General features: G+C 42.6%; 100 protein-coding genes, 1 tRNA gene and 1 pseudogene. 53 read left to right on the top strand and 49 right to left on the bottom strand.

Annotated features, from left to right (window positions below):
- From H2O73_RS16375 to H2O73_RS16385, 3 genes are all read right to left on the bottom strand, one after another.
- The coding region (locus H2O73_RS16375; protein WP_220457633.1) for a VCBS domain-containing protein at positions 1 to 1,538 on the bottom strand (1,538 nt) is incomplete at its 3' end.
- A gap of 416 nt (positions 1,539 to 1,954) precedes the next feature.
- Positions 1,955 to 3,658, bottom strand: a complete 1,704-nt coding sequence (locus H2O73_RS16380) for an FAD-dependent oxidoreductase (protein WP_182110007.1) — start codon at positions 3,656 to 3,658, stop codon at positions 1,955 to 1,957.
- Positions 3,659 to 3,670: 12 nt separating this feature from the next.
- Complete coding sequence (locus H2O73_RS16385) at positions 3,671 to 3,856, bottom strand: YgaP family membrane protein (RefSeq protein WP_182110008.1); 186 nt, start codon at positions 3,854 to 3,856, stop codon at positions 3,671 to 3,673.
- A 165-nt stretch (positions 3,857 to 4,021) separates the two neighbouring features.
- Between H2O73_RS16385 and H2O73_RS16390 the strand changes: the two genes are divergently transcribed.
- Genes H2O73_RS16390 through H2O73_RS16410 form a run of 5 tightly spaced genes read left to right on the top strand, consistent with a single transcriptional unit; the run spans position 4,022 to position 9,608 of the window.
- The gene (locus tag H2O73_RS16390; RefSeq protein WP_182110009.1) at positions 4,022 to 4,330 is read left to right on the top strand and encodes an ArsR/SmtB family transcription factor; all 309 of its coding nucleotides are present in this window, start codon (positions 4,022 to 4,024) and stop codon (positions 4,328 to 4,330) included.
- An 11-nt stretch (positions 4,331 to 4,341) separates the two neighbouring features.
- Complete coding sequence (locus H2O73_RS16395) at positions 4,342 to 4,764, top strand: YeeE/YedE family protein (RefSeq protein ID WP_182110010.1); 423 nt, start codon at positions 4,342 to 4,344, stop codon at positions 4,762 to 4,764.
- A 10-nt stretch (positions 4,765 to 4,774) separates the two neighbouring features.
- The gene (locus tag H2O73_RS16400) at positions 4,775 to 5,236 is read left to right on the top strand and encodes a DUF6691 family protein (protein ID WP_182110011.1); all 462 of its coding nucleotides are present in this window, start codon (positions 4,775 to 4,777) and stop codon (positions 5,234 to 5,236) included.
- A gap of 20 nt (positions 5,237 to 5,256) precedes the next feature.
- Positions 5,257 to 8,562, top strand: coding sequence for an efflux RND transporter permease subunit (locus H2O73_RS16405; RefSeq protein ID WP_182110012.1), 3,306 nt, complete (start codon positions 5,257 to 5,259; stop codon positions 8,560 to 8,562).
- On the top strand, positions 8,562 to 9,608 hold the full coding sequence (locus tag H2O73_RS16410) for an efflux RND transporter periplasmic adaptor subunit (RefSeq protein ID WP_182110013.1): 1,047 nt from the start codon (positions 8,562 to 8,564) through the stop codon (positions 9,606 to 9,608). The genes H2O73_RS16405 and H2O73_RS16410 overlap by 1 nt, the downstream gene beginning before the upstream one ends.
- A gap of 14 nt (positions 9,609 to 9,622) precedes the next feature.
- On the opposite strand, the gene H2O73_RS16415 is transcribed toward H2O73_RS16410, so the two are convergent.
- On the bottom strand, positions 9,623 to 10,516 hold the full coding sequence (locus H2O73_RS16415) for an endonuclease/exonuclease/phosphatase family protein (RefSeq protein ID WP_368737169.1): 894 nt from the start codon (positions 10,514 to 10,516) through the stop codon (positions 9,623 to 9,625).
- Between the two features lie 298 nt (positions 10,517 to 10,814).
- On the opposite strand from H2O73_RS16415, the gene nrdD reads away from it, so the two are divergent.
- The 5 genes from nrdD (at position 10,815) to H2O73_RS16440 (ending at position 16,261) form a co-directional block, all read left to right on the top strand.
- Positions 10,815 to 12,935, top strand: coding sequence for an anaerobic ribonucleoside-triphosphate reductase (nrdD, locus tag H2O73_RS16420; protein ID WP_182110015.1), 2,121 nt, complete (start codon positions 10,815 to 10,817; stop codon positions 12,933 to 12,935).
- Positions 12,936 to 12,995: 60 nt separating this feature from the next.
- Positions 12,996 to 13,463: an anaerobic ribonucleoside-triphosphate reductase-activating protein gene (nrdG, locus tag H2O73_RS16425; RefSeq protein WP_182110016.1), complete on the top strand. Its 468-nt coding sequence runs from the start codon at positions 12,996 to 12,998 to the stop codon at positions 13,461 to 13,463.
- Positions 13,464 to 13,630: 167 nt separating this feature from the next.
- Complete coding sequence (locus H2O73_RS16430) at positions 13,631 to 14,230, top strand: GNAT family N-acetyltransferase (RefSeq protein WP_182110017.1); 600 nt, start codon at positions 13,631 to 13,633, stop codon at positions 14,228 to 14,230.
- Between the two features lie 138 nt (positions 14,231 to 14,368).
- Positions 14,369 to 15,550: an amino acid aminotransferase gene (locus tag H2O73_RS16435; RefSeq protein WP_182110018.1), complete on the top strand. Its 1,182-nt coding sequence runs from the start codon at positions 14,369 to 14,371 to the stop codon at positions 15,548 to 15,550.
- 57 nt (positions 15,551 to 15,607) lie between these two features.
- The gene (locus H2O73_RS16440) at positions 15,608 to 16,261 is read left to right on the top strand and encodes a putative ATP-dependent zinc protease (RefSeq protein WP_182110019.1); all 654 of its coding nucleotides are present in this window, start codon (positions 15,608 to 15,610) and stop codon (positions 16,259 to 16,261) included.
- An 84-nt stretch (positions 16,262 to 16,345) separates the two neighbouring features.
- Here H2O73_RS16440 and bamJ read toward each other — a convergent pair whose 3' ends face one another.
- On the bottom strand, positions 16,346 to 16,819 hold the full coding sequence (bamJ, locus tag H2O73_RS16445) for a BamJ family beta-barrel-assembly machinery protein (protein WP_182110020.1): 474 nt from the start codon (positions 16,817 to 16,819) through the stop codon (positions 16,346 to 16,348).
- Between the two features lie 17 nt (positions 16,820 to 16,836).
- Positions 16,837 to 17,454, bottom strand: coding sequence for a thioredoxin domain-containing protein (locus H2O73_RS16450; RefSeq protein WP_182110021.1), 618 nt, complete (start codon positions 17,452 to 17,454; stop codon positions 16,837 to 16,839).
- A 248-nt stretch (positions 17,455 to 17,702) separates the two neighbouring features.
- Between H2O73_RS16450 and H2O73_RS16455 the strand changes: the two genes are divergently transcribed.
- Positions 17,703 to 18,323, top strand: a complete 621-nt coding sequence (locus tag H2O73_RS16455; protein ID WP_182110022.1) for an OmpA family protein — start codon at positions 17,703 to 17,705, stop codon at positions 18,321 to 18,323.
- Positions 18,324 to 18,437: 114 nt separating this feature from the next.
- Entirely contained in the window at positions 18,438 to 19,940 is a 1,503-nt protein-coding gene (gene glpK / locus H2O73_RS16460) for a glycerol kinase GlpK (protein WP_182110023.1), read from the top strand.
- 132 nt (positions 19,941 to 20,072) lie between these two features.
- On the opposite strand, the gene H2O73_RS16465 is transcribed toward glpK, so the two are convergent.
- From H2O73_RS16465 to H2O73_RS16475, 3 genes are all read right to left on the bottom strand, one after another.
- Positions 20,073 to 20,252 carry a hypothetical protein gene (locus H2O73_RS16465; RefSeq protein ID WP_182110024.1) on the bottom strand — a complete coding sequence of 60 codons (180 nt, stop codon included), beginning with the start codon at positions 20,250 to 20,252 and terminating at the stop codon, positions 20,073 to 20,075.
- Positions 20,253 to 20,428: 176 nt separating this feature from the next.
- Complete coding sequence (locus tag H2O73_RS16470; RefSeq protein WP_182110025.1) at positions 20,429 to 20,680, bottom strand: YgjV family protein; 252 nt, start codon at positions 20,678 to 20,680, stop codon at positions 20,429 to 20,431.
- A gap of 282 nt (positions 20,681 to 20,962) precedes the next feature.
- Complete coding sequence (locus tag H2O73_RS16475) at positions 20,963 to 21,283, bottom strand: DUF496 family protein (RefSeq protein WP_182110026.1); 321 nt, start codon at positions 21,281 to 21,283, stop codon at positions 20,963 to 20,965.
- A 189-nt stretch (positions 21,284 to 21,472) separates the two neighbouring features.
- Here H2O73_RS16475 and H2O73_RS16480 point away from each other — a divergent pair, with 189 nt between their 5' ends.
- The 5 genes from H2O73_RS16480 to luxQ all read left to right on the top strand — a co-directional run bounded on the left by H2O73_RS16480 (position 21,473) and on the right by luxQ (position 26,394).
- Positions 21,473 to 21,667 carry a hypothetical protein gene (locus H2O73_RS16480; RefSeq protein ID WP_182110027.1) on the top strand — a complete coding sequence of 65 codons (195 nt, stop codon included), beginning with the start codon at positions 21,473 to 21,475 and terminating at the stop codon, positions 21,665 to 21,667.
- A gap of 27 nt (positions 21,668 to 21,694) precedes the next feature.
- Entirely contained in the window at positions 21,695 to 22,351 is a 657-nt protein-coding gene (locus H2O73_RS16485; protein ID WP_182110028.1) for a YceH family protein, read from the top strand.
- Positions 22,338 to 22,661 carry a GIY-YIG nuclease family protein gene (locus tag H2O73_RS16490; RefSeq protein WP_182110029.1) on the top strand — a complete coding sequence of 108 codons (324 nt, stop codon included), beginning with the start codon at positions 22,338 to 22,340 and terminating at the stop codon, positions 22,659 to 22,661. Before H2O73_RS16485 ends, H2O73_RS16490 begins: the two co-directional genes overlap by 14 nt.
- Positions 22,662 to 22,738: 77 nt before the next feature.
- Entirely contained in the window at positions 22,739 to 23,848 is a 1,110-nt protein-coding gene (locus H2O73_RS16495; protein WP_182110030.1) for a substrate-binding domain-containing protein, read from the top strand.
- Positions 23,845 to 26,394: a quorum-sensing autoinducer 2 sensor kinase/phosphatase LuxQ gene (gene luxQ / locus H2O73_RS16500; protein ID WP_182110031.1), complete on the top strand. Its 2,550-nt coding sequence runs from the start codon at positions 23,845 to 23,847 to the stop codon at positions 26,392 to 26,394. Before H2O73_RS16495 ends, luxQ begins: the two co-directional genes overlap by 4 nt.
- Position 26,395: 1 nt before the next feature.
- Here luxQ and H2O73_RS16505 read toward each other — a convergent pair whose 3' ends face one another.
- From H2O73_RS16505 to yccS, 4 genes are all read right to left on the bottom strand, one after another.
- Positions 26,396 to 27,085: a PilZ domain-containing protein gene (locus H2O73_RS16505; protein WP_246335955.1), complete on the bottom strand. Its 690-nt coding sequence runs from the start codon at positions 27,083 to 27,085 to the stop codon at positions 26,396 to 26,398.
- A gap of 69 nt (positions 27,086 to 27,154) precedes the next feature.
- Positions 27,155 to 28,645, bottom strand: coding sequence for a glycerol-3-phosphate dehydrogenase (gene glpD / locus H2O73_RS16510; protein ID WP_182110032.1), 1,491 nt, complete (start codon positions 28,643 to 28,645; stop codon positions 27,155 to 27,157).
- A gap of 84 nt (positions 28,646 to 28,729) precedes the next feature.
- Complete coding sequence (locus H2O73_RS16515; RefSeq protein ID WP_182110105.1) at positions 28,730 to 28,939, bottom strand: hypothetical protein; 210 nt, start codon at positions 28,937 to 28,939, stop codon at positions 28,730 to 28,732.
- Positions 28,940 to 29,050: 111 nt separating this feature from the next.
- A complete protein-coding gene (gene yccS, locus H2O73_RS16520) occupies positions 29,051 to 31,225 on the bottom strand; it encodes a YccS family putative transporter (RefSeq protein WP_182110033.1) in 2,175 nt (724 codons plus the stop codon).
- Between the two features lie 264 nt (positions 31,226 to 31,489).
- Between yccS and helD the strand changes: the two genes are divergently transcribed.
- Complete coding sequence (gene helD, locus H2O73_RS16525) at positions 31,490 to 33,556, top strand: DNA helicase IV (protein WP_182110034.1); 2,067 nt, start codon at positions 31,490 to 31,492, stop codon at positions 33,554 to 33,556.
- Between the two features lie 66 nt (positions 33,557 to 33,622).
- Here the strand turns inward: helD and H2O73_RS16530 are convergent, their stop codons facing one another.
- Both H2O73_RS16530 and torT read right to left on the bottom strand, forming a co-directional pair.
- A complete protein-coding gene (locus H2O73_RS16530; protein ID WP_182110035.1) occupies positions 33,623 to 34,078 on the bottom strand; it encodes a methylglyoxal synthase in 456 nt (151 codons plus the stop codon).
- Positions 34,079 to 34,087: 9 nt separating this feature from the next.
- On the bottom strand, positions 34,088 to 35,092 hold the full coding sequence (torT, locus tag H2O73_RS16535; RefSeq protein ID WP_182110036.1) for a TMAO reductase system periplasmic protein TorT: 1,005 nt from the start codon (positions 35,090 to 35,092) through the stop codon (positions 34,088 to 34,090).
- An 80-nt stretch (positions 35,093 to 35,172) separates the two neighbouring features.
- On the opposite strand from torT, the gene torS reads away from it, so the two are divergent.
- Positions 35,173 to 38,058: a TMAO reductase system sensor histidine kinase/response regulator TorS gene (torS, locus tag H2O73_RS16540; RefSeq protein ID WP_182110037.1), complete on the top strand. Its 2,886-nt coding sequence runs from the start codon at positions 35,173 to 35,175 to the stop codon at positions 38,056 to 38,058.
- 4 nt (positions 38,059 to 38,062) lie between these two features.
- Here torS and H2O73_RS16545 read toward each other — a convergent pair whose 3' ends face one another.
- The gene (locus H2O73_RS16545) at positions 38,063 to 38,692 is read right to left on the bottom strand and encodes a lysoplasmalogenase (protein ID WP_182110038.1); all 630 of its coding nucleotides are present in this window, start codon (positions 38,690 to 38,692) and stop codon (positions 38,063 to 38,065) included.
- 237 nt (positions 38,693 to 38,929) lie between these two features.
- On the opposite strand from H2O73_RS16545, the gene H2O73_RS16550 reads away from it, so the two are divergent.
- Positions 38,930 to 39,307 carry a VOC family protein gene (locus tag H2O73_RS16550; protein ID WP_182110039.1) on the top strand — a complete coding sequence of 126 codons (378 nt, stop codon included), beginning with the start codon at positions 38,930 to 38,932 and terminating at the stop codon, positions 39,305 to 39,307.
- Positions 39,308 to 39,369: 62 nt separating this feature from the next.
- On the opposite strand, the gene H2O73_RS16555 is transcribed toward H2O73_RS16550, so the two are convergent.
- The 6 genes and pseudogenes from H2O73_RS16555 to fruB all read right to left on the bottom strand — a co-directional run bounded on the left by H2O73_RS16555 (position 39,370) and on the right by fruB (position 46,352).
- Positions 39,370 to 40,518, bottom strand: a complete 1,149-nt coding sequence (locus H2O73_RS16555) for an iron-containing alcohol dehydrogenase (RefSeq protein ID WP_182110099.1) — start codon at positions 40,516 to 40,518, stop codon at positions 39,370 to 39,372.
- 400 nt (positions 40,519 to 40,918) lie between these two features.
- A complete protein-coding gene (gene glgC / locus H2O73_RS16560; RefSeq protein WP_182110040.1) occupies positions 40,919 to 42,136 on the bottom strand; it encodes a glucose-1-phosphate adenylyltransferase in 1,218 nt (405 codons plus the stop codon).
- 354 nt (positions 42,137 to 42,490) lie between these two features.
- Positions 42,491 to 43,942 carry a PTS fructose transporter subunit IIBC gene (fruA, locus tag H2O73_RS16565; protein WP_497997500.1) on the bottom strand — a complete coding sequence of 484 codons (1,452 nt, stop codon included), beginning with the start codon at positions 43,940 to 43,942 and terminating at the stop codon, positions 42,491 to 42,493.
- Positions 43,933 to 44,215 (bottom strand): annotated as a pseudogene (locus H2O73_RS23415) (PTS fructose transporter subunit IIB); the annotation flags it as partial. The gene fruA and the pseudogene H2O73_RS23415, both read right to left, overlap by 10 nt.
- Positions 44,216 to 44,246: 31 nt before the next feature.
- Positions 44,247 to 45,197: a 1-phosphofructokinase gene (gene pfkB / locus H2O73_RS16570; protein ID WP_182110100.1), complete on the bottom strand. Its 951-nt coding sequence runs from the start codon at positions 45,195 to 45,197 to the stop codon at positions 44,247 to 44,249.
- 9 nt (positions 45,198 to 45,206) lie between these two features.
- Entirely contained in the window at positions 45,207 to 46,352 is a 1,146-nt protein-coding gene (gene fruB / locus H2O73_RS16575) for a fused PTS fructose transporter subunit IIA/HPr protein (protein WP_182110042.1), read from the bottom strand.
- Between the two features lie 228 nt (positions 46,353 to 46,580).
- Between fruB and cra the strand changes: the two genes are divergently transcribed.
- Positions 46,581 to 47,561, top strand: coding sequence for a catabolite repressor/activator (cra, locus tag H2O73_RS16580; protein WP_182110043.1), 981 nt, complete (start codon positions 46,581 to 46,583; stop codon positions 47,559 to 47,561).
- A 64-nt stretch (positions 47,562 to 47,625) separates the two neighbouring features.
- On the opposite strand, the gene H2O73_RS16585 is transcribed toward cra, so the two are convergent.
- From H2O73_RS16585 to H2O73_RS16600, 4 genes are all read right to left on the bottom strand, one after another.
- Entirely contained in the window at positions 47,626 to 49,506 is a 1,881-nt protein-coding gene (locus tag H2O73_RS16585; protein ID WP_182110044.1) for a methyl-accepting chemotaxis protein, read from the bottom strand.
- A 320-nt stretch (positions 49,507 to 49,826) separates the two neighbouring features.
- The gene (locus H2O73_RS16590; RefSeq protein WP_246335956.1) at positions 49,827 to 51,707 is read right to left on the bottom strand and encodes a methyl-accepting chemotaxis protein; all 1,881 of its coding nucleotides are present in this window, start codon (positions 51,705 to 51,707) and stop codon (positions 49,827 to 49,829) included.
- A gap of 176 nt (positions 51,708 to 51,883) precedes the next feature.
- The gene (locus H2O73_RS16595; RefSeq protein WP_182110101.1) at positions 51,884 to 52,363 is read right to left on the bottom strand and encodes a hypothetical protein; all 480 of its coding nucleotides are present in this window, start codon (positions 52,361 to 52,363) and stop codon (positions 51,884 to 51,886) included.
- 125 nt (positions 52,364 to 52,488) lie between these two features.
- Positions 52,489 to 52,857 (bottom strand): YgiW/YdeI family stress tolerance OB fold protein, encoded by a 369-nt coding sequence (locus tag H2O73_RS16600; protein WP_182110046.1) that lies wholly within the window; start codon positions 52,855 to 52,857, stop codon positions 52,489 to 52,491.
- A 179-nt stretch (positions 52,858 to 53,036) separates the two neighbouring features.
- On the opposite strand from H2O73_RS16600, the gene H2O73_RS16605 reads away from it, so the two are divergent.
- The 5 genes from H2O73_RS16605 (at position 53,037) to H2O73_RS16625 (ending at position 57,446) form a co-directional block, all read left to right on the top strand.
- Entirely contained in the window at positions 53,037 to 54,503 is a 1,467-nt protein-coding gene (locus tag H2O73_RS16605) for a cobyric acid synthase (RefSeq protein ID WP_182110047.1), read from the top strand.
- Entirely contained in the window at positions 54,503 to 55,282 is a 780-nt protein-coding gene (modA, locus tag H2O73_RS16610; RefSeq protein ID WP_246335957.1) for a molybdate ABC transporter substrate-binding protein, read from the top strand. The genes H2O73_RS16605 and modA overlap by 1 nt, the downstream gene beginning before the upstream one ends.
- On the top strand, positions 55,269 to 55,985 hold the full coding sequence (gene modB / locus H2O73_RS16615; protein ID WP_182110048.1) for a molybdate ABC transporter permease subunit: 717 nt from the start codon (positions 55,269 to 55,271) through the stop codon (positions 55,983 to 55,985). Before modA ends, modB begins: the two co-directional genes overlap by 14 nt.
- Positions 55,982 to 57,088: a molybdenum ABC transporter ATP-binding protein ModC gene (gene modC / locus H2O73_RS16620; protein WP_182110049.1), complete on the top strand. Its 1,107-nt coding sequence runs from the start codon at positions 55,982 to 55,984 to the stop codon at positions 57,086 to 57,088. The genes modB and modC overlap by 4 nt, the downstream gene beginning before the upstream one ends.
- 103 nt (positions 57,089 to 57,191) lie before the next feature.
- The gene (locus H2O73_RS16625) at positions 57,192 to 57,446 is read left to right on the top strand and encodes a DUF3297 family protein (protein ID WP_220457639.1); all 255 of its coding nucleotides are present in this window, start codon (positions 57,192 to 57,194) and stop codon (positions 57,444 to 57,446) included.
- Positions 57,447 to 57,699: 253 nt separating this feature from the next.
- On the opposite strand, the gene H2O73_RS16630 is transcribed toward H2O73_RS16625, so the two are convergent.
- Both H2O73_RS16630 and H2O73_RS16635 read right to left on the bottom strand, forming a co-directional pair.
- Positions 57,700 to 57,927: a hypothetical protein gene (locus H2O73_RS16630; protein ID WP_182110051.1), complete on the bottom strand. Its 228-nt coding sequence runs from the start codon at positions 57,925 to 57,927 to the stop codon at positions 57,700 to 57,702.
- Positions 57,928 to 57,952: 25 nt separating this feature from the next.
- Positions 57,953 to 59,350 carry an MATE family efflux transporter gene (locus H2O73_RS16635; protein WP_182110052.1) on the bottom strand — a complete coding sequence of 466 codons (1,398 nt, stop codon included), beginning with the start codon at positions 59,348 to 59,350 and terminating at the stop codon, positions 57,953 to 57,955.
- A gap of 125 nt (positions 59,351 to 59,475) precedes the next feature.
- On the opposite strand from H2O73_RS16635, the gene H2O73_RS16640 reads away from it, so the two are divergent.
- The 5 genes from H2O73_RS16640 (at position 59,476) to H2O73_RS16660 (ending at position 63,986) form a co-directional block, all read left to right on the top strand.
- Entirely contained in the window at positions 59,476 to 60,366 is an 891-nt protein-coding gene (locus H2O73_RS16640) for a LysR family transcriptional regulator (protein WP_182110053.1), read from the top strand.
- 176 nt (positions 60,367 to 60,542) lie between these two features.
- Positions 60,543 to 61,823 carry a DEAD/DEAH box helicase gene (locus H2O73_RS16645; RefSeq protein WP_182110054.1) on the top strand — a complete coding sequence of 427 codons (1,281 nt, stop codon included), beginning with the start codon at positions 60,543 to 60,545 and terminating at the stop codon, positions 61,821 to 61,823.
- 258 nt (positions 61,824 to 62,081) lie between these two features.
- Positions 62,082 to 62,432, top strand: a complete 351-nt coding sequence (locus tag H2O73_RS16650; protein WP_182110055.1) for a MerR family transcriptional regulator — start codon at positions 62,082 to 62,084, stop codon at positions 62,430 to 62,432.
- 52 nt (positions 62,433 to 62,484) lie between these two features.
- Positions 62,485 to 63,060, top strand: a complete 576-nt coding sequence (locus tag H2O73_RS16655; RefSeq protein ID WP_182110056.1) for an NAD(P)H-dependent oxidoreductase — start codon at positions 62,485 to 62,487, stop codon at positions 63,058 to 63,060.
- A 374-nt stretch (positions 63,061 to 63,434) separates the two neighbouring features.
- A complete protein-coding gene (locus H2O73_RS16660; RefSeq protein WP_220457635.1) occupies positions 63,435 to 63,986 on the top strand; it encodes a tetratricopeptide repeat protein in 552 nt (183 codons plus the stop codon).
- A 97-nt stretch (positions 63,987 to 64,083) separates the two neighbouring features.
- Here the strand turns inward: H2O73_RS16660 and H2O73_RS16665 are convergent, their stop codons facing one another.
- The 5 genes from H2O73_RS16665 to H2O73_RS22225 all read right to left on the bottom strand — a co-directional run bounded on the left by H2O73_RS16665 (position 64,084) and on the right by H2O73_RS22225 (position 73,165).
- Complete coding sequence (locus H2O73_RS16665) at positions 64,084 to 65,784, bottom strand: ABC transporter ATP-binding protein/permease (protein ID WP_182110057.1); 1,701 nt, start codon at positions 65,782 to 65,784, stop codon at positions 64,084 to 64,086.
- 63 nt (positions 65,785 to 65,847) lie between these two features.
- Positions 65,848 to 68,667: a M16 family metallopeptidase gene (locus tag H2O73_RS16670; RefSeq protein ID WP_182110058.1), complete on the bottom strand. Its 2,820-nt coding sequence runs from the start codon at positions 68,665 to 68,667 to the stop codon at positions 65,848 to 65,850.
- 52 nt (positions 68,668 to 68,719) lie between these two features.
- Complete coding sequence (locus H2O73_RS16675) at positions 68,720 to 71,176, bottom strand: TonB-dependent receptor plug domain-containing protein (RefSeq protein WP_182110059.1); 2,457 nt, start codon at positions 71,174 to 71,176, stop codon at positions 68,720 to 68,722.
- Between the two features lie 507 nt (positions 71,177 to 71,683).
- Positions 71,684 to 72,205, bottom strand: coding sequence for a DUF2058 domain-containing protein (locus H2O73_RS16680; RefSeq protein WP_182110060.1), 522 nt, complete (start codon positions 72,203 to 72,205; stop codon positions 71,684 to 71,686).
- Between the two features lie 132 nt (positions 72,206 to 72,337).
- Entirely contained in the window at positions 72,338 to 73,165 is an 828-nt protein-coding gene (locus H2O73_RS22225) for a GGDEF domain-containing protein (RefSeq protein WP_182110061.1), read from the bottom strand.
- A 329-nt stretch (positions 73,166 to 73,494) separates the two neighbouring features.
- Between H2O73_RS22225 and H2O73_RS16690 the strand changes: the two genes are divergently transcribed.
- On the top strand, positions 73,495 to 73,959 hold the full coding sequence (locus tag H2O73_RS16690; RefSeq protein WP_182110062.1) for an ASCH domain-containing protein: 465 nt from the start codon (positions 73,495 to 73,497) through the stop codon (positions 73,957 to 73,959).
- Positions 73,960 to 74,169: 210 nt separating this feature from the next.
- Positions 74,170 to 74,613, top strand: coding sequence for a GNAT family N-acetyltransferase (locus tag H2O73_RS16695; protein WP_182110063.1), 444 nt, complete (start codon positions 74,170 to 74,172; stop codon positions 74,611 to 74,613).
- 15 nt (positions 74,614 to 74,628) lie between these two features.
- On the opposite strand, the gene H2O73_RS16700 is transcribed toward H2O73_RS16695, so the two are convergent.
- Positions 74,629 to 75,090, bottom strand: a complete 462-nt coding sequence (locus H2O73_RS16700) for a DUF302 domain-containing protein (protein WP_182110064.1) — start codon at positions 75,088 to 75,090, stop codon at positions 74,629 to 74,631.
- Positions 75,091 to 75,119: 29 nt separating this feature from the next.
- Positions 75,120 to 75,758 (bottom strand): MarC family protein, encoded by a 639-nt coding sequence (locus H2O73_RS16705; RefSeq protein ID WP_438696082.1) that lies wholly within the window; start codon positions 75,756 to 75,758, stop codon positions 75,120 to 75,122.
- A gap of 192 nt (positions 75,759 to 75,950) precedes the next feature.
- On the opposite strand from H2O73_RS16705, the gene H2O73_RS16710 reads away from it, so the two are divergent.
- On the top strand, positions 75,951 to 76,208 hold the full coding sequence (locus H2O73_RS16710; RefSeq protein WP_182110066.1) for a hypothetical protein: 258 nt from the start codon (positions 75,951 to 75,953) through the stop codon (positions 76,206 to 76,208).
- Between the two features lie 57 nt (positions 76,209 to 76,265).
- On the opposite strand, the gene H2O73_RS16715 is transcribed toward H2O73_RS16710, so the two are convergent.
- The 4 genes from H2O73_RS16715 to zwf all read right to left on the bottom strand — a co-directional run bounded on the left by H2O73_RS16715 (position 76,266) and on the right by zwf (position 80,332).
- Entirely contained in the window at positions 76,266 to 76,403 is a 138-nt protein-coding gene (locus H2O73_RS16715) for a hypothetical protein (RefSeq protein WP_182110067.1), read from the bottom strand.
- Between the two features lie 230 nt (positions 76,404 to 76,633).
- Positions 76,634 to 78,082, bottom strand: coding sequence for a decarboxylating NADP(+)-dependent phosphogluconate dehydrogenase (gene gnd / locus H2O73_RS16720; protein WP_182110068.1), 1,449 nt, complete (start codon positions 78,080 to 78,082; stop codon positions 76,634 to 76,636).
- Positions 78,083 to 78,116: 34 nt separating this feature from the next.
- Positions 78,117 to 78,833 (bottom strand): 6-phosphogluconolactonase, encoded by a 717-nt coding sequence (gene pgl / locus H2O73_RS16725; RefSeq protein ID WP_182110069.1) that lies wholly within the window; start codon positions 78,831 to 78,833, stop codon positions 78,117 to 78,119.
- The gene (gene zwf, locus H2O73_RS16730; RefSeq protein ID WP_182110070.1) at positions 78,830 to 80,332 is read right to left on the bottom strand and encodes a glucose-6-phosphate dehydrogenase; all 1,503 of its coding nucleotides are present in this window, start codon (positions 80,330 to 80,332) and stop codon (positions 78,830 to 78,832) included. Before zwf ends, pgl begins: the two co-directional genes overlap by 4 nt.
- A gap of 468 nt (positions 80,333 to 80,800) precedes the next feature.
- Between zwf and H2O73_RS16735 the strand changes: the two genes are divergently transcribed.
- The 4 genes from H2O73_RS16735 to H2O73_RS16750 all read left to right on the top strand — a co-directional run bounded on the left by H2O73_RS16735 (position 80,801) and on the right by H2O73_RS16750 (position 82,827).
- Entirely contained in the window at positions 80,801 to 81,184 is a 384-nt protein-coding gene (locus tag H2O73_RS16735; RefSeq protein ID WP_182110071.1) for a cytochrome b562, read from the top strand.
- A gap of 71 nt (positions 81,185 to 81,255) precedes the next feature.
- Entirely contained in the window at positions 81,256 to 81,726 is a 471-nt protein-coding gene (locus H2O73_RS16740) for a DUF5680 domain-containing protein (protein ID WP_182110072.1), read from the top strand.
- Positions 81,727 to 81,728: 2 nt separating this feature from the next.
- Positions 81,729 to 82,379, top strand: a complete 651-nt coding sequence (locus tag H2O73_RS16745; RefSeq protein ID WP_182110073.1) for a Qnr family pentapeptide repeat protein — start codon at positions 81,729 to 81,731, stop codon at positions 82,377 to 82,379.
- A 190-nt stretch (positions 82,380 to 82,569) separates the two neighbouring features.
- Positions 82,570 to 82,827, top strand: coding sequence for a DUF4282 domain-containing protein (locus H2O73_RS16750; protein WP_182110074.1), 258 nt, complete (start codon positions 82,570 to 82,572; stop codon positions 82,825 to 82,827).
- 48 nt (positions 82,828 to 82,875) lie between these two features.
- On the opposite strand, the gene msrB is transcribed toward H2O73_RS16750, so the two are convergent.
- Positions 82,876 to 84,012: a peptide-methionine (R)-S-oxide reductase MsrB gene (gene msrB / locus H2O73_RS16755; protein ID WP_182110075.1), complete on the bottom strand. Its 1,137-nt coding sequence runs from the start codon at positions 84,010 to 84,012 to the stop codon at positions 82,876 to 82,878.
- 152 nt (positions 84,013 to 84,164) lie between these two features.
- Here msrB and H2O73_RS16760 point away from each other — a divergent pair, with 152 nt between their 5' ends.
- Positions 84,165 to 84,572, top strand: coding sequence for a GFA family protein (locus tag H2O73_RS16760; protein WP_182110076.1), 408 nt, complete (start codon positions 84,165 to 84,167; stop codon positions 84,570 to 84,572).
- Positions 84,573 to 84,680: 108 nt separating this feature from the next.
- Here H2O73_RS16760 and H2O73_RS16765 read toward each other — a convergent pair whose 3' ends face one another.
- From H2O73_RS16765 to H2O73_RS16780, 4 genes are all read right to left on the bottom strand, one after another.
- Positions 84,681 to 86,429: a formate--tetrahydrofolate ligase gene (locus H2O73_RS16765; protein ID WP_182110077.1), complete on the bottom strand. Its 1,749-nt coding sequence runs from the start codon at positions 86,427 to 86,429 to the stop codon at positions 84,681 to 84,683.
- A 225-nt stretch (positions 86,430 to 86,654) separates the two neighbouring features.
- The gene (locus tag H2O73_RS16770; RefSeq protein ID WP_182110078.1) at positions 86,655 to 86,840 is read right to left on the bottom strand and encodes a hypothetical protein; all 186 of its coding nucleotides are present in this window, start codon (positions 86,838 to 86,840) and stop codon (positions 86,655 to 86,657) included.
- A gap of 400 nt (positions 86,841 to 87,240) precedes the next feature.
- Complete coding sequence (locus H2O73_RS16775; protein ID WP_182110079.1) at positions 87,241 to 89,598, bottom strand: fatty acid cis/trans isomerase; 2,358 nt, start codon at positions 89,596 to 89,598, stop codon at positions 87,241 to 87,243.
- Positions 89,599 to 89,786: 188 nt separating this feature from the next.
- Positions 89,787 to 91,019: an L-lactate MFS transporter gene (locus H2O73_RS16780; RefSeq protein ID WP_182110080.1), complete on the bottom strand. Its 1,233-nt coding sequence runs from the start codon at positions 91,017 to 91,019 to the stop codon at positions 89,787 to 89,789.
- A gap of 388 nt (positions 91,020 to 91,407) precedes the next feature.
- Between H2O73_RS16780 and H2O73_RS16785 the strand changes: the two genes are divergently transcribed.
- From H2O73_RS16785 to H2O73_RS16795, 3 genes are all read left to right on the top strand, one after another.
- The gene (locus tag H2O73_RS16785) at positions 91,408 to 91,941 is read left to right on the top strand and encodes a DUF3332 domain-containing protein (RefSeq protein WP_182110081.1); all 534 of its coding nucleotides are present in this window, start codon (positions 91,408 to 91,410) and stop codon (positions 91,939 to 91,941) included.
- A gap of 235 nt (positions 91,942 to 92,176) precedes the next feature.
- Positions 92,177 to 93,568 carry a transporter substrate-binding domain-containing diguanylate cyclase gene (locus H2O73_RS16790; RefSeq protein ID WP_368737170.1) on the top strand — a complete coding sequence of 464 codons (1,392 nt, stop codon included), beginning with the start codon at positions 92,177 to 92,179 and terminating at the stop codon, positions 93,566 to 93,568.
- 114 nt (positions 93,569 to 93,682) lie between these two features.
- Positions 93,683 to 93,757 (top strand) — tRNA-Gly (locus tag H2O73_RS16795).
- Positions 93,758 to 94,099: 342 nt separating this feature from the next.
- Here the strand turns inward: H2O73_RS16795 and H2O73_RS16800 are convergent.
- The 3 genes from H2O73_RS16800 to H2O73_RS16810 all read right to left on the bottom strand — a co-directional run bounded on the left by H2O73_RS16800 (position 94,100) and on the right by H2O73_RS16810 (position 97,525).
- The gene (locus H2O73_RS16800; RefSeq protein WP_182110082.1) at positions 94,100 to 95,632 is read right to left on the bottom strand and encodes a GGDEF domain-containing protein; all 1,533 of its coding nucleotides are present in this window, start codon (positions 95,630 to 95,632) and stop codon (positions 94,100 to 94,102) included.
- Positions 95,629 to 96,687, bottom strand: a complete 1,059-nt coding sequence (locus H2O73_RS16805) for a BMP family ABC transporter substrate-binding protein (RefSeq protein ID WP_182110083.1) — start codon at positions 96,685 to 96,687, stop codon at positions 95,629 to 95,631. Before H2O73_RS16805 ends, H2O73_RS16800 begins: the two co-directional genes overlap by 4 nt.
- Before the next feature lie 400 nt (positions 96,688 to 97,087).
- Positions 97,088 to 97,525, bottom strand: coding sequence for a DUF3069 domain-containing protein (locus H2O73_RS16810; RefSeq protein ID WP_182110084.1), 438 nt, complete (start codon positions 97,523 to 97,525; stop codon positions 97,088 to 97,090).
- 167 nt (positions 97,526 to 97,692) lie between these two features.
- On the opposite strand from H2O73_RS16810, the gene H2O73_RS16815 reads away from it, so the two are divergent.
- Positions 97,693 to 98,649 carry a GGDEF domain-containing response regulator gene (locus H2O73_RS16815; RefSeq protein WP_182110085.1) on the top strand — a complete coding sequence of 319 codons (957 nt, stop codon included), beginning with the start codon at positions 97,693 to 97,695 and terminating at the stop codon, positions 98,647 to 98,649.
- A gap of 9 nt (positions 98,650 to 98,658) precedes the next feature.
- On the opposite strand, the gene H2O73_RS16820 is transcribed toward H2O73_RS16815, so the two are convergent.
- Entirely contained in the window at positions 98,659 to 99,897 is a 1,239-nt protein-coding gene (locus tag H2O73_RS16820; protein ID WP_182110086.1) for a GGDEF domain-containing protein, read from the bottom strand.
- 247 nt (positions 99,898 to 100,144) lie between these two features.
- Here H2O73_RS16820 and H2O73_RS16825 point away from each other — a divergent pair, with 247 nt between their 5' ends.
- The 10 genes from H2O73_RS16825 to H2O73_RS16870 all read left to right on the top strand — a co-directional run bounded on the left by H2O73_RS16825 (position 100,145) and on the right by H2O73_RS16870 (position 111,275).
- A complete protein-coding gene (locus tag H2O73_RS16825) occupies positions 100,145 to 100,513 on the top strand; it encodes a late competence development ComFB family protein (RefSeq protein ID WP_182110087.1) in 369 nt (122 codons plus the stop codon).
- A gap of 9 nt (positions 100,514 to 100,522) precedes the next feature.
- Positions 100,523 to 100,804 (top strand): HlyU family transcriptional regulator, encoded by a 282-nt coding sequence (locus H2O73_RS16830; RefSeq protein WP_182110088.1) that lies wholly within the window; start codon positions 100,523 to 100,525, stop codon positions 100,802 to 100,804.
- Positions 100,805 to 101,098: 294 nt separating this feature from the next.
- Positions 101,099 to 102,655, top strand: coding sequence for a Re/Si-specific NAD(P)(+) transhydrogenase subunit alpha (locus H2O73_RS16835; protein ID WP_182110089.1), 1,557 nt, complete (start codon positions 101,099 to 101,101; stop codon positions 102,653 to 102,655).
- Between the two features lie 12 nt (positions 102,656 to 102,667).
- On the top strand, positions 102,668 to 104,071 hold the full coding sequence (gene pntB, locus H2O73_RS16840) for a Re/Si-specific NAD(P)(+) transhydrogenase subunit beta (RefSeq protein ID WP_182110090.1): 1,404 nt from the start codon (positions 102,668 to 102,670) through the stop codon (positions 104,069 to 104,071).
- A 155-nt stretch (positions 104,072 to 104,226) separates the two neighbouring features.
- On the top strand, positions 104,227 to 105,669 hold the full coding sequence (gene vxrA / locus H2O73_RS16845) for a sensor histidine kinase VxrA (RefSeq protein ID WP_182110091.1): 1,443 nt from the start codon (positions 104,227 to 104,229) through the stop codon (positions 105,667 to 105,669).
- A complete protein-coding gene (gene vxrB, locus H2O73_RS16850; protein WP_182110092.1) occupies positions 105,644 to 106,303 on the top strand; it encodes a response regulator transcription factor VxrB in 660 nt (219 codons plus the stop codon). Before vxrA ends, vxrB begins: the two co-directional genes overlap by 26 nt.
- Positions 106,300 to 107,175, top strand: a complete 876-nt coding sequence (locus H2O73_RS16855) for a DUF2861 family protein (protein ID WP_182110093.1) — start codon at positions 106,300 to 106,302, stop codon at positions 107,173 to 107,175. The genes vxrB and H2O73_RS16855 overlap by 4 nt, the downstream gene beginning before the upstream one ends.
- A 60-nt stretch (positions 107,176 to 107,235) precedes the next feature.
- Positions 107,236 to 108,369 (top strand): conjugal transfer protein TraF, encoded by a 1,134-nt coding sequence (locus H2O73_RS16860; protein ID WP_182110094.1) that lies wholly within the window; start codon positions 107,236 to 107,238, stop codon positions 108,367 to 108,369.
- A gap of 53 nt (positions 108,370 to 108,422) precedes the next feature.
- On the top strand, positions 108,423 to 108,569 hold the full coding sequence (locus tag H2O73_RS16865; RefSeq protein ID WP_182110095.1) for a YoaH family protein: 147 nt from the start codon (positions 108,423 to 108,425) through the stop codon (positions 108,567 to 108,569).
- Positions 108,570 to 109,658: 1,089 nt separating this feature from the next.
- Positions 109,659 to 111,275 (top strand): RNA-directed DNA polymerase, encoded by a 1,617-nt coding sequence (locus tag H2O73_RS16870; protein WP_182110096.1) that lies wholly within the window; start codon positions 109,659 to 109,661, stop codon positions 111,273 to 111,275.
- A gap of 13 nt (positions 111,276 to 111,288) precedes the next feature.
- Here H2O73_RS16870 and H2O73_RS16875 read toward each other — a convergent pair whose 3' ends face one another.
- Complete coding sequence (locus tag H2O73_RS16875) at positions 111,289 to 111,714, bottom strand: phage protein (protein WP_182110097.1); 426 nt, start codon at positions 111,712 to 111,714, stop codon at positions 111,289 to 111,291.
- Positions 111,715 to 112,024 lie beyond the last annotated feature (310 nt).

The raw sequence follows: 112,024 nt of genomic DNA on the forward strand, positions 1-112,024 counted from the left end.
ATGGTGAGTGCGCCGAGCGCGCCAGCTGGAGTGACTACGCTGGTCGGGTCGAACTCGGCTTCACCCGTATCAGCGTCGGTGAGCGTTAACACGCCCGAATCAGTCAGCACTGGGTCGGTAGCATCTTCAGTCACCGCGGCAATTGCATCACCTGAAATCATGGCACTGTCGTTAACCCCAGTAATAGTAATAACGATGTTGTTCGTGGTGCCATCGACTGAGGCGACGGTGAAGGTTTCCTCTTTTGTTTCGTCTTGAGCAAGGTACTGCACGTCCGCGTTGTCGACGTTGTAGACCCAGTTACCATCGGCATCGATGGTAAGTGCGCCTAATGCGCCAGCTGGAGTGACTACGCTAGCAGGATCGAACTTGGCTTCGCCGGTATCAGTGTCGGTGAGGGTTAAAATACCTGAATCTGTCAGTGCCGGATCGCTCTCATCTTCAGTGACCGCACCGACTGCATCGCCCGAAATTACGGCGCTGTCGTTGACCCCAGTAATGGTAATAACAATATCGTGCGTGGTGCCATCGACGGAAGCGACGGTGAAGGTTTCCACCTTGGTTTCATTTTGAGCAAGGTACTGCACGTCAGAGTTGTCAACGTTGTAGACCCAGTTACCATCGGCATCGATGGTAAGTGCGCCTAATGCGCCAGCTGGAGTGACTACGCTAGCTGGGTCAAATTTCGCTTCGCCGGTATCAGCATCGGTGAGGGTTAATACGCCTGAGTCAGTGAGTACCGGATCGGTAGCATCTTCAGTCACGGCGCCGACTGCATCGCCTGAAATCACCGCACTGTCGTTAATACCGGTAATGGTGACAACTATGTCATGCGTGGTGCCATCCACTGAAGCGACGGTGAAGGTTTCAATTTTTGTTTCGTCTTGAGTAAGGTACTGAACATCCGTATTGGGTACGTTATATGTCCAATTACCTTGAGTGTCGATGGTGAGTTCCCCAAGCGCATTTTTAGATGCAACAATATTGCCTGGGTTAAAATTAGCATCTCGTTTATTGTTGTCTTCAATCGTTAATTTACCAGAATCGGTTAGAGTTGGGGATTTGGTATCTTCTATGACAGAACCTGAGTCATCACCCCCAATCTTGGCATTAATATTTATGCTTGAATTTGAGTCATCTTGAAGGGTGATTAGTGTTTGACCATCATCTTGTTGGTCATTGTTCCTAGTATCAAAAAAAGTCTGAGCGATCGTTGCTTGGTTATCTCTTATAATTTTAGCGGATAGTATTGGTGCAGAGCCTTCATTTTGACCTGCTGCAGTCCTGAGGCTTTCTTGCAGGGTAGGGTCTATGCCTAAATCAATCAGATTAATCACTTTTTCGGTGTCGTTAAAAAGAGGAGATTTGGTGGTATCTGATAAAAGATTAATGTCAATATTTGTCAGTAATGCAAAATCTTGTGCTGAATAAATTACGTCATCTTCGTTTGACGGTTGTCCATTCGTCAGAACGTGTAATTCGCCGTTTTGTTTGACCGCAATTTTGGTCTCTGCAGGAATTAACATTACCTTTTTCATAGACACTCCTTCTCGATTCTAAATGCCATGAAATTCACCTTTTTTCATAGCTTTGTTGGAGTGCTGCAATCTTTGCGCCAGATTTTTTTGTTTTTAATTTATATATAATTCAAGGATTTGTGCGATCGCCTTTATGGCTATAAGCATGTTTGAAAAATGGAAGTCAAAATGAAAATCAGAAAGACAATTGAGTAAATGTAGAAGCAGGCTTGGTAAAAATGTGATTGTTAAAACGGCACATAATAGGAAGGCGTAATCATCGCTTAGGAATGTATGACAGTGCAGATAGCTGAAGCAATGTCGATTACTAGCCACAATAAGTTGTTGATGGGATTATATTTGTATCAGAATCTATAGGTGTTGGAGCATGTAATTTAAGTTCTAAGAAGGGGGGAGTGTTAGTCCCCCGCTAGCTGTTATTTTTTCGAAAACTGGAATGTCCGGTATCCACCAATCAAGTTACGCGCTTTGAAACCGTGATTGACGAGTTGGCGATAAGCAACGTTGCCACGTAGACCAACCTGACAATAGATTATGATTTCTTTATCTTTTGGTAATTCATTGATTCGCTGACGTAGTTGGTCGACAGGAATATTGACATCACCTTCAAAGTGGTTGTCATTTTCACGCTCACCAGGGTTGCGCACATCAAGTAAGAGTTGATGCTCTGTGAGGTTATCGATCTCATCATAATGAATAGGTGTCGCATCACCTTTAATGATGTTGTTCGCAACAAAAGCCGCTTGGTTGATGACATCTTTCGCGCTGCCATAAGGCGGAGCATAAGTTAACTCAAGGTGTTGCAACTGTTCGACTGTCATACCAGCACGCTGTGCAACCGCCATGATATCAATGCGTTTATCAACGCCATCTTTACCAACGGCTTGCGCGCCCAGAATCTTGCCTGTATGTGGATCAAACAACAGTTTAAATGAGACGATTTCCGCTCCAGGGTAGTAACTGGCATGACTTGCAGTATGTACGTACACCTTTTCATAAGGGACGTTGTCACGTTTTAGTTGTTTCTCATTTTTTCCCGTCGAGGCGACGGCCAGGTCGAAAATCTTACAAATCGCGGTGCCTTGTGTGCCTTGATACTTCTCATGACGCCCCAGCATGTTATCTGCAGCCATACGACCTTGGCGATTGGCTGGTCCTGCTAGTGGAACAAGAGTCTGCGTACCAGTCACAAAGTCTTTTTCCTCGATTGCATCACCAACGGCATAAATAGAAGGGTCACTGGTCTGCATCATCTCATTGGTATAGATGCCTCCAAGAGCACCGATTTGAAGCCCCGCTTGCTGTGCCAATTGAATTTCAGGTCGCACACCAATCGCCATAATGAGAATATCTGTGCTCAATTGTTCATCATTGCTTAGCGTTAGAGTTAAATGACCATTGATGTGTTGATGTTCATTACTTTCGCCAGAGTCTAAGTTCGCTACACTGGTTTCTTCAATGTACTCAACACTGCTGAGTGCGGTTTCAAGGCGTAAATCAATGCCCTGATTGCGGATCTCCTCATGAGCAAACCCCGCCATCTCTTTATCAACAGGCGCCATTACCTGATCTGACAATTCAAGCAGCGTGGTTTTGATACCAAGCTGATGGAATGCTTCCATCATTTCTAAACCAATAAAGCCACCGCCAACAACCGTCGCGTGTTCGACGTTGTTCATTTTGATGGTCTGAATGATTTTATCCATATCTGGAATATTGCGCAATGAGTGCGTCAGAGGGTTATTGACTCCAGGAATTGGAGGAACGACAGGACCGGCGCCAGGGCTCAACAGTAAGAAGTCATAATGCTCATGATACTCGCTACCATCAAGTAAATTCTTAACACAGACAGTTTTATCGTGGCGGTTGATGCTCATTACTTCGTTCATAACACGAACATCAACATTGAAACGGGCTAAGAAGCTTTCCGGTGTTTGAAGCAACAACTTGCTGCGTTGCTCGATCTCGCCACCGATGTGATAGGGCAAGCCACAGTTAGCGAACGAAACGAAAGGACCTCTTTCAAACATAATAATTTGCGCGTCTTCACTGAGACGACGAGCACGGGCTGCGGCAGATGCGCCACCAGCCACGCCACCGATGATTACGATCTTTGTCATTTACAACTCCAATTATCGAAAGCCGAATTTTCTAAGGAACCACGCAGCAGGGCAAATGCCGGTCAATGCGCTTTGAATTAAATTAACACCAATAAAGACGGTTAACCAAATGAAACCACTATGAACTGTGGCTGTTAGCAAAACAGAAAGTAAAACCATACTACCTGCAAAGATTCTAATCGCATTTTCTAAACTCATCGCCGTTCTCCTTACGCTGTGTTTCCAATAATTAACAATGACTATAAAGACTAAATTTAGCATTGTCTAATGTAAATTATACTAAATTCGAAATGGCTACATTAGGATTGACTAATTTAAAAGTGGCGTTATTATGTACAAAAAAGATAAGAGTGAGAGGCATACATGGCTGAACAAATGAATATGGTCGACATGCAAAAAAATGCAATCGATGCGGCTGAATTGCTAAAAGTGATGGCTCACCCGGAGCGTTTAATGGTGGTGTGTCAGCTTACTCAAGGTGAGCTTGGTGCAGGAGCGCTACAAACTAATTCAACGTTAAGCCAGTCGGCGTTCTCTCAACATTTAACCGTATTGAGAAAACACAACATTATTAAAGCACGTAAAGAGTCTCAGCAAGTGTTTTACTCGTTAGCCGATTCAAGGGTCGAGACGCTGATACAAGCATTACATAGTGTGTTTTGTAAGGCGTAAAGGAGAATTCAATGTTTCAAGCGTTTCCGTGGGAGTCACTATTTGGTGGGATGCTGTTAGGCGTTTCTGCCACAATGCTGCTGTTATTTAACGGCAAAGTAGCCGGTATTAGCGGTATTGTTAGCGGGCTTTTCTCTGCCCCTCAAAAAGGGGATTACGCGTGGCGAGTGCTGTTTTTTACCGGGATGGTGCTAGGCGGTTTCTTCACTGTGCACTTATTTGACTTAGCTATTCCTGAAATGGAAGGGCTGAATATTTGGGGAGTAGTTCTCGCAGGTTTATTGGTTGGTATAGGAACTCGCCTTGGTAATGGTTGTACGAGCGGACATGGTATTTGTGGTATCGGACGCTTATCAAAACGCTCTATCATTGCGACCTGTGTGTTTATGTCTGTCGCGGGACTGACAGTATTTGTCCGTTTACATTTGTTATAACGAGGTCGTAGTGAATAAGTTTGTCTTTAGGAGCGTAGCTCTACTTAGTGGTGTGCTTTTTGGCTGTGGCATGGCGCTGTCGGGAATGATAGAACCGAGTAAAGTGACCGGATTTCTTGATATTAGTGGAAATTGGGACCCTTCTTTAGCATTTGTGATGGGCGGTGCACTAATTATTTTCATGCCGAGTTATTTTTTATTGATAAAACAAAGAAAACAAGCGATTAGCGGTAATGAAATTTGCATACCAAACAACAAGGTTATCGATAAACGTTTACTTTCTGGAGCCGCGATTTTTGGTCTTGGTTGGGGTATTGCGGGCGTGTGTCCTGGACCAGCAGTTGCCAGCTTAGCGCTGGGCAATATCGCAATTGTGTTGTTTTTTGCCGCGATGGTGATCGGTTCATTAATTACCAAGTTGTATGTTAGTCACCACCAAGCTCAACAAGCGAGTGTGATTAAAGTGAGTTGAGGTAAATCATCGGAGGATTTATGGAAGAAAAATCAGAAAAGAAAGGATTTCTTGAAGTTGTGATGAATGGCTTCCTCCCTCCGATATTAATTGTGCTGATGATTGCGGTTGGTGCAGCGTCACTTTGGTTAACGCCAAAAGAAGAAGATCCTCAAATAGTCGTGCCAATGGCTGATGTTTTGGTTTCAGCCCCTGGACTAAGCGCTGAACAAGTAGAAAACCAAGTTACCGAGCCACTTGAAAAGCTATTGAGTCAAATTGATGGAGTAGAGTATGTTTACTCCGCATCTATGGAAGGGAGCGCGCAAGTCATTGTTCGCTTTTATGTTGGTGAAGCCAGAGAGCAAGCTCTGGTTAAACTGTATAACAAACTCTATTCCAACCAAGATAAAATCCCACAATCAGTATCTAATTGGCTAGTAAAGCCTATCGAAATAGACGACGTACCGATTGTTGTTGCTGCTTTATATACCAAAGAGAGCGGTAACTTAGACCGTTATCAATTACGAAGAGTGGTAGAGCAAGCCACGTTGGGTATCAAATCACTTCCCAACACCAACCGTGTCAACGTTGTTGGCGGGGAAAGTCGAACCATTTCCATTACGCTCGACCCAATAGCCATGGCTAACTATCGTGTCACGATTGATGATCTTGAACGGGCGATTCAAGTTAGCCACAGTAAATCTCAAGCTGGGACGATAGAAGTCGGAAATGCTCATTATCAACTGGAGTCGGGTAGGTTATTTGATTCGGCACAAGATATTCAAGATCTTGTGGTGGCTGTAATTGATAGTAAACCCGTATTTTTGCAAGACGTAGCAACGGTGACAGATGGCGCCTCAGAAGCGCAAAATGACACTTGGTTTCGTGATGGAGAAACCGGTAAAGAATACCCTGCGGTGTTTATCTCTGTGGCGAAGCAGAAAGGGGCGAACGCCGTTGATGTGGCGGAATCTGTCACTCAGCAACTCGAACTATTATCCAAGACTCAGTTTCCAAGTGAAGTTGGTGTCAGCATCATCCGAAATTATGGTCAAACAGCAGATGAAAAAGTTTCAAACCTTATCTCTAGCTTAGGTATTTCAATAGCCACTGTAGTAGTGTTTGTAGGGCTTTTTCTCAATTGGCGAAGTGCCTTAGTGGTTGCGATTGCGATTCCTATCAGTTACGGCGCAGCATTGGGGATGGATCTGTTATTTGGTTATTCAATCAACCGAGTGACTCTATTTGCTTTGATATTGGCTTTGGGCTTGATAGTTGATGATCCGATAGCCAGCATCGATAACATTGAACGGTTTTTGAAGCGCAAAGAATTAAGTCGTGGCAAGGCAATTGTCTATGCCATGGCAGAAATACGCAGCGCATTGTTGATGTCGACCGTGGCGATTGTGATTGTATTCACGCCGATGTTTTTCATCACCGGTATGATGGGGCCGTATATGGCGCCACTGGCATTCAATGTGCCAATCAGTGTTATTTTTAGTACCTTGGTTGCGTTTCTTATTACGCCATGGCTTGCAAAAAAACTGCTTAAATCTGCCCATTCGCAAGGGCACTACGATGTTACCTCTACCCTGTTATACCGCCTTTATTCTAAATTGCTGACCCCTTTACTAGTGAGTCGCAAAAAATCCTGGTTGTTCTTGGCTATTGTGGCTGCACTCTTCATTGTCGCTGCGTTACTGCCTGCATGGCGACATGTCCCTTTGAAGCTTTTACCTTATGACAACAAGAATGAGTTTCAACTTGTGGTGAATATGCCTGAGTCTTCGAGTTTTGTTGATACGTCTAATGCGCTAAGAGTATTTGCGGATTATCTGATCACAGTGCCCGAAGTAGAATCTGTTTCAGGGTTTTCGGGTATTGCATCACCGATGGACTTCAATGGCATGGTAAGGCATTACTTTATGCGTAATGAGGGTTATCAAGGTGAGCTGCGTATAGTTTTAGCTGAGAAGAACAGAAGGAGCATGCAATCCCATCAAATTGTTGCACGATTGCGAAGTGATTTAGAGCGTATTGCTCAAACTTATTCTGCCAATATTCAGATTGTTGAGGTGCCGCCGGGACCACCAGTGATCGCGACAATTACCGCTGAAGTCTACGGCAATGAAACACACAGCTATCAAGAATTATCAGCGCAGGCAGAACGGGTTGCCAATAGACTTCGCCAAGAAGCGTTTGTAGCGGAGGTCGATACTTCCGTTCAAGGTGAGTATCAAACTTGGCAATTTATTATTGACCAACAAAAAGCCGCGTTATCGGGTGTTTCAATCAATGAGATTAATCAAACCATAGTTGCAGCCAATCAGGGTAAAGTCTTAGGTTATTTAGCGCTTTCAAGAGAAGTAACGCCGGTGCCTATCGAGATTCGCTTACCTCGAGAAGATCGAGATAATCTGAACTCGTTATTGCAATTAACGGTTCGTGGACAAAGTGGCGTGGTTAAGCTGGAGAAACATGGATCGCTGGTCGATGCTCCGCAACCGATGGTGCAGTTATCTGAGTTAGGGGAGTTTGTCCTCCGTCCAGTCGATAAACCGATTTACCATAAAAATTTAAAACCGGTGGTGTATGTCTATGCAGAAGCGGTTGGACGAGTACCGGGTGAAATTATTGCTGATGTACTTGCCGATGAGGGGGAGGCTAATAGTGAAACTGCTATTGATTGGCAGGATAGAAGCTACCTAAATAACGGTGGGGGTATTGGCTGGCAACTTGATCCGGGCTATGAAGTGGTTTGGAGCGGAGAAGGGGAATGGAAGATAACCGTCGACGTATTCCGGGATTTGGGCATTGCCTATGGTGCAGCACTATTAGGTGTCTTTATTGTTATGCTTGTGCAAACGGGCTTGCCTGCTGTGTCTGCCATCATCATGTTGGCGATTCCCTTAACTGTGATTGGCATTATGCCGGGGTTTTGGCTACTTAATTCGCTCAGTAGTGACATTAACGGCTACCCTAATCCAGCCCTGTTTACCGCGACCGCGATGATAGGGATGATCGCATTAGCCGGTATTGTTGTGCGCAACTCACTGGTGTTGATTGAGTTTATTCAGCAATCGTTACGTAAAGGAGAAGCTCTGCATTTGGCGCTGATACAATCAGGAGCAGTGCGTATGAGACCAATACTTCTCACGGCAGGCACTACGATGCTGGGGAACATTGTTATTACACTAGACCCAATTTTTAATGGTCTAGCATGGGCGATTATATTTGGCATTTCGGCGTCAACAATATTTACGTTGCTGGTGGTTCCAGTGGTGTACAACCTCGCCTATCAAAATCAACGAGGTTATGGTTTAGCAGTTAAGGAGAATGAGTGATGAAAAACAACAAATGGTTGATTGGCGGACTCTTATTTGCATTGCTCATACTGTTATTTCTATATATGGCAGGGGTATTTACGCCCAAACTACCCACTGAGTTACAAAGCGTTCAACGAAACGTGATGACATTGGAAACCGTTACCTTAGAAGCTGTTGAGTTGCCGGCTGTGAGGGAGTTTGCTGGTAGGGTTGTTGCGAATCAGCGTGCTTCAATTGGTGCTCGTTTAACCGCGACTGTCGCTGAAGTTCTCGTGGATGTCGGTGATGAAGTAAAACAAGGTGATGTGTTGCTACGCCTTGAAAGTGATGATCTTGATGCTCGGGTTCAACAAACTGAGCAGGCTTTATCTTCAGCGCAAGCACGGTTAAATATTGCTCGCAAAGAATATGCGCGAATGAAAGAGTTATTCAATAAAAAGCTAATTCCTGTCTCACAGTATGACCAAGCGGATAGCGCTTTGAAAAGTGCGTACGCAGATTTCAACCAACAGAAAGCGGCGGTTGTTGAAGCTGAAACCACCTTTGGTTTCAGTGTTATTACAGCGCCATTTGACGGTGTGATTACGCAAAAGCCAGTGAATCAGGGAGATATAGCCACTGCGGGTATGCTATTGCTCAGTATGTATAATCCGGAATCATTACTGATTGAAGTGAATGTCTCTGAATCAGTGTTACCTAAAATTGCGTTAGGTGAGATGCTATCGGTCACATTACCTAGCTACAAAATTGCATTGCTTACTCAGATTAATGAAATCACGCCTGCGGCCGATTCAGGCTCCAGAAGCTACTTAATTCGTCTTGGGTTTAAAACAGACAAAACTCTCTACCCAGGGAGCTACGCCAAAGTGATGGTGGAGACGGATACCGATAAAGTACTTAAAGTACCAGTAGAGGCGATTTATCAAGTGGGTCAACTTGATTACGTACGTATTATAAAAGAAGGTAAACTGCAAACACGGCTTATTCAAGTCGGTGAAGATTACCGCGTACGCAAAGGGTTAGTAGAAGGGGATGTCGTGGTATTGAATCCGGGGGAGATCTAATTGCGACAAATCCACTAGGGCTGTGTGAGCGTGACCATCACTGGGCAATGATCACTCAACCTATAATCTAAGACATCTTCACTCCGGTATAACAATTGCGAGGCACTAATAACGGTCATATCTTTACTCACAACAACATGATCAATGAGAGAACGGAATTGATGCGTCCGTTGTGGGTGATTACGACTACGCACTTTGCAGTTGGCTTCAACGTTTTTGGTGGCAATTCTAGCCTTTGTTGATTGGCTGATTTTTTCCCATAACCAATCGTTTTGAAAAGAGAGGTTGTGGTTGAAGTCACCACTTATAATGTAACTTTGTCCTAACTCTTCGCGCTGTTGAATCCAAGTATTCAGCGCTTTGCCTTGTACTGCTAATGTATTACACGCTTTGGAGTTAGTATATCGCCCTGAGCATCGGGCTTTTAAATGTACATTGAGTAAATGCACGGGCTGGCTATTGTTTTGTTGAACTATTATGTAGCTGGCAAATCGCAGCTTGTCTTTCCTATAAGAAGGCAGCAAAGAGAAATCTGCTACATCCACAACCTTGATCCCTTTTTGCACTGCGAAGCCAGTATATTGATTAATGTTGTCATACTGCCATTGGGTATTTTGGCTAGAAGCACGGTCAGAAAAGTAAACGTTGTAGTTATCACCTATGACCCGCTTTATAACATCGACGTCTCCCACTTCTTGAAACGCAAGGATAGGCGTTTGTAGTTCGCGGAAGTAGAGTGCCATTTTGTAAAAATCGGCGTTACTGCGTAACGAGGGTTCGAAACGTTTGTTTCCTTTAGAAACGAACCATTCCATATTCCATGTCGAAACTTTGAGCGGTTGATTCGCTTGTGCTGGAAATGCAAATAAAGCCACTACATATAGAAAAATGAGAGGTTTTACGTTCACATTTCGCTCCTTGCAAATTGTTGTCATTGATAACCCTTTATCTAGCAAGCCTTCGTAAAAAATCAAGTTTAAAAGCGAAAAAAATGCGATTTTCATGGTTTTCTTTGTATCTGAGATCCATGCCAATAAGATCGTTTCGTTCTTGTACTGTAACTCTGTTTTATTGATCTTGATCAATACTTTTGGGTAGTGCTTTGGAGTTTAATACGCCACAACATCTAGTGTCAGTCAAAAAAATAATAACCCTATATAGTGTGTTTGTGGATAACTCTGTGAGTATGCTGGGTAAGGAGAAAAGGTGAAACCAATCGTAATCAAGCGTGACGGCTCAAGAGCTCCGTTTAGCAGAGATCGTATTCAAGCGGCCGTTGAATCAGCAGCTGAACACGTGAACAATGAAATTGCCATTTATGCACTAAATGTTGCATTGGCAGTTGAGCTACAGCTAAAAGATCACGATGAAGTACACATCAACGAAATCCAAACCCTAGTTGAAAACGAACTTATGCAAGGACCATACAAGTCACTTGCGCGTTCGTACATTGAATACCGTCATGATCGTGATATCGCTCGTGAGAAGCAGAGTGCTTTAACGCGTGAAATCGAAGGTCTTATTGAAGAAAGCAACGTTGATCTAATCAACGAAAATGCAAACAAAGACGGCAAAGTAATCCCTACTCAACGTGATTTACTTGCAGGTATCGTGGCTAAACATTATGCAAAAACACACATTTTGCCGCGCGACGTTGTACAAGCTCACGATGAAGGCGACTTACACTACCACGATCTAGATTACGCCCCATTTTTCCCAATGTTTAACTGTATGCTTATCGATTTAAAAGGCATGCTGACACATGGCTTTAAAATGGGTAACGCAGAAATTGATACACCGAAATCAATTTCAACCGCAACTGCAGTGACCGCTCAAATCATTGCTCAAGTTGCTAGCCATATTTATGGCGGTACGACGATTAACCGTATTGATGAAGTGCTTGAACCATACGTACAGTCAAGCTACGAAAAGCATCTGAAAATTGCTCAAGAGTGGGATATTCATAACCCTGAAGCTTTTGCTATCGCTCGTACTGAAAAAGAGTGTTATGACGCATTCCAGTCACTAGAGTACGAAGTAAACACCCTACACACAGCAAATGGTCAAACACCGTTTGTCACGTTTGGTTTTGGTCTAGGTACCAGTTGGGCGTCTCGATTGATCCAACAATCTATCTTGAAGAATCGTATCGCAGGTCTAGGTAAAAACAGCAAAACAGCCGTTTTCCCTAAACTGGTATTTGCGATTAAAGATGGCTTAAACCATAAAGAGCAAGATCCTAGCTACGATATTAAGAAGCTTGCACTAGAATGTGCTTCTAAGCGTATGTATCCAGATATCCTAAACTACGACAAAGTGGTTGAGGTAACTGGTTCATTCAAGACTCCTATGGGTTGCCGTAGTTTCTTGAACACGTATGAAGAAAATGGCGAACTTATCCATGAAGGTCGTAACAACATTGGTGTTGTCAGCCTAAACCTTCCACGTATCGCGATTAAAGCGAAAGGTGATGAGGAAGCATTCTTTAAGATCTTAGATGAGAAGTTGCTTGTAGCGCGCCGTGCGCTAGAAACGCGAATTTCACGCTTAGAAAATGTAAAAGCACGTGTAGCACCGATCCTTTATATGGAAGGTGCATGTGGGGTTCGTCTAAAAGCAGACGATTCAATCGCAGACATCTTTAAAAATGGCCGCGCATCTATTTCTCTGGGCTACATTGGTATCCACGAGATGGTCAATGCACTGTATGGCACAAGCGAGCATGTGTATGACGCTGAAGAGCTGCGAGTTAAAGCACTTAACATTGTTAAGTACTTGAAGAAGCATGTGGACCAATGGACAGAAGAAACCGGCTATGGCTTTAGCCTATACGGCACGCCTAGTGAAAACCTATGCAGTCGCTTCTGCCGCATCGATGCTAAAGAATTCGGCGTACTAGAAGGTGTGACAGACAAAGGCTATTACACCAATAGCTTCCACCTAGACGTTGAAAAGAAAGTTAACCCTTACGATAAAATCGATTTTGAAATGCCTTACCCGCATGTCTCTAGCGGTGGCTTCATTTGTTATGGTGAATTCCCTAACATGCAGCGCAACGTAGAAGCGCTAGAAAACGTATGGGATTACAGCTACACCCGCGTTCCTTACTATGGAACCAATACACCAATCGATGAGTGCTATGAGTGTGGTTATACTGGTGAGTTTGATTGTACAAGTAAAGGCTTTACTTGCCCAAGCTGCGGCAACCACGATTCAAGTAAGGTTTCAGTGACTCGTCGAGTTTGTGGTTACCTTGGTAGTCCAGATGCACGCCCGTTTAACTTCGGTAAACAAGAAGAAGTTAAACGCCGAGTGAAGCATCTCTAATTACCTCCTTATTAATTTTACCAGCTCGCTTATGCGGGCTGGTTTTTTTGCTTTAAGATTATGAATTACCATCACTATTATCCAATCGATGTTGTTAACGGTCCAGGGACGCGCTGTACACTGTTTGTTTCTGGCTGCGAGCATGAATGCCGGGGTTGTTACAATAAAACCACTTGGCGAACCGATAGCGGACACGCGTATACTCAGCAACTGGAAGATCAAATCATTGCTGATTTAAACGATACGCGGATTAAACGTAGAGGCTTATCGCTTTCTGGCGGTGATCCTTTGCACCCTGCCAATGTTGCTGCTGTGCTTCGTTTAGTACAGCGAGTTCGTCAAGAGTGTCCAAACAAAGATATTTGGTTGTGGTCGGGGTACACACTGGCAGAGCTAAGTGAGGCTCAAAAGCAAGTTGTTGATCTGATTGATGTGTTGATTGATGGTAAGTTCGAGCAAGATAAAAAAGATTTAAACTTGGAATGGCGCGGCAGTTCAAACCAAATCATTCACCGTTTTAAACTCTAATTTCAAAGGCAGCGTAAGCTGCCTTTATTTTACCTAACATATCTCAACTACTAGTTTCACTTGTTGAGTCCGTGGATGAGGTGTTAGTCGAGCTATCGTTCGATGATTCAATCTTTTGCCTCTGCAAGTTTTATACTCGGGTAAATCCGCAAGTATAAGAGGTTGCTATGTTAATGAATCTGTCATTTAACCACCCAGATTTCTTGCCCAGTGTTGAAGCTGCCCTCGCTGATGACCCGTTATACACACTGTTAAGTGACTCGAACTCCCAACGACGAAAGTTAGTGAACATATTTTCTTCTCGGTTGTTAAACAGCAGTCGAGGAAAACTGTCGGCTTACTGTATAGGTGAGCATATTGATGCCGCAGCAATATGGAGTGACTTAAATCAACCTGGCGAAAGTTCGTGGTGTAAGGGATTAATTTGCCAAGTAAAAATGATGACTTCAGGAAGTATGAATGAGATAGGTAAGATTCATAAGTCAATACAAGCAATGGAATCTAATATTGAGAGCGTGCAAAAACAGTGCGATGACTACTTAGTACTGTTACTAGTCGATCGTCGTTATCGCGGGCAAGGACTAGCATCTCAATTAATCTATCCAACATTACGTAAATTCGACCTTGAGGGGAGAGTATGTGGCGTTGATACTTTTAACCCCGTTAATCTCCCGATCTACCAGCAATATGGTTTTGATTTAGAAGCTAGTGTTGAATTTGGAAATGGTGTGGTCAATTACCAAATGATTCGTCGCCCAAAAGGTTGATAGCCTCTTGATTTTTGTCGGTAATGAGTCTTACAGAAAAATTTCATTCTGATAGATGTTTAATTGTCGAAATTTTAAAGAACTAGTGTTAACTTAATTATCACTATCAACGATGAATTTCAAAGGGTTGTGACTTTCATGTTCTCTCATTTACCAGAACCAAAACTAGATCCAATACTTTCTCTTTCTGTCGCTTACAGGAATGATCCGCGCTCAGAAAAAGTGGATCTTGGAATTGGTGTCTATAAAAACAGCTTAGGCGAAACACCAATCATGCAAGCAATAGGTCTTGCTGAACATAAAGTATTAGATACACAGAAAACAAAATCTTATGTAGGGTTAGCTGGCTGCGAAGAGTTTAACCAGTCAATGGTTTCTCTTGTGTTAGGTGATTCACCTGTGCTTGATCGAGTTTCTGCTATTCAAACGCCGGGTGCTAGTGGCGCATTGCGTATGTTGGGTGACTTAATGAAAATCGCTCAGCCTAATACTACGGTATGGTTATCAAATCCTAGTTACGTAAACCATCAACCAGTAATGGAAGCCGCAGGGCTTAAAGTTAAGCACTACAGTTACTTCTGTCCTGTGACTAAGCAAGTTGATACAGCGCGTATGCTCGAAGAGATATCTCATGCGGGGAAAGACGATGTGGTATTGCTGCACGGCTGTTGTCATAACCCTACGGGAGCAGATATCGATTTAGAGACTTGGCAGCAACTGACTCAACTTGCTCAAGACAAAGGGTTTACACCATTTGTTGATGTCGCTTATCAGGGATTTGGTGATGGTATCGATGAAGATGCGGCGGGTCTTCGTTATATGGCGGAACGCGTAGAAGAGATGATGATTACCACATCTTGTTCTAAGAATTTCGGACTCTACCGTGAACGTACTGGTGCGGCGATTGTATTAGGTCGCTCGGCGAAAGATGCCCTTAACGCTCGTGGTAAGCTACTTACAATGGCGCGTGCAACATACACCATGCCACCTGATCACGGCGCAGCATTGGTTAAGACCATATTGCAAGACGCTGAATTAAAAAACCTTTGGCTGCAAGAGCTCACCGGGATGCAAAAACGTTTGGTCTCTCTTCGTGAGGCTTTGTGTCATGAGTTTAGAACCGTACACAATAGCGCCAATTTTGACTTTATCCAATCGCACAAAGGCATGTTTACTGTGCTAGGCTTTAGTCAACAACAGATGTCTCGCTTGCGTGAAGAATTTGGGATTTATGGTGTCGGTGATGGTCGAATCAATATTGCAGGCCTAACTGAAGGTGATATTTCCTACGTCGCGGATGCAATCTATAAAGTTTCATAAGTAAAAAAGGCTCGAAAGAGCCTTTTTTGACAATAAAAACGTCAATTGGGGGATTGAATGAAGAAAATTCGCAATGCTACTTTTCTTATTATTTTATCGAGCACGTTAGCCGCTTGTGCCACACAGAACAATGCTCAGCAATCAGAAACAACGAAGCCAGAGCAACCAACCTTAGACCAACCCATTGAACAGCCAAAGACAGATACCAAGGTCGAAGTGACGCCTGAAGCGAAACCTGCTGTTAAACCCGAACCAAAACCACCTGTCATGGTGGATAAGAAAACCTCTGATGGTAAATTGATCTTGGGTGAAAAGGAGTGGGTATACATACCAGGGCTTGAGCAATCTTTCCGTGCGCGTATTGATACGGGAGCAACCACCTCATCAATTAGCGCAATTGATATTGTGCCATTTGAACGAGACGGCAAAGATTGGGTTAAGTTTAAAATGGCTCATGAAGGTGTGAATAGTAAAGAGATCGCTCTGCCGGTTGAGCGTTGGGTAAAAATTAAACAATCCAGTGCCGATGGCACACAACGACGAGCGGTTGTTCATGCATGGATCGAAATTGGTGACATGAAAGACAAAACAGAGTTTACCTTAGCTGACCGAACACATCTTAACTTCCCAGTGTTGCTTGGTCGTAGTTTCTTTAAAGATGTTGCCGTCGTCGATGTCAGTAAAAAGTATGTTCAAGCTAAGCACAATTAATCATTGTTGCGAGTCTTTTTTAAAAGCACAGTCATAAAAAAAAACCGCTCATGATGAGCGGTTTTTTCGATTATCGCGTGATAATTATTGGATATCGAGAAGCTCGACATCAAAAATCAGTGTTGCTGACGGAGGAATAGGACCCGTTCCATTTTTGCCATAAGCTAGAGTACTTGGTACAAATAGACGAACTTTGTCACCAACAGTCATATAAGTTAGACCTTCTTGCCATCCAGCAATCACTTGACCTAAACCGAAAGTAATTGGTTCGCCACGGTTTACCGAACTGTCAAACACAGTGCCATCAATTAAAGTGCCGTGGTAATGCACTTTTACTTTGTTGCTTTTCGTTGGGTGAACCGTACCTTCACCTTTCTCTAACACCAAGTATTGAAGACCACTCTCAGTGGTAATCACGCCTTCTTTTACGCCATTTTCAGCCAAGAATGCTTGCCCTAGCTCGAAGTTTACGTCAGCCGCTTTGTGGTTTGTCCACGTGCGGTAAATGAAGAAACCAGCGAGAACGAAAACAACAATAGGGAAGATAATTTTAGTCATGAGTCCTTTCCAGTAAATTACTTTTTAATTAGGTAGTTAATTGTGTTAGCGATGCTTTCAATGTCTTGGTGACCTGAAGTAATGATTTCGTACTTACCGTTGACAATAAACGTTGGTACGCCATTAATCTCACCTTTAGTGGTTATGTCGTCAGCAAGTTGCATTGCTTGGAACAACTGTTGCTGTTGCTCTTCGGTAATGTCGTATGGTGATACTAAACCGCGGCTTTGAAAGGCGTTGTCGATGGCGGCTTTTTTCTCTGCCATCGTTGCACCATCAGCCATTTGAACGGCAGAAAATAGATCAAGCATCATCTGGTGATCAGGCTTTTTGCCTAACTGCATTTCTGCGCTGTAGTAAATCATCGCGCCAATTTGTGCACTTTCATTAAATGTTACGTGAACTTTACCCACACTTTGGTCAATCAGCTTTTCAAGTTTTGGTAGTTGAGATTCCATTTGTTTGCAGTGACCGCAGTTCAATGAAAATACTTCAGTGACCTGTGGTAGGCGATAAACAGAAAGGTTTGCAGGTAGTTGAGTATACTGTTCACCTTCAACTGGAGTCGTACTTTCAGAGCAACCAGCAAGTAATGCTGACACCCCAACGAGAAGTAGAGCGATTATTTTTTTCATATTGTTATCTCATTTAGAACGCGTTTGCGTGCACAAAGTTGCCAGATTTTACCGTTAACACGGCATGAAACAAATGCTTATCTAGCGTTGATTAGTAAATTTTAACAACTTATCCATCTAAGTAGCTACTTGTGTCAAACGATGAACAGAATTTTGGAAAAATTAGTTAGATTTTTCTACGCTTGGCTAAAGCTTTTGCGGTTTTGAACGATATAAACTTAGCAAGCATAAGATTATATGGTGATGTAATGAAGTTTTTACCTCTGGGATTAAGCATGGCGGTATTGATGTTGAGCGGATGTGGTTCACTGCCGACAGACGTTTTGACCAGTAATATGTTATCCGTCGCCCCGCAAAGTGACAGAGATGTGTTACATCCGGAATGGGGTGATGCCACCATTGTTGCTCGTTCGGGAGTAGAAGGCCCTTATGGTGAGAAAAATGCTTACCAGCCACACTCATTAGAAAGCTTCCTTGCCAAGAATAATCTTGAATATGAAGTACTACCCGGTGGTTATAAAATGATCCGTCTAATGGATACCATTAAATTCCAGACAGGATCGGCGCAAGTTTCAAATCAATCAGCATATTGGCTCAATACCATTGGGCGTTATATCGCTTCGCAACCGGGTATCGATGTGGTTATTGATGGGCACGCTGATAGTAGCGGTGGGTCGGCATTTAATGACACGTTATCGATGCAAAGAGCGGATGCCGTTAAGCAACGATTGGTTAGCAATCAAGTCAACAAGCAACTTATTTTTACGCGTGGGTATGGTGAGACTGCGCCAGCTTGCAGCAATTCGACCACGAGTGGCAAAGCGTGCAATCGTCGTGCGGAACTTCGATTTATATTATCGACTGAATAATCGCCAAACACACCATATCAACTTGCTTTAAAACGAGAATATCGACTTAGTCGCTATTCTCGTTTTTATATCTGCCTATAATTATTATAAAGATAAATAGATAGGATTTTTCGCGTGAAACAAAAGAAGTATATTGTTGCTTTAGACCAAGGCACCACAAGCTCTCGAGCAATAGTATTCGACCAAAATGCCAATGTTGTCAGTATATCTCAACGTGAATTTACGCAAATTTACCCGAAAGCGGGCTGGGTTGAGCATGATCCGCTAGAGATTTATGCCACCCAAAGTGCAACTTTATCGGAAGCGATTGCAAAAGCTGAAATCAGCAGTGATGAGATTGCCTCTATTGGTATTACCAACCAACGTGAAACTACGGTGGTGTGGAATAAAAATACAGGAAAACCAATCTACAATGCCATTGTTTGGCAATGCCGTCGGACGACAGAAATATGTGATAGTCTCGCTGACGAAGGTTTTGAGCAATTGATACAGCGCAAAACTGGATTAGTATTGGACCCTTACTTTTCTGCTTCAAAGCTCAAATGGATACTCGATAACGTGCCAATGGCGAGAGTACATGCGGAAAATGGCGAACTGCTATTTGGTACTATTGATACTTGGTTAATGTGGAAAATGACTCAAGGTCAAGTTCATGCTACCGACTATACCAACGCTTCTCGCACCATGCTGTTTAATATCGATAGTAAAACATGGGACTCGCAGTTACTTAGCCTATTTGGGATCCCAAACTCAATGATGCCGGAAGTTAAGTCTTCATCAAGCTTATATGGTCACGCACTAATTGGCGGCTCGAGCATTCCAATTAGTGGTGTAGTGGGCGATCAACAAGCGGCATTGTTTGGTCAAAAATGTACCAAACCGGGTCAGGCGAAGAATACCTACGGAACCGGCTGCTTCTTGTTAATGAATACAGGTAGCCAGCGTGTCACCTCCACTCACGGGTTGTTGACCACGCTAGCATGTGATGAGGTGGGAGACCCCGTTTATGCACTAGAAGGTTCAGTATTTATGGGCGGAGCTTCTATTCAATGGCTTCGCGATGAGCTTAAACTTTTGCCACATGCTAAACAGTCAGAAGCAATGGCACGTGAAGTTGAAAGCTCAAATGGTGTGTATGTTGTGCCAGCCTTTACTGGGCTTGGCGCGCCTTACTGGGATGCGCATGCTAGGGGAACCATCGTTGGGCTAACGCGAGGTGTCAGTTCAAACCATATTGTACGCGCGACACTTGAGAGCATTGCTTATCAGTCTAAAGATGTGTTGGATGCGATGCTTGCGGATGCGGGTGTTTCATTAGATGGTTTGAAGGTTGATGGCGGAGCAGTGTCGAATGATTTCTTGATGCAGTTCCAAGCAGATGTATTGCAAACCAAAGTACTAAGACCACAAGCGAGAGAAACGACCGCAATGGGTGCGGCTTATCTCGCCGGCTTAGCCGTTGGTTTTTGGCAAGGTTTGGATGATATTGAAAATAAATCGTCTAGTGATGAGTGTTTTGAACCAAGTGATGATCTTGATAAGCAAGTTCGCCGATATAAAGGCTGGAAAAGGGCAGTTCGTTGCGCTCAGGTGTGGGCATCAACAGATGGTGAGTGATCGAATAAAAACCGATATTCATAAAGCGTAAATCGTCAGCCGTGTACTCTCAGTGCACGGTTGTTTTTTATCAACAATATGAGCTATTTATTTATCGATAAACAATGGTTGGCAGTAAGAACACTTCTCTATTTACTCTTTTTGCTCTTTAGCATTGTCGCTATCTTCGGCAGATAATCCACTCTGAATATTCGCATCATGTGCGTTTGTGTCTGTTTCTGATATGGAGTCAGGACAATATTCTTCTTGGTGTCGGTAGTACTTTACTAAGAAAGGGGTCAGCATCATGCTTGAAGGGAAAAAGCGTTTCATAAACCGCACCTGTTTGTGAAATAGGCGGACAGTATGGCGCATTGTTAAGATAAAGTCTTAATTTTGAATTAGATGTGTGGAAAGTATCTATCTTTGAAATGGTGTTTATGCTGATTTTAAGCAAGTCTGGCGATGGCGAAGGAAAGAAACCCCAGCCTGGGCTGGGGTAATAGAATTTATACTGCAGTGCTTATTTTAGCTGTTTTTTTTTCTTGCTGCATTTTTGCTAGGAAGTAGACGTTCACACAAGCGATGAAACCGTTTGTCAAAACTACAGGCCATGAGTCAATCATCAAACCGTATGCCGTAAATAGCGCACAGCCAACAAAGTTCAATACACGCAGTTTAACGATGTCTTTCATCGTTAATGAAATTGCCACCATAATAGATGCTGCGTAGCCTAGAATTTCAACCATGTTCATATCCATTTATTCACCCTCTAAAAATTTTCCGATGAGTATCGGTGACCATCTTCTCGTCGTGAGATTGTTGAGGATTGTCCATGCCTCGAAAGGTCTTGCTTATCTATATGAAAATATAGCAGGGGAAATTCTGTGATGAAAGCCCCAAAATTATGAAGATAGAAGGTTAGCGATTACGCAAACGATTAGGTTAAATTATGAGTCTACTTGTCAACGTACTGTAAATAAAAAAGCCTACATCGATGTCGAAGTAGGCTCTTGAATCATTGCTTAGCTAGCGAAGGGTGATTATTTTTTCACGCCTTTTTGAACTTGCTTGTCTTCTTCAGTTAATTCACGAATACGACGGCTGATTTCACGACGGTCCTTTGAAATCTCTGCACTCTTGATGATGTGATCATCAACGCGATCTTCGTAGTCAGCTTTCATGTTTTTGATGATGCCTACGATTTCATCGTGTGTCATTTCTGGCTTAATGTAGTCCAATAAGTTTTCTAGCAAATCTACACGTTTGCGGTTATCACGAACTTTCTTCTCGTTATCTAAAAGCTCTCGTTTTAGCTTATTCTTACGACGAGCTTGAGATACGATTTCAAATACACCACTCATAGGTTCCTTTCCCGATCTTAACATTAACTATCAATGATTAAATCATAACAAAGCGGGGGTTAACAGTACTAAGATCAATCATTACGGTAAGTTGGTGCTTTTATGTTCAAATCGTTTCGTAAGTGATTGAGCAAGAGAATGGAACGATATATGATTTTGCAAAGTTGACAGTAAATTGAATTTCTAGATATGCGCCGATCAGACATTATCATTCCAAAATTAGAAGACAGTTCCATTCCATCGTGCACTCGAAAGTTGGTTAAAGCGTACAAATTTGAACGAACCCAGCAGGAAATTACGGAAGTAGAGCTAAACCGAGCTAAAATTGTCATGATTGATGAGAATGGCAATATGAAGCGAATTCCAATCCTAGCCGAGCATTAACAGAATAAACAATAATAAGGATGTCCTATGAATATTGAGCTATCTCCCATTGAAGCAAGGGTAATTGGTTGTCTTATCGAGAAAGAAGTGACAACACCAGATTACTATCCCCTAACGCTCAATAGCTTAACGTCGGCTTGTAACCAAAAAAGCAATCGCGAACCCGTGATGAACCTCACTGATGGTGAAGTGCATGAAGCCATAGATAGTCTAATTGCTCGCCGTCTGGTGAGCGATGAAAGCAGCTTCAATAGCCGTGCGAGTAAATTTCAGCACCGCTTTTGTAATACCGAGTTTGGTGACCTAAAGTTAACGGCTCAAGAGAAAGCGATAGTGTGTTGTTTGCTATTGCGCGGCGCTCAAACACCAGGTGAATTGCGCACGCGTACTAACCGCTTAGCAGAGTTTACCGACGTAAAAGAAGTAGAGGCAATTCTTGAACGAATGACCAACCATGGTTCAGGCGTGTTAGTGGTAAAACTTCCTCGTGAAGCCGGTAAGCGTGAGTCGCGTTACCAACACCTTTTTAGCGGTGAGGTTGATGTTGATTCTTTACAAGTGGCGGCGGTAAGCGGTCATGCCCATGTTGGTAAAGTAGAGCTGCTTGAAGAAGAGTTAATGGCTCTGAAAGAAGAAGTTCAACAATTGAGAATGTTAGTTGACCAGCTTAATGAGCGAATCTAATACTACTAACTGGAGCGTATACCTCGTGCGTATGCGCTCTAATGCTTTATATTGCGGCATCACAACGGATGTGGCTAGGCGATTTGACCAACATGTTTCCGGTAATGGAGCGAAAGCCCTGAAAGGAAAGGGACCATTAGTGTTGGAATGGCATCAGATATTAAACGACAGTCGAAGCATGGCTTCGAAAGTCGAAATACAGCTAAAACGGCAAAACAAATCGGTTAAGGAGGCACTGATTTCAGGCGAAAAAAGCTTGATTGATGTCGTCTCAGAAGATTTATATGATGAGATATACTGTTTAAGCTAACGTATCGTTTTGATGGCTAAAACATGAATCTGTAAGGCATGTCTAAAAGATGTGTTTAATTTAACTAGAGAATTTACATGCATAAATTGGCGCTTGCTTCGCTTTTTTTGATTTCTTCATCGTTTGCTAATGTGGCATGTGCTCAAACCGCACAAATTCTCAATGGATATTGGCAGTATGATGAATATCTTGATGCTAATCCTAGTCAAAGAGCATTGACTGAAAAACTATCAAAGACGGTGCGAGAAAAACCATCACCTTTGAACGTTCAACAGAATGAACCTATTACTATTTCTGTAGTATATCCAGGGCAACAAATTTCTGATTATTGGGTACGTAATATAAAAGCATTTGAAGCTAGAATGGATGAGCTTCACATCAAATACACGATAAACCAAGTCTTTACGCGCCCCAATCTCGACGCAAAGCAACAAAGCCTATCGCTTTTGGAAGCGGTGCAAAACAAATCTGATTATTTGGTCTTCACCTTAGATACCACACGTCATCGTAAGTTTATTGAACATGTATTGAGTTCGAGCGATACCAAGCTAATTTTGCAGAACATTACGACTCCGGTTCGAGCTTGGAGTGATCAGCAACCATTTATGTATGTGGGTTTTGATCACATGCTGGGCGCCAATGTTATTGAGTCTTACTACAGAGAGAATACTCGATTAGGTAGTAAATATTCGGTGTTGTATTTCTCTGAAGGTTACGTTAGTGATGCAAGGGGGGATACCTTTATCGAGAACATGTCTCTCCATGGCAACTATCAATTAACGTCTTCTTTTTATACCAAAGCGACTCAAGAGTCTGGGTATAATGCGGCACTCACAGCGATAGCAAAAGATCCGGATATTGATTTTATTTATGCTTGCTCTACAGACGTCGCTTTAGGTGCAGTTGAAGCGGTTAAGCAACTGAATCGTTCAGATATCAAGATCAATGGGTGGGGCGGAGGCACCGCAGAACTGGAAGCGATAGAACAAGGTGAGCTTGACTTCACCGTGATGCGAATGAACGATGATACAGGGGTTGCCATGGCCGAAGCCATCAAGTGGGATTTGGAGGGTAAATCGGTCCCTACCGTTTATTCTGGTGATTTTGAACTTGTTACCTCGAAAGATTCAAAAGAAAAGATCGAACGTTTTAAACAACGCGCCTTTAGGTATTCTGATCAACAATGAAGTTATGGAAAACTCGTGGTAAAAACTATCGTCTTGCCACCATACTGACCCATTCGCTGTTTTTGACCATCGGTGTTTTTACCGTGATGGTGTTGTTGCAAAATTTTCAGGTGAATCGTCAAGTTGTGACACAAGAAGTGGCGCGCTCTAAGCAACAGACCTCAAGTCTTATCCAAGAAATTTTCAAGTTCAGATTAAAATCAATAGAAATTCAGCAAGATAGCTATAGTCGAAGCCAGTCGCTTGTCAGCGAACTGCGTAATGAAAATAGTGAGAATATCAGCCGTTTCTTTGATGGCATTGATCAGATAGACCCTGATATATCGCCTGATTTTCGTTTTATGTCCAAAGATGGTTCGATTTTTTGGAATGACCAAAACCATAAATTTTATGGTATTCAAGACGAGCAGCTTGTTTTGATCAGTGCTGAATTGATAACAGGCAACCATTGGTATATATCACGAGCGCCTTCATCAATGGGAATGCGCTACTTAATGATTCGTCGTACGTCGATGATTGCGATGAATAATGGTGAAGTCGTTGGTGATTTTTACGCGGGCGTCGTACTGAATAACAATTTTTCTTTAGTCAGGGCGCTGCTTGAAGGTAGTAACGTTGATCAGTTGGCATTGGCGGTAGGTAGTGAGATTATCGCGTCGAGTTCAAAGACAGACGTGGGACATATTGAATGGCTGGAGCAGTATTCTCCAGATTTAAACGCTAATGAATATATGATCTCTAAAGTGGACTTGACCATCGACGGCGTTGACACTTTTCTTACGGTATATACCGTTCAAAACAACTCTCACATCGCATTGTTAATGCGAGGTCATTACCTATGGGTCGGTGGAGCGGTCGTCCTCATTTTTCTAATCGCTATCTATACTCGGGTTTGGTTAGGGCAACGAGTCTCGAATGAGTTGAAAAACCTAATGCTGTATACTGAGCAAAGTATTGAAGCAAAAAATGTTGAGCGATTTAAAGGTTCGACGATTTCAGAGTTTAATAAGATTGGTCAATCTTTTCAGCGTTCTTTTAAACGATTAAGAGAACAAGAGAAGCAGTTTGCGGACCTGTTCAATTACTCATTGTCTCCGATTGTTTTATGGGATACTAACGGCAATGTCGTGCGTATGAACCCAGCAGCTGAACGTTGTTTTCGTACCGACGAGAAGGGCGTCAATCTTTATCCAGTAATGCAAGAAGGGTTACTTCCTCAGATTCGCATGAGTGCGCAAGGAGTCTCTCTCACCGGAGTCAATATCGCTATTGGTGAAAAAACCTATCGCTGGAATTTTTCCCCGATTGTTCTAGATAATGTAACCCGCAATATTATGTCACAAGGTCAAGATGTCACCAGTTTCATTGAAGCGGAACGTCAAAGCCAAACTGCACGAGAAGAAGCAGAAGAACTTGCCAAAGTAAGAGCCGACTTTTTAGCGAAAATGAGCCACGAGCTACGAACCCCCCTCAATGGTATTCTTGGAGTATCACAAATACTGAAAGGGAATTTAACCGACGAGCTAGATATTGAGCATGTCGATGTTTTGATCAACAGTGGTGAACACCTGTTAGCGGTTCTAAATGATATTTTGGATTTCTCGAGAATAGAGCAAGGTAAGTTTCATATTCAGCATTCTGAGTTTCGTTTAAAAGAGCTAGTGACTATCGTTGAGAAAATCTATCGTCCTTTATGTAATGAAAAATCAATTCAACTGATCGTAAATAGTAATATTGTTGATGAACAAACAGTATTTAGCGACCAAATTCGCCTCAATCAGATATTGTTTAATTTGGTAAGTAACGCGATTAAGTTTACCCATCATGGACATGTATTGATCGACATTCATTTAGAGCAAAGACAGTTTAACTATGAACTAAAAATTACTGTCGAAGATACAGGCATAGGTATTGATCGCAAACGTCTTCAGCATATTTTTGACCCATTTGTACAAGCAGAACCTCACACGACACGAGAATATGGTGGTAGTGGCTTAGGGTTGGCGATCGTTTGCAGCCTTGTTGAGTTGTTTGATGGTTCAATAGAAGTTGATAGCGAAATTGGTATTGGTTCTCGATTCATGGTAACAGTGATGGTTGATGGCGTATTAGAGCCAAACCTCTCTTCAAGCCAAAGCGGTATAGTTGAACCGACTACCATGTTTGACCGTACTCTTGAAGTCTTATTGGTGGAAGATAATCAAACCAATGCTTTTATTGCGCGAGCTTTTTGTGAGAAGTACGGGATGAAGGTGACATGGGTACAAGACGGCAATAATGCGATTGAGCATTTAAAGCACAATTCGAAGATAGATTTAATATTGATGGACAACCAATTACCGAATCTAGGCGGCATAGAAACCACAAAAATCATTCGTGATGAGCTACAGTTGTCGATTCCAATTTATGCTTGTACAGCGGATGGTATGCTGGAAACGAAGCGATCATTTATTGATGCGGGTGCAAACTTTGTTATCGTAAAACCAATAAAAGAAGCCGCATTAAATCAGGCATTTCAATACTACAAAGATCATTATTACTCTTGACCTAAATTGGGGTTGCGAGAAACGTTTTTTCTAGTAACGCTTGCTTCAGTTCTGAAGTCATCTCAATAGTTTGGTTAAACTTAATCCCAAAACGATGACCTTGCTTTTGTTTTTCAATGCCGACAATGGAATAAACCAATGTCTCGGGAAGAAGGGCTGAGAGTTCGCTCTCAACGGCAATCTCACTATTGCTATCGAGCGTGTTTTCACCCTTAATAAAAATAGCGCATCCGTTTACCGAAAAATCCAGCATGGTCGCCTCATAACTGACGGTGTTCGATTTTATACTGATTGGAAGATCGAGCGTGTAGCGTTCATGAGAGCGTATAGGCTTAGATGCAAAGTGTTTCGGCATGCGCAGAAATAACAAGCCTGTTGGGCTATTAATCGAGCCTAAAATTGAAGATTTAAAGGCGACAATATGACCTAATTTTGACTGTGTGATGCCTCTTACAACCACTTCTGCATTGTTGACTTGTCGCATAACCAAGGCTTCCTGAGCTTTTTTCGGAAACTCGGCGATCACGTACTGCCCAAGCTTACAACCGATATAATCTGCATTGAATGCGTATGTGTCGTGAGGTCCAAACTCCAATTTGATTGAGAACTTGAGACCGGGCGTTAAAAAAGGAATGAGCAATTCCACATTGTCATTAGGCATAGTCGTATAAAGATTATTAGATATAGCCATTACTATACTTTGAATTTCAGCAAGTTAAATTGTAAATTGCGCTAATAGATTAAAACTGAGATCACAGTCTTAACTTAACCAATGATAAATCGCTTGCTGATCTTGCTCGGTGAGTTGGTAACAAAGCTTCGTTCGGCGCTTCAAAATGTCATCGGCGGTCATCGCCCATTCACTATTTTTAAGGAAATCCAATTCACTCATGTACAATTCATCAACAAAAGGCTGATTGTGTTGAGACATGTTGCTGAGTATCTGCCAAATTTCAACACCATATAGATTGACCATTCGCCGAATAGCGTCCTTGGAAAGGTAGGGGTGTTGTCCATGTACCTGTTTTTCTAGAGTCGCGTGATGCAAACCACAGGCTTCACTAAAGACATGGTGCTCACTTTGGCTTGGCTGCAGGTGATCAAAGTATGGTTGTAGCTTATCAACGGTTTTTTCCGCCAGTTTTCGGTAGGTCGTGAGTTTGCCACCATAGAGGCTAACAATCGGCAGTTGCAAGTGATGTGCTTGTAACACCAGTTCATAGTCACGACTTTGCTGCTGGGCAGGAAGGTCTGGGGTGCCAAATAATGGACGGACGCCACTAAAGCTGTCAACCACGTCGTTGGGTGAGAGTTGCTGACAAAAGTGCTGATTACAAACCTCTAACAAATAGCTTATTTCTTCATTGGAAGCTTGTACTTGGTATGGGTCACCGACGAATGGGATATCGGTCGTACCAATCATCGAATACTGGTCTAAATATGGAATCACAAAGACCACTCGCTTGTCTGCATTTTGCAAAATATAGGCATCACGACCAGCGTATAGCTTATTAACAATCAGGTGTGAGCCTTTTACTAGCCTCATTGGGTATTGGCTGTGTTCATCGGTGCGCTGCTCAATAAAATCGGCAGCCCACGGCCCCGTTGCGTTTACTAAAGCGCGGCTATAGCGAATGACTTTTTGCTGCGTTCTCTGGTCAAACAGTTCGATTTGCCACAATGACTTGTCTCGTTTAACGTGCAGAACTTCGCAATAATTTCGTACTTCAGCTCCCATTTGATACGCATTCTTCACATTGGCAATCACCAAGCGAGCGTCATCGACCCAGCAATCAGAGTATTCGAAAGCGGCTGAGATGTGTGGTTTTAAACCATCTTTAGTCGATAAGGTGATTGACTGACTCGGGGGTAAAAGGCTACGACGGGAAAGGTGATCGTAAAGGAATAGTCCAGTGCGTATTAGCCATGCGGGGCGAAGTGCGGGTTGTTTCGGTAAACGAAAACGCATCGGTTTTACTATATGCGCAGCTTTGCGAAGTAAGATCTCGCGCTCGGCAAGGGCTTCTTTGACTAAGCGAAACTCAGCATGCTCTAAATAGCGTAGTCCACCATGGATTAACTTTGAACTGGCTGAAGAAGTTGCCATTGCGAAATCTTTGGCCTCATAAAGCCCGACGCTTAGTCCGCGATTGACGGCTTCACTTGCAATACCAGCGCCATTGATTCCACCACCAATAACAACGACGTCTAATGGTGCTGACTCAAGAGGAAATTCGAGAGTGTTTGACATGCCGCATCCCTGAACAAACTAATGTAATCAACAGTATAGTCAATCTCATAAGTAAGGAATGTGAACAATAGGCAAATTGGATAACTAAAATAGGCTACGGAGAAACGCGCTTTCTTCGTCGCTGATGATCGTCGTTGTTTTCGGTTCTAACTTGGCATCGATTGCCCCTCTCAGTTCGGAGAGTTGGTGTGGCGTCAGTTGATTAAGTTGTGACTTAATCAGATCAAGGTGAGTCACAAGCACTGAAGGATTTGTCTGCGGTTGTCGATGGTTGATAGCACTGTTGTAGTTCATTGGACCTCCCGTCATCAGAGTATTCAGAATAAGAAATTCTGAATAGAGAATGTCCGGAGTATGTCAGGGTAAAGCGAGAAGTCAGTGAAACTGACTTCTCGCTTTAGAAGACTAGCTTTCAGATTTTACTGTTGTCGGTGCGACACGAACCGCACACTTGCTCGCCAATGAATGCAGTTCGGGCAACATTCTATAGATGAGATACAACTGCTGTAGTACCAGTCGTGCTGAGGAATCGTCTTCGTCACGCCATTCAGCGAGACGAGCCTCTAGCGCAGGATCATCAATATCTGAAGTATCACAATCGATACAGCGATCATGAAGTTGGGTGTAAAGCACATCCAAATGGCGATGAATAACCCGGTGGGATTTCAGCACCAGTGCGTGGGTTGAATCATTATCGATACGTTGCCTGTGCGCGCCCATCGCAGAGATGTAACTGAGCAGGGCATGATTGAGTGTTAACAAACGAAAGCTCTCATCAACTGCTGAGTGGTACTTTCCGGGTTCAACTAACATCGCGCTAATTGCGGAAGACAAATTAGCATCTTGGTTGTGCGCACTTCTGCGGGCAATACGGTATGCCAAGCTATCATTTTTACCAATTCGATACTGCCCAATAATCTGTGCTAGGTAGTCTTTGTTGGCTTTTACAGCTTCAGCCATCACTTTGTGTAATCGTTTTGATTGCCAGTCAGGAAAGATAAACGTTACCGCGGCGACCGCCAAACCACAGCCGATTAATGTATCGATCAGCCGTGGTAAAACCACTTCGAAACCTTCACCTAACTGGTTGAAACAAAACAGCACCAGCAAGGTGATAAAACCAGTGGCGTAACCATAGTTCGCCAATCTAAAGGCGAAAAAAGCGACACCAGAGGTGACAATGAAAAATAACTGTCCCTCTTGGGAAGGGAACATGGCAAGTAGTGGTGCGCCAACTAAAAGACCCGCGAGTGTCCCTAAGACACGTGCAACAAGTTTTTGCTTAGTTGCACTGTAGTTCGGTTGGCAGACAAATAGCGTAGTCAACAAAATCCAATATCCGCGCTCAATGCCTAATAATTGAATGATGCCATAACCAACAGTCAGCGCGATGGACATGCGCACCGCATGACGAAATAGCATCGAATCACGATTAAGGTTCGCCTTAACACGCTGCCACATGACTTTTGGTGTGTGTGCATCAGTATCATCAAGTACGCCTTCTTCTAAGCGATTGACGTCTGGGTTATTGATGTTACTCAGTTGCTTATCGACCGTGGCTAAGTTATTGAATAGGTAGTTCAACTGCACCAATAGTAATCGCCATTCTGGGTTGTTTTGTTGCTGCAGGTAAGTAATTGCAGACTGCAGTTCATCCAACGCCATGATGGAATCGTCATATTGATATTCATTCCCTAAACGAATAGCGGTGGCAATCTCTCGGCAAGCTTTGCTTTGAATCTCTAATAAGTGTTTGAAGCGGAACAACACATCAGAGCGTCCAAAATTTGTAGCCAGCTCTTGGTAGCGGTAGTGGCTCGAGCTCACTCGCTCATGAATATCTTGAGCAAGAAAGTAGATATTTAAAAAGCGGTCACTGGCGCCATCAATATGCCCGCGTTTTGAACGGCTCAACAGGGTCGTTTTGCATTGATTCAGTGCCGATACTGTTGCCGCATTTAAGTTGGCTTCGCGTATCCGATAAGGCTGCGGGTTTAAGTCAGAGATAGGGTGGAACAATTCACTTTTCGCATCAAGGTAATTGCCCAGTGAGAGAAACACATTGGCTAGACTTTGTTGCACGGGTTGCATTGGCCAAAACATGTGCCAAATCATCGACATAAAGAAGTACCATACAGCACCAGTAAGCAGCATCAGGGGCTGGAACCATAGGTTGGTACTTTCATGAGCGCCTAACATGGTGTAAATGGCAATCAACAATGAGCCAAATGCTATGCTCGCGTAGCGAGGACCAATAGAGCCCAACATGATAAAGCCAAATGTCGAAAAGAATAACCCTAAGGCAAACAGTGGCGGTTGATTGAACAGTAATTCAATAGAAAATGAGGCGACGGTAAAACAGATCAACGTTAGCGTGACAGATTTAATTCTGCCGGTGAAGCTATCATCACTTTCAGCTAGCGCCGCGGCCATCACTCCTAAAGTTAACGGAATAATCAATGAGTTGAGTTGAAAATGCCAAGTTGGGATCACTACCCCTAATAACGTAGTAAGTATCAGCAGGCTGTAATTGAAGGTTTTGTTTGCCCAGTAGAGACGTAATTGACTTAAAAAATGCACAGATTACCCATCATCCATTTATCGGAAATTTAATACACAATTAACCTCAAGCCCCTAGATTTAGAGTGACGCCAAGATTGCGGGTGCTTAGGAGGTTTATAGTATCAAACATTTATTACTAAACATCTGATGTGGATAAATATATGTTGCCGACTGCTCGATTTTTATTCCATTGCATGATTAACAAGGAATTTTCAAAACATTTTTCAAATAAAAACCCTGATACGGTATGATGAGAGCAATGGAATCTATAGGCCGAAAAGAATGCAGCTAATAGCGAATAAGACTGCAAAGTTCTTTATTCAAAACGAATACCACAGCATCACTGTTGATAATGACTATCTTGTCCTTTGTTCAGATAGCCAAGAAGATAGAATTCCGTTCAATATTTGGAATGGACGCATCGAGTTTAAGCGAGGCGTATTTTGGGGTGGGCTACAGTTTTTTGCGCATCCGGAAGAAGGCAAGCAGCAATCTTGGTTAATTCAAGGATTGCCGTTGGATAAATGCCGTCAATTTGCGCGCTATACGATCAAACATTATCAGCATTGGCATCAACAGCAATGTGCCCAACTTATAGAGCGCCTACCTCGTTGGGAAGAGCGTATTGCGGCTTTTGAACGTGCCCAACATTTTGTACCTCATTCTGAACTTGATCATTGGCTTCAAAGTGCCGAACAAGATTTCACAGAGATGTCGATGACACTTGAAGAAGCCACGCAAAGGCTTCCCAAGCGTATGCAAAAAGTTCTACCTTGGATTGAGGGCGCACAAGCAACGTTACAACAACGCAATAACGATTGGATCATTAACGAGCTTGATAATTGGGAAGTGCTGTTTTCACAAATTGAGTCGTCACCGCTTAACTTAACGCAAAAACAAGCCGTGCTGCTTAATGATAACAATAATCTAGTGTTAGCCGGTGCGGGTTCAGGCAAAACCAGTGTGTTAACCGCACGAGTTGCATATTTAATGCAGAGCCATATGGCTCAAGCTGATCAAATACTTATGCTGGCGTTTGGTCGAGATGCAGCCAATGAAATGAAGCAACGATTACTTAATAAAGTTGGTCCTTCAACTGAACAAGTTCGAGTGAATACGTTCCATCAACTTGGTCTGTATATCTTGCGTCAAGTCGAAGGGCATGAGGTCAAACTGTCGCCAGTGGCGTTAGATGACAATTTACGTCAAGCGTGGTGTATGGATTGGTTGAAGCGCCACTGGATGACTCCGACAAGTTTCAAGCGTTGGCAAAAGCACTTAGCTAAGTGGCCGATTGCATACATTGCGGGTGATGACGAGCTTGGCAGCCATGTTGAAAACCCGAAGCTTATTGCTTGGTTGGAAACACAAGTCATGCAATTGGCTGCGATGGGTTGTACGAAAAAAGAGCTACAAGAGCAAATTGTTGAACACAATGATTATAGCCGATTGAATAGCGAATTATCGTTGGTATGGCCATGCTATCAGGCATGGCAAGAAATGCTTAAAGAGCAGGGCGAGATTGACTTTAACACCATGATAAGCCGTGCTCATCAATATGTTGTTAAAGGCAAATTTTCGGCGCCATGGAAATACATCATGATTGATGAATATCAGGATATTTCGCCGCAGAGATTGGCACTTGTTGAAGCCTTGTGTGCTCACAATCGTAACGAAGATTGTGTCTTGTTTGCTGTGGGGGATGACTGGCAATCAATCTACCAATTTGCCGGTTCGGATGTTGATCTAACTACTGGGTTCTCTCAGCGTTTTCCTAACTCGACTTTGCACTATCTTGATACCACTTATCGATTTAGCAATCAGCTAGGCTTGGTAGCAAACCAGTTTGTACAGCAAAACCCGAATCAATTGGAAAAAGAATTAAAAAGCCATAAAGAACACAAAGCGAAAGCCGTGGCTTTAATTCCTATGGGCAATGTGGAAAAAATACTCGACCAACTAGATCGTAAGAGTAAATCGAGTGCAAGTGTACTCTTGCTTGCTCGCAATCATTACCATAAGCCAGAGCTACTCGATGATTGGAAGAAACAGTTTAAACAACTCAATATCGAGTTTATGACCTGTCACGCAAGTAAAGGTCGTGAAGCGGATTATGTCATCGTACTCAATGTGGATGAAGGTCAGTTTCCAGCGCGAGTGAAAACCTTACATCTTGATGGTGTGTTGACTCGCTCTAATGATGATTATCCATTTGCAGAGGAGAGACGCCTGTTCTACGTGGCGTTGACCCGAGCGAAGAAAAAAGTCTGGGTGGCTTATAATGGGAGCGGTTCGATGTTCGTCAAAGAACTGATTAACGATGATTACCCTGTGCAACGCAGCGGGTAATAAAAAACCGAAGGGAAACCTTCGGTTTTTTTGTGTCTCACTTTTTCGATCTAGCGGGATTGACAGTTAAGTGCGCTCAGCTAAGTAAGCTTGATAATCGGGGATTTCAATATCAACTTCTGATTCAATGAGCTCGGAAGAAAAGAGGAATTTTGCGGTTGCACGATTGGTTGCGACTGGGATGTTCCAAACACTAGCAATACGCAGTAGCGCCTTTACGTCTGGGTCATGGGGTACGGCATTGAGTGGATCCCAAAAGAAAATCAGGACATCAATATTCCCTTCCGAAATGAGCGCGCCTAATTGCTGATCGCCACCCATAGGACCACTAATCAGAGATTTGATTGCCAGCCCGGTTTCTTTGCTCAGCATGTGCCCTGTGGTTCCCGTTGCGTAAAGAAAATGCTTTTGTAACTTCTCTTTGTTCTCTTTTACCCAACGCAGTAATTCTGGCTTACAGTTATCATGAGCAACGAGTGCAACGTGTTTGTGGGCAGGCATGGTGCGCGTTGTTTTTTGCATCTAATAATCCTAATTATGAACGTAAAACGTAGGGCGATACTCTGATGGAGACAGAGACTCGGCAACCACTTTAGGGTTGAGTTTGTTTGGTGTCAAAGCTTCAATGATTGGCGCTTCAATTTTTTCATAAGGTGTCCCATTCAGGTAATGGATAGCTTGCTGAACGGACAGTCGTCCTTGCAGTACCATCTTATCTGTAGGAGCAAATTCAACTCTATTTCTTAACAAACCACGGTAGACGCCATGACTAAGATAGGTCGATATTAAACCGATCTTCCCCGTTTTACCCGCATTACGAAGCTCACTAATCGCCGCTTCAATTGCCACAGCACTACCAACAATGTAGTCAATCTGGTGCGATTCTATCGATTTTTGCACCAAGTTGCGTTGCAACTCTTTATCGTTGTCTGCCCAATAGGTATCAACAATACGTATATCACTACCTTGTAAGGCAGAGAGCAGTCCTTGAATGACGGGCTTGGTGCCACCACTCGATTTAGGGCCTGGTAACAGAGCAATATTTGTTACCCCTGAACCTTTTGGGTGTTTACGTTTTAGATATTCGCCTGTGTAGTAACCCATCCAATACCAATCGACGCCAACTTCACCTTTTAATATGTTGGCATTAGCTTGATCGACATCGAGTTGATTGACAGTGGCAAAGACGGGGATCGACGTTGAAGCTTGCTCTAAGGTTGAGTAGAACATGTCTGGTGCAACAGTACCCAAGATGATCGCGTCAGCATTCCATTTGCTGCACAGCGCTAACTGTTCTTGTTGTTTATCTTTATTTGGGTAACCTCCCGCTTCCAAAACGCGGAGTTCGACACCTTGTTTTCGAGCTTCGTCAACCATACCGTAATTAACCGATAGCCAATAAGAATCTTTGAGGTGAGGGTAGAGTGCACAAATGCGCAATGGGTCGCTCGCAGCAACTGAATTCGCAAATAATGAGCAAAATATAAATGAAGCGATGAGTTTTATGCGGATATTCAACGTTTGAGAAAATGACATGACGCTTTTCGTTGGATTAAATAGTGTAAACACTGCAGAATATAGCGCATTCTGTAGGAGTTAAGAAGTGATCAATTTTCATGTTACTTGCTAAAGCCAGTATTGGGCGCAAGCTACTGTTTGCTTTTCTTGCGATGGCACTGCTGGTGCTAATATCTTCTCTTATCGGTGTGTTTGGGTTTTCATCGGTAGCGAAAACTGAACGCAACGTGGTTAACTCGGCAATTCCATCGATGATCGAAGCTCGTATGGTTGCAGAGTTGAGTTCTCGCATAATTTCGTCCGTCCAAACACTGACAAACTCGAAAACAGAGGAACAAAGAAAGCAATCTGGTAAAGAGTTATTTGATCAACTTAGTGCTTTGCTAACCCATATTAAACAATTAGGTTCCGACTCCTTCGATTCTCAACTACTCACCACGCTGGAATCTGATGTTCAAAAAATCATAGATACTTTAGGTAAGTTAGGCATTGGTGTTGAGAAAAAAATATTTTTAGAAAAGGATATCGCAGCTCGCACCGAAGAAATGCGCAGCCTCGCGCAGGAGCTTGAGCAACTTACCCGTACGCAGGTGTCCAATACCAGTACGATTGCAGTGGCAAACGTTACTCATATTTATGATCTTTTGGCGCGTGATAAAACCGAACAAGCCTATCAAGCACTCGATGCGTTGGTTGAGGTGGATTTAGACTTGTCTGAGCGTTTACATGAACTACACCTACTCGCGTTTCAACTTCTTAACCAAATAGAAGAAATCCGTACCATTAGTAGTTCAGTGCGGCTGAATGATATTCGCGAGCAGTTTAATCACAATCTCACCATTATGAAGCGTCGTGTACAAGCGGTGGAAGACCCAACACGTTCGGTGCAAATGTCTGACTTGATCACTAAGCTAGAAAAACGTGAAGTGATTTTTTCAGTCGTGCTGCAACGGCACATGAATGAGCGGCAATCACAAAAGCTAATGCAAGATACGCTCGACCAATTCAGCGCCTTAAATACGACAATTAATAAACTAGTGGATGACTCGAATCGCGCGACAACCAAAGCAGTTGATGAGTTAAAAACCACACTCAACTATGCGCAACTAACGCTGACTATTATCACCATTCTAGGCTTAGTGATCGTCGCACTTATTATTTGGAAAGTGGTGTACGTATCGGTACTGAAACGTTTGGCGGAATACTCTTCTGCATTACTTTCTATCGCCCAAGGGCAACTCAAGGTGGATCTGACCGTTAAAGGTAACGACGAACTTGCCCATATGGGGCAAGCGATCATCACCGCGAGAAATACCGCTCAAGCACTGAAAATCGTGGCGGAAAGTGAAAGAGAAGCAAAGCGTCAATTACAAGTACATAAAGAGAGCTTGGAAGAGCTTGTTACTGAACGCACCGTGCAGTTGCAAGATACCAATAAGCGTTTGAATGACGAAGTGCTCAATCACGCACAAGCCCGTCATGAAGCAGAGCAGGCGAGTCGAGCTAAGTCAGCATTCTTAGCAACGATGAGCCATGAAATCCGCACACCAATGAATGGTGTATTGGGTACGGCACAATTGCTTAGAGATGCAGGCTTAAACTCACAGCAGTCTTACTACGTCGATATAATTAATCGCAGTGGTAAAACCTTACTCGCGATTCTAAATGACGTCTTAGACTACTCAAAAATTGAAGCCGGTCATCTAGAAATACGTCCGATAGATTTCAATTTGCATTACATGGTTGATGATGTAAACCAACTTATGCAAGGGCGAGCACAAGAGAAGCAACTTGAGCTAAGCTGCTTGATTGAAAGTGACATCAAGCCATTCTGGCTAGGTGATGTGACGCGTATTAGCCAAGTGCTGACCAATTTAGTGGGCAATGCCATTAAGTTTACCGAAACGGGTTATGTTGATATTTACGTTTCTTTAGAAGACGACCGCTATGTGACTTTCGAAGTGTCTGATTCTGGTATCGGCATTTCGGATAAAGAGATGGAAAATCTATTTGATGCATTCACTCAAGCTGAAGGTGGTCTAAGTAGCAAAGGCGGCACTGGGCTAGGTTTAGCGATCAGCAAGCGAATTGTTGAAGCGATGGGCGGTGCTTTAGGCGTTGAATCGGAAGTTGGGCGCGGCAGTCGATTTTGGTTTACCTTACCTCTGCAAGAAGGCAAAGAAGTCATCAAGAAAGAACAAGTGGTTAATAATTCACTGCAGGCTAAAGTATTACTTGTAGAAGACAACCCAGTAAACTGTATTGTCGCCGAAGGTTTCCTAACCAGTTTGGGGCATGAAGTGACCATTGCTGAAGATGGCGCAACAGCAAAGCAGCTATTTAATCAACAGCGTTTTGATATCGCATTGCTTGATATTAATCTGCCTGATTGTGATGGGAGAGAGTTGCTTGAGGAGCTAAGAACGATCCAAGACAAAATGGACCTTTTGGAACGTGATAAAACGCCATTCATCGCCGTATCGGCTCATGTATTTAGTGAAGAAGTTGAGAGTTACCTCAGTGCAGGTTTTGATGGTTACTTAGCAAAGCCACTTGATAAAGACGCATTGTGTGAACTGATTCAAAATCGATTAGAAGGGAAAACGCTCTTGCTTGATCAACAAAAAAACGCCGTGGCAACGTTAAACGCCAACCTTCTGATTAACAAAAAAGTGATGGAAGATGATTTACAAATCCTTGGCAAAGAGAAGATGCGCCAAATTGTCGATTTGTTTATACAAGGCAGTAATGAAATGGTTCAGAAACTCCAACTAGCCAGCAGTGAAGGGGATTCTCAAGAGGTGAAGCAATTGGTCCATAAGCTTAAAGGGTCGGCGGGAAGCCTCGGGCTGATAGCTTTACATGATTTGTGCCATACCATTGAGGCGTCAAACAACCCTAATGAGGTCTATATAACCACAAAACTTGAATTGGAAAACACCGTTGAGCAATCTATAGCGGGATTAGTTGCACTGTTGGCGTAATCAGTTAACTCGCCCACAAAACAGAAAGAGCAAATAAAGCTTGCGCTGTGTAGTAGGTAAACATGACAACATGGCGCGAGAATGCTGAACTGGCACGAAAACGGTCAATTGCCAGTACAAGGTCAGACATAATAAAGATGTAAGCACCAATCATGGCCATCCCAGCGATTGGACCTCCGGAACTAATCCAAGCAACCGTTGCGTTACTTGCCATGAATAAAATACTGACAAAATATAATCCTACATACCATTTGTCTTTGCCGATGCTTGGCAGTAATAGCAGGTACACAATCAAACCAACGCAAGCAAACAGAATAGGCAGCCAAGTCGGCTGATAACTTTCTATTTTCTGTAAAAATGCATAGCCAAATGTGAATTGTGCGACAAGAAAACTGAATAATCCTGCACGAAAGCAGTCTTTTGGAAGCATTAAGAAAATGTCGCCAATCACGGAGATTGCCAAGCCTAAACCAATATATAACCCGTAATCCGAAGGTTGTGTTGGTGGGGTAAGAAAAACCATCACTGCAAGTAATGCAGCTGGTAAAGGTTTGGTTAAATAGAATAGCCATCGAGGTCCATGGCTAATCGAATAGATGTGAACCAAACACAAGGCAGCAATCACTAGCCACATAAATTTCTCGTTCCCTCTTACTGGTATAGTTAAGTTTATCGGGGGGTTACTAAACTTTTAGATCTTATCTGATTTTGTTAATAAGTGCTGATTTTTTTTAAACAAAGCGTTCAAATGACAAATCCAGATAATCAAACGTGGATACGCTTATGTTACAAGGTAACGCATTGAGCGCCAGCACTCTTTGATTATTGCCACTATGTTTAAAAGACCAACTATTTTGTAAGGAGTTTGACGATGCACAATCCGATTGGTTGGTTTGAAATTTATGTCAGTGATATTGAGCGTGCGATTGCATTCTATCAAAACGTTTTTAAAGTAACACTTGAGCCAGTAAATGACCCGAATGGGTCTGATATTGTTATGTGGTCCTTTGGATCTGCAATGCAGAGCTATGGCGCAACAGGGGCGTTGGTTAAAATGGATGGGATCAAAGTTGGCGGTAATAGCACCTTAGTCTATTTTTCATGCCAAGACTGTAGTGTTGAAGCGAAACGCGCGGAAATGGCGGGAGGTCAGCTTAAGCAAGCCAAAATGGCGATTGGCGAATATGGTTTTATCTCGTTGGTTGCCGACACGGAAGGTAATATCATTGGCTTGCATTCATCGCAATAAAAAAGAGCCGGCTTAGCGCAGTCACTAAGCCGGGGGAATAGTAAATCAATGTGCGTTATGCATTATGCAATAGCGTCTTGTAATATCGCCTTGCTTTGTTCAATCGTGATTGCTTGGGTTTCACCCAATGCAACCATGCCATGCTTTTGCAATTGTTCGATCACTTTATCAACGGCAGCTGTTTTTTCACCCTGGTATTCAGTGAGCTTAGTGCTGACACCTAGGTTGTTATACAAAGCTTCCATCGCATCGATAGTGCGCTCAGCAAGATCGCCAGTTTGTGGTAAGCGGAAAACTTCAGTACCCAGCTTTTCAAGTTTGGCGCGTTTATTGTCTAGCTGGTTGCGCAAAAGCGAAGGTTGAATAATCGCGAGCGAACGAGCGTGGTCTACATGCCATAATGCTGTCAATTCATGTCCAATCATATGTGTAGCCCAATCGTGAGGCACACCCGAGCCGATAAGCCCGTTAAGCGCTTGGTTGGCTGTCCACATTAAGTTTGCACGCCACTCATCGCTATCACGTTGAGGGTATTGATCAGCAAGTTGCTTTAAGTTGCGTAGCAGTACTTCGGCATAACCATCTTGAACCATATGACCATGATTAAACGTTAAGTATTGTTCACACACGTGCACCCAAGCATCAACAAGACCGTTAACGAGCTGACGTTCTGGTAGTGACTTCATTACATCTGGGTCCATCACTGCAAACATAGGCTGAACAAACGGAGATAAGAACGGCAGTTTATCTTGGGTCTCTGCCTTAGTGATCACCGCACCAGAGTTTGATTCAGAGCCAGTCGCGGGTAGGGTAAGAATAGCGCCGAGTGGTGTGGCAGAGGTAACGGTATGTTTGCCAACCAAAATATCCCAGCCATCTCCGGCGTAGTGTGATGCTGCCGCAATGTACTTACATCCATCGATAACTGAGCCGCCGCCGACAGCGAGAATAAAATCAATTCGATCGGATTTAACGATTTCTACCGCCTTATCAAGCGTCTCTTTGGTTGGGTTCGGTTCAACACCTGAAAATTCTTGCCATTGGTGCTGTGCAAGGCTTGTGACCACTTGGTCATAAACACCGTTCTTTTTGATTGAACCGCCACCGTATACCACTAAAACGCGGCTATCTGCAGGGATTGCAGTGGCGATGGCTTCGATTTGACCTTGACCAAAAAAGATTTTTGTAGAGTTTTGATAAGCAAATTTCATCGACATTCTTGTTTTCCTCTTCGTGTGAGAGCTCAATTTTTTATTGTAATGCTAGTGTTGTGACAGCAAGTATAATCACATATATAAAGATGGGGATTCGGTAAATGTAATACAAGCGTTTGAGTGTGAATATAATGACAATATTCCGTAAAGATAATTTAACTTATAAATAAAGAATTGCGCGTGAAATACCCGAAAAATGGGAAAAGATAGTTTACAAATTTACCGTTTTTAATTTTTTATTTTTGAGTAATACTAAAGATCCCCTATAGGAGATCTAGTCAATCTCTTAAAAACACCCTCTCGAATGAGGGTGTTTTGCTATTTGCGATATAGAAATATGCTCATTTCCCGATATTGATTAGGTGTGAGATAACTAACCGCGCCATCCCTTGTATCATCATTCAAATTGATAGCTTTCTGGAATAACCACAACGCCATTTTTGGAAATATGGAATCGTTTTGCATCTTCTACGGAGTTGTAACCGATTTTGCTATGAGCTGGAATCGTTACATGTTTATCGATGATGCAGTTCTTAATTTGGCACCCTTCACCAATGATGACGTGGTTAAACAAGATGCTATCCATGACGGTTGCTCCATCTTCAATTTGCACTGCTGGGGAGATGATGGAGTGCTGTACTGAGCCGCCGATATTAACCACGCCATCCGCGATGATTGAATTGATGAATATTCCCTCGTTTCCTGTTGCCGACGAGACAGTGCGTGCTGGAGGGTATTGTGGTTCATAGGTTCTAATTGCCCAATCTCGTTGATAGATGTTCATGGGCGGGACTGGTTCTAGTAAGTCCATATTTGCTTGATAGAATGAATCAATGGTACCGACATCCCGCCAGTAACAGTCTTTTGCCACGCGCCCCTGCTCTGTACAGAACTTGTAGGCGAATACATCTCCAGTCTCTATAAGCTTTGGAATAATATCTTTACCAAAATCGTGGCTAGAATACTCATGCATAGCGTCATTTTGTAAGCACTCTTTAAGCGTGTCGGCATCAAAAACGTAAATCCCCATTGATGCGAAGCTGCGCCCGGGTTTGCCGGGAATCGATGGCGGGTCGGTAGGTTTTTCAATGAAGTGGGTGATTTCACCTTGTTCATTGCTATCAACAACACCAAACTCAGACGCTTCATGTTGTGCCACTTCCATACAAGCTATGGTTAGCTTTGCTCCTGTTCTTTTGTGTTGCTTTATCATTGCCGCATAATCCATGCGATAGATATGGTCACCAGACAAAACAACAACATATTTAGCGGAGCTACGATCGACTAACCATAGGTTGTGATAGATGGCGTCGGCGGTTCCCTCATACCATTTTCCTCCACCGCGCATCTGTGGAGGAACAACGGAAATAAACTCACCGAGTTCAGGGTTAAACAGTGACCAACCGTCTCTTAAATGCTTTTGCAGTGAGTGGGATTTATACTGTGTGAGTACCAAAATTTGCCTGAGACCTGAGTGAAGACAGTTCGTTAAGGTGAAATCAATGATGCGATATTTTCCCCCAAACGGAACGGCGGGTTTTGCTCTGTCATCAGTTAACGGACTGAGCCGAGAACCTACGCCCCCTGCGAGGATCACGGTGAGAGTATCTTGCATAGTCATTCCTTAATGCGTCAGCATATCTAGACCTTGTGTCTAGGAAAGGTAATTACAAGAAGCGCGCCAACTAGGAATCTACCATCTATCAATGTGTTACTAGGCTTGATGAAATGTGTTGACTCGCAATGGTGCAAACATGTCTATATATGCACCTTATTTGTGATTATTTTCATATCATATTTACGGGTATTTGTTTCGTAAAATAATCGTTTGGTATATAGCGTAGTCATTTCAGGAGGAGATATTTATAAGCAACACGGCGCTTAATTGCGGGAGCTTGTGGGGTGAGGGAGTATGAGATAAAAAAAGCGCCTCATGTGAGACGCTTGAATGCGAGAATTTTAGGCAAGATCACACAGTGGCTTCGACTTTCTTTTCTCTACCTTTTAGGAATGCATAGCTGAAGCCTGTCAAAGCGGTACCCGCTGCAATGGCCACTAAGTACATCAGTACAGGTGAAATAGCATTAGGAATTAGTAGTACGAACAGTCCGCCGTGAGGGGCCATTAGCTTTGCACCAAATAGCATCGAAAGTGCACCCGTTAGAGCGCCACCCGCCATACAAGCTGGGATAACGCGCATTGGATCTTTTGCTGCAAATGGGATCGCACCTTCAGAGATAAAGCATAAACCGAGTACAAAAGAGGCTTTACCAGCTTCGCGTTCACCGCTTTCAAATTTCTCTTTCGCTAGGAAAGTGGCTAGACCCATACCAAGTGCAGGCACCATGCCTGCCGCCATGATTGCAGCCATTGGTGCGTAAGTTTGAGAAGCGAGCAGCCCAACCCCAAATGTGTAAGCGGCTTTGTTTACCGGACCACCTAAGTCAAAACACATCATTGCGCCAAGGATCACGCCAAGAAGAACCGCGTTGGCTGAACCCATGTTGTTTAGAAACTCAGTCATCGCCGCCATGATGCTAGAAACGGGTCCACCAACTACGTAAATCATCACCAAGCCTGTAAATAAGCTTGCAACAAATGGAATGATTAAAATCGGTTTCAATGCTTCCATTGACTGAGGAAGTTGCACTCTATCGGCAATGAATTTTGCGGCGTAACCAGCGATGAAACCAGCGGCTATACCACCGAGGAAGCCAGCGCCTGTCGAACTTGCTAGCATACCACCAATTAAACCAGGAGCCAGACCCGGACGGTCAGCAATAGAGAATGCGATAAATCCTGCGAGAACGGGGATCATTAGCGCAAATGCTGAACCTCCACCAATGGTCATCAGCGCAGCGGCAAGCGTTCCTTCTTCTTTGAAAGCTTCAATGCCAAACACAAAAGAGAGTGCAATAATCAAACCGCCCGCAACAACGACAGGCAGCATGTGCGATACGCCCGTCATTAAGTGTTTATAGACGCCTTTTTTCTCTTCTGACGCGGCAGCAGACACATTAGAACCTGTAGATTGGTATGGCGCTGCTTGGCTAAAGGCATTAGTGATTTCTTGCTCTGTTTTTTTCAGCGCAAGACCAGTGCTGGTTTTGTACAATGGTTTGCCATTAAACCGTTCAAGCGGAACTTCAATGTCAGCGGCAATAATAACCAGATCAGCGTCAGCGATATCTTGATCCGTCAGTTGATTTTTTGCACCGACAGAACCACGAGTCTCCACTTTTATTTGGTGACCCATTTTCTTTGCATGTTCTTCAAGCGCTTCAGCAGCCATAAATGTATGCGCGACGCCAGTAGGACATGCGGTGATGGCAACAATGTTCTTAGTGGCTAAGGTATCGTTTGATGGCAGCATGACACTAGTGCTGAGAACGTCTGCGGTTTCAGAGCTCGTGACTAGCACTTGTTTAGCGTCTTGAATGACTTGATCAATAGTCACTCGTGCGACCTTGTGACCAACGAAACGTGAATCATCGACCTCGGTGTTTGCAGCAATAAGCACAAAGTCACTTTGTTTAATTTGCTCTTCAGATACGAGATCTGATTTGACTATGTTTGATTGGCATTCAATATGGGCTGTCCAGCCGAGAGTCTGCGAAGCTTTCTCTAAAAGTCCAGCTGCGATGATGCTGTTAGCAACACCACTAGGACAAGCAGTAATAATAGTTACGTTCATAACATCGACCTTTTGTTATTCGTGTATTTTGCTATTCGTTCAATGACGAAATTGGATTGATCTCAATTTGTTCTTGTAAGGTGTGTAGCAGTGAAAAATCGTTTACCCCAACACCGACTTGGCTAACGGCCAACGCGGATAAGCTGGTGGCGAAACGAAGTAATTCGTTTTTGTTCATGTTTTGCATATGTCCCCAACACATGCCCGCAACAAGGGTGTCTCCAGCGCCCACTGTGCTTACGACTTCCATTTTGGGTGGTTTAGAGCGCAACCATTGGTTTTGGTTTAACCACATCACACCTTCCGCTCCCATAGAAACAACGATATTTTCGATACCAGTTTGGCTAAGTTGTTTGGTGATGCTTGTTACATCATGTGCTGTTTGGATTTTGCTACCAATAAGCTCTGATAATTCCTCATCATTGGGTTTTATTAGCCAAGGGGCTGCTCCAATACCCGCTTTGAGTGCTGCGCGGCTTGAGTCGAAAATGACTTTTTTTCCGCGTTGCTGTAGTTGCGATACCCATTTGGCACACAACTCAGCTGTCACCCCTTGTGGTAGGCTACCCGCGAGAACGAAGTACTCATGGTCTTGGCACAATTCGTCTAATGTTGTTTCGAACAATTCAATGGCATGGTCATCAACACACACTCCGGGAAAGTTGATGTCACTCACCGTGCCACTTTGTTCAACAAGTTTTACGTTGATTCGTGTGGAGCCTTTGACTCGGACAAAGCGGTCGGTTGCGTTAATGTCATTAAATAGCTGGCAAAATAGCGCTTGATTGTCTTCGCCTAAAAACCCCGTCACAGTTACATTCGCACCAAGATCAGACAGTACTTTGGCGACATTAACGCCTTTACCAGCAGCATGAAAATTACTGCTGTTCACTAAGCTGACACTGCCTTTATTTAGCGTGTCGAGTGAGCCAGTCAGATCCAGAGCTGGATTTAAGGTAATGGTGACGACTTTGTTCAATATCTTCATTGCTTAACCTTCCCCTAAGCCTGACTCAATAGCGCTTCCAATTGCGGCAATTGCATCGATGGCATCACTGCCTTGTGCCGAGAACTCTAGTTGGTGACCATGTTTTACGCCCAGACCAATGACTTTCATTAAGCTCTTAGCGTTGACTGCGTTGCCTTCGGCATCGAGGTTACGAACGGTAATAGCACTGTCAAACTTTTTCGCGCATGCAACTAGCATTGCGCCGGGACGAGCATGTAAACCGTGAGCATTACGAATTTTGAACACAGCGCGATTGTCGTCTACTGAGTCACTCATTGGGTTGTTGGTGATTTGTGTATCAGGATTGAATATGTCGATAAGCTCGACAGCTGACCTATCAACGAGACTTCCTATCGTTTTGTTGATGACTAATTCGGTCAGTGTGTTGAGCTGGCTAAGATGCGCATTGTTGCAACCCGAGAATGCAATTAACGCATTAACTGCAAGGCTATCGTGTAAGCATTGATTAGCTGTAGATACAAAGGCCATGCTGGTTTTATTTACGCCTTTATCTGATGCTACTAGCCACACGCCATCGCCAAGATGGGTAGGGGATTTAGAGACGATGTCAGCCACAAACGCGTTGCTGACACTGCCACTGTTTTTCAGTAATCCTGCGGATACCGCAGCCATTTGCAACATGTCACTTGCTGGGAAATCTAATTGAATATGACTCGCGTCAAAATCGATAGCAAATTGAGTTTCGCCAGCTAAAAGCGAGATAATCTCTTCGGCTCTTTGCGCATTTTTCAATGCTTGCTCTACGCCGTCTTCAGAGAGCACTTTAGTTAACTGTTTCAGAATACCTAAATGTTCATCACTTTTTGCTGCAATGCCGATAGCAAGAAATACGGTATTGCCATCACCCCAATCGACGCCATTGGCAAAATGAGCAATGGTGACACCTGTTTGCTTAACTAAATGTCGAGTGTTGGTGGTGCCGTGTGGAATGGCAATGCCGTTGCCCAGATAGGTTGAGCTTTGAGCTTCACGCTCTTTCATACCGCTATGGTAATTCGCATCAACAAAGCCTTTATCTGTAAGTTGTTCTGCCAGGAATGCAATAGCTGATTGCTTATCCTCATGCACCTGATTAAGCGTGATATCTTGGACGGAAAGCTTGAGCATATTAACCTCGGTCTAATGTATTTGATTTAAAGCTGAAACGATTCAGCAAGCGGTTAAAAAAATTCAGCAAATGCCTCTAGATTAGTAGAAATTGAGATGACTACTACAAATAAACTCATTGCTGAATCCTTTCAGCTTTAATGCTGTATCGATTCAGCTTATAATGCAAATAAGTTAGTGATCATCGTTTTTAAATTTTGATCCAACCCACAGAAAATCGGATTAATAATGACATTAGATGAAATAGCAAAGTTAGCTGGCGTGTCGAAAACGACAGCGAGTTATGTGATTAATGGTAAAGCTCAGCAATATAGGATCAGCCAAAAAACACAGCAAAAAGTAATGGCAGTGGTTGAGCTACACAATTATCGCCCCGATCTTGCGGCAAGCTCACTAAGAGTAGGGAGCAGTCGTTCGTTTGGCTTAATCATTCCCGATCTTGAAAACACCAGTTATGCTCGTCTCGCTAAATTACTGGAACAAAACTCGCGTAAAGCAGGCTACCAGATATTAATTGCTTGCTCAGACGACGACCCAGAAACCGAACGAGCGGTTGTTCATGCTTTAGTCAGCCGTAAGATTGATGCCCTGTTTGTCGCAAGTTGTATCGCTGATGCGAACGACTTTTACTTAGCGCTACAAAACCGAGGTACGCCAGTCGTTGCTCTTGACCGTCCGTTAGATGACGAACACTTTTGCTGTGTACTTAGTGAGGATTTTGATGGTGCATATGAGCTGGCTAGTTCCATTGTATCAGAGCGTGTTCAAACCATCGGTGTAATAGGCGCACTACCAGAATTAACCGTTTCACGTGTACGAGAGCAGGGGATTCGTCGTGTGGCGAGTGAATCAAACCTCGCAGTAAAAGTAGGCTATGGAAACCATTTTAATCGAGAAGAAGGCAAAGCAATTTTTGCACGTTGGATCGAAGAAGGGAATGTACCCGAAGCCATCGTGACTACGTCATATACCTTACTTGAAGGGGTGTTGGACGAATTGCTAGTGCATCCTGAACTCTCAACCACGCTGAAGCTTGCGACATTTGGTGACAACCGCTTATTAGATTTCCTTCCGTTTAAAGTGAATTCATTATGTCAACAGTTTGAGATAATTGCGGACAGTGCGCTGGCATTGGCACTCAATGCGGCAGCGAAACGATATGAAGCAGGGGTTGAATTGGTTCCTCGGCAGATAGTGGTAAGAAACTAACATTAATGGTTCTGAAAAAAGAAAGCCCTGCAATGCAGGGCTTTTACTTAACTTGCTTTAAGAATTAGTGCTTAAAGAGATGTACTTGATCGTTCAATCGCATTGCAATCTGACGTAAGTCTTCAGAAAGCGAACGAGAACTTTGTGCCTCTTGAGTCAAGTGGGTTGAAATATCACTCACTTGCTGAATGTTTTTGCTTACTTCTTCAGTTACGGTGCGCTGCTCAGAAGCGGCATTCGAGATATGTGATGCCATCTCAGAAATCTCTTGAATAGAGATGGTGATTTTCTCTAGTGCTTCTGTTGCATCGTTAGCATCTTCTACGCTTGAAGAAGCAAGATCTCGGCTACGAGTCATAGACTCTACAGCTTCAACACTGTTCTTCTGTAGGCTTTCGATCATTTCACGAATTTCTACCGTAGAGCTATGCGTACGTTGAGAAAGAACTCGAACTTCATCCGCAACCACTGCAAATCCACGACCTTGATCGCCAGCACGTGCCGCTTCGATCGCCGCATTTAGCGCTAGAAGGTTAGTTTGCTCTGCAATATCACTGATTGTTGAAGTGATAGTGTTGATGTCTTGTGCGTTACGCTCAAGTTCACCAATCACGCGTGCCGCATTTTCTAACTGAGAAGCTAGGTTAGTGATTGAGTCTTGGTTGCGTTTAATAACTCGTTTACCTTGGTCACAGTGATCCGTAGAACCGTAGGCTGAATCTGCGGTAAGTTTTGCATTACCTGCAACTTCTTCTGCCGCTGCTGACATTTCATGAACAGCCGTCGCGATTTGAGATACTTCATTGAGCTGAGTTGCTAATGATTCACTTAAATCCGTCGCCAATTTGGTACTTACTTCAGATTGACTATCTAAGTTCTTAGATGAATTAGAGATGTCTTGAACAATCTCTTGCAGCTTGGCAATAAACGCATTGACTTGGCTAGCCAAAATACCGATTTCGTCTTGAGTTTTCACTTCAATACGTTTGGTTAAGTCACCGTTGCCTTCTGCTAGATCACGCATTGACTCACTCAGGTTATTCAGTGGAGCAAGTGCACGCTTAACAATGACCCAAGCGATAACAGCAATCATCAGAACTTGTATCAAGCCCATGATAATTAATTGACCTGATAAGCCTTCATGCGATTGAAACGCGTGTTCTTTATCAACGACAATTGTGTAGTACCAATCTGTGTTTGGTACGCGTTTAGATGTAATCAATACGTCAGAACCGGAAATGACGGTTTCTACTAACTCTTGGCTTTGAGCAAGTTTAGTGATTTGTGCAGCACTTAAGTCAGGAGAAATGTTATCGATGGTTTTTAGCGAAAGTTTTGGATCTTTGTGAGCAACAATATTGCCTTTGCTATTAGTTAAAAAGGCTTCGACACCTTCAACCTTAAGATCGATAACATCGCTTACTAAGTTATCAATTTCAACATCAGCACCTAGGACACCAGAGATGCTACCTTGAGTAAAAGGTACCGCAATGGTCATGTTCAGACCATTGTTTTGCACGTCATGGTAAGGCTCTGTGATGTTAACGCCACCGGCTTTAATGGTGTCTTTATACCAATCACGTTGACGTGGGTCATAATCTTCAGGTGTACCTAAATCGATACCAAGAATAAATTGACCATCATCTAGACCAGCATAAGCAACACGGAAGTCGCCAGCTTTAGACGCAGTTGAAAGGTACGGTTGTGCTTCAGAGGGGTCGATAAAAGCGTCAGAAGCAGAACGTACAACATTAATTTTTGCTTTAATCCATTGATCCATACTCGTCACACTACCGTTAAGTAATGTTGTCGCGTATTGATTAATAGAACGGGTTGTTTCGTCAAATATCTGCTTGCTCGTAATATAAGTTTGAGCGGTGGTCATTAGCAAGATAGAGAAAACGAAAGCAAGGGTTAGTTTGTTTTTTATTGATAGCGCAGACATATGTATTTTCCAGTACTCGACAGGGAATCGACGAGAGAATACCAGAGGCGATGAGTGCAAATGCAATAGTGCGATTAAAAATTAGACGCCTATCGCAATATTAATTGATATTACTGACTTTATTAGTGTAAAGCGTCGCAAGTTTACATGTTTACAGTGAAAATCAAAGAGTTATGAGCCAGAAGCGGTTAACTAATTCAAGCATAATTTGTTTATTTAAATATACATTTAAATTTCAATGTAATTACAAAGGTAATTTATTTGTAACGAATGGGGTGCATAAAAAAGCCCTGAATATCAGGGCTTAGAAAATAAAGAAATTAGTATTTAAAGAGGTGAACTTGTTGATTAAGTCTTCTCGATATTTGTCTTAGATCTTCCGACAGTGAACTTGAGTTGCGTGATTCTTCAGAGAGAAGCGATGAAAGGTCATTCGCTTGCTGAATATTTTTGCTTACTTCCTCAGTTACTGTTCGTTGTTCGGAGGCGGCATTGGAAATTTGTGACGCCATGTCTGAAATTTCCTGAATCGAAATAGTAATTCTCTCCAAAGCTTCTGTTGCATTATTTGCATCGTCAACACTAGAAGCAGCAAGTTCGCGACTTTGATTCATTGAATGAACCGCTTCCAGGCTGTTTTTCTGCAAGCTTTCGATCATTTCACGGATTTTAACCGTAGAACTATGAGTACGTTGCGACAACACGCGTACCTCATCAGCTACGACGGCAAAACCTCGACCTTGCTCACCAGCACGCGCGGCTTCAATGGCGGCATTGAGAGCGAGTAGGTTGGTTTGTTCTGAAATATCACTGATGGTAGAAATAATCGTGTTGATGTCTTGCGCATTGCGTTCCAACTCGCCAATAACGTTCGACGCATTTTCTAACTGAGAGGCAAGGCTGGTTATTGACTCTTGGTTTCGTCCAATCACTCGTTTACCTTGTTCACAGTTGTCTGTTGAACTGTAGGCAGAGTCGGCAGTTAATTTGGCATTGTTCGCTACTTCTTCTGCTGTGGCAGACATTTCATGAACGGCGGTTGCTATTTGTGATATCTCGTTTAACTGCGCCGAGAGTGAATCACTGATCTCTTTTGCAACTTTGGTACTGACTTCAGATTGGCTATTTAGATTGTCAGATGAGTCGGAAATGTCGTGGACAATCTCTTGAAGTTTAGCGATAAACGCATTGACTTGAGTTGCAAGAAGACCAATTTCATCTTTTGTATCAACCACCATGCGTTTAGTTAAATCACCATTACCTTCGGCTAGATCACGCATTGAATCGGTTAGATGGTTCAGTGGTGCCAAGGCTCTTTTAACAATAACCAGTGCAATCACCGCAATGATCAAGACTTGTAAGCAACCCATAAACATCGACTGACCAATTAACAAATGGTGAGATTGGAATGCATAGTCTTTATCAATCACTATGGTGTAAAACCAATCGGTATTAGGAATGGCTTTTGATGTAATCAATACATCAGTGTTCGAAATGACGGCTTCAACCAAATCAGTACTAGTAGAAAGTTGATTGATGGTATTAACGTTTAGATCGGAAGAGATTTGTTGGATATCTTTCAGTGTTAGTGACTTGTCTTCATGGGCAACAATTTTGCCTTTACTGTTGGTCAAGAACGCCGTAACACCTTCATCATCAATTTGCACCGCATTGCTGACCAGTGTATCGATTTCTACGTCGGCACCTAGGACGCCTTTCACGCCGCCAGCAGAGAATGAATCCGCTACAGTAATGACCAGTTTGTTGGATGCCGCATCAAGATAAGGTTCGGTAATATTGACGCCCCCTTTGTTTATCGTGTCGGTATACCAGTCACGAGTTCTTGGGTCAAAGCCCTCTGGGATATCGAGATCGACGCCAAGTAAGAATTCACCACTGTCTAGAGCGGCATAAACAACACGTAAATTACCTGACTTAGTAGCTTGGGCAAGATAAGACTCAGGATCACCTTGGTTGATGAATGCGTCAGAAGAAGAGCGGACTACATCGATTTTAGAGGTGAACCATTGGTCCATACTCTCGACTTTACCATCGAGTAGAGTGTTTCCATATTGGGTTATTGAATGTTGTGTTTCGTCTAGAATTTGCTTACTTGTTAAATATGTCTGAACGGCAGTCATAATTAAGATAGCGAATACGAAGGCGAGGGTAAGTTTGTTTTTAATTGATAGCGCTGACATATACATCATTTTCCTTACATCAACATATGAGCCAGCGCAGAATATCAAACGCTGTACGGAAAAGTATGTTAATGAGTTGAAATCTTGATGTTGCTCACGTTAAAGCACGCTATTGATGTTGTAGTCAATTTAACCTTGATTAACACAATATCAATAGCGGTGTATCTGTGGCGTAATTAGTACTGGAAGCGCACCGACATGGTGATTTGAGGGCCGTAAATGCCGTAATTACGGGTTTCTGCTGAAAGCGATAGTTGGGACGTTGAATGGAAACGAACACCTGCATGGAACACCGAGCTTTCATCGAGTCGACCCATACGCGTTGTCGCTTCAATCTGATCTGTTAACCACATACGTAAGCCAATGTTAAATTCCGGAACAGTTTCGCGATCTTTATTGTAAGAGTCAGGATAACTGATGCTGTGTACCAGTGCTTGTCCAAAGACATCGGCAAATTGGTTAATTGGACCATTAAAGCCAAATCCAGCCGCAACATCAGCGTCGCCATCAAATTGGCTGTCCGCTCTGGCGACAAAATGCACGTTTTCAAGCATCATCAAGCTAAATTCAGTGCCAGAGAAACGTGGATCGATTGATGTTCTAAACTCTAAATAGTTATAACTAAAATTGTTAGCTAGAGCAGCTGGTGCAGCCATCGAACAGGCTAAAGCAGCTAAAAGGACGGTTTTCTTCAAGGTAATTCTCCAACGATCAGCACAGACACAGAAAAGGCCTGCATAGGCAGACCTTGTTAGTTATTTTACCTTTAAATCTTAAAGATTTATAGCACTTGAATGCGATCAACCTCTATCTCAGGTGTGCTGCCACCTTCAAACTCACCAAACAGCCTAACCTGAGTAGTCGCGTCAAGTGTTTGTTTCAACACAATGTCATCATCAAGCTCTACTCTAACTTCTGATTCGCCATCGCTGAAAATGAAGTTTTCATGGTCAAGTTGACGTATTAATTTACCTTCTAAGACCACTTTTTGTTCGGTGAACATGCTGCTATCAGCAAGTAAGTTGGTCAAGTTTGTGAGTTCAACGGGCCCCTTATATTGAATCATATTTTGGTTGTGCTGTTGATCTCCACCAGCAAGAGCGATAGTAGGAGCAAGGATAAGTACAGCTGCTGCGATAATCTTTTTCATGGGGTTTCCTTAATGCTAATTGTTTAATGTCGTGCCTTTGTTTGATGGTGCTATTAAACAATAAGCAATGTGAACTAATACTGATGACAGCATTCATTTTCCATTCATATTTTTATTAGTATTAGCATTCTAAAGCCGATATCATTCTTACAAAGTAATCAATAATATAGCTGGTTAATATGTATCCACCGTTCAAGGCGTTAATGGTTCAAGGCACAACTTCTGATGCAGGCAAAAGTGTATTGGTTGCTGGTTTGTGTCGAGTATTGGCGCGAAAGGGCATTAATGTTGCACCTTTTAAACCGCAAAACATGGCACTAAACAGTGCTGTAACACGTGACGGTGGTGAAATAGGTCGAGCGCAAGCGGTTCAGGCTGCTGCTTGTAATATTGAGCCGACAGTACATATGAATCCAGTATTGTTAAAACCAAATTCTGATACTGGCGCTCAGGTTATTTTGCAAGGCAAAGCTTTAACCAATATGGAAGCGACGGGTTACCACGACTATAAGCGTATCGCGATGGATACGGTTATTGACTCTTTTGAACGATTGGTTGATGAGTTTGATTCCATCATGATTGAGGGTGCAGGCAGCCCTGCGGAGATAAACCTACGGGCAAATGATATTGCCAATATGGGGTTCGCTGAAAAAGCGGATGTTCCGGTCATTATCGTCGCGGACATTGATAGAGGTGGTGTATTTGCTCATCTATATGGCACGTTAGAATTACTCTCTCAAAGTGAGCAAGATCGGGTGATTGGTTTTGTCATTAATCGCTTCCGAGGTGATATTGCACTACTTCAATCGGGGCTTGATTGGTTGGAAGAAAAAACCGGTAAACCTGTGATTGGCGTGCTGCCATATCTGCACGGCTTTGACTTAGAAGCAGAAGACGCAATAGATAACCAACAACAACTCTCAGAGCAAGCTAAGTTGGTGATTAAAGTTCCGGTGTTTACTCGAATTAGTAATCACACAGATTTTGATGTGTTACGACAGCATCCCGACATTGACTTGCAATATATAGGTAAAGGTCAGTCGCTTTCGGGTGCCGATGTGATCATATTACCTGGTTCAAAATCAACACGTTCAGATTTGGCTTATTTACGCAGCCAAGGCTGGGATAAAGAAATCGCGAAGCATTTACGATTTGGCGGAAAAGTGCTTGGTATTTGTGGCGGCTTTCAAATGCTAGGAAAAGAGGTAAATGATCCTCTTGGAATTGAAGGCGAACCGGGAACAACACCAGGTTTAGGTTACTTAGATACAGTCACCACAATGACCACCCACAAAAAGCTGACTAAAGTAAAAGGTCAACTAAACTTACTTGGTAAACAAGCCACAGTATCAGGGTATGAAATCCATGCTGGTGAGAGCACCATTGAAGGTCAACAACCTATTTTGCTTGAGGGCGGACAGATGGATGGCAGTGTCAGTGACTGTGGGCAACTGTTTGGTACTTATCTACATGGTGTGTTTGATGATGCACAAGCGCTTTCATTACTTTGTGAGTGGATGGGGGCTGAAAATATTGCTACTGTCGACCATCACGCCAACCAAGAGCGAGCAATCAATCGTATTGCTGATGCGATTGAAGAACATTTAAAGTTGGATTTACTGTGGCCTGAATTAGGCAATCAATAATGATGTTTACGTTAAAACGATTTACCCAATGCGTGTCGCTGCTCTTTACTATGGTGGTGTTTTCTCAAATCTCGTTTGCTCAAGATGCATCATCTCAGCAAACCATTCGAGTTTATGCAGCATCCTCTTTAACCAACGCACTAAATGAACTAATCACCCAATACGAGAACACGCATGATGTCGATATCGTCGCTATTTATGGTGGGTCTTCGTCATTAGCAAGACAAGTTGAACAAGGTGCCCCTGCTGATTTGTTTATTTCCGCCAATGAGCTCTGGGTAAAACACCTCGAGAGGCAAGGTGTCGCGAAGCAAGAAGATATTCATATCTTTAGCCAGAATCGTTTAGTGGTCATTGCGCCAAAAGGTACCGTAGGTGAGTTGGATATTACTCAACAAAGTTCGTGGTTAAATATGCTTAAAGATAGCCGCCTAGCTATTGGTCAACCTAACGCCGTGCCTGCGGGCATTTATGCAAAACAATCGCTTGAATCTTTAGGTGTGTGGGCGGGGTTAAGTAAACACTTAGCACCAACCAGCAACGTTCGTATTTCATTAACGCTGGTGGAGCGAGGTGAAGCTGCATTAGGAATCGTTTATCAATCTGATGTGATGGTGTCTGAAAAAGTACGTGTTATGCACACATTTGACGAAGCTTCTCATGACCCGATTCGCTACCCACTGGTGCAACTAACGGCTTCTCAATCGGTGACGCAGTTTATGCAGTTTCTACTTAGTGAAAGCGCAAGTAAAACGCTTGTAGAGTATGGTTTTAACTAGAGGTTACGGTTTGCTTTCAGAATACGAATACCAGGCGCTTATCTTAAGTATTAAAGTTTCGCTCTATGCGGTTGTATGGTTGATTCCAATAGGGGTATCACTCGCGTGGTTGCTTGCGAAAAAGCAATTTGTCGGTAAATCCATCATTGATAGTTTGATTCACTTACCTCTCGTTCTTCCTCCTGTGGTTATCGGTTATCTACTGTTGGTGGTTATGGGGCGCAAAGGTATTGTTGGTGAATGGCTTTATGAATCATTCGGTCTCTCTTTTGCTTTTAATTGGAAAGGGGCCGTGCTCGCCAGTATTGTAGTGGCACTACCCTTGATGGTTCGCGCCATTCGGCTGAGCTTTGAAAATGTCGACAGTAAATTAGAACAAGCCGCGTCTACATTAGGTGCTTCTCCGATTAAAGTCTTTTTTACGATCACTTTACCGTTAACATTACCGGGCATTATTACTGGTACTATGCTTGCCTTCGCCCGTAGCCTTGGTGAGTTTGGTGCGACCATTAGTTTTGTCTCTAACATTCCTGGTGAAACGCAAACCATCCCTCTAGCCATGTACACTTTTATCGAAACACCAGGTTCGGAACTCGAAGCGATGCGATTGTGTGTTATTTCGGTTGTTATAGCGTTGAGTTCTTTGTTGGTCTCTGAGTGGATGTCGAGGCAATGCTCTCGTCGATTAGGGGCGAAGCAATGAACAAACTAAAGATAGAATTTAGACAAAATCTTGGCAATACCGCATTTGATATTAATGTTGAGCTACCAGCGCAGGGGATAACCGCTATATTCGGTCGTTCTGGAGCGGGTAAAACGACGTTGATTAACGCTGTTGCTGGTTTAACCCAGTTAGATTCAGGACGAATTGAGATAAACCACCGCATACTGTTTTGCCAACAAGCGGGAATTAATATTCCAACACGTCAGCGGCGAATTGGTTATGTCTTTCAAGAGTCGCGCCTATTTCCTCATTACCGTGTGAAAGGCAACCTACTTTATGGCGCTCCGGAAAGTGACAACGACTACTTTAATCAAATTGTCGATTTACTTGAGTTAAGAATGCTATTAGACCGCTTTCCTATTGAACTCTCTGGTGGTGAGAAGCAGCGAGTCGCGATTGGTAGAGCGTTGCTGACCAAACCCGATATATTACTCATGGATGAGCCGTTAGCATCACTGGACTTGCCGCGAAAGCGTGAGGTGTTGCCATTTTTGGAGCACTTAGCCAACAATGTCAATATTCCTATCCTCTATGTCACACATAGCCTGAATGAAATCATTCGTCTTGCTGATCACATCGTGGTTGTGGATCAGGGCAAGGTAGTGACGACGGGTTCTATCGAGCAAGTATGGGCCTCAAATGCGATGCGTCCGTGGCAATCCTTCGCGGGTCAAAGCTCGTTATTTGAAGCTAAGTTGATTGAGCAAATTGAGGAATATGCGCTGTCTGGACTTGAATTGGCAGAAGGTGTCATGCTATGGGTACAAAAGGTTGAAGAACAGTTGCAAAGTAATGTTCGTCTGCAAGTTCGTGCTAATGATGTCTCGATTAACCTAGATAAGCCTGAGCGCAGTTCGATACGAAATGTCTTGCCTGCAGAAATTGTCGAGTTGCAAACCCAAAGCCACGGTAGCCACCGTCAAAGTGTTTCGGTTAAACTCAAATTGGCGCCTGATTGTTATTTGTGGGCAACCATAACCGCTTGGGCGAGAGAAGATCTCGGTTTAGAAATAGGTATGAAGGTATACGCGCAAATCAAAGGGGTCAGTGTTACTCAGCGCGATATCGCATTATCACACTAGTTTTTTGCCCAATCGCAGTAATAGTGACCATTCTTATGTGAGGAAGCGCTTGAGCGCTAAGGCTATATTCACTAGAATGGCGCGATTTTATTTATTACAGGTCATGAACATGAACGACACTAAATCGCTTCCAGCTTTACCGGATCACCTTTCAGGTAACCCACGTAGCCCGTTCTATGTAGCAGAAGTTTTTGAACACCAAATCGGTATCCGCTTAAATGGCAAAGAGCGTACTGATGTTGAAGAATACTGCATCAGTGAAGGTTGGGTTAAAGTGGCTGCGCACAAAGCGCTAGACCGCCGCGGTCAACCATTGTTGATGACGCTAAAAGGCACAGTTGAAGCGTACTACTGCTAATTAGTTAGACAAACCATAATTCAAGCAGGGTGGTATTTATGTCACCAAGCCGAATTGAATGGGTTCGTCATAATTGTTATGTATGCTCACCTCTATACAGGACCTAGATCTATTTTAGGTCCTGTTTGTTTGTAGACAATTCAGTTCAAATTGTTTTGCTTCAAGACAATACCTTCCTCCATAAATCCTCCGCTTTACTCTTTTCGAATAGACATATTTAACCGGTATCACATAGCTAGCGATCAAGGTGTTGCTATTTTGCTTCACTATTTTTTTGCTGATCTTGCTCTTCTTTATAACCGAGAGTTCGAATGTGTTCACCATGAATGGTGTTTTTCATCAACGCCCATAACGCAGCCAAAAATCGTTTGTGCAAGGCATGATGTCGAATGTATTTGTAGTGAATATAGACATAGAGAATGACAAAGGTAACGAGTGCGAGCGCGATACCGTAAGTTTCATAGAGAGAAAGGAAATTCATAAAGTAAGCCTTAAAGTATTGACGATTAAGATTCGGAAACTAGGTGGTTCATCCATTTTTTGGTTCTAAATCGGTAGACACAAGAAAACCATTTAAATATCGCTTCTAAGAAAAACACCATAAAAACAATATCGGGTTCTAGCTTTAGCCATAATGCACATATCGCGGCAATAGGAATACCGAGTAACCATTGCGTGAGCAGGTCTTGGTAAAGACAAAACTTCACATCTCCACCAGAGCGTAAGACACCGACCACCATAATTGTCGGTAAAGAGCGCACCACAATACCGAAGCACAAAATTAAATAAAATGATTGCGCTAATTCTAAGGTGTCGGGAGTTAACGCCGAGAACCATGACAATGTATTGCTCATATTGAAGTACAAAAGCAAAGCCACGACGGCATTACAGACTAGTGCGATAAAAACAAAGAAGATCGATTGATAATAAGCTCGTTGGAACTCTTTCGCGCCTAAATTGTTGCCGACGACGACTGCCGAGGCATTCGCAATGCCGGTTAGAATACTTAGAGAAAACGCTTCGATAGGTGAGATGATGGTCAGTACCACCAGACCTTGCGTCCCTGTACTGCCCATGATTGCGGTGTAGGCAAAAACGCCCAACGCCCAAAGAAGAAAGTTGCAGGTTGTGGGCACGGTTAGTTGAGCAAAATTTCTTAGATGGCTTGCGTCAAGCGACGAGAATAATTGACGAAAATTTATCAATAGCAAATGCCGGCGAGATTTGAGGAAAATAAACAATGCAAAGCTCTCAAACGCCGCAGCTAAAGTTGTGCCTATGGCCGCGCCCTTAATACCGAGCGCTGGAAGACCAAATAGCCCAAAAATGAGTACCCAATTAAATATAATATTGAGAATGATACCGATGGCTGAAAATAATGTGGCAGTCGATGCTTGATGAATGGATCGCAACCCAGCGGCAATACTACTTTGATAAGCCATAAATAGTAGTGAAGGCGCAGCATAGAGTAAGTATGTTTTTGCTAGCGCGATAATATTCACGTCTTGACTGGCAAGTCCAATCACATAGGGTGAAAAAAGCAGTAATAAAAATAAGGTGACTAAGGTGAGGGCACAACTTACAAGCCAAGTGAGTCCAATGCTTCTTTTCAACCCATGTTCATCATTGGCGCCAAAGTGCTGTGCTGCCAGCATAGCGCCACCTGTAGCAATGCCAGATAACAAAATAGTGAGAACAAAAAGAGCTTTAGTCGCTATGCCTGCTGCGGCAACATCAAATTCTGAGAGTTGTCCAAGCATAATCACATCGATGACGCCTTTACTCGAGAACAAAACGGTTTGCAGGGTGACAGGGATCGCGACGCTAATTAAGCTTTTTAACAACCCTTTGTCTAGGTAGCTGAATATAGAGGGAGATCGGCTTAACGCATTGGGTAGCTGCATAATATAACGATGTATTTATAATCAATTGAGTGATTATGAATCGATGGTTCGCCAATAAAAAGTTACTTATGTTAGGGTATTACGTTCAAACTTCGGCGTTAAAGGTTCATTAGGAGACAAAGGCGATGCATACGATAGAGCAACTCAATGCATTTGTTGCGGTTTATGAGCTCGGCTCTTATAGCGCCGCAGCAAAACATTTAGGTAAGTCGCGCACAACAGTACGTGAGCACGTAATGACCTATGAAGATACACTTGGTTACCCATTATTTACCATCGATGGTAGAAAGGCTGTGCCGAGTGACAAAGCTGAGCAACTCTACTTTCATGCAAAAGTTGTGGAAAAGCAGAATCGCGAACTTTGTTGCTATAGCCAAGCATTATATGAATTCGAGATACACACCATTAATATTGTGCATGATGTCATTGTACCGCTGGGTTTAATGGTGAAAGTTGAGCAGCGCATACGACAACATTATCCCATGTTGTCCGTTAATTGGCTGCATCGTACAAGGCAAGAAGCCCTCGACATGCTACAGCAAGGTAGCGCCGACCTTGTTCTCATGCCCAATCGGGATATGCTGTTTCCTGAAGTCGATGTTACATGGGTTAATTTAGGACCGTTGCATTTAAAGTGTTATGTCGGTAAAGATTCGCCGTTGATAAAACAGAGCAGAGTGAGTATGGCTAACTTACAAAATGAGACCCAATACATTACCGAAAATTTTCTAGTGATGGATGTCGGCTATGCGAGGGTATCACCCAAGATGCAAGTGGTTAGCAATAATGATTTGCTCTGTGAATTGATTAAGTATCACGGCTGGGCGGCAATGCCAGAAGAATACATGAGAGACTATCTCAAGTCCGGTGAGTTGTTTGAGGTTAAGCTGAAAGAGTTGAGTGACAGTAAGTCGATTGAGTTGAATCTATATTTTACGATTGGTAAAGACAATCAGAAGGTGTTTGCTGACACGATTCGTTGGATAACTGAATTATCCCACTCAGCGTTGCGCTAATGTCTGTTGGCAACGGTAAACATAGTTGATTATTCACAACCCTTTGGTTATTAAGTCGCGAAATACAACTATTTTCCGAAATAAGTCCCAACATCATCATTCTTGCACTATAATCACCGACCGTGTTTTCGGTAATGCTTATTTTTGGCATTCCCCGGTAGTTTTAGGAACAAGAAATGTCATTTGCCTCACAAAATTTTTCACCAGAAATCGTTAAAGCTCTTACTGAATGTGGTTATGAGAAGTTAACCCCTGTTCAACAAAAAGCGATTCCGTTGGCTCGTCGTGGGCACGACATCCTAGCTAATGCTCAAACGGGTACGGGTAAAACTGCTGCATTTGCATTGCCGATCGTGCAGAACATTTTAGACAAACCAAAATCTTCTAACCGCCATCAAGCACGTGCAGTGATTTTGGCACCTACGCGTGAGCTTGCTGCTCAAATTGCGCAGAATATTCAAGATTACACCAAATATACCGAGCTTAAGACAGTCGCTATCTACGGTGGCGCAAAAATGTCCTCTCAAGAAAAAGCACTCGAAAACGGTGTTGATATTTTGGTGGCAACACCTGGTCGCTTAATTGAGCACCTAGAGTTGAAAAACGTTTCTCTGGTTAATTTAGAATTCCTTGTATTCGATGAAGCCGATCGCATGCTTGATATGGGCTTTATTTCTGCGATTGAGAAAATCATGTCTGGGGTGACAACTAAGCCACAAACCATGCTGTTCTCTGCGACATTCTCTACCCAAATGAATACGCTGGCAGGTCAAATCCTTCGTCAGCCAAAACGTATTGCCATCTCGCGTGAAAACGTAACCGCAGAAACCGTCGCACACGTTGTTTACCCTGTCGAGCAAGAACGCAAACGTGAACTACTGTCTGAATTGATTGGTCGCAAAAACTGGAAGCAAGTTCTGGTATTCGTTAACTACAAAGAAACAGCGAACGAATTGGTTAAAGAGCTTAAGTTAGATGGTATTAAAGCTGTGCTTTGCCATGGTGATAAAGCGCAAAGCGCACGTCGTCGTGCTCTAGATGAGTTCAAAGAAGGTAAAGCGCGAGTGATGATTGCAACTGATGTTGCCGCACGTGGTTTGGATATTCAAAACCTACCACATGTAGTGAATTTTGATATGCCTTTCTTGGCAGAAGACTACGTTCACCGTATCGGTCGTACTGGTCGAGCAGGGCAGAAAGGTCACGCAGTCTCGTTTGTGAACCGCGAAGAAGAGTTGACGTTGCAACAGGTCGAAACTCTGATTGGTCAACGTATTTACCGTAAAGAACTTGAAGGTTACGAGCCGAAGAACCGTGATGCGTTGCTGGATAAAATGCATTCAAAATCTGCGTTTAAAAACCGCAAGTCACGTATGAACAATCCAAGTGACTCGAACCAAGGTGAAGCAGAGCGTCGTAGCCGCTTGTATCGAATGATCCGCGCTAAGAATAAATAGTAGGGCGAATTTGCCTGCAGTTATATGTGCTGATCTCTAGAAAGCGATACCTTTTGGTATCGTTTTTTTTATAAGCAAAATTTGATCTATATGTGAGCCCTCAAATTGAAACATGAGAGCTTATCGCAAATTGTAGAGTATTAACCATCAACTATCGTTGTGGGTGCTACTTATAAGGTAAACTTTTGCTTATGTAGAGATAAGGCAAATGACATAGACGGTATCGACTGTCGCGCTTGTCGATAATGGAGTAATAAGTTGTTTATAGGTGAGGTTTCAAAGAAAACAGGTGCGAGCCCCAAGGCAATTAGATTATATGAGTCACTAGGCTTACTTGTGCAGATTAAGCGTGAGGGCACCTATCGCGTTTATGATCAAGGCGATGTTGAATTTATAAAGCTAATTAGAGAGGCTCAGACCCTTGGTGTGAGTTTGTCTGATTTAAAAAAATTGCTTGTAGGACGAAATGAATTGGATTGGTCAACCGTGATTGTATTCTTAGCCGAAAAGCAGAAAAAGATAGATATCGAAATCGCCTCCTTAGAAATCAAGAAAGAAAAAATAGCGACTTATAATCAACAGATTAAAGAGTGTTTAGATAGCGATTGACTCTTCCCTATAGGTGAAGGTTTAAACTCTGCCTTTTTACAAGGAAAAGAAAATGAGTAAAAAGGTACTAGTGATAAATGGAAATCCGAAATCTGGCAGTTTATGTTGTGAGTTAGCAGACCGCTATGTGGAAGAGAGTCAGCGATCTAATGATGTAAAAATTGTCTCTCTTAGTGAGCTTCAGTTTGACCCTAACTTAAGTGAAGGCTATGGAATAACCCAACCTCTAGAGCCAGATTTGGTTGATTTTCAACAATTAATTCAATGGTCGGAACACGTGGTTTTGATTTTGCCTGTCTGGTGGGGGGGAATGCCCGCAAAGTTTAAAGGATTGTTTGATAGAACGTTTTTACCAGGTTTCGCTTTTAAATATCATGAGAATAAATCCATCCCAGAGAAGCTATTAAAGGGTAAAACCGCGGATATAGTGTTAACGATGGATACCCCGCCATTTTATTATCGCTGGTTTCAAGGCAATCCAGTACACAAACAGTTAAAGCGCACAATTCTACAGTTTTGTGGGTTTAAAAAAATATCATCGACTTATATTGGTCCGGTGATGAACTCGACGCCAAAGCAAAGAGATAAATGGAAGGAGCGAATGCTTCAATTAGCGAAAAATAATTGATATTGAAGGTTTCATTTAAGAGCCTATTTTTTGTAAGTAGCATGCGTCTCTGCTCAGAGAGGGGCATGCTAATTAAACAGTGTTGCTTGTTTTCCACTCAATTTTTTTACTGTTTCTGCTAAGTTAATCCTCATTATATAGATAGGTGTTATTCGCCATCTTGGTATTTAATAAGCCTTAAAAAGCATCTTTCTTGTTCGACTGCACATCAATTTCGTTAATATGGTAAAAGATCTCAAAAGTGACACGACATTCATTCGTTGATAGCTTGAATCACTTTTTCGCCATAAGGCACAATTGCGCCATCACTAAGTGGGTATGGCTTTGATTTCTTTACCCTGTTTATTGTTAAACAGATAACCCAAGGATAAATGATGAAGAAAGTGATGACGTTACTCGCGCTAATTGGTTTGGCTGGATGTGCGGGACCAAACCCAAATCCAGGTGAACGAAGCGTTGATATGGCATGGACTGACTACGACTACGATAGCGCATTCAATATACTGCGACCTGCAGCCGACAGAGGTGAACCTTGGGCTCAGTTACGTATGGGAGTTGCATACGAGCTAGGTTCGGGGGTGGATAAAGATATTCCGACCGCTATTAAATGGTATGAGCTGGCAGCGAAGCAAGAGTCTGAAGGAGCTTGGGCGAATGGCGAATTGGTAGGGGCTGTTGGAAAATCGGGATACTTTAATCAAAACACAGATGCTTTGATTGCAAAATACCAACTCGCCAATATTTATTTGCGCGGTGATGGCGTAAAGGCGGATGCCGAGAAAGCGTTAGAATTGGCAACATACGTGGCAGAAAAGTCGCAAGGTAATGCCTTGTTCTACTGTTGTGAACACGCCAATGGTCGTTACATTACCAATATGGCGATCGAAGACACATTACAACAAGCGAAACTTGCGGTCGGCAAATAAAAACATTTGAGAGAATTGTCGAGATATTGGAGTGTGATTCTGTTATCGGATCCGCCAGTGAGATTTGGCGAAATCGACAACAGAATCAAGCACTAGGTTAAGCTGGTGCTGGTGAATTAGTCTGAATAGGTGTGTTGAGCTCAAACACACTTTCAAACAATTCAACAAGATGGCTTTGGTGGCTAACCATCATAACCGTGCTGTATGGCAACAAGGTTCGCAACTTAGCTATCAAAGCGTGGGCAGTAGGTTCATCCAAGTTGCTGGTTGATTCATCTAAGATCAATGTATCTGGTTGGAGAACCAATGCGCGCGCCAATGCGAGCTTTTGTTGTTCCCCTCCTGATAGCTTTAATTGCCACTCAGTATCGACATCGAGTTTACTTTTTAGAGAGCTCAACCCGACATGGTCTAATGCTGCCAAATAGATCTCATCTTCATTGGTTGGTACGAGTGGATAGCTCAAACATTCGCGCAGTGTGCTTTGCGGTAGATACGGTTTTTGCGGCAACAATAAAGTGTTGATACTTGGCTGCTGGTAGTTGCCTTGATAAAACGGCCAGATCCCGGCAAGAGTACGTAAAAATGTTGATTTACCTAGCCCACTTGCACCGCGGATCAAAATGGAGCCGCCGATGTCTACTTGCAAATTCACGTTTGTTAGCAGCTGATGTCCATCCGGTCGTTGTATTGATAATTGTTGGCAAGCAAGTCCAGTCATACCTGAAGTGGCAGCTGCCGTATCGTCTTTCTGTTTCGCTAACGCTTCGCATTCGTCCATCGCATCGATAAACTGCGCGAGTCGAACAACAGTGGCACTCCAACGGGTGAGGTCATCGTAACGAAAGATGAACCAACTTAATGACGAATAGACTTTCATGAAAGCCATCCTTACTTGGAACAAACCGCCAACGGTGATCGCTTTCGCCATCAAAGCGGGAATGGCGGCAAAGTAGGGGACCATTGCGGCGATTTGGTGGTAGGTATTTACCACCATTCCTAATTTTTTTTCACGCCCCATTAGGGCTTTCCAGTTTGTTGTTATGTCGCTAAAACGGGCATCGAGTTGTTCTTTTTCTCGCATTTGACCATTCATTAACGCGATCTGTTCTGCGCTATCTCGGCAGCGTAATAAACGTGCTCGAAAATGAGCCTCACGCTTTTGCTGTTGATAGAATAGGCGGTGCAATTTTCGACCAAAAAAGTGCGTCACACCAGCGCCTAAGATTGAGTAAATGACTGCGAGCCAAAGTAGGTAGCCTGATATTTTAACGTCATCAAATAGAGGCAGTAGAAAGTCACTAGAAAGATTCCATAAGATCACGCTGAAAGCCGTGAGTGTTGCGATACTTTTGATTAAGCCGAGAAAGAGTTCCAGCGTATCGGTGGTGAGCAGTTTGATATCTTCTGCAATTCGCTGATCGGGGTTATCCGGCTCTTCGGTTAGGGTTAAATGATAGAAGTTTCGTCCCCCTAGCCAGCGAGTCACAAAACGTTCGGTTAGCCACGTACGCCAACGTATTTCAACCCATTGCTGTAACCATTTAGCGTACACTTTCATTACGACAATGATCGCAACCAAACCGATAAACTCCATCAATAATTGATAGACAACGGGTCCATCTAATGCGGCTAATGCATCAAAAAATTGCTTATTCCATAGGTTTAGCTTAACCATCACTTGTACGAGCAATAACGACAAAGTGACAGTGGCAATGAGTATTAGCCAAGTTATTGTGCTTGCTCGACTAAACCAATATGGTCGAGCAATAACAGCAAACTGTTTAAGTATTGACATATATCCCCTAAAAGAGTGCAAGCACATACAGCCGAGAGCTATATGTGCTTGATTTTAAGTTGCTTATTGTTTGGTCGTTGTTTCTTTTTCTGCAGGTACTAGTGAGGCATCAATCCAGTTATTAGTAATCAAGACTTTCTTGGCTAAGTCATTGAGATTCTGAGGTTCCACACTGTCTATCCATGCTAAGTAATCAGTGACTGCAGTGAAGCTGTCACCATATTGGACGGCGGCTTTTAGGTAACTCATACGCTGACGGTCAGTAATATTGTCGGCTTGTAGGGCATGCTTAGTTTGAGTCACCACTTCATTTAACTCTTCTTGCTCCACGCCCTTGGTTAACAGATTATCAAGCTCTACCATTGCTTTCGCTTTTAGCTCTTTCGCTCGAATAGGATCATGACTGTAGCTAACCAGACCGTATGCTTGGTCGCGATCACGGTCGAGGCGGATACCAAATCGAACCGAGTAAACGCCACCAGACGCTTCGCGTAGCGATTCACGTAAGCGATTAGAGAGAATACGGCTTAGTAAGTAGGCTTCATCTTCACGCTCAATACTGTAGGTCAGATCCTGGTTGAACATTAGACTTGTTACGCCCATCGGTTCTTCACCCGCGGCAACATGAACATCGTGCTCACCACTGCCCAGTTTTGGCAGTTTGATCGGTGGGAATGATGATTCGGATGGTAAAGAACCGATATAGCGCTGGGCTAACGAGATCACCTGGTCGGGCTTTGCATTACCAACAACAATTAGTTGATGGTTTTTAGCGCTAGAAAATAGTCGCTCCCATGCTTGGAGTAAATCTTCAACATCAATTTGATGCAATTCCGCTTTAGTGAGGCTGAGTAACTCAGGGTTGTTTACATAACGTATAGCATCGATAGCTGAATTGAATTGACCGCTGGAGCTGGTCATACGGTTTTCAATACCACGTTCCAATAGTTGCTGTGTCGCAGCCCAAAGTTGCGCATCCACTTGTGGTTGCGTTATTTGAAGGTGTAAATTTTGCAGCCAATTTTCTAATGATGAGGCGTCTGATGCACCAATAAACCCGTGGCTGTCTTGGTTAACGAATGCCATGATTCGGTTCGGATAAGTGGCATTGAGCATAGATAACTGGTCACTGTTAAAACCACCGTAACCAAATTTGCTCATCTGACGCAGTTGCAGCGCAGCGCGGCGTAATTCTTTTGGCAAATGTTGGCTGCCGCCCCAACCTCGGTAATCGACCAATAATTGGTTGGGCGTTTCATCGCTGTACTCAAACCACACTGTTGCACCATTTGCGAGAGTCCAGCTTTGCACACCGTCCTTTTCTTGATGCGAAACAATCTCTGCTGCGGCAGGGATACTTTCCATCAGTGGCTTGTTTGTCGTGACTGGGAGAGTTGCGGCTGGTGGGTTCGCTTTGGCGTGATTCCAGGCTTGCTGTAATTGGTCTACCGTAGGTAGCTTACTTTGGTTTTCTGGTTTAATTTGTGCAATCACTAATGGGCTCAGTTGCTCGATCAATCCATCAAGATGGGTGTTAAGCTCTTGCAAGGTAATGTCGTCCGTTAGTTTTTTAACCGTAGCGGCAAGTTGATCTGAATCCGTTATTGGTGACTGCGAACGTAGTCGATTAAAAATAGACATCATTACCCGGCGATTAGTGGTTGTACGCAGTGAATCCGCCATTTGGGTATAACGACTAACAATACTTTGGCGCACGGAGGTTAGATCGCCTTCAGCAAAACCATGTTCGGCAAAACGACTAAGCTGTTCGAAGGCTTCATCGACGGTGGCTAGGTAATCATTACCAGTCAGTAATACCATCAAGCGGTTGTTTCTATAGTCGGTTGCGATGGGGCGAGACATCATCATCATTTTGCTGACATGTTCACTCTCAACTTGGTATTGCTCACGCAGGCGCTTGTTAAGCACCTGCATAGTCATTTCATTGAGAAGCTGGTTTCGCAGTTCAGATTCAGTATGTGGCTGTGCTTCTTGTTCGCGGAAGTTGAATGACAATACTTCCGTTGTGATTTCACTGTCGGCAATCACTTCAATACGTAACTGGTTATCTAGAGGGACGCTCAACTCAGGGCGTTTAGGCAACTCTTTTGCAGGTAGATGCGCAAAAAAACGTGTCAGCTTCTTCTCTACTTCTGCTTTGTTTGTCGCACCAACAACGATCATTGTCATGTTATTTGGGTGATACCAATCTTGCCAAAATGCTTCGATGCGGCTTGCGTCAACATGGCGAACCAGTTCCATATCACCAATGGGTTCACGGTCTCCAAAGCGGCTATCTTTAAGCAAAATTTCGCGGTTGGCTGAACCAATGCGAGCCATCATATTTCGACCACTGCGCCATTCTTCTTCAACAACAGGGCGCTCTTTTTCTAGCTCGTATTGTTCGAATACCAGCGCACTTGCTTGCTGAGCAAGCATATTGAAGCCTTCATCCAGCATTTTGTCTGAGTTGTTTGGTAGATGAAGGAAATAGGAGGTGGTGTAATACTCAGTCATCGCATTGACATCACGACCAAAGACCATTCCGAGCGCTTCTTGATGTTCGATCAAGGTATTCGCTGGAAATTGTTCAGTGCCGTTGAACGCCATGTGCTCAACCAAGTGAGCAATGCCTTTTTGATCTTCCGCTTCATCTAGTGAGCCCGCATGGACAATAAGCTGTAGCGAGACACGATCTTTTGGACGGTTATTTTCAACTAAGATATAGCGCATGCCATTATCAAGTTCACCTTGGATCATATCTTCGCGTACAGACAGTTCCGTGTCCGAAGTTATGGTCGTTTGTGGTTGGCAGCCAGATAGCGCAATGCATGCTGCAATAAGAATTGGTATTGTTTTCATAAAATCGAGGCATGTGAACATGCCGAGTCCTTATAGTAATAAAAAGGTGTTGAAGCAAAAGAGAGCACTTTGGTTAATTTCGTACATTAACGTTTAGCCAGACTTGTCGACCTGTGTTGTAGTGTTCGTTAGGAATATTGTTGCCGAGTTGAATACCCGAAATTGAGACCACTTCTTGCGTATCGAGAACGTTAGTGACGCTTAATCCAAAAATGACATGATCATCTAGCTGTGCTGGTGTCCAGTTAACAGCCATATCCCAAGTAATTAAGTCGTCTAACTCGGTTGATGCCAAAGAGTTTACGCTCTCGCGTTGACCGTTAATTTCAACGGTTTCCATACCCTGATAGGCAGTGGCTTTTTTACCTTGTTGGTAGTTAATTCGGTTGTTCCACACTAAACCAGCATCAACCCAGTACATGTTTAGGTCTAAGCTGCTTTTCACAGGAGATTGATAGCCGCTGACATCCATTTCGCTGTAGCGTACTAGTTGACCATCAAGCATTACCCATTCATCTTGAAACCCGCCACCCAAGTCATTGCCTTGGTCATAACTTGCTTTTAGATCACCGTGCCCGCGTCTGTGGTCATAGGCGATTTTCCAATTGCTACTAAAATAGCCACCAGCGATTTCGTAAGGGTGGATGGTTGATACTTCTAAGCTGATGATCTGATCATCACTTTTGATGTTATTGTGAAGCGTGGCAGTACCTGAGGCAGAATCAGTAGAGTAAGTGATTCCGTCTCTTTGTTGTCGGTAGATATAAACGGTATTAAAAGCAAAATTATTGATATCAATTGCCCATGCCGCACTGAGTTCATCGGAGTAGGGAATATCTGCTTGGTTGAGCGCTAAACCATCATAAGTAGTGGTTGATGCACACGTCAGATTACTTGGGTCTAAATTACTCCAATTACCATCATTCGGTGTGCAGCTACGTGATCGAGATTGATATTTCTTTTGCTCTGCTTTTAATGCCCAACCTAAAAGATTGGCGCTGTAATAGCGGTTGGCGCCAAGCGTGACCCGGTTTGTATCAACCATGTCGAAGTCCCAGCTGGTGGTGAAACGTGGCGAGAAGACAGTTTGGTTAAACACACTCATGTGATCGACTCGACCACCCAGGTAGACTCCCCAACGGTCCCATTGCATACGGTCATCAACAAAAACACTGTATTGTTGTGCGTCGGCATCGTAGTTTGCAGCTTCATAGCGAGTGAGTGTTGAAATTAATGGGTTACCGGGAACCAATTCACGATGTTGATAAACTACGTGATCATCTTGTCGTTGGACCTTGCCTTGTTGATGATTTAACTCCACCCCAATGCTCGCCTGATGCTCGCTCGGACCAAGCTGTATTGGATCCCAATGGAATGCAGATTTATATTGATAAGATTCTTGGCTCTGTTTTAGATTGCCGTAACTGCCTTCGTTGTAAAATTCAAAAGAGCTACCTACTCTTTTCATGAAAGTAACGAAGTAGTCGCTATCGGCTTTGCGTTCATCATTTAGTTGGTCGTACGCCAAAGAGTTTTGCCAGTGACCGCTTGTGAATTCGCGCTCCACTTTAAAAGTCGCGCCAAAACCAGAATGAGAGTTAGTCGACTCGCTGTTTTGTTGATAAGCACCGTTACTATTGGCATCGTTCATAAAGTGGTTGCTTTCATGCGCAGCATAACGAACATCAGTTGTTGTCTGCCAAGCTCCAGACTCCCAAATATGGGTAATGAAGATGTTGTCCATGGTTTGGTCTACATCTTTACTATTCGCTAGGGGAATTTCTGAGACTTGATGGCTCACATTTAATGCGAGTTTTTGCGTGTCACTTATCGCTCCACCTAGGTGAAGAGCGTGCATGCGTTTTTGAAAGTTTGGTTGATATTCACCCGAGCCATCTATTGGTGTGCCGTAAGAATCTTGGAAGTTTTCACCTACTTTTTGTGGTTCATTCCAGTCACTGTCATTGATTCGAAAATTGTAATCAATAACGAATTCTTCTGTTGGCTTACGCAATTGGGCATCAACAACACCACCAGTAAATCCGCCATGTTCAGCACTGATATTGTGATCGAGGACTTCAACGCTATCAATTAGGTTTGTATCGACAAAATAACCGGATGTGTGGCCTGAAGAGAGTGCCGTAGGGTGTTCTTTTGAGTTACCAAAGGTGGTGGAGTTATTTACGCCTACGCCATCAATGGTATATTTAGTTTGATGTGGACGAGCACCCGACAGCGAAATCTCTTCAGGCTTCAAGTCACCACCTTGCATTGAACCTTGAGCGTCGTTGATTCCGACTCTAGGCTCATGCTTTAGCACTTGAGATAATGAAGGGTTGTTTTTTGGGGCTTGTTCTAATTCAAGACGATCAATGGTCAGTGCCGTTCCTGTGACAACGACGACCTCAGTTTCACTTTGTTCAGTCTCTTTATGATCTTGCTTTGTTGTTTGCTGAGCTTGAGCATATCCGCCGTAAAGCGTACAGATGATCGCAAATGCTATTGGGGTTATTGTGTGAGAACTATCCATAAATCCTACTGCTGTTAATTCGTGAGAGTTTGAACGATAGTGACTGCGGAATAGATAGGTCTAATTATTTTTAAATACGCATGCAAATCATTATCATTACCATGCGCATCATCCACAATTTTATTTCGAAAGCAATGATTTATTGATGGATTCAATGATAAGGGTGGGTTTGGTAACGAAATTAAACAATATATTTAACATGTGAACTGTATTGTTTAATGAATTTAATAATTAATGATACGCTCGGCAGGCACGTTTTTTAATTGAGAGTGTTGAGGTGAAACGAGAAAAGGGGGCGCGCTGGTAGATTAGTGTGCTTTGTAACGTATACAGTATTGTTTTTTGTAAACGAATTTTATAACGGTGAGGTGCTAAGGGGCTGTTTCTATCTGGTGAGAATGGGTGCGATTGGAAAAGTACAGGCGAAATAGAATTATCGGAAACAGAAATTGCAAGATAGTGCTGAAAAAGCCACCACTCGATATGGGGTGATGGCTAGATATATTGTTACCACATCAGATCATCAGGAACAACGAAATCTGCATATGGGTCATCTTCTGCGATGGTATCTGGTTCTTTTTCTTTTTGATCGATGATTGCGTTTTCATCACGTTGAGCAATCTTATTCGCTACGGCACTCGGAATGACAACGTAACTTTCTCCAGTACGTGCAATCGCTAAAATGCCTTTGCTTAATTGTTCACGAACCATTGGTTCAACATACAGAGCTTTCACCAAGGTTCCATCAGTGAAGTTGTATTTGATATCACCATCACCCAAGTCTAATTTGTTCATCTCAATAAGCTGTTTAATCTGAGATTGAATTTCTTTGCTTACGCGCTGCTCATTTTGTTGTGTACTGAGTTCTTTATCTCGTTCTTGTTGTAGGCGTTTGTTTTCTTCAACAGCCGCTTTAACTTCTTTCGCTTGAGTTCGAGATTTTTTTGAGCCTTTCTTTGCTTTTTTAAGTTTCTTTTCGTTGACTAAGCCAGCTTTAAGCATTTGCTCTTGTAGTGTCAGTTTTGCCATGGTGTTCTCAATGAGTTCGTGTTTTCCCTTATTCTACATGAGAGGAGCCGCTCAAATAAAGATTCCAGCGTAGATAAAAGGCGTATCAAGGATACTAAATTGAATCTCTAAGCCATTGCGTGAGCTATTTACTTATAGGTTCAAATTGAAAGGGTAGTTTGATGATTTAAACTGTTTCATTTCGTACAAGTTTTCATCGGCTTCCGCTATTGCTTTGTCGTAATGGATACTCTCACAAGCCGCAGTACCATAACTAAATTCAATGCCTTCAACTTCACACGCTTTAGTAAAAATTTCGATGAAATCCTGCGCGTTTTCGGTATCAATGATCGCGATGAATTCATCGCCACCAACGCGAAATGCATAGCCAATGTTGTCACAACAGCGCATTAATCGACGAGCAAATATAATGAGCACTTTGTCACCAACATTGTGCCCTTTGGTGTCATTAATAAGTTTGAATTTATCGAGATCAAAATAAAAGAGCTGGTAAGAACCGCGCGGTAATAACTTCAATGCTGTTCGTGTATAACACTTGGTTAGGTTGTCGGTTAAAGACAATTTATTTACCTTACTTAAGTGTCTGAAAAGACCGAAAATGATACAACCATAAGCAGCTATTAATAGTGCCTCGTCAATCAGCGCATCGGCAAAAGGGAATCGGTGGCTTATAACTTGTTCGATATAGAGGATCTCTGTTATTGCATCATATACCCCATTAATGATGGCTAGAATAATGCCAATTCTGATCACCTTGGAGTTAACAAGGTTTTCAGTGACCGATGCCATGATGAGTACACAGTAGAGTCTCGTCACTTCCAATAAATAATCATAGATTGACTCCACTGGGATCGAAAGTGCCATTACGGGTGCAATAAATAGCACGGGAATGAAAGAAAACCTAATAGCACGACGAGTAAGATCGAGATAGATTTGGTTGTCGTTAAAAAGAGTTCTCATTAGAAAAGCACCCAGCGTTAGGTAATCATGGCAATAATAGCAAAAGCATGGAAGGTATTACGCTATCAAATGCACATATTGTTAAGAAAAAGATCCAAAGTCTGTGATTATATAGGAAGCATGCTAGGTAATGATTCTAAAGGAATTAATCTTACACCGTTTACGTTTCGCTATTGCAGAAACGTGATGGGTCTCGTAGTGTCTGGGGATTGTCTCAATATTGTTGAATAAGAAACTTTGGTAATGTATCCCTGAATAAAAGGTATTTATGTCACTAAACCTGTGCCATTGGCTAGGTAAGGTAAAGGTTAGGTAAAAAAGGAGTGGTAATGACAGAAATCCAGCAAGCGTTTCTACATAAATATCTGCTGACATTAAGTGAGGCTCAACGAGATTCAATACCACAAGTGCATGCCGAGTATTTTTGTGCGGATGAATACAATGCAAATGAATGTGCGCGATTAGTCAATCAAAGAACAAAAACTGCATCCTGTAGCTTAAAGCAGGGCTATGATATCGAAAATGAACCTTTACCTTTGGTCGGGCGTTTAACCGTAGTATTGAATTGGACAGAGGAGCCAGTGTGTATTATTGAGCATACAGAGGTCTCTATTTGCCCATTTAATCAGGTGACAGAGGAGTTTGCTCAGTCAGAAGGGGAAGGTGATGGCAGCTATCAATGGTGGCGAGAAGCTCACCTTCAATTCTTTACTCAATATGCCAATCAAGTAGGGGCTCAGTTTTCTGAAGAGTCAGAACTGGTACTTGAAAGATTTGAAAAGGTTTATCCATAACGGTCAAGCCAGCCTTAAAATAGCGGCATGATTTTGCATCAGAGACCGCTATTTCAGTGACAATCTACTTACTTAAAGTGCTTTTTCAAAGCACATTGCGCGGGAAATAATAGAATGGCATTCTGTTGGCAAGGTATTTTGCGGTAATTTACCTTGATTACATTAATTTAATCAGTTGCTTATCGTTTTAATAACAATCAAGAGACAGTTATGACAATAAAGCTCATATCGGCACAGGAAACGGACGTTAATAGGTTTGTGTTACTCGAATCTGCTAGCGACGCCCATCAATACATATTGCCTTATTCTGCGGACCGACATGCCATCGAAATGGGGAGGGAAAATACACATTATCTGTCGATATATGATAGTGATGAAATGATCGGTTTCATGATTCTTGCGGTGGAAGAGGGCGAAAGCGTTGAGTTTCGTCGTATTGTGATTGATAAAAAGGATTCTGGTGTAGGGCAAAAAGCGATAATAGCGATGGAACAATATTGTCGTGAAAAATTAAATAAATGTCGTATATGGCTTGATGTGTTTGAAAGCAACCAGCGAGCTATGCACATATATAAAAAATGTGGATTCAAAACGTTCAGTTCAGGAATGTATCACCAGCAGCGAATATGGTTAATGGAGAAATATCTCCCATAATCGCCGAGGTGGTCGTTATGGATTGTTCGTTTGCGCCGCCTTCTTGGCAAAGTTGTTGAGTGCGGTTTCTACCTTTTTCAATACATTATCGCATCCACTTAAATGATGGCGTTGTGCCAAATAGTGGGGTTGGTTATATGAAATCCAAACCTTACCATCTTGGTCTTCACTGATTAACATTTTTTGCGGTAAGTCGATCCCGATTGATTGCTGACATTGCATCAGTTTAGAGCCAATTTTTGGGTTACCAAAGATCACTAGTTGGGTCGGTCTTAATGTGGCGCCTATTTTGTTTGCTGCATCGCTATGATCGATTGTTGCGAAAATCGTCATCCCTTTATTTTCCAAGAGAGTAACTAAACGACTTGCCGTGCTACTTACATCTGAATGGCTTTGTGTTTTGACCAGCTCGTTATCAGCGAAAGCATGAGCCGAGGCAACAGACAAGATTAGAAATGGCAGGGTCAATGACTTCATAAGAGGCTCCTATAGGATCGTGTTTTACATTACGATGAAGTTTGGGCGAAGAGCTGAGTTGCATCATGCACGCCTTGAATTAACATTTGCATACCAATTACCGCTAAGATCAGCCCCATCAAACGAGTTGTAATGCTAATGCCGCTTTCGCCCAATTTATCCACCAAGGTGGGTCCGAATAAAAAGCAGGTAAAGGTGATAAGACAAAGTAAAGCAAAAGCAGAAATGGTAACGACGATGTGTAGGATATCGCCGGATGCGGAGTAGTTCATAGCGGTGGCGATAGTTCCCGGTCCTGCGAGAATGGGGAGAGCTAAAGGTGAAATCGCAATGTCTTTGTTATCAGTATTACTTTTGTCTTCAGAGTGCATCTTAGACTGATTACCTTGTAGCATATGATAACCGACTAAAAAGACTAAAATTCCACCCGCTAACCTTAGGGCTGGCAAAGTAATACCAAACAGGTCAAATATACCTTTGCCGAGCAAACTGAACAGCGCAACAATAACAAAAGCACACAATAGTGCTTTGATTGCGGTTTTACGCCTCTCATCGACGGTTTGTTCCCCAGTCAGCCCTACAAACACCGCGGTGTTTGCAATTGGGTTCATCATGGCAAAAAATCCCATAAAGACGGTAACGGCAAGAGTGCTAAAGTCATGTAGCATTGTAATCATTCCTAATAGTTAACGTATTAAAGCTAGCACGGGATGATCAAGCTTGCTGTTTTAACGGCTATAAAGGCATTACTTTTATTCATTTTTCTAGGTGAGTAGTGCGCAATAAGTGGCATGAATTTTTGCTAGCGGAACCTAGAGGTTAGGAATACAATTACGTTTTCTAATTGCAGTATATTGTTCATGAATAGAGCTAATGTTGCAGGGACAATCGTAGCCTTAATGGGCTTTGCGGCGTTTCTATTTTTATTTGCATCAGGCACTAATGCCCCTTTTATCTACTGGCCAAATGAAGCGATGCAGGGGCTGGCATTCACTTTTGCCTGGGGACTTGGCGTTCCTAGTTATTTGGCTTATGTATTGTCAATTGTTTTGATGATCGCAGTCTTTTATAGTTTTTTCCGTATTGGGAAACGACTGGCACAAATGCTACTTCGATAGTCGTGATTCTAAAAAATTAAGTTAAGCCCAATCAATTAAGGTTGGGCTTTTTTACATCTAAGCGCTTAATTCACCAGCTTGTTGTGCTAGTCGAACGAGCGCCTGACGTTCAGCTTCCAATTCTGATAGTACTTGAATGTCCTTTTCAACTTCCCGCTCAATGTGTTGCGGTACAAATACAAAGTATTTATTCATGGGATAACTAACCCTAGTTGATGGTTTTTCAATTGCTGGAATAGCTAATTTGACGCGAGTTACCTTAGGTGAAATTGGCCTGGTACACATCCTCCATGCAACAACATTTTTAGGCGTAGAGCAAAGGATGAGAATAGGGATGGGGTAGAGATGAAGTGCTTTAAGTGGTGATACAAAAAAGGTCGATAGAAAACTATCGACCTTAAAAACGTAGCGTGCTTTAAAGCATATTATACGTCGTAAGTTGTTGATGCAGTGTCGCCGCCAGTACCAGTCCAGTTAGTGTGGAAGAATTCACCACGGTTACGGTCGATACGCTCATATGTGTGAGCACCGAAGTAGTCACGCTGAGCTTGCAGCAAGTTAGCAGGTAGGCGAGCTGTAGTGTAGCCGTCTAGGAATGTTAGCGCAGAAGTTGTACATGGCATTGGAATACCCGCTTCTAGAGACTTAGCCGCCACTTTACGCCATGCACTTAGGCTATTTTGTAAGATGCCTTTGAAGTAAGCATCAGAACCTAGGAAAGCAAGTTCTGGTTTTGCATCATATGCATCACGGATGTTACCTAGGAATGCAGAGCGAATGATACAACCACCACGCCACATTAACGCCACGTTGCCGTAGTTTAGATCCCAGCCATTCTCGTTAGATGCTTCGCGCATTAACATAAAGCCTTGAGCGTAAGAGATGATCTTAGACGCAAGCAGCGCTTGGCGTAGAGCATCAACCCACTCTTGTTTGTCACCTTCAACAGGGGCGATTGTTTTGCCAAATAGTTGCTCAGCTTCAACACGTTGATCTTTTAGTGCTGACAGGCAACGAGAGAATACAGACTCAGAAATTAGAGTCAGTGGAATACCGAGATCAAGCGCATTGATGCCAGTCCACTTGCCCGTGCCTTTTTGGCCCGCAGTGTCGAGGATTTTTTCAACTAGCGCTTCACCGTCTTCATCTTTGTAGCCAAGGATGTCAGCAGTAATTTCGACTAAGTAGCTGTTTAGCTCAGTTTCATTCCACTGTGCGAATACCGCTTGCATTTCATCTGCCGACATACCAAGACCATCTTTCATGAACTGGTAAGCTTCGGTGATAAGTTGCATGTCGCCATATTCGATGCCGTTGTGTACCATTTTAACGAAGTGACCAGCACCGTCGTTACCAACCCAATCACAACAAGGTTCGCCAGCATCAGTTTTTGCAGAGATAGCTTGGAAGATAGGTTTCACCGCTTCCCAAGCTTCAGGTGCGCCACCAGGCATGATTGATGGACCAAAACGTGCACCTTCTTCACCACCCGATACACCAGTACCGATGAAGTGTATGCCTTTCTCACGCAATGCTGCCACGCGACGGTTAGTGTCTGGGTAGTTAGTGTTACCACCATCAATGATGATGTCACCCTTGTCTAGGAGTGGCGTTAGTGCATCAATAAACATATCAACGACGTCACCCGCACGTACCATCAGCATCACTTTGCGTGGTGATTCTAGTTTCTCAACCAGCTCTTCAAGCGAGTATGCGCCAACAATGTTGGTATCTTTTGCTGGACCTTCTAGAAACTCGTCAACTTTCGCAGCTGTACGGTTATGAGCGACAACTTTAAAGCCGTGGTCGTTCATGTTTAGGATAAGGTTCTGGCCCATTACCGCTAGACCAATTACACCGATATCACCTTTCATTGTTTCTCTCCAATTGTGTCGTACGACGCTCGCGTTACGCGATTTTTGCTGCTGCGTCTGAATCTAAATACCATTCGGTTTTACCCGTTTTCGACTGGATTTTCGCTGCCGGATAAGGCAGTTCACTTGCCGCAGTGGTATGAATTTCGTTTACGATATCAACTTTACCTGCACCTAGCACTAGGTAGCTGATTCGTTTTGCTGCCTCTAAAACTTTTGCGGTTTTAGAAACACGGATTTGACCTGATTCAGGATGAGATGCGAGTACAGATAGCTTCTCATCTTGGTAGTTTGTTTGGTTAGGGAATAGCGACGCTGTATGACCATCAGCACCAACTCCAAGCAAAATCCAATCAAATACAGGCGTACCATTTTCACTCGGGATCACTTCAGCCATCTCGTTAGCAAAGCGTTCCGCTTCACCTTCAGGCTGATCTTCACCACGGATACGGTGAATATTTCCAGCAGGTAGAGCGACTTTACTAAAGAGTAGTGTGTTAGCTTCACCATAGTTGCTTTCTGCATCATCCGGAGCCACACAGCGCTCATCGCCCCACCAGAAGTGCAGGTTTTGCCATTGAATTGATTCTGCATAAGGTGCACTTGCTAATAGCTTAAACAGCATTTTTGGTGTACTGCCACCTGACAGGGAAATATGAACCGGGCGACCGAGTTCACTGTAGGTTTTCATGTCATTCGCTAGGCTTTCAACAACCTGCTCAGCCGTTTCAAAGATCTTATGATTGATCATAGTTCGCAGTAATCCGTGTCTGTAAGGTTTTTACAAGGGTAGCGCCATGCGCGACCATCGCGTTGTAATAAGTCGTTGGACTCTTTTGGCCCCCAAGTACCGCATGCATAGCCAAATAGGGCTTGCGGGTCTTGTTTGAAATCGAGGATCGGTTGTACATACTTCCAGCATGCTTCAACCGCATCGCTACGTGCAAATAGCGTCGCATCACCATTTAGAGCGTCAAGTAATAGGCGCTCATATGCCGTCAACATTTGCGTCTCTTGAAGGTCAGCATAATGGAAGTTCATTTTAACTTCTTTGGCTTTAAAACCGGCGCCTGGTTGTTTTAAACCGAAGCTCATTTGAATGCCTTCATCAGGCTGAATACGAATGATGAGCTTGTTTTCAGGCGCATTTTGACCAAATACGGGGTGTGGTGTGTTCTTGAAATGAATAACAACTTCAGTAACACGGGTTGGTAAGCGTTTGCCAGTACGTACGTAGAAAGGAACGCCATTCCAACGCCAGTTGTTGATATATGCTTTAAGACCTACGTAGGTTTCTGTTCTTGAGTCTTCAGCTACGCCTGGCTCCTCACGGTAACCGAGTAGGTGCTGTCCGCGTACATCGGATTCGGTGTACTGACCCAAGACAAGGTTGTTACGAAGATCGTCCTCTTCCAATGGTTTCAAGCATTGCAATACTTTTACCACTTCATCGCGAATTGAGTCAGCGTTAATCTGTGCTGGTGGCTCCATTCCGACCATTGCTAATACTTGGAGTAAGTGGTTTTGGAACATATCACGCATGGCACCAGAGCCGTCGTAGTAACCACCGCGTTCTTCTACGCCAAGGAACTCTGCTCCGGTGATTTCAACATAATCGATGAAGTTACGGTTCCATAGCGGCTCGAACATAGCGTTGGAGAAACGAAACACCAATAAGTTCTGTACGGTTTCTTTACCTAAGTAATGATCAATACGGTAAATTTGGTGCTCTTGGAAGTGCTGGTGAATTTCTTTATCGAGCTGACGTGCTGATGCAAGATCATAGCCAAATGGCTTTTCGATGATCAGACGTTTCCAACCCGTTTGCTCGTCATTTAAACCATGCGCAGCAAGGCTTGCTGGAATAATGCTGTAAAGGCTTGGCGGTGTCGCCAGATAAAAAAGCGTATTACGCTGTTCAAATTGATAGGCGTCAGCGAGCTGATCAAGACGCTGCGCTAATTTACTATAGTCGGCAGTATCAGAGGTATTGATAGCTTGGTAATGCAAGTGTTCAATGAATGCATCTAAAGTGGCGGGCTCCGTCTTTTCCATTTCTTGGAGAGAGCGTTTTAGTTTATCGCGATAAGAGTCGTCGCTGTATTCAGTGCGGCTTACGCCTAAAATTGCGAAGTTGTCTGGAAGCTGCTTGTTCGCGTAGAGGTGGTATAGAGCTGGGATCAACTTACGGTAAGTTAAGTCGCCCGAAGCACCAAAAATAACGATGCTACTGTTTTCTGGAATTACCATCATCTTTCCCTTAAAACGAGGTAGAAACTGCGTGCCTAAGATGGCTTTCTTTGTTGTAAATATTGGAAAGCAATCCTATCAACGACACCTCAAAATGGATAATCGATGATACCTATCTTACTGATAGATAAAATCGAAGCTCGTTGAGCTATAACTCAATACGGCGCTGTATTGTCTACGACAATTTGATTTACATCAACTATCTAAAGTGCGATTGCTCATTATGTAGCTTGTTTTTCTTTCTGGAAATTTGAGGAATTCCATTTAACTCTTAAATATCATAGCGTTGCAAGTGATATAATCCTTTGCGTTCATATTGAAAATAAACAGTATTTTCTTATGTGCTGTTAAGTATAGAAGGGATATAGCCCTGCCAAAGACCAACTTTGAAACAATTATGTAGGTAAAATAGCCTACGGGAGGGCGCATTATTGCAGTAAACTGCTGATTCATACCAAGGAGAGAACAATGATAAGAAGTGTACTGATTCTAACAACGCTAGTGACGACTCAAGTTATCGCCAGCGATTACGATTTAAAGTCGGCAATGAAGCAGATGAAACTGGATTTTAAACACGCAGCAGAAGCGCAAACTGTCGAAGAAATGCAGCAGGCAATGGTAAATTTTAATCAATTGCTAGATGCCTCAAAACAAGCTCAATACCCTGATGAAAAGAAAGCTTTGTATATGGAAGGCTTCGAGAAACTAACCATCACCATTAATGGTATCAATCAAGAACTCGAGCAGGGTGATTTGCAAGGTGCAAAGCAACAATTGAAAGTAATCGATGATTTGCGAGAAGAGTATCATGATAAACGTAACCCAAGCATTTGGAGCAAACTGTTTGGGTAAATTGTGAAATTATTCGCAACACTGTTTGGATATACAGGTATAGTGTTCTTTGATTTTAATTGGAGTCCGCTATGTCACAATTTACTCAGCAAGAACTGTATCAATTCATCGTAGAGGCTAAAGAGAATTCTTATGTCGCAAGGGCGCCTCGGTGTCTGCCATCTCGACTGGGTTCCCATGATATTCAATACCAGAATGGGCACTTTCAGTATCTGGATAGCTACTTTGGTGGTCAGGATTTTCTTGGGCAAGAGGTCGTATATTTTGACGGCAAGCCAATTTGGGCGATGAACTACTATGGGAAAATCCTTCAACCAGATTGTTATGATGCAGAGAAAGCGGGTAATACCGTTTTAGCGAGTTTGAGAAAGCTATATCAGTTGGGGCATTTTCTTGGTGATTCAGTCAATGAGACCGAGTGGGGTACATACCATGATAATAATCAGGGCGATGTTTATTCGTTTACTGGCTATGAATGGATTGAGCTCTTGCAACAGAAAGTGTATGAATTGCATTATCATGGTGGACTAATTAAGCCTTAATTATGAATGTTACCGATAAAGTGTTTAGAGAACACAGTTTTGCCAACGCTGATTTAAGTTATGCGAAGTTTGTTAAGTGTAAATTTTTCAATTGTGATTTTAGCCGAGCACAGTTAATTGAAGCTCAATTTGAACAGTGTACGTTTATTGAACAAGGCGAAGTGGAAGGGTGTAACTTTAATTATGCAAACTTACACGAAGCGAGTTTTAAAAACTGCCAACTATCCATGAGCCAATTTGTTGGGTGTAATTGTTTTGCAGTGGAATTTCGTCAATGTGACTTGAAAGGGGCTAACTTTTCTCAAGCGCGTTTTGCCAATCAAGTTAGTCATAACGTTTATTTTTGTTCTGCCTATATTACGGGTTGTAATTTGTCTTACGCTAACATGGAGCGTTTGTGCATTGAAAAGTGCGATTTATTTGAAAATCGCTGGATAGAAACAAATTTACAAGGTTCGTCGCTGCAAGGTTCGGATCTCAGTAATGGCGAGTTTTCCGCTGATATTTGGGGAGAGTTTAGAATTCGTGAATGTGATTTAACGGACTGCGATCTTACGGGGCTTAACCCGACTCGTGTTGACCTGACAGGTGTTAAAATTGCCAGTTGGCAGCAATCTCAACTGCTTGAACAGTTGGGTGTTATTGTTATTTAGCCTTTAGTGACAAATAGTTGTTTGAGTTCGCTTTATTTTCGTGATTTATATCTGATAAGAAATAGTTGGTAGCAAATCGACTTATAGTTGATATGCTACCATGCGCGCGTGGCTAAACTTTTGATTGAATAATCAATTATCTATATGCCACAACAATGAATATTTAATTGCGACTTATTAAGGATAGATAATGAAAAGCGTGTTTTTTTTCGACTCGATGCTAACTCCTAAAATTGTAACCTTCATTTATTGGCTACTACTTTTAGTTTCAATTGTTGGTGGTTTGGCAACCATATTTACCGGTTATGGTTCGAGTGCGATCTTTCTAGGTCTATTGCAAATTGTGGGTGGTGTCTTAGGTGCGCGTATTTGGTGTGAGTTAATGATTGTCATTTTTAAAATAAATGGCAATCTGCAGAAACTTGTGGATAGAAAGCAAGGCGAATAAGCCGTGATCAGTAGAAGCCTGTGTTAGGCTTCTACTGACATTTAAGATCTATTCATTAAACAGTGACATGTATTCTTCGTAACCTTCATTGTTCAGTTCTTCTTTAGCAATAAAGCGCATTGCTGCCGAATTCATACAATATCTTAAACCTGTTGGTTCAGGTCCATCTTTGAAAACATGCCCTAGATGTGAATCGCCAAAACGGCTACGTACTTCTGTTCTCGGGTAGACCATTTTATAGTCGGTTTGTGTTACGACGAAGGCGTCATTAATTGGTTTTGTAAAGCTTGGCCAGCCCGTACCTGAGCGATATTTGTCTGTTGAGGAAAACAGTGGCTCTCCCGTTATGACATCAACATAAATGCCTTCTGCTTTGTTATCCCAGAACTCGTTTTTAAATGCTCGCTCGGTGCCATCTTCTTGAGTGACATAATATTGCATCTGTGTCAGGGTTTGCCTTAGTTGTTTATCGCTAGGCTTGATATATGTTTTACCGTGCGAAAGCAGTGCCTGTTCGTCGATCATCTGGCGTAAAGTGACAGGGTTACTTTTGCGATCTGAGCCAAAGATGTCGTCTAAGTAACTGTCTCGCCCTGAAGAGTAGCGATAGTATTTATAACGAACCGAGTTCCGCTTGTAATAATCTTGGTGGTAGTCTTCCGCCAACCAAAAGGATTGAAAAGGACGCAGCTCAGTTTTTAGTGGCTTGTTAAACACCCCCAATTTTTCGATATCTGCCATAAATTGAGTTGCTATTTGTTTTTGGGTGTCGCTATGGTAGAAGATTGCAGGGCGGTATTGAGGACCTCTATCAACAAAAGATCCTTTATCATCAGTAGGATCAATGTGGCGGAAAAACTGGTCTAGCACTTGTTCATAAGTCACTTTTTCAGGATCAAAAGTAACTTGAATGACTTCAATATGTTCCGTTTTACCCGATGAAACCTGTTTGTATGTTGGGTTTTTAACTTGCCCACCGGCATAGCCAGACACGACGTCTATTACGCCGGGTAATTTTTCTAAATCTGACTCTGTGCACCAAAAACATCCACCCGCTAAAGTGGCTACCTCATTTCTTCCATTAGTAGAACTCTCTGTCTTGCTCTGTTCCGCAGTTCCAAAAAAGGAAGTCATAACTAGAACCATTGCGAAAAACGGCAGCAGTAGTGATAACTTGAATTTCATACCTACCTCTTAGTTTCATCCTATCTGTTACACTGGAACGGTGTAAGGCGAAAAAAATTTCATCTAATAACTTTGTACTGACGAGCATTGAGTTTAGATCGTTCTGCTCCGCTCAAGTGTGCTACATAGTCAAATAGGGAAGGAATCAGTTAATGGATAATAGAATTATAGGAAGTTGTTTTTGTGGGGTGTGCCAGTTTGATGTAGAAGATGACTTCAAGCGATTTTATTTTTGCCACTGCAAACAATGCCAAAAAATGACAAGTAGTGCCCATGCGTCAAATCTCTTCGCTTTACCAGAGACATTACGTTGGTTGAAAGGAGAAGAAGATACGATAGTGTTTAATCATCCAACAAGGCTATTTACGCGCAGATTCTGCAAGCATTGTGGCTCAGGTTTGCCAGTATTAACTCAAAATGGGCGTTTTTATCTCGTACCTGCGGGCAGTTTAGAGTCAGAGCCCAGTAAAACTGTCGATATGCGTATTTTTATAGAAGAGCAATCCAAATGGCATGTAGATGGTCTTCAACAAGAGTGTTGCCAAGGTTTTCCTACGTAAACAGCAAACAGCAAACAGCAAACAGTAAACATAAGGCTTACGCGCGACGCGGTTTTGGAAGAAAGAAAAAACGAGCAACAGAGTGCTCGTTTTGCCATCCAGCTTGAGCTAGCTCAATCCAATGATATTACCGTCATCATCAAGGTCTAAATTCATGAACGCAGGTTTTTCTGGCAAGCCAGGCATCGTCATTACGTTACCGCAAAGCGCATAAATGAACCCAGCCCCAGCACATAGCTTTAGCTCTCGGATCGGTACATTAAAGTGACTTGGTGCACCTTTGATATTGCTGTCAGAGGAGATCGATAATGGCGTTTTGGCTAAACATACCGCTAGGTCATCGAAGCCATGTTTTTGATACTCTTCAAGTTGATTTCTTGCTTGGTAGCTCAACGTGACACTGGATGCGCCATAACCAACTTCCGCAACTGCCATTAGCTTTTCTTCGGTTGTTTGGGAAAGTTGATAAAGTGGAGTGAAAACTGTTTTTGTTTGACACTGTTTTATTACTTTATTTGCTAACTCCAGCGTACCATCGCCACCCTTGGCGAAGCCTTCGCTAATCGCTACTTCCACATTGTTTGGTAGCTGTTCAATCATCGCATAAAGTTGAGCCAATTCATGTTCGCTATCTTGTGGGAAGCGGTTGATAGCAACAACAGCGGGTACCCCATATTTTGCAACATTTTCTATATGCCATTTTAAATTAGCAAAACCAGCTTCAAGTGCATCGCTGTCATCTTCAAATAGAGAATCAGGAATAGGCTGACCCGGTTTTAAATCATAAAGACCTGAGTTTGCTTTTAATCCTCTTAATGTCGCGACGATCACGGCGCAGTCAGGTGCTTTACCAGAAACTTGAGTTTTGATGTTGCAGGCTTTTTCAAACCCCATATCGGAACCAAAACCGCCTTCTGTTACGGTATAGTCTGCCAAGCGAGTGGCAATATTATCGGCAATAATCGATGAGTTACCATGGGCGATATTGGCGAAGGGACCTGCATGGATAAGAGTCGGTACTCCTTCAAGAGTTTGCATTAACGTTGGTTCAATGGCATCGCGCATACTGACAGCCATTGCACCAGCCACTTGCAGTTGCTCTGTGGTGATAGGGTTACCATCAACCGAATAAGCGACGACGACTCTTCCTATGCGTTGACGTAGATCTTTTAAATCACAAGAAAGGGCAAGGATGGCCATAAGCTCTGATGCGGCTGAAATGTCAAAACCATCTTCACGCTCGTAACCGTTGATCTCTTTGCCGAGTTCATTTTTGCCAACCGTCACCATACGTAGCGCGCGATCGTTATGGTCCATAACACGCTTCCAAACCACGCGCTTTGGATCAATCTTTAATGCTTTTAAGCCGCTGCGTTTTTCAAAATCGTCGTAACCATTACGTTGTTCATGGTAAATGCGCGCATCAATAGCGGCGGCTGCCAAATTGTGCGCTGCGGTGACGGCGTGAATATCTCCCGTCAGATGAAGATTCAATTCTTCCATGGGCGCAACTTGCGAATAACCACCGCCGGCGGCTCCGCCTTTTACACCGAATACTGGTCCCATGGATGGCTGACGAATGCAAGCCACGACAGAGCGTTGGAGTTTAGCAATACCTTGAGCTAGACCCACTGTTGTAACAGTTTTGCCTTCACCAAGAGGGGTAGGCGTGATTGCGGTTACGATAACCAATTTACCTGTAGCGCTCTCATTAAGACGTTTTAGGCAGTTGAGTGAAACTTTGGCCTTGTGTTTACCTTGGCTATGAAATTCATCGTGCAATAAGCCGGCACGAGTCGCAATGTCACCAATAGGTGACAAATTTGCAGTTCGGCAAATATCAATATCCGACAGCATAAAACCCTCGATTATGCGAGAAAAATGGACACGTAAACGTTTGCGCATGAATGATAGCGTCAAAATGTGCTTTGTAAAGGAGTAGTTTTTAGCACGTCGTCTAGTTTGAGTATTTTAACTTACTGTCATGGGGCTAAGGAAGTGACAAATAGACTTAAAAAAGTTGCTGAAAAACAAAAGCCCCTTATCGGGGCTCTAATCAGGGGGATTGCGAGTGAGTCTAGTCTACCATTCGTCGTCCGGGAAAATTTTCCCTTCTGGCGCGTAAGGATCATCGTCAAAAGGGTGCTCAGCTTTACTGCGTAGCATCTCTAACTGATGTTCAAGCATATTGACCGCGTCGTAATCACCTTCTGAGCAAGCGACGTATATTTGCTGCTCTAGCGTCCGAATTGTCTCTTTGCTATTCATACACACCTCCTGAGACTGGATCTACGAATTGATGATATTTGCCAATTCTTATCTCATTTGCTTTAGGTTTAGTATGTGTTTTAAGCAAAAGCAAGCGGGCGCCGTAATAGCACTTCTAGTAAATGTGCTGGTGCGGGGAGTTGCTATATGTATGGTCACAGCATACCCCATTGAGGGGTAAATAAAAATTGATGAGAATGCGTTCGTGTAGAGGTGTCTGCAAGCGCATTATTGCGCAAAACAGCTAAGAAAAAATAAATGGGTATAACGGGAAATAGTGCTAGAAGGGGCGAAGGGGTATGGTTTACGAGTAATTGACAAAAGCGCGCTTCGTTAAGTTGAGCGATGCGCACGGGACTGCAATACACATCACTCATACCATTTGTTAACTCTAAGTCAGTTATCTATTTTCGAATCTATTATAGTCAAGTAAGCCAAACTCGATGATTTGATCGTGTTTGTACCAAGCATGCACAGAATCGCTAAATGACCAGAAATTAGGGTTACTACGACGAACGGCAAAAGCGTCTAACATTTTGATGTAGTCATCGTCGTTTCGCATATTTTTAAGCATATTTACTAATGCAGGAATCTGCACTTCTTTAAGAGACAAATATGCCGCTGGATAACTACCTATCACGCCACGAACCAAAGTTAAGTCATCGTGACTGTAATCACGGTTGCTTTCCTCATCAAATAAGCTTGAGATATTGGTATGGGCATTGTTATGGAGTAAGGTAAACAATTGCTTTTGACCATCATTGCTTTCAATCAAGAGCATGATGATTTGCGGTATAGAGCGCAACCCTTCACCACGTATTGATCCTATCTCTCTTAGCAACGCTTCATTGTCTGCACTGAAGCCAGTGTCGACAATATTATAACGCTGCTCAAGTACTGGAGAGAGCTTTTGCTGCAGAATTTGAAATAACTCTGCCTTAGGATCATCGGTACGATAAGGTACTTGTGTCGGTTGATCAAAAGGTTTGACGTTGCGCTGTAAAAAATCACTCAGCTGCGTACTTTGGTTCTGATACCAGCTTGATTGCTCTTTATGCCTAACATCACGCGGTAGTAGTGCCACGAAATTACTTTCACCTTCGAGACGTAAGAAATCCATATACATACGGGTAATAAGTTGGTGTCCAAAATTCCCATAAACGTCAAACCCTGCAACGAGTAGATAGTGAATTCGCTCTAGCAGAGCGTAATCAAGAATCCACGCTGTTTTTGGTGGTGACCCAACCATACCTTTGACGACAGAGGCGCTATCAAAATGGCGGAAGATGGTTAATGCAGCATTTGGATTGGTGTCGTTACCCGTCCAAATTACATTGGTGTCGAGATGCTTTCCATCTTTAAACCAATGGTTGATAAATTCTGACTTCGCCTCAAGGTAGCGTGCTTGTTGGCGAGAATAGGAAACCCAGTTTGTAATTGGTAACGCAGTATTCTCGATTTCTCCAGGTAGCTTTAGGTTTTCTGCCTGTGAACGGTAGAATTCGTTAACTTCAGGAATATCGCTTTTATCTGGATCTAAGAAGAACACCCAGAAGCGGTCATTGATAACATTCAAAGCAAGTTGACCACGACAAACAGGCCCTTTTATAAAGGCTGAAATCGTATTTTGTGCTTCATCAAGTAGGAATTTGAAACGTGACTTCACCGGTAGATCAATAAATGCCGTCATTGGATTTGCGGCAATTTCTGGCGCGTAGCTTGGTAGTTGCGTTACTTGATAGTCATCATTAAAAAACCAAAGTTGCCAATCGGCCATGCGTGCGTTGTTTAGAGCATAAGGCATGTGGGTTTTATCCACGATGGTGCCTTGCTCAGGAATGATGCGGTAGAACACACGAGCAACATTCGGGTCGTCATATGGTCGGCGAGTGGCAATGCGCTTTACAGGTTCACCCGGAGGTGTAATAGAACGAACTAATGTGAAAAAGCGTGGTTTTTCGTCATTTAATTCAGAGAAATAAAGATGAGATAAAAACAGGTGCTCGTAAATATAACGGGCAACCAGTTGATGCTTTAGGCTGTTACCATTTAGCAGCATTTCGTATTTATCGACGAGTGTTTGCTGTGGTAGCGTCAATGGAATTGCCTTGTTCATAATGGCGCCATCCTCAAGCCAACTCAGTAAGGTGTTGTACTCTGGGTTAGTCAGGTTTGGCATACCATAAGGCATTCCCCAAGTTGGGTAGTCTTGTTGGTATTGGTCTAGCTCTTCAATGGTAGGACAAACTTGTTCTCTATCAATAGAAAAATCAAAGCCTTCTAGTTGGACGTCATCCGGTAGAGGGTGTTCTTCTTTTTGCATTAATAGACGCGCAACTAAGCCAGCTTCCATATTTGCGGTAGGAGTTTGCTCTCTCTCGTTTAATACCGGGTGAAAACCTAAAGCTCGCCATTCTTCAGTTGTTTGTGCATCTTCGAAAAGGCGGGTTGGTGTTGCCGCTGTTAGGCGTGTTCCTTGGTAGATAAGCTCTTTACTTGCACCACGGTCAATGCCTTCAACGGAACTCATTTTTAACTGACAGGGTGCGTCATAACAGGCGTGGCACACAACACAACGATTATCAATAATAGGCTTCACTTGGCTAAGGAACTGGTCACTTTGAACGGTATCCAGTGTTGCTCTGCGTTCGCGAACTTGAGGCTCGCCAAAAAGTTGATTGTAGTTAAGACCTGCGTAGGTGGCACAGCCAGTGAAAATGGTCACTAGACTTAATAGAAAGAGTTTACGTAAAGGCATTTTTTAAAAGTGTTATTCGAATTTACCGCTAAGTATAACGTCTTGTAATCGATACGTTTAGATAGATACGAAATTAAATTAGTTGTGAGAATAAACCGATAGCAGTTTATACGTGCAAGCAACGGCGAGGTATAGGCAAAAAAAAGGCTTACCACGAGGGTAAGCCTATTTCGAACGAATTCGATTTACTAAGCGTTTTTCAATTCAGCAACTTTTGCTTCTGTTAGCGGCTTAGTGATAAATGCAAGCACAATACAAACTGCCATCATTGATGCAGAGATTGTGTACGCAAGACCGTAGCCTTCGCCATGAGTCATTGAGAAACCAACGATAGCAGCACCGATTGCACCACCGATACCCCATGCCGTGTATAGCACACCGTAGTTAGTACCGTAGTTTTTCAGACCGTAGAATTCTGCGGTTAGAGTAGGGAATACTGCTAGTAGAGTACCGTAACCAATTGCTGCAACAGCAGTACCGATGATTAGCGTTACTTCTGATTGGAAAGTAGCAAACAGTACCATGTTGATACCTTGCAGTACGAAAGCGATAAGTAGCGTACGAACACCACCGATTTTATCAGCAAGCATACCAGCAGCAACACGGCCGCCTGAGTTGAATACTGCAAGTAGAGAAGCTAGGTAAACTGCATTTGGCAAGTTAGCTTGTACGCTTGCGATAGTGGTGATGTTACCGATGATCATTAGACCAACAGAAGCGGCAAAAGCATACATGATCCACAAAGAGTAGAACTGTGGTGTTTTTAGCATTGCTTTCCAAGTTAGGTCTTCTGACTTCTTAGACGCTTTCGGAGCTTGGCCTTCTTTAACCGCTGGTTCTGCTGGCGTGTAGTCAGCAGGTGGGTTGTTAATCGTTGCCGCTAGAGGTACAGCAATCGCTAGAATACCAACACCAAGGATCATAAAGCTGGTTTGAATACCCATGCTTTCGATAAGATTCGATGTCACTGGTGCTAGATAAATAGCAGCAAGACCAAAGCCTGCAGCGATCACACCATTAACCATACCTTTCTTAGAAGAGTGGAACCACTTCATTGCAGAAGGCGCTAGACATGCATAACCAAAACCGATACCTGCACCTGTGATAACACCGAAAGTGATGTTTAGCATCATTGGAGTTTCAACAAAGCCAGAAGCAATCATGCCTAGACCAGTCAGGATAGTACCTAAGATTAAAATCTTACGAGGACCCATGCGGTCTTGTAGTATGCCTGCAACTAGAAGACAGATAGAGAAAGTGATAGTTGCGGTTGCGTAAGGTGCTGATGCTTCGGCTGCACTCCATCCTGATACGGTGACCAGCGCTTTGTTAAATACACTCCAGGCATACAGAATGCCAAGACAAAGGTTGATACAGAATCCTGCTAATAGGATACGCATAGCTTTATCAATCTTGCTCATTTTTCTTCTCATTTTCCTCGTCAAAGAGGATGGGTTAACACACTATTTATTCAAAATATGTTTGCGTTTATCAACATAAATCGCAATGGGCGCGAATTATAACCAAATAAAATGTGATTGGAATCTCTTTTTGTGAGAATTATAAAAATAAACTTATATTTTAGAGGATTGCTATCAATGGATACGAGGGAAAGCCAGATAATCGTCTACCTTATGCCTTTTCAAGTCATTCATTGGGACCAAATTGACAACTGTCTAGCATTAACGATCTCAAGATGGGTCATTTTGCTACAGTTGGTAAGTTTTTTGTCAATTAATCCACGGTGTGATTCCCAATAGGCATAACTCGGAGTAGCATGCGCGAAATTTTTCTTAGGTAGTATTAGAAATGAAAGCAGTAAAAATTGCAGTTGTCGCTGCGCTAGGTGTTTCGTCATTAACAGGTTGTATGGGACAGATGGCAACCACAGGGTTGGTGTCTAAGTTCAACCTCGAAATTGTGGATAACCGTTACGGTCGTGAAGGTATGTTTTTATTGCTTTCACCGGTTTATGGTCTGGCAGGGACAATCGATTTATTTATTTTCAATGCCATTGAATTTTGGACCGGCACAAACCCTGTTTCAGGTAAATCGCCAGCGGTGGTTGATACCCCAACAAAAAACTACATCAAAGTGAATGGACAGCTTGATCCTGCGCTGACGAGTGTCCCACTTGCACGTAATAGCGATGTTGAAAACGCAACCATGAAGCAAATTGACGATAATACGCTGCAAATGAATATTACTTACCGCAATGGTGAGCAAAAAGTATTACGCGGTGAGAAAGGAACGGATTCAGTTGATTTCTACTTGGATGACGAGTTAATCACGACGGTATCGAACCAAGAGTTAAATAACTACATCACTGCTGCAACTATTTAAGCATTTCTTTATAAGCCTCTCTTACATCTAGCTTAGATAAAGAGGGGCTTTGTTGTCCTATCATCTTCATCAACTCTTGTTCATTTATGTGCGCGATTGCTTAAGGTGCGAGGTGGGTCATATTATTCACGTGCAGAGTATGTGGGTATCGAAATATCAACTATACACAGTATTTCAAACATCAATTTACGCCGCGTTGTTTTAAGGGACTATTCGGTGTCGTTAGAGGTATGCTGTGTTCCGTTTACTGTTACTCGTACTCATGTTTGTGGCGCCGTTGTATGCTTCTGCGCATCAAAACAACCCTGAGTCCTTAGTTATTGCCAACTCTAAGGCTTGGAAGCCATTTTCCTTCATAAATGAAAATGGGCAGCCCGATGGCATTCTTGTTGATTACTGGCGTGAGTATTCACGCATGACGGGTACGCCAGTTACATTTTTACTAGTCGACTGGAATGAGTCATTGCAAGCGGTTAAAGACGGCAGAGCAGATGTGCATGGCGGGCTGCTTTGGTCTCGAGAGCGCGATGTATATTTGGATTACGGTCAATCCATCATGAGGGTGGAGACACAGCTGTTTATCAATCGAAATCGACTGAACATTGATGTGGCTGAGTTACTTTCAGGTAAACATTCATTTGTGTTAGGTGTCGTTGAAGGCGGAATTGAGCATTCATTTGCAATAGAAAGCTATCCGAATGTCGCAGTTATTACTTTTGATAACAATGCAGATATGATTGCTGCTGCGTTTAAAGGTGAAATCGATGGTTTTATCGCTGAGCGCCAAGTTGCTCATTTCTATTTCCATAGTTCCAAAGCAAATTTACAGTTTACTAGTGTGAAACACCTCTACTCAGGGTTGTTAAGACCGGCGACCAGCCAAGGTCATCACGATCTATTAACCCGCCTTATGCATGGAATGGCAAGTGTTAGCAACGAATCTAAGCAAAAGATTTTTAGTCGCTGGATGTACATCGAGACAGTATACCCAAATTATCTCATACCCATTCTTACGGCGGCATTCGTGATAGCCGTATTCAGTTACATGATCTTGCTACGAATAACAGTACGCTCTAAAACAAAAGAGTTGGAGAAGGCAAATAGTGAACTGAAATACCTTTCAGAAACCGATCAACTTACGGGTTTAAGTAATCGTTACCACTTCTATTCGCAGTTTTCTAATCGCGTAGCAAACAATGATTCAGTTTGTATCATGTTATTTGATATCGACGATTTTAAAACGATTAATGACACCTATGGTCATCAAGTTGGTGATGTTGTGATTCGGTCTGTAGGGCAGGCTGCCTTAAAGGTGATTAAATCGCCACACTTAATAGGACGAATAGGAGGAGAAGAATTTGCTGTGGTATGCACAAACATTGATATTGCACAGGCAAAAAGTCTCTCTGAACGTCTATGTCACTCAATACGTGCACTGGTTCTGTTTGAAGACCAAACAAGAGTGACGGTTAGCTTAGGTTGTGCGTACTACCATATTGCGAGCGCTGATATCTCACTCTCTGAAGCAGATAGCTTGATGTATCAGGCAAAAGCGAAGGGAAAAGACCAATTTGTTTTAGCGCAATACTGGCAACTGCCTCTTCACGATAATGAGAAGACAGCTTAAATTGGTGGAAGAGGCATCACATTGCCGATTAAGTCGGCAGTTGATGCGAATTTACTAAGAAAAGGCTTTTCTTTTCAAATATATGTGGCATATTGTTCCTGTCTTCAAGACATAGCGTACTTCGTATAATGGCTATTACCTCAGCCTTCCAAGCTGATGATGCGGGTTCGATTCCCGCAGTACGCTCCAATCCTTTCTAAAGTTCTACCAATCCCAAGTTACTGAAAAGAAAGCGCTTTGTAGCGTGTGTCTTCATGTCTGCGTATGCTGGATTTCAATTACAGTTTATTGTGCCTGAAAAAATCAATCGATAAGGTCTTGTTCTACTGTTACACGCAAATAGACACTATCCACTTACTCCGAGTTGTAGAAAGTGACTTTTATACTGCACGTCTTTCACCAATGCATACACGTGCTAGATCCCTATTCAATAGAATAATGTTTTTCATTAACGTCTATATACCGAGGTTTCTGAGTTCGCATCTTAGATGTAATCTCTAGGTTTAGTTAATCGTTTTTAAATAACCATCATTAAACAGGTTGTGCTTCAAGGTTTGTAGAATGCTGATGTTGCAGCAAAAGTAAGTTACTGGCGTACGCGACTTTGAGTTCACTTGTTTTGGCTTGATACATGGCAACGTCAGCTTGGTGAATCGTGTCACTTATACTACCGCATGATTGATCATAGTGCGCTACTCCAATACTTGTTGAGACAAATAGCGGTTGAGTTTGATAGTGCACAGGGTTGTCAAAGGTGCGTAAGAGCATTTCAATTAACAATTCAACGTGCGAGTGGGAATACTTTTGCTGAAGTAAAATGACAAATTCATCACCACCAAGACGATATAATTTTGCTGGCTCATTTTGTAACGCATTGTTTAATCGTTGTGCTACTTCAATCAGTAGATGATCGCCAGCAGTATGCCCATAATCATCGTTTATAGCTTTGAAGCCATTTAAATCGAGAATCATGACTGTTAATTCAGTGCCTGTGAGCCTTTGAAACTTTGCCATATCTGTATTAAAACAATGGCGGTTCGCTACGTGGGTTAAAGCATCAGTGAGCAGCATAGATTCCGTTTTAAGCTTCGCTTCCATCAGCTCTGTAATTTCGAGAGCTGAGCACTCGACCTCTCCATGAATTATGTTGCTCCGATTGATCTGGAAGTACCGTTTTTGATCTCTAATCAATAATGAATAGTTGAAACTTTCTGTAGAAGAGTTCTTCATTATTTCTTGGATAAAGGCTTCCAACACAGCTCGTTTACGTTCATTCGGAATCGGGTCAAATTCATCTAAAAACTTCGAATTTGCGCGAATGATTAAGTTTTTTTCTACATTAATTACGAATAAGCACACTTGAGTTAGATTATAAGTTCGAGAATGTTTCTCTTCGCTTTTTTCTAATTGAAATATCGTGTCTTTAAGCCTCCGTCGCATCGTTTCGAGTGAGCTGAAAATTGTCGTTATTTCTAAAATGTTTGAATCCGTTTTGGAAGGGGTTTGATAGTCTCCATTGGCAATCTGAAAAGCAAACTTTTGTAGTTCCAAAAAAGGACGGTTTAATGCCGCTAAAATTGTTCGTGTGAATGCAAGGGAAACGGTGAGTAATATGAGAGTAAGTACGACTAATTTCGGCGCAATAGCTTTCAAGGTAGTTTGAACGAAAGCTTTCTTGTCTTTTTCTACGGTTAATATACCAATAGTTTCACCTAGCTTGTTATCGATTGAGTACACAAGCGTATGAGTTTGAAGATCATCATTGTGTTTGTTGATCACTTCAGCAAGTGTTAAACCATATACCAAAGATTCAAGTTTAACAGAGACAATATAATCAAGTTGAGACACTTGAGTTGTGACTAATTCAGCTTGTAATAAGTCGAACTGGGATAACGCAATTCTCGAATCTAGCAACTGTTGTGCAATGACTCGCTCATAACGCATGGTTTGTTTTTGATGCTCTAGGTATAAATCATGCCCAATATACAGACCTACGACGAGTGCAAATGGAATCGTTGTAAGCATCAAGAAAACCGAAATGACGTACGAAGATAGTTTTTTCATTGTGTTGATGAACAGCTAAGGTTGATTTTTTGTGAAATAGCGTTGTTCTTGCCTTTCAATTCCAGAATGAGTTTGTCGATCAGCGTTTTGTCAGATGTGCTAACGCTAGGATTATGACTATTAATGGCGACATTGATGACACCTTGTTTAATACCAAAATGCTTGCGATTACCGTTCCAGATACCATTTTTTAGTTGCATTAGTGCTGCGAATACGGCGACATCAACTTTCTTCTCAAGTGATGCTAGTGTTGAGCTTGGAAACTGCATTGAATAGTCTTGGTCAACGCCAAAACTAAAGCTATCACCGTCATTTTTAACGGCTTCCATAACACCTAAACTTGCGTACCCTGCGACAGGGAAAATAACATCTACATTCTCATCAAGCATTTTTTGACTAATGGCTTTTGCACTGTCAACATCATCCCAAGAACGCGGACCTTTATTTATGTAATCAGTATTTAAAACTGCTGTTGGGTTTGAGTCTTTAAGCCCTAACTCATAGCCACATTTAAAGTTATTGATGGTGGGGATGTTTTTACCACCGATAAACCCAACTTTATTTGATTTAGTTTTCAAACCAGCAAGGTAGCCAATTATGTAAGCCCCCTCTGCATGATTAAAAGTCAGTCCGAGAATGTTTGGAACATGGTACGAAACGTCGAGTGAAATAAAGCGTATAGATGGGTATGTGCGAGCGACATCAGCAAACGTGTCCATTGAATTTGACTCTATGACTACTATAGGGCTGTATCCCTCTTTTGCTGCATTAATGAGTTCTTGTATATAGAGACCATTGCTTTTATCGATGATCTTTCGCGTAACAGGAATAGAGGTTGTTTGTTCAAACCGACGAGTTCCCTTATCAACTAAATAAAGGTACGAACCTTGGTGTATTTCGCTTTGAAATAGCACAATTGGCTTTATCTCTGCCTCAGTTGCAAAAGTGGATGTAGAAACCAAGGTACACAAAAGGGCAGTAGTCAATGAGCGGTATTTTGAAAAAACGGAATTACTGCTATTTCTATCTTTATATTGTAAGCCGACTGAATTCATGGATTAAAGTCTATTATAGTTATCATTAAATATAATTATCATTGTCACTCTATTCTATAAGTGCAACATATGAGTGGAGTTTATTAATAGTTTGCTATTTAATCAATGGTTTAATTGTTAAATTGTAGTGTAATAAAGGTTAGTGTGAAGTGGATGATTTTATATGCCGCAGAGACTTTAAAGACTAAACAATAAGCGTTTAAGAGTTGAGGATTTTTCTAAATTTATAAAGTTTGTATAGATGAATTGGTTTGTGTTTTGCTAGAAGGACTTTTGAATCAACACACAAATATACTTCTAATTAGCTTCTATATTTTTTTGTTTGACTATTTGCTTCAACGAGAGTTACTGCTGACCTATAAAAAAAGCCGCGTTATGCGGCTTTATCAGTTCGAGTGAATTACTTGGCGAATACGTCAGTAAAATCACGCTTTAGAATTGGATCACGGCGAGCTTTTTTAAGTTGCTTAACCATGTCTTTTACGCAGTTGTGCAGCACTTGATCAAGTAGCGTTGCACGGTACTGTTCTTTGTCTTCGTCAGTCATACCTTCAGGAAGGTTTAGTGTTGGAAACTCTTCCATTACGTTTAGACCGGCAAATGCTTGGCTAACTGAAACGAGTGCATGAAACTGTTCAAAGTTATCTAAAATGTTTTGCGCACTCTTCGGTAGCTCGTTCCACGACTCACGTACAGCATCTTCAGATACTTCATGGATTGATACAACCATCTCGTACATCGCTTCTGGTACGCCGTCAAACTCAATTACTTGACGAAGTTCTGCTGAAACAGTAGACAGATCGATGATTTTTTTCTCAGTTGGAGTCACGTCAGACATAGTCTTTTCTCTTTTACGTTGTATATCCCGCGATATGCTAGTTTTTCTGCAATAAATGTCAACCTTAGTGGAGGATTTGGCACACGTAAAGTATGCTAAAGTTTAAATATCTGATTTATTGGGTAGTTTGCCGCTAGGTCGAATAATAAGAAATGACAGGATCAACTATGAAAATATTGCTGGTGGATGATGTGCAAATGGAGCGTATGCAATTAGCAATCAGACTCAAACAGTTGGGGCATATCGTTGAAATGGCGGAGTCCGGCAAAGAAGCATTAGCACTTTATCCCGATTTTAACCCAGATCTTGTGTTGCTTGATATCACGATGCCTGAAATGGATGGTTTTGAAGTATCGCAGAAAATTCGAGAGCTCTACCCAGAGTGGATTCCTATCATATTTTTAAGTTCACACGATGCGCCTGAGATTATTGCAAATGCCATAGAGTCGGGTGGTGATGATTACCTAATTAAGCCAGTTGATAAACTGGTGCTAAGAGCAAAACTGACCGCGATGCAGCGCATTGCCTTTATGCGAAATCAACTGAATAAAAAAACAGCTGATCTGGCTAGGTTAAACCAAGAGCTTGAAAAACTGGCAAGTGAAGACGGATTAACCAAGGTCCGTAACCGCCGAGATGTAGATAAAAAACTGAAAGAGATGATTTCAGTACACGGTCGCCACACCATGTCTCTCACCGTGATATTATTGGATGTTGATTTTTTCAAACTATATAACGACAACTATGGGCATATCCAAGGCGATCAATGCTTAGTGGAAATAGCGACAACACTCAAAAACCTCTTTGCTCGAAACGGTGAAGTTGTGGGGCGCTATGGCGGCGAGGAATTTGTCATTTTGGTAGGTCATAGCGATGTCTATCAAGCGGAAGGACATGCGGCGCGCGTAAAACAGACATTAACGGATAAATGTATTACCCATAGCTACAGCGATGTGGCGCAGTATGTGACCGTGTCACAAGGAGTGATTAGCCTACAACCAACGGGAAGAGAAACAGTTGACGAACTGTACCACATGGCTGACCGCGCGCTGTATCAGGCAAAAAGACAAGGGCGTAATCGATACGTCATCTACGACCCTTCAATGGAATACCAAGAGCAATAGAGCATTACATTACTGAGCTGCAACCACCCGGTTGCGGCCGGTCTGCTTCGCTTTGTATAGAGCTTGGTCAGCCGCTTTCAATACAACGGCGGTGTCTCGCGCTTCATAACTATCTGCAACTCCGATACTGATGGTCAACGAAACTGTATCTGACTTTTTGCTGTTGTTTCGCTTCTTGCTGCCTTCTTTGTTGTCTTTAGGACGAGCGCCCATGTTTCGCAGTGCTAATTCGTACTCTTCAATACTTATGCGCAGTTCTTCTAAATGGTCCCATGCATCATCGGCAAACTTACCTTTAAAGAGCACGGTAAATTCTTCGCCACCGTAGCGATAAACGCGTGCGTTGCCGCCCACTTCGCGTAGCTTACTGGCGACCAGTTTTAGGACGTCATCGCCGGTATCATGACCATAAGTGTCATTAAATGCTTTAAAATGATCAATATCGAGCATAGCCAGAGAATACTTGCGCCCAAGATGTTTAAGATCAGATTCGAGCGCCAGCCTGCCAGGAATACCCGTTAAACGGTCATTAAAGGCGAGCTCGTAGCTGGCAGACATTAGATATATCAAAAGTAAGATGCCCGACAAGCTAAACAATGCACTGGAGATGTAACTGACGTGGAAAAATACAAAGGTTGATGAGGCTATTAATACTGAGGAATAGACTGCCGCATCAATAATCTGATTGAATTTTAATACCGCGATTGCGCAAGAGAGCACGACAGCAGTGAGGTACAACACTAAAACTAATGGTAGACGCGAAACTTCAGGGGCCACGTACAATAGCGCATAATCTTGTTGGTTCGCTCCTGTATCAACCACATAGTTCAGAGTCAGTTGACTCCAAATTACAAATAACACCAAAATAGCCAAATAGCTTGCAAAGCCCTTACTTCTAATTGTGTTATCTTTGAATGGGTAAATGGCTAGACAAGCCGCTGGCAATGAAAATGCCAGCAATGATAGTTCAAGTAACGTTGTCCCAGTTGAGAGTGGACTTTGTAATGAGTTCTGTATGATCCAATAGGTGACTAACATCGCCGTACCCACCATCGCACAACGGCTTTGCTTAAACACATGCCCTAAAACAATAGTGGCAGTAAATAGCACATACGGGAGATTGATACTGATGCTTTCATTAGCGCTGATTAGAGCAGTGACATTGTCAATGCCGAATGCGATCAAGAGCAACAATCCTAACGGAAACGAAAAACGAAACCAGCTAGATGTTACGATTGAAAATGACATTAATTAGATGCGCCTTTGGTATTGATGATGATTACCGAACGAGTAAGCATAACGTTATTAAATGATATTCCAAGTGTTTTGCTAATAAATTGGATGAAAAATGCGTCATACCATAAACAATCGGTATTGTTTTATTCAGAAACGGCTAACCTTGTATTAGATTTACTTAAGCTGAAGGTGATTTTGTCAGCGCGTATTATGGATCAACAACGCGGAATTAACCGGTATGTAGGCGCGGGGAGAAGCAATGCAAATTAGTGAAGACGTCCATAACTATATGGAAAATTTAGTTGGACAGGTTTTAGCTCGACCAGAGTACACTGAGCAATTTGACAACGACCAATTGGCGGATCTTGCTTGTTTGGCTTTGATACAGTTAAAGCCGGTCTATATTCGCCATGATATTGATTTTCTCTCAACATTGTCAGAGCAACGTCTGATGTTGCTTAAAGAGTATGCTGAAACAGCGGTGTCTTCAGCTAAAGGGATGATTTTGGAAGATCGCCGAAAAAATCGCCAAGATGAATTCCCTGTGATTTTTACTAACCCTCGTTTTGATGAAGACGCCGAGCTTGAGTGGTTTGAAAAGCCAATACTAAAACAACAAATAAAATAAGGAGTCACAGTGGGGCTATTTTCACGTCTGTTTGGAAACAGTAAAGTAGAGACAAAGAAGGTAAACGTTGAACCTGTCGAATACAAAGGTTTTGCGATTTATCAAGAAGCGATAGAAGAGTCCGGTCAATACCGAATCGCTGGTCGGATCGAGAAAGAAGTGGATGGTGAAATTAAATCTCATCGATTTATTCGATCTGACGTGCTTTCTAGTCGTGCGGACGCTGATGAATTCATGTTGAAAAAAGCGCAAATGTTTATAGATCAGATGAACGGTAAAATTTTCGATTAGTGTTATCGGATTTGATAGATGTCATAAATTTTAGAACCATTAGCAGTTATGCTCATGGTTCTTTTTTTGTAAGTAAGAAAACTAATTTATTGTTTTTTCTTCTCTTTTTTGCGATCTGGTAAGGCCTCTTTTCAGAGGGATTGTATTGTTTGATCACATCTAAAATTGCAAAATGGACGAATATATCTAGTCTTAGCGAATGGATTTCCGCTTTTTTATTACTAAATGCTTGAAATTCGGACCGCCGTTAGTTAGAAAAAGAATAATCATTGTGCCAATAGTCAAGGAATAGCTATGCAAATTGGTGTGCCAAAAGAAATACTCGCTGGAGAAACGCGAGTGGCTGCGTCACCGAAGTCGGTTGAGCAGCTTATCAAAATGGGTTTTGACGTAGCCGTTGAATCTCACGCAGGGGAATTGGCAAGTTTCGACGATGCCTCTTTTGAAGCCGCAGGAGCAAAAGTTGTCACGAAAGATGACGTTTGGGCTTCTGAAATTATCTTTAAAGTTAATGCGCCTATTATTGATAGCGAAAAGGGCATTGATGAGCTTGCTTTAATGCAAGATGGAGCGACTCTTGTTAGCTTTATTTGGCCGGCTCAAAATCCAGAATTGATGGAACAGCTTTCAAGCAAAAACATCAATGTCATGGCAATGGATGCTGTCCCACGTATCTCTCGCGCTCAAGCACTAGACGCGCTTTCGTCAATGGCAAATATTGCGGGTTATCGCGCAGTTGTGGAAGCCGCACACGAATTTGGACGCTTCTTTACTGGGCAGATTACAGCAGCAGGTAAAGTACCACCTGCAAAAGTACTGGTTGCGGGCGCTGGTGTTGCTGGCCTTGCTGCGATTGGTGCGGCGGGTAGCTTAGGTGCCATTGTTCGCGCATTTGATGTTCGCCCGGAAGTAAAAGAGCAAGTTCAATCTATGGGTGCCGAATTCTTGGAAGTTGATTTTCAAGAAGATTCAGGTTCCGGCGATGGCTATGCAAAAGAAATGTCTGATGACTTCAACAAAAAAGCGGCAGAGCTTTATGCTGAGCAAGCGAAAGACGTTGATATCATTGTAACCACAGCTCTTATCCCAGGACGCCCGGCGCCGACGCTGATTACCAAAGAAATGGTAGACAGCATGAAAGCTGGTAGTGTAATCGTTGACTTAGCTGCGGCGAACGGTGGTAACTGTGAATACACAGTAGCGGATCAAGTTATCACGACTGCAAACGGCGTAAAAATCGTCGGTTACACGGATATGGTTGGTCGCTTACCGACGCAATCTTCTCAGCTTTATTCAACTAACCTTGTTAACTTGATGAAACTGCTGTGCAAAGAGAAAGACGGCAACATCGATATTGACTTTGAAGACGTTGTATTGCGTGGTGTAACAGTAGTCAAAGCAGGTGAAGTTACATGGCCTGCGCCACCAATCCAAGTTTCGGCACAGCCAGAACAAGCTCCTCAAGCAGCACCGGCTCCTCAAAAGAAAGAGGAAAAACCGGTATCACCAGTCAAAAAACTCATTGGCTTAGGTGTAGCACTAGTAGCATTTGGCTGGGTTGCTTCTGTCGCACCGGCTTCATTCCTAGCTCACTTCACCGTATTCATTCTATCGTGCGTGGTTGGTTACTACGTGGTTTGGAATGTAACACATGCACTTCATACTCCTCTTATGTCTGTGACGAATGCAATTTCAGGCATCATTGTAGTCGGTGCATTATTGCAAGTTGGTCAGGGGAATGGGGCGGTGACATTCTTGTCGTTTATTGCGATTTTGATTGCCAGCATCAACATTTTCGGTGGCTTCACCGTGACCAAGCGTATGCTTGAAATGTTCCGTATTAATCGATAGGAGTAACAAGGAATGTCTGCAGGACTAGTACAAGCAGCTTACATTGTTGCTGCTATATTTTTCATTTTGAGCCTAGCGGGTTTATCGAAGCAGGAGTCTGCGAGAGCAGGTAACTACTACGGAATCGCTGGTATGGCGTTTGCTTTGATCGCAACGATCTTTAGCCCTGACGCATCAGGTACGGTATGGGTACTTATCGCTATGGCGATTGGTGGCTCGATCGGTATTTTCTACGCTAAGAAAGTAGAAATGACGGAAATGCCTGAGTTGGTAGCGATTTTACACAGCTTTGTTGGTATGGCGGCGGTGTTGGTTGGATTTAATAGCTACATTGATCCACCGGCGATTGCGAATGCTGATTTACTTTCTCAATCAGAACTTAATGCACATCATGTTATTCACCTAGTTGAAGTATTCCTTGGTGTCTTCATTGGTGCGGTAACGTTTACCGGTTCTGTTGTCGCATTTGGTAAATTGCGCGGTGTTATTTCATCTTCACCGTTAAATATACCTCATAAGCACAAGTTGAACTTGGCAGCGATTGTCGTTTCAACGCTATTAATGATCTACTTCGTTAAAGCTGACGGCAGCATGTTCGCATTGATTGTCATGACCTTGATTGCTTTCGCATTTGGTTACCATCTTGTTGCTTCAATTGGCGGCGCAGATATGCCAGTTGTAGTATCAATGTTGAACTCTTATTCAGGTTGGGCTGCGGCGGCAGCAGGTTTCATGCTTGCAAACGATCTTCTAATTGTAACTGGTGCTTTGGTTGGTTCGTCAGGTGCGATCCTTTCTTACATCATGTGTAAAGCAATGAATCGTTCGTTTATTAGTGTTATTGCTGGTGGTTTTGGTCAAGAGGTGGTTATCTCAAGCGACCAAGAATACGGTGAACACCGCGAAACGAATGCAGAAGATGTCGCTGATATGCTGAAAAACGCGAAATCAGTTATTATCACTCCAGGGTATGGTATGGCCGTTGCTCAGGCACAATACCCAGTGCATGAAATTACCGAAAAGCTTCGTTCACAAGGTGTTGATGTTCGATTTGGTATCCACCCTGTAGCAGGGCGACTACCTGGTCACATGAACGTATTGTTAGCGGAAGCGAAGGTACCTTACGATATCGTGTTGGAAATGGATGAACTCAATGATGATTTCCCATCGACTGATGTAGTATTGGTTATCGGCGCCAACGACACGGTAAACCCAGCGGCACTTGAAGATCCAAATAGCCCAATTGCTGGTATGCCAGTATTGGAAGTTTGGAACGCAAAAGATGTTATCGTCTTTAAGCGTTCAATGAACACGGGTTACGCGGGTGTACAAAACCCATTGTTCTTCAAAGAAAATACGCAAATGTTGTTTGGTGACGCAAAAGAGAGTGTAGACGCTATCGCGAAAGCACTATAAGCTTACTAAAGCATTGAAAGGTCAGCATTATGCTGGCCTTTTTTAAATCAATTTATAATTGACATGAATATCACATTCAAAGCATCGAGACTTGTCATAATGACAATGTCTGGTGGTAACTCGCTGATTTAATAAGTTTTGCCTTGAAATATACAATGATAAAGATCTTGGTGTGCATTCTTAGCTTAGCATCTGTTGGTGCTAAAGCGGATACACTGCCGGAACGTATTGATAAATTTGTTAATTTATTCAAGACATCAGATGCGGCAGTGTCTTACGATGTGCGCGTATTGCAATCTGACTACCCAACAAGATTGCTCACGCCTCAATCTATGCTCCCTCAGACCTCTAGCTATCCACTCGAAGATATCCAAAGGTTATACAAGCTTTCGGTATCCTGTACTGGGAAATTGCCTTTAAGTCCGTTGGTGACAGAGCCTTTGGTATTTACACGTGCAATGTGTAAGGGCACGACACTGAGCGTCACTTGGTTTGCACGAAGCGGTTTGATTCACCCGGGTGGTGGTACTTATGCAAATCGTTACATTGTCACCAAGCCAGAGCAAGTAGCAGAACTTGAGCAGTTCATGCATATCAAAGAGCGCCCATTAGCCAACTCAAATACGCTACTTGGTCGCCTACAGAGAATGAGCGAAGAAACGATTACCGCCTTGATCTCTGGTGCGAGTATGTTTTTGGAAGGCGAAGATCTCTGGTTGAGAAAAAACGACAGTTACTATGTATATCCTGAATCAATTTGGAGCCCAAATGTAACTGAGGCTGGTTTAAGCTTTACGTTAGGGGCTGAGTCAGGCGCCTGTTTTGTACAACGTGGTAACATCTGTTGGGATGTTGAAGATCATGCAGATATACTAAAAATCAGTATGATTGGTTTGGTGATCGCGAATATATTATTGGTCATTGGTTGGTCAATTTATCGTTGGAACACCAAACGAAAAGAAATGAAGAGTAGGATGCTGGTTTTGCAAATTCTTACTCATGAACTGAGAACGCCTATTGCGAGCTTGTCATTAACGGTTGAAGGATTTCGCCGTGAATTTGAAGAGTTACCTGAATCTGTTTACGATGAATTTCGTCGTCTATGTGAAGATTCAAGGCGTTTAAGACAGCTAGCAGAAGCAAGCAAAGATTATTTGCAATCAGATAACAAACCTCTTGCATCACAATGGGTACCATCTGTGCAAGAATGGTTAGAATTTAAGATTGAGGAAGAGTTTGATCATCAAATCGAATTTGACATCAATCGAGATGTCGCGGCAAAGCTCAACGTCTATTGGTTGGGTACCTGTCTCGATAATCTAATAAGAAATGCGGTTAAATATGGAGTTAAGCCGATAAAGTTAGATGTGAATACATCGAACAATAAAATTGTGTTCAGCGTAATAGACCAAGGAAAGCTAACTCAAAAAGATTGGCGTAATTTACGCAAACCGTTTGTTAGTAAAAGTGGTTTAGGCTTGGGCTTAACTATCGTTGATTCAATGGTTGGTCGAATGGGTGGCAAGATGACACTCGTTGGTCCGCCAACAACGTTTATTTTGGAGATACCTTGTGAAACAGACACTGCTTCTTGTTGAAGACGACAAAAACTTAGCGGACGGCTTACTTGTCAGCCTTGAACAGGCGGGGTATGAATGTTACCACGCTGAAACTATCGCAGATGTTGAGCAGTATTGGGCAAAGTCAGATCTTGTTATTCTAGATCGTCAACTGCCAGATGGTGATTCGGTATCCCACCTTCCTCAGTGGAAAACGATCAAAGAGATCCCAGTGATCTTACTAACCGCTCTGGTTACAGTAAAAGACAAAGTAGCCGGTTTAGACTCTGGCGCAAATGATTACTTAACAAAACCATTTGCTGAAGCAGAGTTGTTTGCTCGAATTCGTGCACAATTACGTACACCGGATGGACAGGACGAAGACGACAGCAAAGTCCGTACGGAAAATTTGTTAATTGACAAAAGTACGCGAGAAGTCTTCTTTAATGAGCAGTTCATTACACTAACAAGAACCGAGTTTGATTTGTTGCTGTTTTTGGCAAGCAACTTAGGTCGAGTATTTACGCGAGACGAGTTGCTTGATCACGTTTGGGGTTATAACCATTTCCCAACAACTCGTACTGTAGATACTCATGTGTTACAGCTGCGTCAGAAACTACCAGGGCTTGAAATCGAGACACTACGCGGTGTTGGTTACAAGATGAAGGCATGATAGGCAAAACTCTATTGATTGCAGGTGCGCTTATCAGCGCGCCTGTTGCCTCGGAAGGCATTACGTGGTTTGAAAGTAATTCTCCATTGACTCAAACTCACAAACACTTGTTAAACAATGATCTTGCTTCCATGTTTTCTTCGTTAGTTGAAGTATGGCAGCTTGAAGATAGTTCGACACTTGAACCTCATCTCAATGATCTACTCGTTCAGTCATTTGAAGTTGATTGTGGTAAAGGGCTGCATAGCAAGCAATTTCCAGAATGGCTCAAGGGCGTATTGGTTCAAAGATCAGAAATTCAAAGCCCTGGACGAGATGCTTTCCGTGCAACCGTCGAAGTTCAGGCTAACCAGCCGATTTCAAATATCACCCTGACACGTTGGGTCGATAAATCGATTTCCAGTGACAACTCGTTAGAACGTATCCGAGAAAATCAAACGGGTATGGTGACTTATTCAAAGCGCTATAACATTAATAACAAACTGGCGATGGGGCTTTATCGCATCGATATTGTCAATGAGAGTAATGAATCATGGAGTTCATGGCTAATTTTGGGTGAGCCTAAGACATACATGACCGTTCGATGGGCATCAAAACATAATTGGCAGGTAGAGCAAAACGCGTTGCTCAACCCAAATTGTCCGCTACCTAAGCTTAACGCCGCCGTTTATGATTACGTTGATGGCACTTATAACCAAGTTTGGAATGGCAGCTATGAATCCGACTATCCGCAATCTTTACCTTTAGAAGAAATCGACGCCGGGCGTTACGTATTAGCCGTTTCAATGAACCATAGGCGTTGGCAAGGTAAGATAATCGTTGAACAAACTCAAATAATTAGCAAAACGTATGATGTTTCTGTAGAGGATTAACTCAAGTTAGGCGACAATTGGGCGATAAAATACCAACGCAACTAACTATTTAGCTTTTATATGAAAACAGCATACAAACTATTACCTCTTGCCGTTGCAATGTCTATTGGTAGCGCACACGCTGCTAACTACGCAATTGAAGCTCGCGGCGACGCAATGGGTGGCGTTGGGGTTGTTTCGGCAAACTTTTTGACCGCTCCTTTTTATAACCCTGCACTAACCGCCATTTACCGTCGTAATGATGATGTTGGCATGATCACACCTAGCATCGGTTTTAACTATACGGACACAGGTAATTTTGTAGACGATATAGAATATGCAGAAGGTGTAATCAATCGAGGTGATGTAGCGAACGCGCAGAAAGCACTAGACCGCTTAGAAGGTGATAACCTTAAAGTGGATATTGGCGGTGTTGTCGCTTTTGCTATCCCTAACCAATTTGTTGCCGCTAACGCTTTTGGCAAGCTATATACTGAATCTTATGCAACTTCCCAAATAGCCACTGGCGGTACAGCACTGGAAAATGCGTCGAAAAGCACCGTTCAAGCAGTTAGTGTAGGCGTTGCAGAGGCGGGTATTTCATTAGCTAAATACCAAACCTTTATGGGACAACACATCTCCTTTGGTTTAACACCAAAACTGCAACGTGTTTACACTTATGTTTATGAAGCTAGCCTAACCAACTACGACTTTAAAGACCTACGTGATAATAGCCAAGGTGAAACCATGTTCAACATGGATGCTGGTTTCTTGTGGTTCTATGGTCCGTTTCGTGTTGGTATTGCAGCGACAAATATGATTTCTCGCGATATCCAAACTCAGACCATCACTTCTGCTGTGGATGGATCTAAAATTTCTTACGCTTATGAAATGTCCCCACAATATACAGTGGGTGCAGGTATCGTGGCAGATTACTTTACGTTAAGTGTTGATTACGATCTAAAAGAAGAAGAACGATATATTGGATTTAACGACAACACACAAATGCTACGTGTTGGTGCGGAAGTAGATTTACTTCGCCAGTTAAAACTTCGCGCAGGCTGGAAGAAAAATCTAGCATACGACAACAGCGATGATACGTTTACAGCGGGTATCGGTCTTTCCCCGCTTAACTTGTTCCAACTTGATGTCGGCGCAAGCTATACCAATGAAAACTCCGTTGGGGCTTACGTTAACTTCTTAACGAGTTACTAGTAATCGCCGTTAAATCGTAATATAGTCGGCTCCTATTTTTAGGAGCCTTTTTTATGTTTGATGATTTAAGCTTGAGCCATGAAGAACAGCAAAAAGCTGTAGAAGAAATTCAAAAGTTAATGACGCAGGGCATTAGTACGGCAGAAGCAATCAAGATTGTTGCAACTAAAATCCGCGAAGAAGCAAAACAGAAGCAATAATTGTAAGGGCAGGGAACTGCCTTTTTAATCCCACTCCAGTGCACTATAACTAGTCGTAAATTAACTTACTGATACCCTCCATAAGCCAATCAAATTTACTCTCTACAAAATACATCCGAATCCCTTCAAATGCTCAAAGCGTGGGTTATTAATCACGCCACGCGTTTAATAAGAAATATCAATAACTTAACGTAGTGATTTGTGCTGAAGCGCCTGCTTTTGAACTTAAGGTGTAATTTAATTACACTTTTCCGCCAAGGCTGATTAATGGGTGAATTACACCAGTTTATTATTCTGCTATGTTAGACTGTCACTTACGCTTAGCTTTCTCGCAGGTATATAACTCGGTTCTTGTTTAGTTGCGGTTACCGTGTCACGGATTGGAATTCAAGAGACTGTCTCGTTATGTTTTGCTTTCTTTGCTGTGGTGCTAGCTTAAATAACGACATTTTGGTGAAGATACGTTGTCACGTTTGTCTTGGTTTAGATTTATACAATCCCTATTATTGATGGGCATGAACTTGTTAGCACGATAAGAGCTAACAGACTGCGTTAATTGTGCGTCATTCAAACCGTTCGTGGGAATAACCATCCATAGGGTTCAGTCTTGGCGGCTGTTAGGCAGGTGAATGCAGAGTTTAGTTCAAGTGAGCGCGCTCAATCCAAACACCAGCAGTGATCATCTAGTGCTACAATGTTTCTTTGGTTACAGACAAGCAATGTCGTGTATCAAGCTTTTCCAGTGCGAACTTGGGAATAATTCTGAGTATTCATCTGAGGTGATTTTGAAAACGTTAGAATGGAAATTAACTTTGATTGCTTGAACGACGTCGAAACTAGCGTGCGGAAGGTGTTTGGCGCATTTAATTCGGATTGACCCTCTTTCATTCTAATTCAGCGAGCTAACCAGAAGAGCTTGTGGGTGTAATGTGATGGCAAGCTAGGAACTCCACTAAGTGCTTATGACAATGCTTGCTTATCGCGTACAATAAGATCATGAATTCTAATTTAACCATCTGATAACATACTGTTTTCATTGCTGTCTCGACATGTTATTGGGCTGGTAATTAGCTTGGCTTTAGGATAAGAATGAAAACTCAAGATGCAATTAAGCTAGCAGTTGAAAATGTTAAAAAAGAAGGTACTACTGACGTAGAGGTTTTTCTTCGTCCATTTGAATTGGCTATGATCAAGGGAAGTGTCGAAGAAGAGGTTTATCGGCTAATTAAGGCATCATTTAAGCAACATAACCTCCAATCTTTAAAAGTTTCACCAATTTCACATGTATTAGTACCAAAAAAAGAATTATTTGATTTCAGAAAATGTGCTCACATTCAGCCTTTAGATGAAATGAAATACTTAGCTCTTGTACTCCAGTTAGCCACAAAGATTGAAAAGGCTAGGATAAATAGGAGTGATAATAGAATATTTTCATATAGATTCTCTCATCAGAAAGGATATCTATTTGATCCAAGATACAACTACACATCGTTTCGAGAATATGTGTCAAAACGTTCTAAGAAAAATAAAATAAATGTTGTTGTTTCGTGTGATATTTCGAATTTCTATGATCGCCTAAATCTACATCGTTTAGAGTGTGTATTAGAATCTATTCAAGGTTGCGATAAAAACGTTATTCGTCAAATTAATGAACTACTCATTTTTTGGGCAAATAGAGACTCTTACGGTCTTCCTGTTGGATCAAACGCTAGTCGTATTCTTGCAGAAGCATCGTTAATTGAAGTTGATAATTACCTATTATCTCAGAAAGTTGATTTTTGTAGATTTGTCGATGATTACAGGATATTTGCCAAAGATGCGGCAGAGGCGCATCACTGGCTATCTTTGCTAGTAAAAAGACTGAGTATGGAAGGACTATTCATTAATACTAGCAAGACGGAAATCAAAGATGTCTCTTGCTATGGAAGTGAAGAAACAGAAAGTCAAGAGCCTCAATCAGATGAAGTTCCTTTAGTTGATGAAGTCCCTCCGTTTGACGATGCGACGTTGAACAATAAATTCAATGTTCCAAAGATTATTAGGGGTTATTCGGGTCTCATTCCAACTAAATTTCGTAATCTTACCGTAGGCGAGTCAAAAAAATTAGTTGATTTGGATACAGATACAATATTGAATGAAATTCAAGAATCCATAGTGATAGACCCTAGAAGCTTCGTGCAGTTAATAAAAGGTGGGGTATCTCAAGAAAGCCCATATATACTAATTGAAAGTGTGAAATTACTTAATAAATTCCCTCAATTTATTCCATATACGTTAGATGCAATATCGAAGAAAGAAGATATGTTTTCTAATGAACAGGTATCAGAAATATCAGAGCTGTTAAATGAATGGTTGAAACTTGCAAAGACGCCAGAATATATTCTAGTTTATATTGTGCGTTTTTTTGGTTCAGGCGCATTTAAAAATAAAGTGTTACTTTTTGATTATTTCAGACAATTGCGCAGAAACGAAGGTAGTTATATTGGAAGAGCAGTTTTAGAGCAACTTGAGGGTCTTGTTGGTAGAGGTGAAGTTTTAGAGATAAGAGATTATTACTCAAGAGCAGACATGTGGGAAAAGAGACAAATAGCACGAATGGTTGATATACATATGACTGAAGGTGAAAAGACGCCATTTTTTAGGAATATATTATCCCTAGAAGAAGATGTTTTCTTGAAAAACACAATGAATAAAAAACCCGCTTAAAGCGGGTTTTTTATTAGCGCTTAAGTTTAGACGGAATCCAAGGTGCGGCTTTCATACGACGACCACCACGAAACGGTAAGAGATTCTCTTTAGCAGGAATGTACACAGGGTTAGCTAAGTGACCGTGTAACTCGACCATTTGTTGATATTCATCCTTGTGATAGGCAAAGGATTCCAATTCCTTGGGATTGAACTCACGACCGCTGGGAGTGATTAGAACGGCGCGAGCTTCGTCGATACGAAATCCTTTCCAACGAATATCATTAGGCAGGTAACCAATAGATTTGATGATGAGTAGCTTTTCAGCCATAGGATTGATTGGGTATTTGCCCGAAAGCCAACGCTTAACAGTGGTCTTGTTGACGTGAAAATACTCGGCACCAGCAGCAACATTGGGAAACACACGCCAAAATAAGATGGAAAAAGCATCATAGTTCATGAGCAAACCTTAAAGTCGGGACGATTTTTATAGAACGTTTTGTCATATAGAAACCATAGTAATTTTAATTAGTTATAACTGTCCGGACGTCGAGTTATGATGCAAAATGTAACAATACGTGTCAACCAAGAGGACTGGACAACAGGCGCTGTAAAAGGATATAGAACAATTGGTAACGTGATGAATTTTAAAAGGTTTATCTAAAGGGAAATACAGAATTACCATTTGTTAAATTTACCCATGCTTGTTTATCCCATTTTAAAATGACTCATTTCTTACCAAGTTAAAATGTCCTAAAGCTCAGAAGAAA

Origin of the sequence: Vibrio marinisediminis, from assembly GCF_014050145.1 — a bacterium.
Lineage (GTDB): Bacteria > Pseudomonadota > Gammaproteobacteria > Enterobacterales > Vibrionaceae > Vibrio > Vibrio marinisediminis.

Bases quoted from the DNA above. Each gene is read 5' to 3' on its own strand.
- H2O73_RS16380 (WP_182110007.1), bottom strand. From the start codon at position 3,658: ATGACAAAGATCGTAATCATCGGTGGCGTGGCTGGTGGCGCATCTGCC.
- H2O73_RS16385 (WP_182110008.1), bottom strand. From the start codon at position 3,856: ATGAGTTTAGAAAATGCGATTAGAATCTTTGCAGGTAGTATGGTTTTA.
- H2O73_RS16390 (WP_182110009.1), top strand. From the start codon at position 4,022: ATGGCTGAACAAATGAATATGGTCGACATGCAAAAAAATGCAATCGAT.
- H2O73_RS16395 (WP_182110010.1), top strand. From the start codon at position 4,342: ATGTTTCAAGCGTTTCCGTGGGAGTCACTATTTGGTGGGATGCTGTTA.
- H2O73_RS16405 (WP_182110012.1), top strand. From the start codon at position 5,257: ATGGAAGAAAAATCAGAAAAGAAAGGATTTCTTGAAGTTGTGATGAAT.
- H2O73_RS16410 (WP_182110013.1), top strand. From the start codon at position 8,562: ATGAAAAACAACAAATGGTTGATTGGCGGACTCTTATTTGCATTGCTC.
- nrdG (WP_182110016.1), top strand. From the start codon at position 12,996: ATGAATTACCATCACTATTATCCAATCGATGTTGTTAACGGTCCAGGG.
- H2O73_RS16430 (WP_182110017.1), top strand. From the start codon at position 13,631: ATGTTAATGAATCTGTCATTTAACCACCCAGATTTCTTGCCCAGTGTT.
- H2O73_RS16435 (WP_182110018.1), top strand. From the start codon at position 14,369: ATGTTCTCTCATTTACCAGAACCAAAACTAGATCCAATACTTTCTCTT.
- H2O73_RS16440 (WP_182110019.1), top strand. From the start codon at position 15,608: ATGAAGAAAATTCGCAATGCTACTTTTCTTATTATTTTATCGAGCACG.
- bamJ (WP_182110020.1), bottom strand. From the start codon at position 16,819: ATGACTAAAATTATCTTCCCTATTGTTGTTTTCGTTCTCGCTGGTTTC.
- H2O73_RS16450 (WP_182110021.1), bottom strand. From the start codon at position 17,454: ATGAAAAAAATAATCGCTCTACTTCTCGTTGGGGTGTCAGCATTACTT.
- H2O73_RS16455 (WP_182110022.1), top strand. From the start codon at position 17,703: ATGAAGTTTTTACCTCTGGGATTAAGCATGGCGGTATTGATGTTGAGC.
- H2O73_RS16465 (WP_182110024.1), bottom strand. From the start codon at position 20,252: ATGAAACGCTTTTTCCCTTCAAGCATGATGCTGACCCCTTTCTTAGTA.
- H2O73_RS16470 (WP_182110025.1), bottom strand. From the start codon at position 20,680: ATGGATATGAACATGGTTGAAATTCTAGGCTACGCAGCATCTATTATG.
- H2O73_RS16475 (WP_182110026.1), bottom strand. From the start codon at position 21,283: ATGAGTGGTGTATTTGAAATCGTATCTCAAGCTCGTCGTAAGAATAAG.
- H2O73_RS16480 (WP_182110027.1), top strand. From the start codon at position 21,473: ATGCGCCGATCAGACATTATCATTCCAAAATTAGAAGACAGTTCCATT.
- H2O73_RS16485 (WP_182110028.1), top strand. From the start codon at position 21,695: ATGAATATTGAGCTATCTCCCATTGAAGCAAGGGTAATTGGTTGTCTT.
- H2O73_RS16490 (WP_182110029.1), top strand. From the start codon at position 22,338: ATGAGCGAATCTAATACTACTAACTGGAGCGTATACCTCGTGCGTATG.
- H2O73_RS16495 (WP_182110030.1), top strand. From the start codon at position 22,739: ATGCATAAATTGGCGCTTGCTTCGCTTTTTTTGATTTCTTCATCGTTT.
- luxQ (WP_182110031.1), top strand. From the start codon at position 23,845: ATGAAGTTATGGAAAACTCGTGGTAAAAACTATCGTCTTGCCACCATA.
- H2O73_RS16505 (WP_246335955.1), bottom strand. From the start codon at position 27,085: ATGGCTATATCTAATAATCTTTATACGACTATGCCTAATGACAATGTG.
- glpD (WP_182110032.1), bottom strand. From the start codon at position 28,645: ATGTCAAACACTCTCGAATTTCCTCTTGAGTCAGCACCATTAGACGTC.
- H2O73_RS16515 (WP_182110105.1), bottom strand. From the start codon at position 28,939: ATGAACTACAACAGTGCTATCAACCATCGACAACCGCAGACAAATCCT.
- helD (WP_182110034.1), top strand. From the start codon at position 31,490: ATGCAGCTAATAGCGAATAAGACTGCAAAGTTCTTTATTCAAAACGAA.
- H2O73_RS16530 (WP_182110035.1), bottom strand. From the start codon at position 34,078: ATGCAAAAAACAACGCGCACCATGCCTGCCCACAAACACGTTGCACTC.
- torT (WP_182110036.1), bottom strand. From the start codon at position 35,092: ATGTCATTTTCTCAAACGTTGAATATCCGCATAAAACTCATCGCTTCA.
- torS (WP_182110037.1), top strand. From the start codon at position 35,173: ATGTTACTTGCTAAAGCCAGTATTGGGCGCAAGCTACTGTTTGCTTTT.
- H2O73_RS16545 (WP_182110038.1), bottom strand. From the start codon at position 38,692: ATGTGGCTAGTGATTGCTGCCTTGTGTTTGGTTCACATCTATTCGATT.
- H2O73_RS16550 (WP_182110039.1), top strand. From the start codon at position 38,930: ATGCACAATCCGATTGGTTGGTTTGAAATTTATGTCAGTGATATTGAG.
- H2O73_RS16555 (WP_182110099.1), bottom strand. From the start codon at position 40,518: ATGAAATTTGCTTATCAAAACTCTACAAAAATCTTTTTTGGTCAAGGT.
- glgC (WP_182110040.1), bottom strand. From the start codon at position 42,136: ATGCAAGATACTCTCACCGTGATCCTCGCAGGGGGCGTAGGTTCTCGG.
- fruB (WP_182110042.1), bottom strand. From the start codon at position 46,352: ATGCTCAAGCTTTCCGTCCAAGATATCACGCTTAATCAGGTGCATGAG.
- cra (WP_182110043.1), top strand. From the start codon at position 46,581: ATGACATTAGATGAAATAGCAAAGTTAGCTGGCGTGTCGAAAACGACA.
- H2O73_RS16585 (WP_182110044.1), bottom strand. From the start codon at position 49,506: ATGTCTGCGCTATCAATAAAAAACAAACTAACCCTTGCTTTCGTTTTC.
- H2O73_RS16590 (WP_246335956.1), bottom strand. From the start codon at position 51,707: ATGTCAGCGCTATCAATTAAAAACAAACTTACCCTCGCCTTCGTATTC.
- H2O73_RS16595 (WP_182110101.1), bottom strand. From the start codon at position 52,363: ATGGCTGCACCAGCTGCTCTAGCTAACAATTTTAGTTATAACTATTTA.
- H2O73_RS16600 (WP_182110046.1), bottom strand. From the start codon at position 52,857: ATGAAAAAGATTATCGCAGCAGCTGTACTTATCCTTGCTCCTACTATC.
- H2O73_RS16605 (WP_182110047.1), top strand. From the start codon at position 53,037: ATGTATCCACCGTTCAAGGCGTTAATGGTTCAAGGCACAACTTCTGAT.
- modA (WP_246335957.1), top strand. From the start codon at position 54,503: ATGATGTTTACGTTAAAACGATTTACCCAATGCGTGTCGCTGCTCTTT.
- modB (WP_182110048.1), top strand. From the start codon at position 55,269: ATGGTTTTAACTAGAGGTTACGGTTTGCTTTCAGAATACGAATACCAG.
- modC (WP_182110049.1), top strand. From the start codon at position 55,982: ATGAACAAACTAAAGATAGAATTTAGACAAAATCTTGGCAATACCGCA.
- H2O73_RS16625 (WP_220457639.1), top strand. From the start codon at position 57,192: ATGAACATGAACGACACTAAATCGCTTCCAGCTTTACCGGATCACCTT.
- H2O73_RS16630 (WP_182110051.1), bottom strand. From the start codon at position 57,927: ATGAATTTCCTTTCTCTCTATGAAACTTACGGTATCGCGCTCGCACTC.
- H2O73_RS16635 (WP_182110052.1), bottom strand. From the start codon at position 59,350: ATGCAGCTACCCAATGCGTTAAGCCGATCTCCCTCTATATTCAGCTAC.
- H2O73_RS16640 (WP_182110053.1), top strand. From the start codon at position 59,476: ATGCATACGATAGAGCAACTCAATGCATTTGTTGCGGTTTATGAGCTC.
- H2O73_RS16645 (WP_182110054.1), top strand. From the start codon at position 60,543: ATGTCATTTGCCTCACAAAATTTTTCACCAGAAATCGTTAAAGCTCTT.
- H2O73_RS16655 (WP_182110056.1), top strand. From the start codon at position 62,485: ATGAGTAAAAAGGTACTAGTGATAAATGGAAATCCGAAATCTGGCAGT.
- H2O73_RS16660 (WP_220457635.1), top strand. From the start codon at position 63,435: ATGAAGAAAGTGATGACGTTACTCGCGCTAATTGGTTTGGCTGGATGT.
- H2O73_RS16665 (WP_182110057.1), bottom strand. From the start codon at position 65,784: ATGTCAATACTTAAACAGTTTGCTGTTATTGCTCGACCATATTGGTTT.
- H2O73_RS16670 (WP_182110058.1), bottom strand. From the start codon at position 68,667: ATGTTCACATGCCTCGATTTTATGAAAACAATACCAATTCTTATTGCA.
- H2O73_RS16675 (WP_182110059.1), bottom strand. From the start codon at position 71,176: ATGGATAGTTCTCACACAATAACCCCAATAGCATTTGCGATCATCTGT.
- H2O73_RS16680 (WP_182110060.1), bottom strand. From the start codon at position 72,205: ATGGCAAAACTGACACTACAAGAGCAAATGCTTAAAGCTGGCTTAGTC.
- H2O73_RS22225 (WP_182110061.1), bottom strand. From the start codon at position 73,165: ATGAGAACTCTTTTTAACGACAACCAAATCTATCTCGATCTTACTCGT.
- H2O73_RS16690 (WP_182110062.1), top strand. From the start codon at position 73,495: ATGACAGAAATCCAGCAAGCGTTTCTACATAAATATCTGCTGACATTA.
- H2O73_RS16695 (WP_182110063.1), top strand. From the start codon at position 74,170: ATGACAATAAAGCTCATATCGGCACAGGAAACGGACGTTAATAGGTTT.
- H2O73_RS16700 (WP_182110064.1), bottom strand. From the start codon at position 75,090: ATGAAGTCATTGACCCTGCCATTTCTAATCTTGTCTGTTGCCTCGGCT.
- H2O73_RS16705 (WP_438696082.1), bottom strand. From the start codon at position 75,758: ATGCTACATGACTTTAGCACTCTTGCCGTTACCGTCTTTATGGGATTT.
- H2O73_RS16710 (WP_182110066.1), top strand. From the start codon at position 75,951: ATGAATAGAGCTAATGTTGCAGGGACAATCGTAGCCTTAATGGGCTTT.
- H2O73_RS16715 (WP_182110067.1), bottom strand. From the start codon at position 76,403: ATGAATAAATACTTTGTATTTGTACCGCAACACATTGAGCGGGAAGTT.
- gnd (WP_182110068.1), bottom strand. From the start codon at position 78,082: ATGAAAGGTGATATCGGTGTAATTGGTCTAGCGGTAATGGGCCAGAAC.
- pgl (WP_182110069.1), bottom strand. From the start codon at position 78,833: ATGATCAATCATAAGATCTTTGAAACGGCTGAGCAGGTTGTTGAAAGC.
- zwf (WP_182110070.1), bottom strand. From the start codon at position 80,332: ATGGTAATTCCAGAAAACAGTAGCATCGTTATTTTTGGTGCTTCGGGC.
- H2O73_RS16735 (WP_182110071.1), top strand. From the start codon at position 80,801: ATGATAAGAAGTGTACTGATTCTAACAACGCTAGTGACGACTCAAGTT.
- H2O73_RS16740 (WP_182110072.1), top strand. From the start codon at position 81,256: ATGTCACAATTTACTCAGCAAGAACTGTATCAATTCATCGTAGAGGCT.
- H2O73_RS16745 (WP_182110073.1), top strand. From the start codon at position 81,729: ATGAATGTTACCGATAAAGTGTTTAGAGAACACAGTTTTGCCAACGCT.
- H2O73_RS16750 (WP_182110074.1), top strand. From the start codon at position 82,570: ATGAAAAGCGTGTTTTTTTTCGACTCGATGCTAACTCCTAAAATTGTA.
- msrB (WP_182110075.1), bottom strand. From the start codon at position 84,012: ATGAAATTCAAGTTATCACTACTGCTGCCGTTTTTCGCAATGGTTCTA.
- H2O73_RS16760 (WP_182110076.1), top strand. From the start codon at position 84,165: ATGGATAATAGAATTATAGGAAGTTGTTTTTGTGGGGTGTGCCAGTTT.
- H2O73_RS16765 (WP_182110077.1), bottom strand. From the start codon at position 86,429: ATGCTGTCGGATATTGATATTTGCCGAACTGCAAATTTGTCACCTATT.
- H2O73_RS16770 (WP_182110078.1), bottom strand. From the start codon at position 86,840: ATGAATAGCAAAGAGACAATTCGGACGCTAGAGCAGCAAATATACGTC.
- H2O73_RS16775 (WP_182110079.1), bottom strand. From the start codon at position 89,598: ATGCCTTTACGTAAACTCTTTCTATTAAGTCTAGTGACCATTTTCACT.
- H2O73_RS16780 (WP_182110080.1), bottom strand. From the start codon at position 91,019: ATGAGCAAGATTGATAAAGCTATGCGTATCCTATTAGCAGGATTCTGT.
- H2O73_RS16785 (WP_182110081.1), top strand. From the start codon at position 91,408: ATGAAAGCAGTAAAAATTGCAGTTGTCGCTGCGCTAGGTGTTTCGTCA.
- H2O73_RS16800 (WP_182110082.1), bottom strand. From the start codon at position 95,632: ATGAAAAAACTATCTTCGTACGTCATTTCGGTTTTCTTGATGCTTACA.
- H2O73_RS16805 (WP_182110083.1), bottom strand. From the start codon at position 96,687: ATGAATTCAGTCGGCTTACAATATAAAGATAGAAATAGCAGTAATTCC.
- H2O73_RS16810 (WP_182110084.1), bottom strand. From the start codon at position 97,525: ATGTCTGACGTGACTCCAACTGAGAAAAAAATCATCGATCTGTCTACT.
- H2O73_RS16815 (WP_182110085.1), top strand. From the start codon at position 97,693: ATGAAAATATTGCTGGTGGATGATGTGCAAATGGAGCGTATGCAATTA.
- H2O73_RS16820 (WP_182110086.1), bottom strand. From the start codon at position 99,897: ATGTCATTTTCAATCGTAACATCTAGCTGGTTTCGTTTTTCGTTTCCG.
- H2O73_RS16825 (WP_182110087.1), top strand. From the start codon at position 100,145: ATGCAAATTAGTGAAGACGTCCATAACTATATGGAAAATTTAGTTGGA.
- H2O73_RS16835 (WP_182110089.1), top strand. From the start codon at position 101,099: ATGCAAATTGGTGTGCCAAAAGAAATACTCGCTGGAGAAACGCGAGTG.
- pntB (WP_182110090.1), top strand. From the start codon at position 102,668: ATGTCTGCAGGACTAGTACAAGCAGCTTACATTGTTGCTGCTATATTT.
- vxrA (WP_182110091.1), top strand. From the start codon at position 104,227: ATGATAAAGATCTTGGTGTGCATTCTTAGCTTAGCATCTGTTGGTGCT.
- H2O73_RS16855 (WP_182110093.1), top strand. From the start codon at position 106,300: ATGATAGGCAAAACTCTATTGATTGCAGGTGCGCTTATCAGCGCGCCT.
- H2O73_RS16860 (WP_182110094.1), top strand. From the start codon at position 107,236: ATGAAAACAGCATACAAACTATTACCTCTTGCCGTTGCAATGTCTATT.
- H2O73_RS16865 (WP_182110095.1), top strand. From the start codon at position 108,423: ATGTTTGATGATTTAAGCTTGAGCCATGAAGAACAGCAAAAAGCTGTA.
- H2O73_RS16870 (WP_182110096.1), top strand. From the start codon at position 109,659: ATGAAAACTCAAGATGCAATTAAGCTAGCAGTTGAAAATGTTAAAAAA.
- H2O73_RS16875 (WP_182110097.1), bottom strand. From the start codon at position 111,714: ATGAACTATGATGCTTTTTCCATCTTATTTTGGCGTGTGTTTCCCAAT.